Origin of the sequence: Filimonas effusa (assembly GCF_004118675.1) — a bacterium.
Taxonomy (GTDB): Bacteria; Bacteroidota; Bacteroidia; order Chitinophagales; family Chitinophagaceae; genus Filimonas; species Filimonas effusa.
In genome coordinates, this window is the sequence record NZ_SDHZ01000001.1 from 2,478,766 (window position 1) to 2,594,108 (window position 115,343).

The 115,343-nt window shown below is 42.7% G+C and carries 93 protein-coding genes and 1 other RNA gene (2 of these 94 only partly in view); 35 read left to right on the top strand and 59 right to left on the bottom strand.

What is annotated here, in order from left to right; all coding sequences use genetic code 11:
* On the top strand, positions 1–769 hold the 3' portion of the coding sequence (gene fabF, locus ESB13_RS09220) for a beta-ketoacyl-ACP synthase II (RefSeq protein ID WP_129002694.1). 476 nt of this gene lie to the left of the window's left edge; the window shows 769 of its 1,245 coding nt (coding positions 477–1,245); its start codon lies beyond the left edge, outside the window; it ends in the stop codon at positions 767–769.
* A gap of 266 nt (positions 770–1,035) precedes the next feature.
* Here the strand turns inward: fabF and ESB13_RS09225 are convergent, their stop codons facing one another.
* From ESB13_RS09225 to ESB13_RS09235, 3 genes are all read right to left on the bottom strand, one after another.
* Positions 1,036–1,698, bottom strand: coding sequence for a hypothetical protein (locus ESB13_RS09225; RefSeq protein ID WP_129002695.1), 663 nt, complete (start codon positions 1,696–1,698; stop codon positions 1,036–1,038).
* A 19-nt stretch (positions 1,699–1,717) separates the two neighbouring features.
* On the bottom strand, positions 1,718–2,386 hold the full coding sequence (hxpB, locus tag ESB13_RS09230; protein ID WP_129002696.1) for a hexitol phosphatase HxpB: 669 nt from the start codon (positions 2,384–2,386) through the stop codon (positions 1,718–1,720).
* A 66-nt stretch (positions 2,387–2,452) separates the two neighbouring features.
* Positions 2,453–3,160: an SIMPL domain-containing protein gene (locus ESB13_RS09235; RefSeq protein ID WP_129002697.1), complete on the bottom strand. Its 708-nt coding sequence runs from the start codon at positions 3,158–3,160 to the stop codon at positions 2,453–2,455.
* Between the two features lie 130 nt (positions 3,161–3,290).
* Here ESB13_RS09235 and ESB13_RS09240 point away from each other — a divergent pair, with 130 nt between their 5' ends.
* Positions 3,291–4,070 carry a lysophospholipid acyltransferase family protein gene (locus ESB13_RS09240; RefSeq protein WP_129002698.1) on the top strand — a complete coding sequence of 260 codons (780 nt, stop codon included), beginning with the start codon at positions 3,291–3,293 and terminating at the stop codon, positions 4,068–4,070.
* A 66-nt stretch (positions 4,071–4,136) separates the two neighbouring features.
* Here the strand turns inward: ESB13_RS09240 and ESB13_RS09245 are convergent, their stop codons facing one another.
* Both ESB13_RS09245 and ESB13_RS09250 read right to left on the bottom strand, forming a co-directional pair.
* Positions 4,137–4,652: an acyl-CoA thioesterase gene (locus tag ESB13_RS09245; protein ID WP_129002699.1), complete on the bottom strand. Its 516-nt coding sequence runs from the start codon at positions 4,650–4,652 to the stop codon at positions 4,137–4,139.
* 61 nt (positions 4,653–4,713) lie between these two features.
* On the bottom strand, positions 4,714–5,760 hold the full coding sequence (locus ESB13_RS09250; protein WP_129002700.1) for a UDP-glucose--hexose-1-phosphate uridylyltransferase: 1,047 nt from the start codon (positions 5,758–5,760) through the stop codon (positions 4,714–4,716).
* A gap of 123 nt (positions 5,761–5,883) precedes the next feature.
* On the opposite strand from ESB13_RS09250, the gene ESB13_RS09255 reads away from it, so the two are divergent.
* A complete protein-coding gene (locus tag ESB13_RS09255; protein WP_129002701.1) occupies positions 5,884–6,069 on the top strand; it encodes a hypothetical protein in 186 nt (61 codons plus the stop codon).
* A gap of 45 nt (positions 6,070–6,114) precedes the next feature.
* On the opposite strand, the gene ESB13_RS09260 is transcribed toward ESB13_RS09255, so the two are convergent.
* From ESB13_RS09260 to ESB13_RS09280, 5 genes are all read right to left on the bottom strand, one after another.
* Complete coding sequence (locus ESB13_RS09260; protein WP_220399593.1) at positions 6,115–7,401, bottom strand: alkaline phosphatase family protein; 1,287 nt, start codon at positions 7,399–7,401, stop codon at positions 6,115–6,117.
* 258 nt (positions 7,402–7,659) lie between these two features.
* Positions 7,660–8,826 carry a TlpA disulfide reductase family protein gene (locus ESB13_RS09265; RefSeq protein WP_129002702.1) on the bottom strand — a complete coding sequence of 389 codons (1,167 nt, stop codon included), beginning with the start codon at positions 8,824–8,826 and terminating at the stop codon, positions 7,660–7,662.
* A 6-nt stretch (positions 8,827–8,832) separates the two neighbouring features.
* Positions 8,833–10,326, bottom strand: coding sequence for a RagB/SusD family nutrient uptake outer membrane protein (locus ESB13_RS09270; RefSeq protein ID WP_164974152.1), 1,494 nt, complete (start codon positions 10,324–10,326; stop codon positions 8,833–8,835).
* 19 nt (positions 10,327–10,345) lie between these two features.
* The gene (locus tag ESB13_RS09275; RefSeq protein ID WP_129002704.1) at positions 10,346–13,909 is read right to left on the bottom strand and encodes a SusC/RagA family TonB-linked outer membrane protein; all 3,564 of its coding nucleotides are present in this window, start codon (positions 13,907–13,909) and stop codon (positions 10,346–10,348) included.
* 129 nt (positions 13,910–14,038) lie between these two features.
* Entirely contained in the window at positions 14,039–15,214 is a 1,176-nt protein-coding gene (locus tag ESB13_RS09280) for a FecR family protein (protein WP_129002705.1), read from the bottom strand.
* A gap of 296 nt (positions 15,215–15,510) precedes the next feature.
* On the opposite strand from ESB13_RS09280, the gene ESB13_RS09285 reads away from it, so the two are divergent.
* Complete coding sequence (locus ESB13_RS09285) at positions 15,511–16,017, top strand: DUF6169 family protein (protein WP_129002706.1); 507 nt, start codon at positions 15,511–15,513, stop codon at positions 16,015–16,017.
* A 22-nt stretch (positions 16,018–16,039) separates the two neighbouring features.
* Here the strand turns inward: ESB13_RS09285 and ESB13_RS09290 are convergent, their stop codons facing one another.
* The 13 genes from ESB13_RS09290 to ESB13_RS09350 form a co-directional block, all read right to left on the bottom strand.
* Positions 16,040–16,630 carry an RNA polymerase sigma factor gene (locus tag ESB13_RS09290; protein WP_164974153.1) on the bottom strand — a complete coding sequence of 197 codons (591 nt, stop codon included), beginning with the start codon at positions 16,628–16,630 and terminating at the stop codon, positions 16,040–16,042.
* Positions 16,631–16,835: 205 nt separating this feature from the next.
* Positions 16,836–19,112, bottom strand: coding sequence for an FAD-dependent oxidoreductase (locus tag ESB13_RS09295; protein WP_129002708.1), 2,277 nt, complete (start codon positions 19,110–19,112; stop codon positions 16,836–16,838).
* 19 nt (positions 19,113–19,131) lie between these two features.
* The gene (locus ESB13_RS09300; protein ID WP_129002709.1) at positions 19,132–21,171 is read right to left on the bottom strand and encodes a glycoside hydrolase family 2 protein; all 2,040 of its coding nucleotides are present in this window, start codon (positions 21,169–21,171) and stop codon (positions 19,132–19,134) included.
* 17 nt (positions 21,172–21,188) lie between these two features.
* On the bottom strand, positions 21,189–24,029 hold the full coding sequence (locus ESB13_RS09305) for a hypothetical protein (RefSeq protein WP_129002710.1): 2,841 nt from the start codon (positions 24,027–24,029) through the stop codon (positions 21,189–21,191).
* Positions 24,030–24,036: 7 nt separating this feature from the next.
* A complete protein-coding gene (locus ESB13_RS09310) occupies positions 24,037–25,836 on the bottom strand; it encodes a glycoside hydrolase family 97 protein (protein WP_164974154.1) in 1,800 nt (599 codons plus the stop codon).
* Between the two features lie 174 nt (positions 25,837–26,010).
* Entirely contained in the window at positions 26,011–28,509 is a 2,499-nt protein-coding gene (locus ESB13_RS09315; protein ID WP_129002712.1) for a beta-glucosidase, read from the bottom strand.
* Between the two features lie 41 nt (positions 28,510–28,550).
* Positions 28,551–29,990, bottom strand: a complete 1,440-nt coding sequence (locus ESB13_RS09320; protein WP_129002713.1) for an SGNH/GDSL hydrolase family protein — start codon at positions 29,988–29,990, stop codon at positions 28,551–28,553.
* Positions 29,991–30,077: 87 nt separating this feature from the next.
* Entirely contained in the window at positions 30,078–33,500 is a 3,423-nt protein-coding gene (locus tag ESB13_RS09325) for a glycoside hydrolase family protein (protein WP_129002714.1), read from the bottom strand.
* A 37-nt stretch (positions 33,501–33,537) separates the two neighbouring features.
* A complete protein-coding gene (locus ESB13_RS09330; protein ID WP_220399595.1) occupies positions 33,538–36,153 on the bottom strand; it encodes a glycoside hydrolase family protein in 2,616 nt (871 codons plus the stop codon).
* A 27-nt stretch (positions 36,154–36,180) separates the two neighbouring features.
* The gene (locus ESB13_RS09335; protein ID WP_129002715.1) at positions 36,181–37,860 is read right to left on the bottom strand and encodes a sodium:solute symporter family protein; all 1,680 of its coding nucleotides are present in this window, start codon (positions 37,858–37,860) and stop codon (positions 36,181–36,183) included.
* A 17-nt stretch (positions 37,861–37,877) separates the two neighbouring features.
* Entirely contained in the window at positions 37,878–38,753 is an 876-nt protein-coding gene (locus ESB13_RS09340) for a DUF5017 domain-containing protein (RefSeq protein ID WP_129002716.1), read from the bottom strand.
* A gap of 23 nt (positions 38,754–38,776) precedes the next feature.
* Positions 38,777–40,345: a RagB/SusD family nutrient uptake outer membrane protein gene (locus ESB13_RS09345; protein ID WP_129002717.1), complete on the bottom strand. Its 1,569-nt coding sequence runs from the start codon at positions 40,343–40,345 to the stop codon at positions 38,777–38,779.
* A gap of 20 nt (positions 40,346–40,365) precedes the next feature.
* Entirely contained in the window at positions 40,366–43,542 is a 3,177-nt protein-coding gene (locus ESB13_RS09350) for a SusC/RagA family TonB-linked outer membrane protein (RefSeq protein WP_220399596.1), read from the bottom strand.
* 310 nt (positions 43,543–43,852) lie between these two features.
* Between ESB13_RS09350 and ESB13_RS09355 the strand changes: the two genes are divergently transcribed.
* Complete coding sequence (locus ESB13_RS09355) at positions 43,853–44,866, top strand: LacI family DNA-binding transcriptional regulator (protein ID WP_129002718.1); 1,014 nt, start codon at positions 43,853–43,855, stop codon at positions 44,864–44,866.
* Positions 44,867–44,902: 36 nt separating this feature from the next.
* Positions 44,903–47,182, top strand: a complete 2,280-nt coding sequence (locus tag ESB13_RS09360; protein WP_129002719.1) for a cation:proton antiporter — start codon at positions 44,903–44,905, stop codon at positions 47,180–47,182.
* Positions 47,183–47,216: 34 nt separating this feature from the next.
* Here ESB13_RS09360 and ESB13_RS09365 read toward each other — a convergent pair whose 3' ends face one another.
* Entirely contained in the window at positions 47,217–48,077 is an 861-nt protein-coding gene (locus ESB13_RS09365) for a hypothetical protein (protein ID WP_129002720.1), read from the bottom strand.
* Positions 48,078–48,302: 225 nt separating this feature from the next.
* On the opposite strand from ESB13_RS09365, the gene ESB13_RS09370 reads away from it, so the two are divergent.
* From ESB13_RS09370 to ESB13_RS09400, 7 genes are all read left to right on the top strand, one after another.
* Entirely contained in the window at positions 48,303–49,097 is a 795-nt protein-coding gene (locus ESB13_RS09370; protein WP_129002721.1) for a HipA family kinase, read from the top strand.
* Complete coding sequence (locus ESB13_RS09375) at positions 49,075–49,458, top strand: DUF3037 domain-containing protein (protein WP_129002722.1); 384 nt, start codon at positions 49,075–49,077, stop codon at positions 49,456–49,458. Before ESB13_RS09370 ends, ESB13_RS09375 begins: the two co-directional genes overlap by 23 nt.
* Positions 49,459–49,608: 150 nt before the next feature.
* Positions 49,609–50,703 (top strand): serine hydrolase domain-containing protein, encoded by a 1,095-nt coding sequence (locus ESB13_RS09380; protein WP_129002723.1) that lies wholly within the window; start codon positions 49,609–49,611, stop codon positions 50,701–50,703.
* A 147-nt stretch (positions 50,704–50,850) separates the two neighbouring features.
* Positions 50,851–51,255 carry a MauE/DoxX family redox-associated membrane protein gene (locus tag ESB13_RS09385; RefSeq protein WP_129002724.1) on the top strand — a complete coding sequence of 135 codons (405 nt, stop codon included), beginning with the start codon at positions 50,851–50,853 and terminating at the stop codon, positions 51,253–51,255.
* A gap of 142 nt (positions 51,256–51,397) precedes the next feature.
* A complete protein-coding gene (locus ESB13_RS09390) occupies positions 51,398–52,555 on the top strand; it encodes an aldo/keto reductase (RefSeq protein ID WP_129002725.1) in 1,158 nt (385 codons plus the stop codon).
* A 216-nt stretch (positions 52,556–52,771) separates the two neighbouring features.
* On the top strand, positions 52,772–54,913 hold the full coding sequence (locus tag ESB13_RS09395; RefSeq protein ID WP_129002726.1) for a ribonucleoside triphosphate reductase: 2,142 nt from the start codon (positions 52,772–52,774) through the stop codon (positions 54,911–54,913).
* 124 nt (positions 54,914–55,037) lie between these two features.
* Entirely contained in the window at positions 55,038–55,751 is a 714-nt protein-coding gene (locus ESB13_RS09400) for an anaerobic ribonucleoside-triphosphate reductase activating protein (RefSeq protein WP_129002727.1), read from the top strand.
* 252 nt (positions 55,752–56,003) lie between these two features.
* On the opposite strand, the gene ESB13_RS09405 is transcribed toward ESB13_RS09400, so the two are convergent.
* Complete coding sequence (locus tag ESB13_RS09405; RefSeq protein WP_129002728.1) at positions 56,004–56,666, bottom strand: hypothetical protein; 663 nt, start codon at positions 56,664–56,666, stop codon at positions 56,004–56,006.
* 263 nt (positions 56,667–56,929) lie between these two features.
* On the opposite strand from ESB13_RS09405, the gene ssrA reads away from it, so the two are divergent.
* Positions 56,930–57,306: a transfer-messenger RNA gene (ssrA, locus tag ESB13_RS09410) on the top strand.
* Here ssrA and ESB13_RS23765 read toward each other — a convergent pair.
* The 17 genes from ESB13_RS23765 to ESB13_RS09495 form a co-directional block, all read right to left on the bottom strand.
* Positions 57,267–58,820 carry a recombinase family protein gene (locus ESB13_RS23765; RefSeq protein WP_164974155.1) on the bottom strand — a complete coding sequence of 518 codons (1,554 nt, stop codon included), beginning with the start codon at positions 58,818–58,820 and terminating at the stop codon, positions 57,267–57,269. The two genes, ssrA and ESB13_RS23765, sit on opposite strands and share 40 nt — an antisense overlap.
* Positions 58,786–58,962, bottom strand: a complete 177-nt coding sequence (locus tag ESB13_RS23770) for a hypothetical protein (RefSeq protein ID WP_164974156.1) — start codon at positions 58,960–58,962, stop codon at positions 58,786–58,788. The genes ESB13_RS23765 and ESB13_RS23770 overlap by 35 nt, the downstream gene beginning before the upstream one ends.
* A gap of 704 nt (positions 58,963–59,666) precedes the next feature.
* Positions 59,667–60,548: a hypothetical protein gene (locus ESB13_RS09425; protein WP_129002730.1), complete on the bottom strand. Its 882-nt coding sequence runs from the start codon at positions 60,546–60,548 to the stop codon at positions 59,667–59,669.
* A 7-nt stretch (positions 60,549–60,555) separates the two neighbouring features.
* On the bottom strand, positions 60,556–60,819 hold the full coding sequence (locus tag ESB13_RS09430; protein ID WP_129002731.1) for a hypothetical protein: 264 nt from the start codon (positions 60,817–60,819) through the stop codon (positions 60,556–60,558).
* A 28-nt stretch (positions 60,820–60,847) separates the two neighbouring features.
* Positions 60,848–61,699, bottom strand: coding sequence for a conjugative transposon protein TraN (gene traN, locus ESB13_RS09435; protein WP_129002732.1), 852 nt, complete (start codon positions 61,697–61,699; stop codon positions 60,848–60,850).
* A 28-nt stretch (positions 61,700–61,727) separates the two neighbouring features.
* Positions 61,728–63,068 carry a conjugative transposon protein TraM gene (gene traM, locus ESB13_RS09440; RefSeq protein ID WP_129002733.1) on the bottom strand — a complete coding sequence of 447 codons (1,341 nt, stop codon included), beginning with the start codon at positions 63,066–63,068 and terminating at the stop codon, positions 61,728–61,730.
* 484 nt (positions 63,069–63,552) lie between these two features.
* A complete protein-coding gene (gene traK / locus ESB13_RS09445) occupies positions 63,553–64,170 on the bottom strand; it encodes a conjugative transposon protein TraK (RefSeq protein ID WP_129002734.1) in 618 nt (205 codons plus the stop codon).
* A 19-nt stretch (positions 64,171–64,189) separates the two neighbouring features.
* Positions 64,190–65,512, bottom strand: coding sequence for a conjugative transposon protein TraJ (gene traJ / locus ESB13_RS09450; RefSeq protein WP_129002735.1), 1,323 nt, complete (start codon positions 65,510–65,512; stop codon positions 64,190–64,192).
* A gap of 35 nt (positions 65,513–65,547) precedes the next feature.
* Entirely contained in the window at positions 65,548–66,174 is a 627-nt protein-coding gene (locus tag ESB13_RS09455) for a TerB family tellurite resistance protein (RefSeq protein WP_129002736.1), read from the bottom strand.
* Positions 66,175–66,179: 5 nt separating this feature from the next.
* Positions 66,180–66,572, bottom strand: coding sequence for a hypothetical protein (locus ESB13_RS09460; protein ID WP_129002737.1), 393 nt, complete (start codon positions 66,570–66,572; stop codon positions 66,180–66,182).
* A gap of 33 nt (positions 66,573–66,605) precedes the next feature.
* The gene (locus ESB13_RS09465) at positions 66,606–67,241 is read right to left on the bottom strand and encodes a hypothetical protein (protein WP_129002738.1); all 636 of its coding nucleotides are present in this window, start codon (positions 67,239–67,241) and stop codon (positions 66,606–66,608) included.
* Positions 67,242–67,246: 5 nt separating this feature from the next.
* A complete protein-coding gene (locus ESB13_RS09470) occupies positions 67,247–67,930 on the bottom strand; it encodes a conjugal transfer protein TraI (protein ID WP_181955289.1) in 684 nt (227 codons plus the stop codon).
* A 42-nt stretch (positions 67,931–67,972) separates the two neighbouring features.
* Positions 67,973–70,423 (bottom strand): TraG family conjugative transposon ATPase, encoded by a 2,451-nt coding sequence (locus tag ESB13_RS09475; RefSeq protein ID WP_129002740.1) that lies wholly within the window; start codon positions 70,421–70,423, stop codon positions 67,973–67,975.
* Between the two features lie 6 nt (positions 70,424–70,429).
* Complete coding sequence (locus ESB13_RS09480; protein ID WP_129002741.1) at positions 70,430–70,750, bottom strand: DUF4133 domain-containing protein; 321 nt, start codon at positions 70,748–70,750, stop codon at positions 70,430–70,432.
* A gap of 10 nt (positions 70,751–70,760) precedes the next feature.
* Entirely contained in the window at positions 70,761–71,105 is a 345-nt protein-coding gene (locus tag ESB13_RS09485; RefSeq protein ID WP_129002742.1) for a DUF4134 domain-containing protein, read from the bottom strand.
* Positions 71,106–71,224: 119 nt separating this feature from the next.
* Positions 71,225–71,689 (bottom strand): hypothetical protein, encoded by a 465-nt coding sequence (locus ESB13_RS09490; RefSeq protein WP_129002743.1) that lies wholly within the window; start codon positions 71,687–71,689, stop codon positions 71,225–71,227.
* Between the two features lie 276 nt (positions 71,690–71,965).
* On the bottom strand, positions 71,966–72,841 hold the full coding sequence (locus tag ESB13_RS09495) for an RteC domain-containing protein (RefSeq protein ID WP_129002744.1): 876 nt from the start codon (positions 72,839–72,841) through the stop codon (positions 71,966–71,968).
* A gap of 238 nt (positions 72,842–73,079) precedes the next feature.
* On the opposite strand from ESB13_RS09495, the gene ESB13_RS23865 reads away from it, so the two are divergent.
* Both ESB13_RS23865 and ESB13_RS09510 read left to right on the top strand, forming a co-directional pair.
* Complete coding sequence (locus tag ESB13_RS23865) at positions 73,080–74,966, top strand: hypothetical protein (protein ID WP_181955290.1); 1,887 nt, start codon at positions 73,080–73,082, stop codon at positions 74,964–74,966.
* Positions 74,967–75,443: 477 nt separating this feature from the next.
* The gene (locus ESB13_RS09510) at positions 75,444–76,013 is read left to right on the top strand and encodes a hypothetical protein (protein WP_129002746.1); all 570 of its coding nucleotides are present in this window, start codon (positions 75,444–75,446) and stop codon (positions 76,011–76,013) included.
* A 300-nt stretch (positions 76,014–76,313) separates the two neighbouring features.
* Here the strand turns inward: ESB13_RS09510 and ESB13_RS09515 are convergent, their stop codons facing one another.
* Positions 76,314–76,847 (bottom strand): hypothetical protein, encoded by a 534-nt coding sequence (locus tag ESB13_RS09515; protein ID WP_129002747.1) that lies wholly within the window; start codon positions 76,845–76,847, stop codon positions 76,314–76,316.
* A gap of 104 nt (positions 76,848–76,951) precedes the next feature.
* Entirely contained in the window at positions 76,952–78,256 is a 1,305-nt protein-coding gene (locus ESB13_RS09520; RefSeq protein WP_129002748.1) for a TlpA family protein disulfide reductase, read from the bottom strand.
* Between the two features lie 173 nt (positions 78,257–78,429).
* On the opposite strand from ESB13_RS09520, the gene ESB13_RS09525 reads away from it, so the two are divergent.
* Positions 78,430–78,831, top strand: a complete 402-nt coding sequence (locus ESB13_RS09525; protein WP_129002749.1) for a helix-turn-helix domain-containing protein — start codon at positions 78,430–78,432, stop codon at positions 78,829–78,831.
* A 42-nt stretch (positions 78,832–78,873) separates the two neighbouring features.
* Here ESB13_RS09525 and ESB13_RS09530 read toward each other — a convergent pair whose 3' ends face one another.
* On the bottom strand, positions 78,874–79,308 hold the full coding sequence (locus tag ESB13_RS09530; protein WP_129002750.1) for a helix-turn-helix domain-containing protein: 435 nt from the start codon (positions 79,306–79,308) through the stop codon (positions 78,874–78,876).
* 5 nt (positions 79,309–79,313) lie between these two features.
* The gene (locus ESB13_RS09535; RefSeq protein ID WP_129002751.1) at positions 79,314–79,640 is read right to left on the bottom strand and encodes a hypothetical protein; all 327 of its coding nucleotides are present in this window, start codon (positions 79,638–79,640) and stop codon (positions 79,314–79,316) included.
* Positions 79,641–79,778: 138 nt separating this feature from the next.
* Here ESB13_RS09535 and ESB13_RS09540 point away from each other — a divergent pair, with 138 nt between their 5' ends.
* From ESB13_RS09540 to ESB13_RS09555, 4 genes are all read left to right on the top strand, one after another.
* Positions 79,779–80,390, top strand: a complete 612-nt coding sequence (locus ESB13_RS09540; RefSeq protein WP_129002752.1) for an RNA polymerase sigma factor — start codon at positions 79,779–79,781, stop codon at positions 80,388–80,390.
* Positions 80,391–80,490: 100 nt separating this feature from the next.
* On the top strand, positions 80,491–81,699 hold the full coding sequence (locus ESB13_RS09545) for a FecR family protein (RefSeq protein WP_129002753.1): 1,209 nt from the start codon (positions 80,491–80,493) through the stop codon (positions 81,697–81,699).
* A 114-nt stretch (positions 81,700–81,813) separates the two neighbouring features.
* The gene (locus ESB13_RS09550; protein ID WP_164974157.1) at positions 81,814–85,305 is read left to right on the top strand and encodes a SusC/RagA family TonB-linked outer membrane protein; all 3,492 of its coding nucleotides are present in this window, start codon (positions 81,814–81,816) and stop codon (positions 85,303–85,305) included.
* A gap of 15 nt (positions 85,306–85,320) precedes the next feature.
* A complete protein-coding gene (locus tag ESB13_RS09555) occupies positions 85,321–86,700 on the top strand; it encodes a RagB/SusD family nutrient uptake outer membrane protein (protein ID WP_129002755.1) in 1,380 nt (459 codons plus the stop codon).
* A gap of 108 nt (positions 86,701–86,808) precedes the next feature.
* On the opposite strand, the gene ESB13_RS09560 is transcribed toward ESB13_RS09555, so the two are convergent.
* From ESB13_RS09560 to ESB13_RS09575, 4 genes are all read right to left on the bottom strand, one after another.
* Complete coding sequence (locus ESB13_RS09560; protein WP_129002756.1) at positions 86,809–87,183, bottom strand: hypothetical protein; 375 nt, start codon at positions 87,181–87,183, stop codon at positions 86,809–86,811.
* A gap of 455 nt (positions 87,184–87,638) precedes the next feature.
* Positions 87,639–88,592 carry an AraC family transcriptional regulator gene (locus tag ESB13_RS09565; protein ID WP_129002757.1) on the bottom strand — a complete coding sequence of 318 codons (954 nt, stop codon included), beginning with the start codon at positions 88,590–88,592 and terminating at the stop codon, positions 87,639–87,641.
* Between the two features lie 323 nt (positions 88,593–88,915).
* The gene (locus tag ESB13_RS09570; RefSeq protein ID WP_129002758.1) at positions 88,916–89,464 is read right to left on the bottom strand and encodes a hypothetical protein; all 549 of its coding nucleotides are present in this window, start codon (positions 89,462–89,464) and stop codon (positions 88,916–88,918) included.
* Between the two features lie 214 nt (positions 89,465–89,678).
* Positions 89,679–90,518 carry a DUF2971 domain-containing protein gene (locus tag ESB13_RS09575; protein WP_129002759.1) on the bottom strand — a complete coding sequence of 280 codons (840 nt, stop codon included), beginning with the start codon at positions 90,516–90,518 and terminating at the stop codon, positions 89,679–89,681.
* 720 nt (positions 90,519–91,238) lie between these two features.
* On the opposite strand from ESB13_RS09575, the gene ESB13_RS09580 reads away from it, so the two are divergent.
* The 4 genes from ESB13_RS09580 (at position 91,239) to ESB13_RS09595 (ending at position 93,610) form a co-directional block, all read left to right on the top strand.
* The gene (locus ESB13_RS09580; RefSeq protein WP_129002760.1) at positions 91,239–91,628 is read left to right on the top strand and encodes a single-stranded DNA-binding protein; all 390 of its coding nucleotides are present in this window, start codon (positions 91,239–91,241) and stop codon (positions 91,626–91,628) included.
* A 68-nt stretch (positions 91,629–91,696) separates the two neighbouring features.
* Positions 91,697–92,764 (top strand): DUF932 domain-containing protein, encoded by a 1,068-nt coding sequence (locus tag ESB13_RS09585; RefSeq protein ID WP_129002761.1) that lies wholly within the window; start codon positions 91,697–91,699, stop codon positions 92,762–92,764.
* A 148-nt stretch (positions 92,765–92,912) separates the two neighbouring features.
* On the top strand, positions 92,913–93,236 hold the full coding sequence (locus ESB13_RS09590; protein ID WP_129002762.1) for a hypothetical protein: 324 nt from the start codon (positions 92,913–92,915) through the stop codon (positions 93,234–93,236).
* A gap of 59 nt (positions 93,237–93,295) precedes the next feature.
* Positions 93,296–93,610: a hypothetical protein gene (locus ESB13_RS09595; RefSeq protein WP_129002763.1), complete on the top strand. Its 315-nt coding sequence runs from the start codon at positions 93,296–93,298 to the stop codon at positions 93,608–93,610.
* A gap of 180 nt (positions 93,611–93,790) precedes the next feature.
* Here the strand turns inward: ESB13_RS09595 and ESB13_RS09600 are convergent, their stop codons facing one another.
* Positions 93,791–94,096, bottom strand: a complete 306-nt coding sequence (locus ESB13_RS09600) for a hypothetical protein (protein WP_129002764.1) — start codon at positions 94,094–94,096, stop codon at positions 93,791–93,793.
* Between the two features lie 101 nt (positions 94,097–94,197).
* Between ESB13_RS09600 and ESB13_RS09605 the strand changes: the two genes are divergently transcribed.
* From ESB13_RS09605 to ESB13_RS09620, 4 genes are read left to right on the top strand one after another with little or no spacing between them, the layout of a single operon-like run.
* The gene (locus tag ESB13_RS09605; protein WP_129002765.1) at positions 94,198–94,665 is read left to right on the top strand and encodes a S24 family peptidase; all 468 of its coding nucleotides are present in this window, start codon (positions 94,198–94,200) and stop codon (positions 94,663–94,665) included.
* A complete protein-coding gene (locus ESB13_RS09610) occupies positions 94,640–95,914 on the top strand; it encodes a Y-family DNA polymerase (RefSeq protein ID WP_129002766.1) in 1,275 nt (424 codons plus the stop codon). Before ESB13_RS09605 ends, ESB13_RS09610 begins: the two co-directional genes overlap by 26 nt.
* 7 nt (positions 95,915–95,921) lie before the next feature.
* Positions 95,922–96,437, top strand: a complete 516-nt coding sequence (locus ESB13_RS09615) for a hypothetical protein (protein ID WP_129002767.1) — start codon at positions 95,922–95,924, stop codon at positions 96,435–96,437.
* A 1-nt stretch (position 96,438) separates the two neighbouring features.
* On the top strand, positions 96,439–97,248 hold the full coding sequence (locus ESB13_RS09620; RefSeq protein WP_129002768.1) for an SOS response-associated peptidase: 810 nt from the start codon (positions 96,439–96,441) through the stop codon (positions 97,246–97,248).
* A 449-nt stretch (positions 97,249–97,697) separates the two neighbouring features.
* Here the strand turns inward: ESB13_RS09620 and ESB13_RS09625 are convergent, their stop codons facing one another.
* A complete protein-coding gene (locus ESB13_RS09625) occupies positions 97,698–98,903 on the bottom strand; it encodes an IS4 family transposase (RefSeq protein ID WP_129002769.1) in 1,206 nt (401 codons plus the stop codon).
* A gap of 800 nt (positions 98,904–99,703) precedes the next feature.
* Here ESB13_RS09625 and ESB13_RS09630 point away from each other — a divergent pair.
* From ESB13_RS09630 to ESB13_RS09640, 3 genes are read left to right on the top strand one after another with little or no spacing between them, the layout of a single operon-like run.
* Positions 99,704–100,099: a plasmid mobilization protein gene (locus tag ESB13_RS09630; RefSeq protein WP_129002770.1), complete on the top strand. Its 396-nt coding sequence runs from the start codon at positions 99,704–99,706 to the stop codon at positions 100,097–100,099.
* Positions 100,084–101,490: a relaxase/mobilization nuclease domain-containing protein gene (locus tag ESB13_RS09635; protein ID WP_129002771.1), complete on the top strand. Its 1,407-nt coding sequence runs from the start codon at positions 100,084–100,086 to the stop codon at positions 101,488–101,490. The genes ESB13_RS09630 and ESB13_RS09635 overlap by 16 nt, the downstream gene beginning before the upstream one ends.
* Before the next feature lie 12 nt (positions 101,491–101,502).
* A complete protein-coding gene (locus ESB13_RS09640; RefSeq protein ID WP_129002772.1) occupies positions 101,503–103,476 on the top strand; it encodes a YWFCY domain-containing protein in 1,974 nt (657 codons plus the stop codon).
* A 284-nt stretch (positions 103,477–103,760) separates the two neighbouring features.
* Here ESB13_RS09640 and ESB13_RS09645 read toward each other — a convergent pair whose 3' ends face one another.
* Positions 103,761–104,063 (bottom strand): hypothetical protein, encoded by a 303-nt coding sequence (locus ESB13_RS09645; RefSeq protein WP_129002773.1) that lies wholly within the window; start codon positions 104,061–104,063, stop codon positions 103,761–103,763.
* Between the two features lie 125 nt (positions 104,064–104,188).
* Between ESB13_RS09645 and ESB13_RS09650 the strand changes: the two genes are divergently transcribed.
* Positions 104,189–104,608 (top strand): hypothetical protein, encoded by a 420-nt coding sequence (locus ESB13_RS09650; RefSeq protein WP_129002774.1) that lies wholly within the window; start codon positions 104,189–104,191, stop codon positions 104,606–104,608.
* A 21-nt stretch (positions 104,609–104,629) separates the two neighbouring features.
* Here the strand turns inward: ESB13_RS09650 and ESB13_RS09655 are convergent, their stop codons facing one another.
* Both ESB13_RS09655 and ESB13_RS09660 read right to left on the bottom strand, forming a co-directional pair.
* Positions 104,630–105,538, bottom strand: a complete 909-nt coding sequence (locus ESB13_RS09655) for a HEPN domain-containing protein (RefSeq protein WP_164974158.1) — start codon at positions 105,536–105,538, stop codon at positions 104,630–104,632.
* 39 nt (positions 105,539–105,577) lie between these two features.
* Positions 105,578–106,843 carry a hypothetical protein gene (locus ESB13_RS09660; RefSeq protein ID WP_129002776.1) on the bottom strand — a complete coding sequence of 422 codons (1,266 nt, stop codon included), beginning with the start codon at positions 106,841–106,843 and terminating at the stop codon, positions 105,578–105,580.
* A gap of 190 nt (positions 106,844–107,033) precedes the next feature.
* On the opposite strand from ESB13_RS09660, the gene ESB13_RS09665 reads away from it, so the two are divergent.
* Both ESB13_RS09665 and ESB13_RS09670 read left to right on the top strand, forming a co-directional pair.
* Complete coding sequence (locus tag ESB13_RS09665; RefSeq protein WP_129002777.1) at positions 107,034–107,456, top strand: helix-turn-helix domain-containing protein; 423 nt, start codon at positions 107,034–107,036, stop codon at positions 107,454–107,456.
* A gap of 132 nt (positions 107,457–107,588) precedes the next feature.
* Positions 107,589–109,109, top strand: coding sequence for an AbiV family abortive infection protein (locus ESB13_RS09670; protein WP_129002778.1), 1,521 nt, complete (start codon positions 107,589–107,591; stop codon positions 109,107–109,109).
* Between the two features lie 609 nt (positions 109,110–109,718).
* On the opposite strand, the gene ESB13_RS09675 is transcribed toward ESB13_RS09670, so the two are convergent.
* The 4 genes in view from ESB13_RS09675 to ESB13_RS09690 are tightly spaced (each overlapping or abutting the next) and all read right to left on the bottom strand, a layout consistent with a single transcriptional unit that may run on beyond the window.
* A complete protein-coding gene (locus tag ESB13_RS09675) occupies positions 109,719–110,705 on the bottom strand; it encodes a hypothetical protein (protein WP_129002779.1) in 987 nt (328 codons plus the stop codon).
* A complete protein-coding gene (locus ESB13_RS09680; protein ID WP_129002780.1) occupies positions 110,689–113,994 on the bottom strand; it encodes a hypothetical protein in 3,306 nt (1,101 codons plus the stop codon). Before ESB13_RS09680 ends, ESB13_RS09675 begins: the two co-directional genes overlap by 17 nt.
* A complete protein-coding gene (locus tag ESB13_RS09685) occupies positions 113,987–114,667 on the bottom strand; it encodes a condensin complex protein MksE (RefSeq protein WP_129002781.1) in 681 nt (226 codons plus the stop codon). Before ESB13_RS09685 ends, ESB13_RS09680 begins: the two co-directional genes overlap by 8 nt.
* Positions 114,637–115,343 carry the 3' portion of a hypothetical protein gene (locus ESB13_RS09690; protein WP_129002782.1) on the bottom strand. Its footprint extends 622 nt past the window's final position, so 707 of the gene's 1,329 nt are visible here — the last part of the coding sequence; its start codon lies beyond the right edge, outside the window; it ends in the stop codon at positions 114,637–114,639. The genes ESB13_RS09685 and ESB13_RS09690 overlap by 31 nt, the downstream gene beginning before the upstream one ends.

Genomic DNA, 115,343 nt, shown 5'->3' on the forward strand with positions numbered 1-115,343 from the left:
CGTATCGGCTTGTGCTACCTCCAATACCGCTATCATCGACGCCTTCAACTATATCCGTTGGGGTAAAGCCGACATGATCATCACCGGCGGTTCCGAAGCACCTATCAATGAAAGTGGCATCGGCGGCTTCAACGCAGCTAAAGCATTGTCTACCAATAACGATAACTACCTCGAGGCTTCCCGTCCTTTCGACGTGAACCGCGATGGTTTCGTTATGGGCGAAGGCTCCGGCACCCTCATTCTCGAAAGTTATGAGCATGCCATCAAACGTGGCGCTCCTATCCTCGCCGAAGTAGCCGGCGGCGGTATGGCCGGCGATGCCTACCACCTGACCGGCACACATCCCGATGGCGACGGCGCTTACCTGGGTATGCAGGCCGCCCTTGAAGACGCAGGTTTGCAGGCATCCGATGTCGACTACCTGAATGCACACGCCACCTCTACGCCTACAGGCGATAACAGCGAACTGAAAGCAGCGGAAAGAATGTTTGGCGCCAATACAAGCCTGAACGTCAGCGCTACCAAATCAATGACCGGCCACCTGCTGGGTGCTGCCGGCGCCATTGAAGCCATCGCTTGTATCAAAGCCATCCAGGAAGGAATTATCCCGCCAACCATCAATACAAAAGAACCGGAACCGGCTTTTGCAGAGAAATTCAACCTCACCCTGGGTCAAGCCCAGAAGAAAACCGTAAACGTTGCCATGAGCAACACGTTCGGTTTCGGCGGGCACATAGCCACCAGCATCTTCAAAAAATTAGATGCATAAACAGCATTACAGGCAGTTACCGGATGCACGTTAAGTAAATCATAGGTAAGGATCATAAGTGCTCCCTGATATCTGGAAAATAACAATAGCCCCGCAAAACCGGGGCTATTGTTATTTTAGGGCCAATGCTAAAAAAATGCGGCTTTTTAAAGAAGCTCTTGAGAAGCTTTAAAGAAGCTTTAAGGAAGCTTTGAGGCGTACTTGCCGAAACCGCCCTTTTTTTTAGCAAAAGCCGAATTTTCTTAGCAAAATGAAATCGTGGGCAATTAAGAATCAATGCCAAGGATAAGATAAATCACACCTGCGGAACTCCGGTGTACTTCTATATAAGATAAATAAAGGTCGGAGATATCATGGCCCCAAATCCCATATTCGCCATCTGTTTCATTCCGGTTAATAAGCCCCTCCCTTTTTTCTGCAGGAACCGTTTTGGTTTTGGCTGAAGCCTCCTCCTTCCGGTAAATCGAATGGTAAATGCTGCTGACATGCTCAATCATTTCCTTTCTTGAAAACCCACCCTTCTTAGTAGTAAGTTCAAAATTCGCCGGCCGGTTCAACGGATAATCAGCAACAACCACAACCTTTGCATAAGGAAGTATCATTTCATTGGGATTAACCAGGTTAGGAAGTGATTGCTCGGGTTTATCAATACTGATTCCCCCAATCAAACCATTTTGGGCATATTGTTTTTCCTCCTTTGTCACCGCCTTTAAGAAAATATCAATGGTTGATATAGCTGGCCCTATGGTGTCTTGCGAACCAGTTGGCAACGCAATACCAGCCAAGCTATCTGCAAAAGCTAAATCAGTATCGATCGAATTCTTTCCATGAGTAGCAGCAGTATTGTCTGTAGCACCTTTCTTTTGACCACAGCTACAGTTAAGTATACTCCATAAAAAGGCGAAGAAAACCAGGTTTCGTGTCATCATATTCAGGGTTGTTATTTCTCTACCCAATTATATCCAGGTGCAGCTGCCCAAAGTTCTGAAGCGAAGAAAGCTTAAGGTCTGCTGCGCCCCAACGCTCCTCCTTTAACTGCGAATGGTGTGGCACCACTACGCATTTCATACGCGCAGCTTTGGCGGCGATCATGCCATTGAACGAGTCTTCAAAAGCAATACAGCTGGTAGGCGCTACATCCAATTTGGCGGCACAATCGAGATACACCTGCGGATGTGGTTTACCGTAAGCCAGTTGACCCGCCGAAGCGGTGGCATTAAGAAAATTGCGGATGCCGCAGATATCCACCACCAGTTCTATCAATCCCTGCGGCGAAGAAGATGCCAGTCCTATCTTAAATTCGTGCTGGGCAAAGAAATCGAAGATATAGCCCACACCAGGCATGATTTTGCCTTTGGCAGCAACTTTATCGGATACCAGCTGAATGATCTCCTGCTCTCCCTTGGGATCTTCCGATTCAGGGATATTATGAAAACGAAACCACCACTGCACAAACTCCCTGGTGCGGAGTCCGGTAGTGGTGGCATATTGTTCATGAGATAATTTAAACCCGTATTTACTGAACAGTTCATCTGCTGCCTCGGCCCATAACGGCTCACTGTCTATCAATAAGCCATCCATATCAAAAATAACTGTGTCCAGTAAACGTTTGCCCATAATGCTGAATTGTAGGTGTGTGGTTTTATTATGGGCGCAAAGATAACAGGATTTACCTCAGTGTACTTACTTCAGTAAAAACGTAACCATCACGCTGAACTGCAGCTTGATCTTCTTGAAATCAACGTTCATGGGAGCAGCAGCAACCTCATCCATCATTGCATTCGCATACATACGCGCCTGCGGATATACCACATCGGAACCTTCATTCATATCATTGATGGTAAGTGCACCTGCTACCTGCTCGTCTATGGCGCCGGCCAGATATACCGCTTTTTCTTTAGCCGATTTAATCGCCTGTATCTTCAGCTGTTTCTTGTACTCAGTTAATTTACTGTGAGAAACACGGGAAATATTAAAGCTTTGTGTGGCTTCATCATCCAGCTTTTCAACCAGCTCATCCATTTTAGCTGTAGTAGATAGCTTAATGGAATAAGTGATGCTTGCTTTCAAATCGGGATCTTTCTTTTTCTTTTTGGTGATCCACGCATTGCCATCATAGCCGGAATAGCTTTGAACACTGATGTCTTTCTCGGTAAGACCAATGGCCTTGCAGGCATTCAGGAAGTCATTTTTAATCTTTTCAATGTCAACCTTTGTATTAGCTTTTTTGTCATACTCTTTTAAGGTCACCTGTACATAAATTTCATCAGGAACTATTTCGGACTCGGCTGTGCCTGTAACAGATATAGTTTTCTGCTTAATCGTAGGTTCTTGCGCTGTAGCAGCTAAAAAGGTTATAGCGGCTAATAAGGTCATCATAATCTGCTTCATAAAGTATGTTTTTAGTAGGATGATGCAAAGATTACAATTACATAACCACAAAATTTATGGTTCATTACCTTAACAATTTATTGACAATGCGTATTTTGCAACCTTTAAGGTCTGATATAAACAGTCATTCATGAAGCAGATGTCAGAAAAATTGAAGAAGGTGCGGCTGGTACGGGCCTTTGTTTATGGTGTTGTTGGAGCAATTTCATATCCCGGGCTTGTATGGGTAAACCGGTTAAAAATAGAGGGTACGGAGCATATAGCACATCTTCCCAGGAAAAATGTACTGTTTGTAAGCAATCACCAGACCTATTTCGCAGACGTGATCACCTTTCTGCATATCTTCTGTGCCGTAAAATGGCGTAAGAAGAACCGCCTTGGTATCCCTTATTATCTGCTGAATCCTTTCACCAATGTATATTATGTAGCGGCCGAAGAAACAATGAACGGCAGCTTCGTAAGCCGTTTGTTCAAGCTTGCGGGCGCATTAACCGTAAAACGTACCTGGCGCAGGGAAGGCAGCGAAACAAGACGTGGCCTCGATCCTTCCGATACAAGAAAAATAGAACGCGCTTTACAGGATAGCTGGGTAATAACTTTCCCACAGGGCACCACCAAGCCTTTTGCACCCGGACGTAAAGGCACAGCTCATATCATAAAACGTAACCGCCCCATTGTAGTTCCTGTAGTGATCAATGGTTTCTGGCGCGCTTTCACTAAAAAAGGGTTGGTCTTTAAAAAGAAGGGGGCCCTGCTTACAGTAAGGATTAAACCACCTATGACAATAGATTACGAACAACCTGTAGAAGTGATATTGGAACAGGTAATGGACGCCATAGAACAGAGCAAAACCTATATGCTCAAAGGCCGTCACCATCGCTTAAAACAAATGGCCAGCGCTAAAGTATAACGCCGGCCATTTAAATATCATATTAAGTGAGGTCTCCTGCTTGAGTCAGGTCTTCTGTCATCTACGCTAATTCTCTGTAAAATAAGCCTTCAACTCGCTGGCTTCTCCTGGTTTCATCTTACCGGCAAGAACAAGCCTTAATTGCCTGCGGCGCAACGCACCTTCAAACAACCGTTTCTCTTCTTCCGTTTCAGGCTCCACACGTGGTACCTGGCGGGGATTGCTGTTGGGATCAAGTGCTACAAACGTATAGTACGCCTCATTACTTTCATAACTATACTGGTGCAAATGATCTTCACCCCATACCTTCAGATGAATTTCCATAGAAGTGTTGAAAGCCCTCGTTATCTTGGCCTCGATATGAACGGTATTGCCAATTTTGATAGGAGTTTTAAAACTCAGGTTATCAACGCTGGCTGTCATACACGGTGCATTGCAATGTTTGCCTGCTGCAATAGCCGCAGCAATATCCATCCAATACATCAGACGTCCGCCCATAAGGTTACCGAAAATATTCGTGTCATTGGGCAATACCAGTTCGTTCATGATCGTAAAACTCTCACTGGCTTTCTTTACTTGCATTATTCTATGTTGGGTTTAGCGCAAATATACACAAACGTTAGGTAACCTGTACACTTAACACTTATTGTTCTTTGTAATGCACCTCGCTCATACTGCGCAAACGCTCTGCAGCCCACTCCGGCGTTACATCACGCTGCGGATTGGCCAGCATTTCGTACCCCACCATAAACTTCTTCACGGTAGCAGAACGCAGTAACGGCGGGAAAAAGTGCATATGCCAATGCCATTCTGCATGATCACCATCGTTCACAGGCGCCTGGTGCATACCGGCAGAATAAGGGAAGGAGATCTCGAACAGGTTATCGTATTTGGCAGTCAGCTTCTTCAGGATTTCAGCGAACGCCGTTTTTTCCGCATCGGTGAACTGTACAATGGTTTGTACATGCCTCTTGCTCACGATCATGGTCTCATAAGGCCATACCGCCCAGAAAGGCACCAGCGCTACAAAATGTTCTTTTTCGAGCACGATACGCTCTTTCTCCTGCAGTTCAACAGCTATATAGTCGCTCAGCAGGCTGCGGCCTTTTTCTGTAAACCAGTTCTTTTGCTGGGTGGTTTCCTTGGCTATTTCAAGCGGCAAAGAACCCTGTGACCATATTTGTCCGTGTGGATGCGGGTTGCTGCATCCCATGATCTCTCCTTTGTTTTCGAAGATCTGGATGTATTTGATAGCAGGATTTGAAGCGAGATCCGCAAATTCCTTTTTCCAGAGATCGATCACTTTTTCGATCGCAGGCACCGTTAAACGCGGTAAAGTAAGGCTGTGATCGGGCGAAAAGCTGATCACACGGCAAATACCCGCTTCACTTTTCGCTTTTAACAAACCGCCAACATCATAAGTCCCTTCCGGCGTATCGGCCAGTAGCGCAGAAAAATCATTGGTGAATACGAAAGAATCCTTGTAATCGGGGTTTACGCTGCCATCGGCACGGGTATTACCGGGACACAGATAACATTTTTCATCATAAGAAGGACGGTTGTCATCTGGTAAAGTCTCTACCTTACCCTGCCAGGGACGTTTGGTACGATGTGGTGACACCAATACCCAATCGCCTGTCAGCAGGTTCTGTCTTGTGTGGGGATGTTCTTTTACATCAAATTTTTGCATGGTTCAAAAGGCTTACATGGTTAAAATAAAATGGCAATGCAGTCGTTGAAAAGCGTGGCAAAAGTATTTGAAATACCATCATTATGGCATGACTTTTTTACCCTCTTTTTAAAAAGTACCATTATGAAAAATGCAACAGTAAAACAGACCAGCAAGCCGGTTCATACACGTTCCATTAATACCCGTCCCGAAAACAAGGACGATATAGATAGCCGGAAAAACGAGGAATGGGATATCAAAGGCGACGACGTTACACACAATAAACGCCAGACAAAAGCCGACAAGGTGGGAGAGAAAAGTGGTAAATAATAAAAAAGCGCCTGACGGCGCTTTTTTATTTACGTTAACAGCAGCTTAAGGCGCCGTATTTAGTACATTCTGAAGGGTTTTGATGGAACCATCTATAGGGCTGGTGATCTTAAGATCCAGGATCTGCGCTACCAGTGGGTAAACATTTACATTCTCAAAAGAAGGGATCTTAAGATGTTGCTTAAACGCAGGTCCCCAGGCCATGAAAATAGCATGCATATCCTTCACCACGGTAGGATCAAATCCATGATAACCGGGATTAGGCTTTTTGTTCGCAAAAACATAAGGCCATTCCGGTAACAACAGGATATCGCCTATCCTGTCAAATCTGTCATCTTTTTCACCATAATGCAGGTGCGCTGGCATATCCTGTTTACGATAAATTTTATAGTGATTTTCGGGCTTATCAGCCTTTTTCAGCGCCTTGTAAAGCCGGCGGATATCCGTTTTGCTCTTACCATATAACATCAACGTAGTGCCGGAAGAGGACACCATAAACTTGCTGGTATCAATACCCTCCGGCAGCTTTAAAGGCTGCTCCCTGTTAACCGCAGTCATACCATGGTCCGCAACAAAAATGAAGTTTACAGGCAAACCAGTAGACGCCACAGCCTGGGTTAAATTATAAACGATGGAGTCCACAGAAAGAACAGCATGCCTCGTTTCTTCAGCATCAGGACCATAATGATGACCGGCATGATCAGGCTCGGAAACATAAAAGGTGATAAAATGCGGCCTCCTGTCTTCAGGTAGCGACAACCATTCCTTTACAATCCCGATACGCCTGTTCACAGGTATGCCTTCGTTGTAATCATAATAATAGGTAGGACGTGTGTCCTGAATAGCCGCTTCAGAACCAACCCAGAACATAGAAGCGCTAAGTGTTTGCTGTTGCTCGGCCAGCACCCAAAGCGGGGTGCCGCCATACCAGCTGCCATCTCTCACCTTAACTTTATCATGCATGGCATAGCTGGTGTTCCTTGCACGATCATAGTAATAATTACTCACCAGCCCGTGGTGCGAGGGATAAAGTCCCGTTACTAATGTATAATGGTTTGAAAAAGTAACACTCGGATAAGAAGGGATCATAGACGATGCCCTTACCCCTTTTTCACCCAGGGCAATCAGGTGCTGTGCGTTGTATTTCTCAGCATAATCATAACGGAAACCATCAGCAGAAATCAGGATCACATAAGGCTGCTGCTGAGCCGCAGCGCTGTTCTTGCGACCTTCAGTAATATGTTGCAAAGAATCGCGCTGGCCATGCGCCATATTTGCAGCAAATAAAAGAGAACTGGTGACAACTGCGCACACAACAGCTTTTAAAGTCATGTGTAAACCAATTTTATCCAGGTAAAAGAGCAGGCCGGGCCTCCGGCAAATACTACTGTGTAACAATGGGCGAAAGAACATCCGGGGGAGATATTTAGGTTAAAAAATCATTATCAGAAATAAAGGTAGAGCCGCCGGCTCATAAATAAAAATAAGAGGTTGCAGCAACGTATGCTACAACCTCCTTCAGACATAATGCTTATTTAATAACAAGGGGCGTATTCCCACTTATTAAAGATGCTGATGAACCTATGGCCTCTACGGCATCAAAGCCGCCAACTTAGCATCCAGCGCTTCATGCGGCTCTCCACCTTCGCCATAACGCCCGATGATCATCCCCTGCTTATCGATAAGTATCTGAGTAGGCAACGATGATACATGATACTTGTCCGAAAGATCATTGGAACGGTCAAACACCGGCCCTTCGCTGGCATAAGTCACCTTCATTCCACGCAGCACCTGTAACCAGGGAAGTCCGTCTTTTGCCACAGCCTTCTTCCAGGCCGTTGTATCACGGTCATCATCAGAAATGCCAATGACCTCAAACCCTTTACTTTTATAAGCCTCGTAAAGTTCTTTCAAATGCGGGTTGCCCTTACGGCAAGGCACACACCAGCTTGCCCAGAAATCGATAAGTACATATTGCCCTTTCAGGTCGGCAAGCTTCAGTTGTTTGCCGTTGATATCGGTAGCAGTGAACAACGCAGCAGTAGTTCCCGGCACGCCTATTTTACGCTTCTCCAGCTCTTCAGCAATCGCTTTTCCAAAAACACTCTGCTTCACTGCCATAGGAAAAGCGTTATAATACTGTCTCATCTTCTCCGTAGAAATACTCTTGTTAAACCTGAGCAGGTAAGCCGTAACAAAAGAGGCAGGATGCGCTTCTATAAAACCATTCGTAATCTCTTCCATCTCCTGGTAATAAGGCACAAGCACCCAGTTCTTCAATTCCTGGTAAGCAACATTGCTCCTTTTGTTCACCTCATGCAAAGTATCCATGACTACTGTCCAGCGCCGCTTCAGTAATTCCTGCTTTGCCTGTAATTGCTGGTATTCGGCTTGCGAAGCAGACCCCGTGATCCTGGCATTTTTATAATCCTGGTCGGCAACCAAAACACGCATGGCAGTAGGCTCGATAAAGAATGCGGTAAAGTTGGGATCATCCATAAGGCGTGATTGTAGTTTACCGTTGAAATAAGCCATGATAGGGCCTGGTATGTTTCCGGTAAACCGGAAGCTACCGTTTTGCAGTTGACTGCTGTCTTTCACCTGCTTACCAGCAGCATTCTGATAACTGAGGTAAACCCACCCTTGCTGCTGGTTCGTTACTTTACCCGTTAATGTAAAAGCATCCGCCTTTTCCGCTTGTGCATTGACAGCCATGGAACAGGCTACCGCCAGCACTAATGAATAATATTTTTTCATAAAAGGTTATTGATTGTTTTGTTGAATATTTCCATTTTCAGCAAGCACATCATCTGATATGCGTATTACCACCTTTGCATCAGTAGCAGCAATCGTCAGCGGTTGCGCATTAAAGGAGGTATAACTACGTACCATAGGCAGGCCATTCCTGAAATAATCGAAACTGTTATGTCCCTCAAAAGCCAGCTCAAGACGGCGCTGCTTCAGTATTTCAGTAAACAGTGTCTGTCCGCTGATCCCCGACAACACTCCTACACCAGCACGATTGCGGATCACATTGAGATCAGACAATGCGCCTGCATTATCACCCGCTTTCACCCTGGCTTCTGCCCTGTTCAGGTATACTTCGGCAAGACGCAGGTAGTGAATGGGAGCATTACTATAATAAACAGCAGTGTATTTGTAATAGTATTTATTGCAACTAAGCGTATCGGTATTATTGCCAGGATACTTGTCTGTAATATAAAATCTACGGCGCAGGTCGCCCGGAGCCAGCAGATCCAATAAGTCCGGGGAAGGTTTTATCTGTCCTGTAGAATAGCTGCTACTCCCCGCATATTGCCCTGTAGGCTGGTAAAACCACGTAGGGATGGACATGGTAGCGGCATCGTGATTGATGGCCCAAATAGTTTCGGTATTCGCCTGGTTGCTGTTGCTGTAGTAAGCAGTATAGGCAGTTCCTTGTAACAGCGAATAACCGCCGTTCAATAGAACTGAATCGGCATATTGCTGCGCTAAACGTGCATAGTTGGTATTGGGCTGGTCAAAGGAACCGCTCATATACAGGTACACACGTGATAACAGTCCATAGGCAGCATAACGCGAAGCATAGCTGTTGTTTTTCTTTTGCGTAAATGTTTGCGCCGCCTCGGTAAGGTCGCTGATGATCTGTTTATAAGTGTCTTCAACCGATGCCCTTGCCGGTCTGTCCGAAGCAGCCGTAACAGGCTGCAATATCAACGGAATACCGGGGTTACCCGACGGAGACTGGTAATAAGGACGGCCATATAGCCTCACCAGGTTAAAAAATACCATGCCTCTCAGGAAAAGGTTTTCCGCTTTAGCCTGCAGGATCACAGGATCGGTTTCTCCGGGTTGTATATGTTTCAGCACCGTATTTACACCCAGCAATACACGATAACTGCCCGACCAGAACGTATGAGACAATCCAAAGTCTTTGGAAGAAGCATTCAGGAACTTAAAGGCGTCTATATCCTGCGTTGCAGTAAGACTGCTGGTGCTGGTATTATCGATAGGCTTTACGTTATTCCCCCTGAACTCAGCCAGGTTGAACCAGTTTTTATCATAATTGGTGGTGGAGTTCGTTAAGCTGTTGTAATTGGCCACAGTTGTTTTTGTAAACCCTGCGGGTGTCGCAAATTCCTGCTCCTCAAACAACACATTATGTGGAACAATTTCATCCAGCTTTTTATCACAGGCAGAGAAGCTGATGGCTGAAATGCAGGCTAGACCCGCTATATAAAGATTTCTTTTTTTCATTTTTACCAGTTTTAACATGTTACAATCCAATGTTGATACCTGCAAGGAATCGGCGGGGCATAGAGCTGTAAATACCCGCGCCACCATAAATATTCGACGCAGAAGTACCTATAACAGCGCCTTCAGGATCTGACGCGTATAACTCTCTTGAATTGACTACTGCCAGGTTATCGACGCTGACATAAATATTCACCGATTTCATCCTGGCCCGGTTCACCAGCGCCGAAGGCAGATCGTAGGCCAGGCGCACGTTACGTAACCGCAGGTAACTTGCATCCTGTATCAGCAGTGAAGAACTGATATTGGTAGCGCCACGCTCCGAAAACGCCAGGTCATAGTAATTGGGATAGTTGGCGCGTGTATCGCCGGGGCCGCTCCAGAAACGGATCGCATCGTTAGGCTGAATACCATTCTGGCCATAGGTCCAGGTATTGGGGGAAATGAAATTGCGTACCCCGTTGTTGAAGATCTTGTTGCCGTAAACGAAATTGAGCAGAACCGAAAGGGTAAACCCTTTATAACGGAAAGTATTGGTCATACCACCAAAGAAAGTAGGCGTAGCCGACCCCATGGAACGAAAGCCTCTCAATCCATCCTGCTTCACCAATGGAATACTATCCACCAATTGAATGCTCTTATCGGCCATTACCCTCTCAAACAGCGGACGACCGTTATTAGGATTTACACCCGCATATTTGATCGCCTTCAGTGAATTGATATCTTCTCCTACATAACGATAATAAGCCCTGGAAAAACCATCGATCAGCGAATCCCCATAAAGTTTGGTAAGCCTGTTCGAGTTGAAGCTGATATTAAAATCAGTAGTCCAACTGAAATTGCGCGACTGGATATTGGTGGTAGACAAAAGGATATCAATACCCCTGTTGCGCAGTTCGCCTACATTCCTGATCTGGGAAAGGCTGCCCTGGTAAGTAGGCAGGGTAACGGTTTGCAGAAGCCCCTTGCTAAGCCTGTTATAAACATCTACGGTAAGATTGATCCTGTCCCAGAAACCAATATCGAAACCAACGTTGGTAGTATAAGTTGTCTCCCAGGTAATTTCATTGTTAGCCAGGCGCTGAATGGCCGCCCCTACCGTACTTGTATTGTCATATCCATAAGCAGTACTTTCCTGGAATGTAGTAAAGTTCAGGAAGTCTGCCCCCGCTTCACGTCCCGAAGTACCATAAGAAGCCCTGAGCTTGAGATTCGTTATAGCCCTGGCATTGGCCATAAACTGCTCCTTACCCAAAAGCCAGGCGCCGCTTACAGAGTAAAAGGTGCCATACCTGTTGAGTTTGCCGAAGTTGCTGGACGCATCACGGCGTAAAGAAACAGAACCAAAGTATTTTCCCTTATAGTTATCATTGATTTCAGAGAACATAGAGAAAGAAGCCCTTTCTAATGTAGCCGGGGAAGAAGGAGGTATTGGTAACCCGCTTCTCACGTAGATCCAGGCCGAAGTCCCCGAGCCATAATTAAGGAAAGCACCCAGGTTGCGCTCACCGGGATAAGGGGTATTGTAACCCGAAACGGAAATGCTTTCTGTTTTGGTTTTACCATACTCCTGTCCAACCAATGCCGACACCTGGTGATCACCAAAACGCTTGTTAAATGAAAGCAGGTTCGATGTCAGCATGTAATTTGTCTTGGTATCAGTCAGGTACAACTCACCGTTCATGTAAACAGGCCCCGTAGAAGGTCCGTTATACTTGCCCCTGTAAGTACGCGGGTCACGATAAGTGTTCACGTTATTGTAGATATACTGGTAAGTATTTGTCGACTGAACAGACAACCACGGTGTAATCGCATACTTGATAACGCCGGTTCCCAGGTAACTCTGCCTGCTCGTGATAGCCGTATTCAGCTCATGACGGTAAAGCGGGTTACTGTACCAGCCCAATATTCTCGGCCCCGTTGCGGAATAAGTATAGTTGGGAATGGAATCAGCCATTTGTCCGTCGGCTTTATAAGGACTTACCCAGGGCTGCAGTACATACGACTGGTTTTCCCCGCTCGACGCAGTGTATTTATCGACAATCACATTGGTACTGATGCCTACAGATAGTTTGTTGCTTACCTTCTGGTCTATATTGAGACGGATAGACTTCCTGTCGAGACGGTCATCCAGCAAAGTACCATCCTGTTTCAGCCAGTTCACAGAACCATAGAAGCGGGTTTTATCATTACCGCTCGTGAGAGACAGGTTCACATCACTTTGTTTGCCGTCGGGAAACAACCCATCATTGCTCCAGTCGTAATTGGTATTTCTTTCCGCTTCGGTAAAAGTGCGGGTAGTATTGAAATAATTCGAAAACGAACCATACCGCGATTGTAACGATGGTGTTCCATTGTACAACGCCTGCATGTATTTCTCGATATGAGTGGTAGCCTGCGCTGTATTCATGTAATTGATCAGGCGGTTGTTCTGCACCTTGCCATAATTCATATTCACATTCACGGACAGCTTACCTGGTGTGCCTCTGCGCGTGGTAACCAACAGTACACCCTGCGCTGCACGGGAACCATAGATGGCAGTAGAAGCAGCATCTTTCAGTAAAGTAACCGACTCTATATCTGTAGCATCAACAATATCCTGCAGGTTATCTGCCGTTGTGATAACGCCATCCAGTACAATGAGAGGACCAAAATTGGTATTGCTGGCATCAGGCAAACTTGCCTGCCCGCGCATGATCACCTGGCCACGGTTGGCCACACTGCCATTGCTGGTTCCTGCCTCTACAATATAAAGACCTGCAGCTTTACCTTTCAGCATCGCCAATGTATTGGCAGTGGAAACGCCTTTACGGATATCATCACCCGACAACGATTGAACGGAGCCGGTGATCTCACTTACTTTTTTAGTAGAATAACCCGTGATCACCAGTTCGGTCAGTTTCGTTTCCTGCGGCTGCAACATAACGCGTAACCGCTGGGATTGCGCACTCACCTTTAATTCCACGGTATTAAAACCTATATAGGAAATAGTGATGGTAGCAACACCCGAAAAGTAGGGCAACTTGAATTCCCCTTTCTCATTGGTCTGTGTATAGATTTTAGGACGTGTAATTCCCGTTGGCCCTCCCGGGGGAAAGCTAACCATAACGGAAGCGCCTGCTACTGCTGCTCCTTTATCATCAACCACTACACCACCAACAAGCTCCGCCGGAGGCGGAGCAGCCACCCACTCCATATTCAACTGCTGCGCAGCACGCTCCTTCGACTTGATGACAATGGTATTATCGAAGATGAGATACGTCAGTGGCTTCCCCTTCAGGCAAAGCTGCAATACCTGCTCCAGCGAGGCATTGCGGACATTCACATCTACATTGCCGGCTTGTTTCAACAATTCAAAATTGTAAACAAAATCGTAGGGCATCTGTTGCTGTATCTGCCTAAAAACCTTTTGCAGCGATACATTCTTTTCTGACAGGGAAATCGTCTGGGCATTCCCCCTGGCGGCCACCTGCAGGCACGCAGCAAGGATCAAGAAAATAGTCAACCTCATAATCAGCAGCATTTGCTTTACACGGATACGGATGCCGGCAGCAGGATGCCGCCGGGCATTAGCCTTAAAAATCATAACTTCGGATAGTTTTGGTTAAATAATTAAGCTGTCTTCCTGATGGTTTTAATAAGCTTACCGGAACATTCCGCCGCTCCGTCTCTCACCACGGGGCGGTTTTTTGTTTACGGTAACCTGTTGCAAAATTTATGATGATGGATACACGTCAATTCTTTTATTGTTTACTTCAAAACGGGCCGCACCCGCCGTTTCCAATACTTTCAGCAACTGCGACAACGGCACCGACCGTGCCACCGATCCACCGATACGGTTAGGTACATCGCCATGAAACACCACTTCCACATCGTACCAGTTTGCGATCTGCCGCATGATGGTCTTCATGCTGGTAGCTTCGCCAAACATGAACTTACCCTTCTTCCAGGCTATTTCCTCCTCTACGTCTACATCCCCCGCCAGCCTGATATCTGCCGCTGCCCTTGCCTGCTGTCCCGGTTGCAATAACAGGCTCTGACCAGCTGTAGCCACCTTTACCCTTCCGTTCACTAAGGTGGTGCGTATGGCTGGCTCGTTGTCATAAGCCATAATATTAAAAGAGGTGCCCAATACAGCAACTTCCATTTTATTCACCTTTACCTTGAACGGCATAGACTGTTGCGGCGCTATTTCAAAAAAAGCTTCCCCCGTTAATTCCACCACCCTTTCGCTTCCATTGAATACAGTAGGATAAGTAAGCGATGAAGCCGCGTTAAGCCATACTTTACTGCCGTCCGGTAATACAAGACTAAACTCGCCGCCACGCGGCGTTTTCATGGTATTATACTGAACCGGTGCATTTCCGTCTCCGGCCTTATATATCAGCAAGCCATTTTGTTTGCTTACATCGGAAACGCCCTGCTGCGCCAGCAGACCGTTATGAGCGCTGTCAAGTACAATAACACTGCCATCGGCCAGCGTAAGCGTTGCCTTATTCCCACCTGGTGCCACTTCACTCGCGGCAGCCTGTAATGGCTTTTTCGCTTTATCTGCCGGCAACCATAACCAGGTGCCAACCGCCAATAGCAGCAGCACAGCCGCCACAGCCAGGCTACGCTGAAGCCTGCGGGTAGAGTTCACTTGTTTTGCGGGTAAAGGAATAGCCAGCTTGCGAAAAAGCTCCTCTGTAGCACCGGTAGTATCATAAGTACGCATTTTCTCCACTTCACGGATGAGCCCGGAACGATCCTGCAACTTTTGCATAAGTACTTCACTCCCCGGATGCAATTGACGCCAGGCCTCCAGATCCTGCTGTTCCTGGGGCGACAAAGGCTCTTTTTCCCTCAGTTTATGCAGCAACAGGGCTATATAAATGGCAGTTTCAGACATAAAGTACAGTTAGTATAATAAGCATACACCACCCGGCAGAAAAAGACCCCCTTGGTTTTAAATAAAAGATGAACCATCGCCTCACATATCAAATTTCACAAGTACTTTTCCCCTCCCCCATTTCCCCCAGTTCATTTTTTATTACGAATTTTAGACCATGAACACCACAAATAAAAATAGCCCCAAAGCTCAAAAAGCTTCTTCCAATCCTTTCATAAAAGCATTGGAAGACAAAAAGAAGATCGCTGCTGCCGTGCAGCATGGTATAGATTTGTCCACTCTTAAGGGTATCAAATTTGTCAAGCCGATATAATCTGGCTGAAGACGGTCTAACTTATAAATTCACCACCGCCTCCGGCGACTTGTACATAGCCTATTTCACCGAATTTATTCTTACAACGAAAGATGGCGGGGAGCTTTGCATCCCAATGTTTGGCTTTGAAAGAAAAAGCCAGCACCTCCTACAAGAGTCCAGAATGCATTTTGATGAAAAAGTGAAAAACACACTTCAACATCTCATCAGGGAATTTTTCAGGCTCAATCCGGATAAGGGTGTCGTATATATATGCTCACAGGATGGCGGGAAACAAAGAGCCCGGCATGTGACTTTCTCCCGATGGTTTAATGATTTAGGTGACGCATATGCCAAGTACGACTCACCCGAAGAATACAACGAGAATACTTTCTATAGCTCATTGATCCTTCTCAATGCAAACGCAGAAAAGGAACAATATATCGATGCTTTCTTTCATACAATCGAAATATGGATGGGACATGAAGCTGCCCGAAAAAACACCGGCTAAACAGTAGGTGATACTGATTCTTTTATTTAGTTATCAATGGCAGCAGCAGCAACAGCAGCTTGGGATCTTGCGCGAATTTGGTTCTGAGGGCTACAAGTGATTTGTATTTCTGCTTCTTGACAGCTTTGACATTCATATTAAGCTGTACTGCAATTTCACTCACCGTCAACCCCTGTTCATAACTCAGGAAAAAGATCTCCTGCATTTTAGGAGACATAGTGCGCACTTCGTTATATATAAGTGCTATAGATTCAGCCAGAACAATATTATTGAAAGTTCCATCCTCTTCATCCGGAACAAGGCCCTGTGCATTACGGTGCCTGTCTTCCAGGCGCTTATTATCCCGTATCCAGTTGAGACAGGCATTTTTGGTAACTGTAAAAAGAAAGGATTTCAGGCCCGCCAGTGTGTCGAACCGGCGATTGGAATGCCAGAGTTTAATAAATGTTTCCTGCACAATATCCTTGGCGAGAGATACATCGGGCAAAAAGCCCCCTGCAAAATGACACAATACCGGGAAATAAGTCTCGAATAACATTTGCAGGGCAGCACCTTCCTTTTGAAAAAGCCTATCGAGAAACTCCTGCTCAGAAATGGAATACGAATCAGACAAACCGGGATTATTGTTTTTACAATAATACTGATTTCGGAACAGAATGCAGCTACCTGCTCCATTTACACTACGAAACAGACGGTATAGAAACATGCACCTGCAAAGCAAACTCCTGCGAAACAGGCATAGCCAAGCACCGTCTCTCTCATAAAACAGGCGCAACCTATTGGCCGCGCCTGCACTAATTCAATCATATTACGATGGGTTAAAATACCCGTACACTAAATATGGCCGCCGGGACATTACTACCGGGATGTTCAGCCTCGATCACAAGCCTGGTTGTAGCTACAGGCTGTGCCAGTTCAATAATATTCACAGTCTGGTAATTATCTTTTTTAGCATAAAGAACATTCCCCTTGTCATCCTTCACTGTATAATTACGAACACAGAAAGGCATCACCGCTTCGGGATGCGACATCAATACAGATTCCATCGGGTGATCATAGTCTGTATCAAAGAAAAGATGGATCTGTTTCACCTGCTGCGGTGTATCCCATTCTATAGCAAGCGTAGGTTGCTGATCGTTCCAGTCTGCTACCCAGGCATTGGGCTGCGTAGTAGGCCGGTCAACACCATTGGCGATATTTACCGCTTCAAAACCTGTAATACCTTCCGGGTATTTAAAGGCGATGTTCTGCCCTGCCGGACGCCGTTGCGGGCACCAGAACTCAAAAGCATCCACTCCTATTTCTTCAGGCGGGGTTTGCTTACCGTAGTTGGATACCGCTTTGTTTACGCCATTGAATACGGACAACACACCTGTCACCCTTTTTTCTGTAAAATGTAATTGTACTTCAGGATTCTTCAGGAAAGTAATAAAAGCATAGCCCTGCTCTTTCAGTTGTTCTTCAAAAACTACCTGTATACAATTCCTGCCGGGTGTGATAGCTATTTGTTTACGCGCTATTGTTACATCCGGTGTATAGTTGCCATTTTTGCTGCTGATCCTTAATTCCAGCTCCAGTGTGGTATCTACTTCCGACTGGGCATGAAAAACAAAAGGTGCTACTCTTCCCTGCTGTAAAGGCAACATCTGTGCTACCGAAATATCCAGCGGCTTCAGCAGCTTTTGTTCCGGCAATTCAGTAAGCACCAGTTCGCTTGAGGCAGATATACGTGCCGAAGAAACAAGATCATTTTTGTCGCTAAAAGTCAGCCCGGGAATATGCTGTCCTGTTTTCAACAGCCTTTGCTGCAATTCGGAGATATGCCCTTCCTTCAGCAATGCTGCGGGCAGTATTTGCTTTTCTTTACAAACCGCAGCGGCCATACCAACTGCCTGGGCGCCATGTGCGGCAGTAGCCATTACCCGTGTAGATCCAAAAGCTACGTGTGAAGCACTGATGATACGTCCCGCCAGGAAGAGGTTGGTAATATTCCGGCTATACATGCTGCGGTAAGGAATACCATAAATACCCTTGCTATGCCACTGATTACACCCCGGCTTTTCGCTGAACACGCCATCTGCCGGATGCAGGTCGATAGACCATCCTCCAAAAGCAACAGCATCATCATGAACACGCTGCTCTACCACATCCTGCTGCCTGATGATATAATCACCTTCAAAACGGCGGCTTTCTCTTTTACCGGGAATGGTTCCTACCCATTCCAATGTAAGGTTCTCCGCTTCAGGAAAATTGCCCGAGTTTTTAATATGGTTCCATACGCCATAAACCACCTTCCATAATTCCCACTTGATCTTTTCTGTATCATGAACAGTATCGAGCCTTCCGCCGTATTCTATCCACCAGAGACGACAACCAAAGTCCTTGGCATTAAAGGTTTTGAAGCGGGGAATACGTGTAATATCGTCAAGTGCAAACGATGGTGGCACAAACTTCACAGGTTTGCCGGTATCTTTGCTATAGAAATACATGGTATGCCCCAGCAGTTCACCATATTCTTTTGAAGGAGCAAACAACTCACCGAACTCATCCTTGCTTTCAGCACCCATACGAAACGCAGCACCCGCCAGGAAACCAACAACGCCATCGCCGGAAGCATCACAAAACAAAGGCGCTTTCAGCGTATATTCTGTCTGGTTCTGGCTACAGAATGCTTTCAGCGACGAAATAGTATCTGCATCGCTTTTTGCCACTTCATAAACTGCCGTATTCAGCAATAAGGTGATATTCGGCTCCGACATTACCTTATCCAGCAATACGGCATCAAAGATCAATGGATTGCCTTCCGGGTTACGATACATATTCTCTACCAGTATTTCATCAACCACGCCACCTTCGCGTGACCAGCGGTTATTATTACCCATGTGAGAGGTGGCACCAAGGATCCATAACCGCACTTCACTGCTGGAATTCCCTCCCAATACGGGCCGGTCCTGCACTATCACCACCTTCAAACCCTGCCTCGCTGCAGTAATAGCACCGCAAACGCCTGAGAGCCCACCGCCTGTTATCACCAGGTCCGCTTCGTACGTCACACCGGGAAAAGCTCTCAGCGTTGTTGTTTCTGACTTTATCATTTTCGTATAGGTTAATACTTTAGTATATTTTATTTAGTATGGTAAAACCACCCGGTTTTACCAGCGCTATTTTTAGTTTGCCTTGCAGTTGGTCTGCTATCGTTACTTCTGCCGAAGCACCTGGTTCCAGGTCGGGAATAGCCGCCTCATGGTTATCGCTGCGTAACGTATAACCTTTCATGGCATAGGCAGGAAAATCATTGCGGGCAGTTACCCTTAAAACGGCTTTGCCATTTTCTCTTTTCAGGAGGGTGATGGTGGCTGGTGCAAACTGCTCCTGCCATTCATAATACATACCGCGCGGTTCACGCTCCGGCGTTATCAGCCCCCATGATCTGTACCCGTTCGTATCGGTACCTGGATAACGGCTCAGGTAATCGTTAAAGCTCCACGCAGCAGCCCCCACCACATAGTTGCAACTACGGATCGATTTCATGGCATCTCTGAGGTAATTCACCCTCGCCTCATCAGTTTGCCCAAGTGTAGCACGCATCCCGAACTCCGATAGAAAAACAGGCTTATCAGGATAGACTTCGTGAATATGATTCAGCAACTTCAGATGATCCCCATAAATATTAGTGCTTATAAAGTCTACATACATAGAAGCTTCATCTTCCGGTTGATGAATAAAATCACGCCACACATAATAACTGGCGAAAGTGATCAGCCTGGTGCTATCGATAGTTTTATACCAGTCGCGCATATCCTTTACCCAGGCCTTGGCCTCGGGGGTGTTGGAAGGAAATTCATTGCCCATGCTATAAGCGATAACGGAAGGATGATTCCAGTCGCGGCGGATCATTTCTTTAGCCTGTGATTGATACTTTGCCCTCATCAGCGGATCGGCCATTTGTTTGGGTGTCATTTGCCAGTTACCCGCTTCAGTGATAATAAGCATACCGTGTTTATCGGCCCAGTCCAGGACAAAAGAAGATACCGGATGGTGTGCAATACGGGAAAATTCCATACCGCCATTCTTCATAAGGGTAAGATCTTTTATCAGAATACTGTCGGGATCAAGCGATCCGAACCTGGGATAATCTGTTGGCCTGTTGGCGCCACCCAGTTTCAACGGCTTACCATTCAATGTCAGCTGCGTTCCTTTTACCTCCAGTTTCCTGATACCGAAGTTTTGAGATACCGAATCCCCACCTGCAGTTACTGCTACCCGGTAAAGTGCCGGACTATCGAAGCTCCATAGCTTTACCATACCAGCCGGCATGGCCGATTTTAATGTAACAACATAACCTGATGCCACAGACTGCGTTCCGGCATTTTTGAAAACAACAGGATACTGCTTACCCGAACCTTCATCAAAGACCTCAGCCTTCAGCGATTCAGCAATACTTATGGCTGTTTGCCCAAACACTTCCGGTTTGCCATTTTCTACAAATACTTTCAACGTTATATCAGCCGTACCTTTTTTAAGGTCAGGTACGGCACTGACAAATACATTTTCGATAAAAACAGCAGGACGGATAATAAGCTGTACAGGCCTGATAATACCACCATAGTTCATCCAGGGATAAAGCTGCCCGTAATTAGGCCGGTGGTTGGGATCAAAGGTTTTACTGCCTGGCAGGGTAGTAGAATCCCAACTGTTATCGATCGATACAATAAGCCTGTTCTTTTCCCGGAGCAACGATGTTACTTCCAGTTCAAAGGGTGTATAACCACCTTCATGCGCACCAACAGGTTTACCATTAAGCCATGCTTTTGTTTTATAGAAAGCCGCATCAAATTTTATAAAAGCCCGCTCACCTTGTTTCAAAGCGGCAGCATCAAATGATTTAAAATACCAGGTATTACCAGTATAGAAGAAATAACGTTTATCAACGGAAAAACAATGCGGCACTGTCACCTTATCAAGCTCGTTGACAGGAAAATCGCTATCAAGCCAGCCCTCCCGCTCTCCTACATAAAAGGGATCCAGCGCAAAACGCCATTCACCGTTAAGAGACACATGCTGACGGCCGGGCGCGGGCGGCTGTGCAACAGTGATTTCGTGTACTGCCAGTAGCAGCAGGACCGATAAAATGCTATGATTAACTGCTTTCATAATTTTAGCATTGGGTGTTATCTCTGTTTTTTTAAGGAGTTGCCAAGTTCTATTTCTGCCGAGTTTATAATACGACCATCTCTTGCTGTTAATTCCAGTGAAAAGCGGACAGCACCAGACAAGGTCACAGGTACCGTAAACTCAAATGGATAGCTGCTCTTCAGCACTTCTGTTTTCCTGCCTTCCGCATCTGTGCAGGTAAGTTTCGCCTGCTTCCATTTATTGTCATCGTCTTCCAGGAATACATATAACCTGCGGGAATAGGTTCCAAGCTTAAAAAGCAGCGCTTTAGCGTTCCCTTCAGGTATGGAAACAAAGTCGGTACTATTATCGCCGGTATTGGCCAGTATTTGTTGCTGGAAGGCTGCATCGATCTGCACCTTGTTTATCTCAACAGCCGCGATGCCGTTGGCCGGAACCGTTACTGTAAAGCTGCTGTCTTTCAAACCAGATGCCGCTCCGGCATAAGCCTTCAGCACACTGCCGCTGGCAAGTCCTGCCAGGGAAGGGTTTACCGTAACCCGGGTCGTTACTTCATCAGCAGATTGATTGGTAAAAGCCAGCAACAGTTTACCAGGTGTGCGCGCTGCTATATAATTCAATTCTACATTATCGATATTCAGCAAACGTTTGGGCATCCATAACTGCGCTTCTCTTTCATCATAGAACTTACCTTTTGCAGCGCCATACATTTTATTCTGCAGGTAAGCATACCCCTCAATATATTCACTGGGAAAGTTGATAGCGCCATTACTGCGGGCAAACGCATCCGATACCAGGTAATCCAGCAGCATGGAAGCCATTGGCAGTATATGGTTATAGTGAAATGAATTCACGCTTTGGTCGGTATGTTCATGCAGTGGAAAATCAGCCTTTTCGTAAGCTGTTGTTCTTTCTGTATTGATATGATAACCGGGAAAATTCCGGTACCTGCCTATAATGGCCGCCTTTGCCACATTCACAAGGAAACTATCTTTTGAATAGTAACCAATACGCAGCATCCATGGTGCATAATTCGACATCATGATAGCACGGTGACCGGTAGAGGTACCAGATGATTCCGGAGTAAGCCCCATTTCCGATAAACGCCAGGCGGGAGCCTGCTCTTCGGGATAATACATTTGTTTATGCCCTTTCGACTTCAGGTACCAGTACATAGGCGCTTTACCGCCTTTATTCACTGTAATAAGACTATCAGGAATGGCGGGCGCCATCCAGGTGAACATGGTATAATATCTTGCCCCTTCACGTGCTGCATCCAGGAAAGCAGTATCGCCTGTAAGCTCATACAGTTCCAGGAATTCTATCCAATGATTGGTATAGGTAGGCCAAAAGAAATGGCTGCCGTTTAACGGATCCTGGAAAGCCGTCTGCTTTTTATATACCCGCTGTTTCAGGTATTGTTTGGCCTTGGCAACAGCAGCAGTAAGATATTTTTTATCACTGGTAGCCTTGTACAGGAACATCGCATTCATCCAGCTGTTACCTATTTCATTATCGTCGAGGTTACGTGTACGGGAAGAACTGAACTCCTTTTCTGCAAGTGAAGTATAAAAGCTATTGTGTTTGCCAAATACATTGTATAAAGCCCCCAGCTCAGAAAGCGGCGCTATAGGCCCTTTCAACTTACGCGAAGGAGATTGGATCTTTTGCGTGCTATCCAGGCTAAACAGGAACTTCTCCCTCGAAAGCATAAACTCCATCAACGGATAAGCTCTCTTTTCAAACATGGTAGTATCGTTCCTTACAATAGCCAGTTCAAGCGGGTTTAAACTCGAAACATTCTTTACAGCCCCCGGCACATCCGTAGAATAAGCACATCCTTTTAAACTATCCACGAACCAGGCATAATGTGAAAGCGAATAGTCAACCATGTTATCCAGTGCCGTATTCAAAGAAGCGATATCATTATGCCGGTAGTTTTTAAAACCAAACACGTTTTCAGCGATATACTGGTAGGTAGCCGAAACAGAAGCAGATTGCACCACCAGGCTAAAAGAAAATGTAAATGGCTTGCCGGCCTTCATTTCAGACAAGTAACCTCCCTGGATAGGAGCAAACAGCTGTGGCTGCAATTGATGCCGGTTGTTCAGTAACGCCACTCCAAACCTGCTGTTGGTAAGCAGCGGAAGCGGCTGAAAGGGCAGGTATTCCGGGGAAGCCAGTACGCCAATGGTACTCTTACCATCATTCACCATGGTGGTAGGCAGTGTAGCCATAAAAGCAGGCGTAAGATAAGGTTGATCAGGTGTGCGCTTTTCCGTCCATATAAGCGGCTGCCATGATTCGGCTGTGGCTTCTTTTTCAAAAGCAGGAGCCCCGGTATAACCTATACTATAAAAGCCATTACGTTTGGGAACAAAAGAATACTGCAATACAGGATAAGGTTTTGCTGCAAGAAGCACCCATGCTTTCAATGAAAAAGCTTTGGATGCAGGAAACACCAGGAAAGCAGTATCTCCCTTCACCTGGATAGCGGAAGCGATAATATCGGTACGTGTACCACTGTTAAAAACATTGGCAGTGCGCATTTCGGCCTTCGTACGTAAGATCCTGTCATCAAAGCCATCACCGGCTACAGAAGCGTTTACTTTTTTCTGTTTAAAATCAGCCCTGGAAGAATCAGCAGTTTTCCAGGTAAGCAGGTTGTACACCACCTTGCGAATCCCCCCGGGTTTCAATGCCATGGCAGGATCGCTTGTATTATACAATACAGTGAACGATGGCAAAAAACGATAGTCCCGTCCCCCGGATGAAATGGTAATGTATTTACTGCCGGCAGTTACCCGCTGGGCATTACCAGCAAAAGGTATAAGTGCTGTCAGTAAAGCAAAGAAGGCAATACGTTGTGCAATCATGATACGTTTAATTTCTTTTAACCGCTATGACCAATCCTCCTGCCGGGGGTAAGACAAAAGACTGTACACGGGATGGCTGAATCGTTATATTATTTACAGTAAAAACGCTGTTTAAGCTGGACTTTTTCAGCCCCTTAACGTTATCCGAAACTACCACTGCCTGGTATTTCGTCCCGGCTTTCAGAAAGCCGGGGTTCAGGTTGAAAGCAACGGCACTATCGGTTCCGTTTATAGCGGCAACATACCAGTCATCTCCTTTTCTCCTGGCAAAAGCTGCTAGTCTGCCAATACTACTTCCTGGTAATACAATGGTTTCGTCCCAGGTAACAGGCAATGAACGCAGCAACGGAAGAACAGGTGCATATGCCGGGTTGTTCAGCAGTGTCAGTGGATTTTCGGCCATACACTGAAACGGCGAATTGAACAAGTACAATAACGCCAACTGATGTGTATCAGTAGTTGATCCTTTATTACTGAAGAACCCCGGCGTATAATCTCCATGTCCGCATATGAATCTTGTAAAAGGTAGCGCTGCATTATGCCAGGCCGGAATAGGTTCATTCATGATATTAAGCTCCATTCCCCTGATACCTTCGCGGGTAAGCTCATTAGGATAAGTCCTGCTTTCGCCGGTGGGGGCCTGGCAGCCATGGAAATTTACCATTAGCTTTCTCCGTGCTGCCGCGCGTAAAAGCGCCTCTTCAAAAGCTATCAACGGCATGGCTTCACTATTCATGAAATCGGTTTTGACACCGGCAACGCCTGCCATGGCAAGACTATCGAGAAAAGCCTCCCGTACTATACTGTCACGCAATTCATTCGAGTGTTTCCACACCCACAACTTTACATTTTTACCGGCAGCATATAACACCAGCGCTTTCAATTGCTGCCATTTTTGAGGCCAGGCTGTTTCCCATCCCTCATCAAGCAAGCTATAGTTGAAATGAAGCAAAGCCGCAGCATCGATCATTTTCATTTCGGATGCAGGTTGCATATAAGAGGCGTCTTTGGTAATCCAGCTCCAGACAGCTTTTCCCGGTACGATATAAGATTGGTCGGCAAACAACGTCGTATCGGGAGCAGGATTAAGTTGTTCTATAAGATGATTGTTCACCAGGCTGTTAAGATCTTCTGCAAACAACAATACGCGCCAGGGTGAAACCAGCGGACCATTTACATCAAACCCCTTATCCCCCTCTGTAAAATTCACCTGCAGTTTTCCCTTATGCGCCAGTAAACGCATGCCACTATAGTTATATAAAGCAGCCTCGCTGAGCAACAGGTACTGTCCCGAGGGATAAACAAACAAGAGCGGCTTACCCTGAACCGGTCCCTGTACAGAAACCTTATCCAGCTGCTGCAACGTTGTTTGCATCCAAAGCCCTGCATAAGACTGCAGTTTCCATTTATTGTTTCTTTCAAAGAACCAGACAGCCGGGTTTCCCGCAGGAACAAAACCAGTTGTTTCTTCTGTGATATGCGCGTTTACAATTGCCGGAGCCAGGTATCGGAAGGCCAGACCATTATCGTAAATATGAAATTCAATATTATAATTGCTGTTGTGTTCAGTCACTGCCACCACGAACCTTGTTCCTTTGTTCTGAACATTTAAACCACCCGATGCCGACAAAACGATGGAGGCCACCTGTTCGCCAAGTGTCGCCCCATTTACTTTCATACCGAGCGGCGATGGCGCCAGCAACGTTTGGGTGCCCGTATGTAGCTTATAAAACAACTTCCCGTTTTCAACCGAGACAACAGCTTTCAGTTTTTTACCGGGACTGTTCATCACAATCTCTTCTGCCATCGAAATCCGGCAAACCAGTAACAGGAATATGATGAAACAATAGCGCATAAAACACAGGCAAACAATACCGTTAAGAATTTTATCAAATGTAGGGCGCCACTAATGACCGGACCACTGTCAGCAATGCAAAAAGAGAATGGGAGCATTCCCAATTTACGGGAACATTCCCATTTTTTATGGAATCAGTATCCTGCTTTTCAGGTGAATAGCAGCGGAAGAACTGCCTACCAGTAAATCGAAGCTGCCGGCATCATATCCGAACCGCTTAACCGCTGTTTTATAGTAAGAAAAAGCAGCAGCATCCAACTCCATCGTCACCTGCCGGGATTCTCCTTTTTTCAGGAAGACTTTCGAAAATCCTTTCAATTCTTTATCAGGACGGGATACAGGACATTGTACATCCCTGACATAAAGCTGTGCCACTTCGGCTCCATCACAATTACCGGTATTCTTCAATGTAAAGCTCAGCTTCACACGAGGTTTACCGGGCGTACCCGTAACAACTGTCTTTATATTGCTGTAGCTGAAGCTTGTATAAGACAATCCAAAGCCAAAAGGAAACTGCGGAGTCACTTTTTTCGAATCATAATACCGGTACCCCAGGAAAAGCCCTTCCCTGTAAGCGACCCTTTTAGAACCGGCAGAATCATAGTAGTTATGATACACAGGATTGTCCTTCCATTCCTTTTCGAAAGAAACAGGCAGTTTGCCGCTTGGATTGGTTTTACCAAAAAGTATTTCGGCGATAGCAGTGCCACCCTCCTGCCCTGCATACCAGGTATGCAGTAAACCAGGCACCTCATTGATCCATTGCTGCATATAAGCATTACCACCCGCATTCAATAACACGATGGTATTGGGATTGGCTTTCACAATAGCTTTTACGAGGCTATCCTGGTGCAGCGGCAATTCAAAACTGCGATCATTGCTTTCTCTTTCGCTGCTTTCGTTGAAGCCGATACATACAATTGCTGCATCTGCATTTTTCGCCGCTGCTATAGCCGGGGCAAAATCCAGTTTATTCTCCTGCCATGCCAGGTTAATATCTACCGGGTGAACATTGGCGAAGTATTCAAGCCGGATATCATATTCTTTACCGGCTTCAAAAGAAACAACAGCTTCACGCGTGGTAATGCCCTGGTCACGCCAGGCATCGATCACCCGCTCCTTATTGATAAAGAGACGAAAACCGTCGAACCCTCTTACCGTAAACTTATAACTTGTAGTCTTCCCAGGCCGCACAACACCTGTCCACCGCATGGAACAATGATCGAAAGGTATGCCCTGATTCTCCGCAGCAATATGCCAGCCATTGTTGATACTTACAACAGAATCGGTTTGTGTAAATACCGGCTCCCCTTGCAATTTAATATTATTAAAGTATTCTCCTTTCAGACCTCTTGTCTGCGATCCCGGTGCAGTATAAAACACCGACTGAGCCACCAGGTCAGGTAAGGTGGGCAGGCCCGCCGTATAGGTAGCCTTCACCTGTTGCGCAACAGCACCTATGCCTTGCAGTACCGATACAGAATGAAAAGGGAAAGTATAGGAACTACCGCCACCCGAAATATATGCATTGGCATTAGGCCCTATCACAGCAAGCCGCTTTATCTTATTTTCATAGAGTGGAAGGATCTTATTTTCATTCTTTAGTAATACGACACCACCCCTTGCCAGTTCCAAAGCAGTTTTAGCAGCATCCGGGTTATCTAAGGGAATAGAAGTATCGAGTTGTTTGTTATCAAAGAAGCCGAAGCGAAAAATGACACGCAGTATACGTTTCACCTTATCATCGATAACAGCCATTTTAACCTGTCCGTTCTGTAAAGCGCGCAACAACGTATCCTTCGTCATAAAACGCGCCCTTGGCATTTCCAGGTCAAGCCCTCCATTGGCCGCACCAACACCACTGTAAGTAGAAGACCAATCCGACATCACAAAGCCATCAAATCCCCAGTCGCCTTTCAGTATCTCATTATTCAGATGATGATTTTGCGTGGTATATACCCCGTTAAGCGGGTTATAACTATTCATTATTGAACCTGCTTTTGCCTCCTGCACTGCCGCTTTGAATGCCGGCAGGTAAATCTCCTGCAAAGTGCGTTCATCGATATCTGAGCTTACATTGTTTCTGTCCCATTCCTGGTTGTTGCCGGCAAAATGTTTTACGGTAGCCACTACATGTTCATCTTGTAATCCTTTTACATAGGCCACTCCCATCCGGGCAGTAAGAAACGGATCTTCACTGAAATATTCGAAGTTGCGACCGCACATAGGCGCACGAATAATATTTACACCAGGAGCCAGCAACACATGAACCCCACGCGCACGGGAATCGCGCCCCAGTTGTTTTCCAAGCTGATATACCAGTGCAGTATCCCAGGTAGCGGCGGATAAAATACTCGCCGGATAGGCGGTTGATTTGCCATCTTTATGCGTACCCACCGGCCCATCCGTTAATTTAATCTCCGGCAAGCCCAGCCGTTCTATTCCGCGGATATAGAATCCTTTGTATCCACCTATATAGTCTATCTTCTCTTCTGTTGTCATCTTTGACAGCAGGTCGTTCACCCTGGCTTCCACACTTGCTTTCGTTTTTTTATAAACCTGGCTGAAGGCAGCAGAAGTCATCATCAAAAACACAGCAGCTATGGCAATTGTAATTCTCTTCATCCTATTTGAATTATGTTACGTACTAATGTGCCGTGCAGGCATCATTTACTTGTTGCTACAGGTTTTGATGTAGCAGGTGGCAAGGGTGTTCCCCTCAACAAGATCTTTCCCAGGTAAAAAACTGTTTGATCATATTTACCGGGATTGGCGGTAATGTCCTCCAGCTGCTTAGGCCCCAGGATAGCCCGCTTATCCGACTTCAGCGGAGAGATGGTAATAGTTACTTCGTGTTCTCCATCAGGTACCTGTATCAGCTCATATTGCCCCCTGTAACGGTTGTTGCAATAACTATTGAAAAGATCGGCAACACCGGCCCCTCCGGCACTCACTTTTTTCAGGCGATAGCCGCTGGCAGCAATAGTTTGCAGCTTTACAGGTTTACCATCTACGGCAAAGGCAAGCTGCCCTACTTCAGGGCCGCCGATATCGAAGAAGCCGAATACAGTGCCTTTAAACCGGAAAGAAAAAGAAGCGCCGGGTACACTGCCTTTCATGATATAAGGAAACCAGCCGGCAAACTGTTTCAGGCCGGAAGTTGCGGTTGTTACCTTTGTCCATTTTTGATCAAAGCTGGCGATAGTTAACGGATCAATCATAACACCATCTTCCCAGTTATCAGTAATCAACGGGGCAGGCAGAGCATGCGGCGCAGCAACAACAGCTTTATTCATTTTAATGAAAGCCCGCGCAATAGCTGCCGCATAAAGATTGCCGCCTGCATGCAAGGGATGAATACCATCATTCGAAAAAACAATCCTGCCATTGGCAGTATCGGCAGCTCCCTTCCAGATAAGTTTCCCCTCCTTTTCGAGTTGAGCAGCCTCCATACCCATATGAACGGAAGGCAGCTTATAATATTCAGCAACCTTTTCAAGCCCCTCTATATTAGACGGAATGCTGTTTTGCTGATAGGCTGTCGTTTGACCATTGGCAAGCGTATAAATAAAACAAATATCAATATTCGGATTGAAGCGGATGATCTGCCTTACAATACCCTCCATGCCGGGCGCATAAGCCCCGTTGACGGCAAACTCAACAAAAACCAGGTCGGGACTATATTTCAGTAATTGTTCATGAATACGGCATGCTGCCAGATCGGTACCCGTACCGGAGACGCCTGCATTCAGCCAGGTTTTCTTTATACCGGGGAACATACTGCTGATAAACTTTGCCGACTGCGGCCGGTAGCAAAATGCCCCTTGTGTAATACTCCCACCGATATAACCTATGGTAACCGGTTTACCGGCTTTTAACTTAGTAAGAAAATTAGGTAATCCGCCACGCACATTACATTCCTTTGCATCAAAGAAGTGGCCGGGCTCAACAGAGGGCACTTCCTTTGTATCGGGATTAAAGTACAAAGGAGAAGCATCTGCCTGGGAGGCGGCGATAAGACGCTTCTCTTCTTCAGACTGGGCGTTTACCCGTACCGAATTCATAAGACCGCCCATACAGGCAATAAAGAGCATCCATCTTTTCATAATACATCCGGTTTATTGATCCTTCCATACGACAACAACTGCCGGAGGAAGTTTATCTGATCCTGTAATAATTCGGGGCATAACTTGTTATTTAAGCCGTGCTCCTTCGAATTTCCATTCCTGTTCTTTTATAGTTCCATCCGAAGCCTGCAGCTTTATACGCAACATGGCGTCTTCATCCGCTTTCAACTTGTAAAAACTCCATTCAAAAGGATACTGTTCCTTTTGCAGCGACTGCCCGTTACAGGAAACAGATACTGCTGCTCCTTTTATAGGCGCGGTTTCAGCAAAACCATAGATAGAATCCCATCCGAAAGGAGATCGTATCCTGAACAGAAATACTTTACCCCAGGGTTCGCCCATATCGAATATTTTCATCCCTGCTGCAACAGGTGGAGGTATCGGCTCCAGTTTCTTCGATTGCTGTTCCAGCGGGAAAGAAACGGCAGCATAACCTTTGGCATCCAGTTGTACAGAAAGCGCATGCCCCTGCATTTTAAGATCGGCAGACTTATTCTTACCCTGTGAAAACAAAGCTGCAGTAACGGATGCAGGCACACCCGTTTCCGGCGACAAATGCAGCTTTACCGGGATATTATTTACCGATTCACTTAACAATACCACCCAAAACCTGCTGTCAGATATGGCAGTGATATAATTTATTTCCGGGGTATCTACAGATACCAGGTCTTTTTTCATCCACAACCTCACTTGTTTATCGTTATACATTCTACCCCATCCGCCGCCGTAAATGCGATTGGTAAACCAAACAAAACCATCCTGTTTAACATAGGGAAAAGACAGCTTGCCTTCGGAACGCTGTATAGCTTCCGTCACCAGGAAATCGGAACAAAACGCCAGGTGCGGCGGGATATGGTGATAATAAATGGAGCTGATATCAGGCCCCTTGTAGGGAAAACTATCGGACATATTGATATCAGAGAACCCGGTTGCATAATAGCCCGGATAGTTGCCAAAACGGCCTATCACGGCATTACGTGCATAGGCAAGGAAGATATTCCTGTGTGTATACTGGTACAATCGCAGCAGATGTGGCGCCCAGCTGCTCATATAAACAGGTCGTACTGTTTTACCCGGATCAAAATAGGTAAATGGCTGTTCAAAACCCAGTCCTACCGGGCTTACCAGACTTTGAGGCACCTGTTTTTCAGGCGCATCGCCAGGTATGCGGGGGAAACCCAGCCTGTATTTTTTATCGCCTTTCCACCAGAGTGTCGTATTGCCGGTAAAGCTATTACCGGGGTGAATCACCTGCAATGAATCCTTGACCTGCGGCACCGACCTGATGCCGGCTATGGTGTGAAAAGCGCTTACTTCAGCGGCTTTGAGATATTTATCATCGTTTGTTATTTCGTAGAGATCGAGCAGGTCCCACCAATAAGCATACATCGTAGCGTTGTAAAAATGTGCTTTCCCCAAAGGTGTTGCCAGGTTACTATACACCCTACTGACAAGGAAGCCATCGGCGCCCTTTTTCGCCGCATCCAGGAATTTACGTTCCCCTGTAAGCTTGTAGGCTTCCAGCTCCTGTCCCCAGGAAGGTAACGTAACGGCATAACCATTGATACCACGGGAATGCCCGTTAGGCAGTCCTATTTCCTTTAGCCAGGGATTGGCCTCCCCCAGCAAACGGTACAGTCCTTCATAATAAGCTGTTGAAAACTGCGAATAGAAAGGATCCAAGGCAAGCGACTTCCTGGTGTTGTTAAAGCCACTGGGAACGATATCTGTAGCCCAACGATAACCGCTTCGCGACAATGTATATTCGATAGTAGGCAAAGACCTTTGCAGGTAAAAATCTTCATCGCGCGAAACAACTGCTGTTGCTACCAAAGCAAGCGGCGCACAATGCACTACGGTAGGCGCTGTTTCAGGATTACCTTCAATATCATAGAACCCCTTCAGTTCTTTACTCCAGCCCGAGGCGTCATCATTTTTCAACAGGTCGACGATATTAAAGATCGCCTGCGTTAAAGAAGTCTGTCGCTGGCTGCGGTAATCTTTTACTTTATAAACTTTTTCAGAAATATACTCCAGGGCATCGTTCCAGCCGGCAGGTATAGCACCTATGACAAAATCTTTTTCGATGACCTGGCCGGCATTTAATTTAGAATCTTTTTGGCCCAGCAAAGGCGCAAACGCCACGGGCTGTATCATGTTCTGTTCATTCTTTATCGCAAAGCCCATGGGCGCATCACCGGCACTTCCCCATTCAAGCGGAAAAGAAGCCGTATCGCCACTGATAAAAACAGAGAAGGGGGAACTATCTACTTTTGTTTCGGCTATCGCCAGTGGTTGCTGCATCATAGCAGAAACGAGCATAACAGGCTTTGGAGAAAGCCTTTTGTATTGAAACATAGGAGGCAGCAATATATTGCTTACCCGCTCAGGTGCCATTCCCTGGAACGCAGCCAATGCCATACTGTAATAGCCGCTTTTGGCAGCCTTACATTTCAGCCTCACAGCTACATGTGATGCCCCGGGTACAACGGTCCAGACACCTGTGATGATGCTTCCATCTCTCGTAAGATATTTTACTTCAAGCTTATTTTTTTCGACCCTGATAACCTCCACCGGTATTGCTTCACTAAGCTCTCCCGCCATAAAAGGATTCAGTAGATCGTCCGCCTCCTGCACCTCCATCCTTTTACCATCGTGCATAAAGTAGCTGATAGCTTTGGAGCCATTCCATCCGGGATAGAAAGCGCCGAAACCAAGCGCCGGCTTTTGCGACGAAAGCAGGTACAACTTATGGTCTTCATAAAAAGGGTACGGACTTTTCCAGGAGCCGTTGATATAGAATTCGGTTTTAGCTGCAATACTATTACCGGCAACACCTCCTTTGACAAAACGTATACGCACTTTATCATTACCCGCTTCTGCTATTACAGGCGCCTCAGGAGCCAATACCAGCGGCAATGTAACAGCAGTAGCAACCGATGAAGATAGTTTTATATCCACTGGTTTTACACGGTAAGCTGCTATCTCTGCCGGCGTTATTTTTCCGGGCACCAGTTTTTTATTAGGATCCAGTTCAGCATCGCTTGTAAGCAAAACAGCATCACACCTGCAAAAGTTTTTACGGGTATCTTTCAAACGCAGCAACACTTCTTTAGCATCGAGTTTCACATTACCTACCTTTTCCCAGGCAAAACCTTCGACACCGTGTTTACCGGCTTCTTCCATAGGCTGTTCATCAACCAATAACCGGAATAAACGCGTGCCCTGCTTTTCACGATAATCGGCCGAACGTACCCATACGGTATAGTTGCCTTTCGCCTTAACGCTTATCATGGTAAAAGCATCAGCAGCGGCAGTAGATCCACCTATCACCCTAAGCATAGATGTACCCAGGCAACTGCCACTTGACTCTGTGATCCATCCTCCCTTTACCTGGAACTGCTCTGCCTCCACAAGGTAACTGTAAGACTGCTGGGCAAATAAGCGACCACATACTGTTATTGCAATAAGTAAAATCGTTCTTTTCATGGTAGTTACCGGATTTAATGGTGTTTTCCTGCAACTATTACCGATAGTTTATTTCCAATACATTCATACCATAGGCAGGGAGACTTAGCTTCCATTGGTTTGTATTACCCAGCCCAGAAGTCTTTCCTGCTGCTGTCCGTAATACCGTTTTTTGCGGGCGGATCACAGCGCCTTTCAATACCTCTGCGACATTCAGGGAAATAGTCAGATGCTGCCCTTCATCGTCGTTGTTCAGTAGTATGATAAACAGTTTACCTTGCTTTTCATTGATAGCTGCATAATAGTCTATATACTCGTTATCGATTTTTACCATTTTGCTTTTCAGCAGCAGCTTTGCCTTTGTACCGAAAACAGTGCCTTCTTTAAAACCATAGGTCTGATGCGGCCCCACTTTCGGAGTGATAAACCCACGGGGAAACTGAACCTGACCGTTGGAACGCAATTCCGCTTCCGACATCAGGTAATCAACGATCCATCCCACCTGCCACCACGCGTGATGCGGGAAAGGCCCGGCTCCGCGGTTCATGGCATTCCAGTAATAAGACGCCACGCTCGTTGCCGGATCAACAAAGGCATCCCTGCCCCAGGCCGCCGTACGCGCCATATCCAAAAACAAAGAGTCACCGGTTAAACTGAACAAGCGCACAAACATTCCCGCATGACTGGCCAGCAAAATAGGACCATGATTGTTAGCAGAACCGAGAATACCACCATGTTCAAAACTCAACCCTACCTGGCTTATCTCCCAGTCTTTCCTGTTAACGCCATTTACTTTCTTTTCCAGTAAAGACGGAATAGGATGGGTATAGATGGAGGTGGTATATATTTTAGCTGCATCGATAGCAGCACTGTAATATTTTCTATCAGCGGTAATCCTGAACAGATCCAGTAAAGCCTGTACACTCTGGCCTGTAGCAAAGTCAGGAACAAAACGTGTATCGCCGCAAACACCCAGGAAATGTCCTTCGTTTACTGCATGAGCAATATACCAGTCCGCCCCTTTGCAGGCTGCGGTAAGATATTTTTTGTCACCCAGTAACTGGTAAGCTACCAGCAATCCATAAAACGTAGGCCGCAGGTCCTCCACATCGGTAAACAATTCCTTTGTAGAAGTATGATCATAAGCCACTGCCCAATTACCGGCCGGTTTCATCCAGGCCAATAACTTATCGGCAGCCATCCTCAATTCATTTCTTAATGCGGTATCACCAGGCTCAAACAGCAATACATTACCTATGTCCAGCATCATGTAATAGGTAGTGCCGATAGGTTCTACATAAGGCCCCCACTCTTCGGTGAAGCGTTTGCTTTTGGTAAGATAATATTGTCCTGCTGCCGCACCATTGAAGAAATCATGCTGCAACGCCTGCTGTGCCAGCTTAAAATTACGAGCGAAGGGAAGTCGCGTCTGTTGCAATAAAGAATCCTGCATCATGGCAGCCATCATCCACATAGCACCGTAATCGGAGTTTTTCACCGCATCTTTCTCTGAGCCATAAACACCGCCGAGGTACTGTTGCGCCCCAATCTCCATTCCTTTATACTGCTCTATTTCCCATTTGGAGGTGCTATCATCGGTAACATAACCATGCATAGAAAGTACACGGTTGGTAAGAGATTGTTTGGTTTGCTTCAGATGTAAAAACTCTTTCAGGCGATAAATATCTTCCGCCGCATGTTTATACACCGGGTACCAGTCTGCTGCCTTTACCGTATAACGAAATGTAAAGCTGCGCTTCTCTCCTTTTCTTAAAAAAGAGCCTTTGTGCCCTAAAACAGGATGGTAAAGGGTGGGACTGATATTTCCCTTGCGGTTCATTAAAGAAAGACCCAGCAGCCATTCAGACTGGGTAACAACATCATGCGCCCAGGGATTGCGGCCGATGCCGGGTTCCGGAATTACAGCGACAGTAACACCTTGCTTATCGGTTACCAGCGGAGACAAAGTAGAAGCAGCACGTTCACGAACGATCACTGGTTTCGCAGGGATACCCTGGCCGTAAGCATATGCCTTTACCAAGTCTTCCTCAATGGCTTTCCCCTGGAAATAACCGGGGATAGCCGCCCAGTTGAACTGGTTGTTATGCGCAACAGATAAACATGGCGTAGCCAGTGAAAAGAACCCATCCTGCTTTGCTTCGAGGGACATGGTAACCAGGATATCATTTGTATAAGCTTTATCAAAACGCCAATCTGTTTTAATAACAGCTTCCCTGGATTCCGATGAGAAACCAATATTATCTTCCTGTTGTTTTGCCACAGCAGGATAAAAATGTAAGGCAGTGCCCGCCGTATTCATGGGCACCGGTTTAATAGCTTCTTTCCAGAGTGGAATAATATAGCGATACTGTTCTTCAGGAAAAGGTGTTTGCTGGCCGGTAGCGGAGTAAGTAACAGGCACTATAGAATCCGGGGCGCCTGCAGTATATAGAAGGGTATATTCTCCGTTAACGCCATCCAGGTTTGTCCATCCCGTTTTGTTTTTAACGGAAAGCGACTGCAGGTGCCATCCATCCTGTTGTTTGTTCCAAAGCAACTTCATGCCATCGGAACTCAACGTTATCTTTTTATCCTGGGCCTGAGTGAAGACAGGAACTGCACAGCAGGCAACAAACGTACCAGCCAATAGTATCTTTCTAATTAAATCTGTCATTCCGGATTGCATCATCTGGGATTCTGTTTAATGCTTCTTACGCGAAGCCTGTAAAGGAATCAGGGAACAAAAAAGAACGATGGTTGCTATGATCGCCACCAGTTGTGTGCCTTTGGTGGTAAGGAAACAAAGCACATACAAAAGCAAGGCGATAAAGGCCAGGGAGAAAGCAATCATCTGCAATCCAAACTTGTTCTGCTTTTTTACCTGCAACTGTTCTTCTTCATCCACCTCAACCAATTGTAGTTTGCGGAGGGCCTTACGTTCCTTCATATCAAGATACTCCTTGCTTATCCAGCCCTTTGAAGCAGCATATAATTCGTAACCCAGCAGCAGGATAAAGGGTAATGCCACGCCGAGTAACATTTCATTCCCCCTCGATAATTTATAGTTCAGCACAACAGGGAACACCATTTTAAACAATAGGTTCACAGCCAGGCTAACCATCGTGATAAAAATGGTAGCCTTACCGCTGATCCTTTTAGAGAACAGGGCCCATATGGGCGGTGCCAATAAGGGGCCGCCGGTAATGGCCCCTATGCTTAGGGTAAACTCCACTATACCGCCTATATAGGGCACGATAAGTGCTATAACAATCATTCCAAATCCAAACATCCATGAAGAGGTGCGCGCCACTTTCATAAGCTTCTCATCGGAAGCATTTGGATTGATCGACCCTTTATAAATATCATTTGTAAAAACGGCCGACACCACGTTAAGCGCCGTATTGGCCGAAGCAGATGTAGAGAAATACATACCTGTAAGAATAAGCCCCATCAGTCCCGCAGGCAATACCTGCCTGCAAACCATCAGGTAAGCATTCTCCGTATCCAGGCCAACAAGAGAAGGATTGATGGTCTTATACACCATAGGTGGCAGCATCCACAGTACCGGACTGAGAATATACAAAGCCGCAAACAGGAAAGCTACTTTGGAAGCAGACTTAGGTGTATCAACACTTGTATAACGCTGTACAAACGTCCAGTTGCCACCAATATAAAACACATGATATAATGCAAATGCCAAAATGAAACTCCAGGAATACTCGCCATTTACCACATCGAAGAAGCCGTCCGGCACTTTGCTGATGAAAGCATTGAAACCACCTGTTTCACTAAAGGCCAAAGGTATAATAAGCAATACCGCGGCGGTGAGTATTACAAACTGCAATATGTCGGTTACCATTACGGCCCAGAGCCCTCCAACTGCAGTATAAGCGATCATCAGTATGCCAAGAACAACAGTTACGGGCACCAGTGGAAAAACCAGGGACGACGATACCAGTTTTGCCACAGAGTATAATACAGAACCTTTAATGAATAACGATACCAGCATGAAGATGTAGATAAAACTCTTTTGCACCTTTTCGCCAAGCCGCTCTTTAATGAACTCCGCAGCAGTAAGATTTCCTGTAGCTTTCCATTTAGGAGCCAGGTACAAACCTGTTACCAGTCCCCCGATACACATAGTCCACTGAATGGTAACAGCCACCCATCCATATTTATAAGCAATAGATCCCCAGGCGACAAAAGTGCCTGCTGAAAAAAAGCTCATAAACAACGACAACCCACCGATGAACCAAGGCACCGCTTCCCCTCCTGCAAAAAACGATTTCAGGTTCCTGCCCGTTCGCGAGAAAGAAATGCCTACCAGCATAATAAACACTGAGAAGATCACTATAACCGAGGCATCGATAATGGAGTTCATGGGATGAGTGTTTGAATTTAGGGAGTGACATTGATGGTTACTTCTTTAAGCGCCGATTCATGGTTTTTATAAGAAGTGTTGGAGATTTCGAAGGTTACTTTGTAAGTGCCGGGCGTAGTGTACGGCTCAGCATAACCATCGAGTAAGCCACTGACATTTTTGATGGCTACGCCTTTATCAGGTGCAACTGCATTGGGATTTACGGCTTTCGCAAATACCCAATCGTCATCAAGCCCCAGGTTATCGCCGCGCATCAGCAGTTGAGCGGTTGATATAGACCATACGGGGGTATGCGAAAAACTAAAAGCTTTCCATCCTGCGTTTGCCATGGTGGCGATAGATGTGATAGTGCCTGCAGCATTCTGGTTGTCGAGATTGAATGTCCTGATCACCCATCGGGTCTGCGAAGCCTTCAGTTCCGTGGTTACATAGCGAAAAGCTACTGTTACCGGCTTTTTACCATCAAAGATATCGGAGAGGTTAACGGTGCCCGATGGCGTCTGATCTGCACCGGTAGATAAGGTTACCTTATCGGTAATATCAGTCCAGGTTGCTTTCTGAATATTAGCAGCATCAAAGACCTCTGAAAAATTATCGGAGACTTTAACGGTAAGATTCTTATCGGTGCCAAACTGCTGGTAAGTATTGAACTTCAGCAGCAATTTGTTTCCTTCCAGGAAAGTTCTGTCGCGATACTGGTATTCGTGCCCCGTTTTACCGGACCAGAAAACAATGTTATCGGGATTACCTGCAAACTTAAATCTTACGGTATCTCCTACTTTATAAGATGCCTTATCGGTGGTGATTTCCAGCGCAGGCACAGAAACTTCATCTTTTGTACAGGCTGCCAGCAGCGAAATGACAGTGATGATATGGAAATAATTTTTAAGCATGACATTCGTTTTTAGCAATCGGATTAATAACCTGGATTCTGGCTGATCTGTTTATTGATGTTCAGCTCCGTATTGGGAATAGGAAACAGCACGTTCCTTGCAGTAGTATTGGCACCTGCATTACCGGCATACTTGTAACCGGCAGGCGCATTTACATTAATATCGGCGCCAAGTGCATTCATGGTTTGCACATACATACCCCAACGGATAAGATCGTGTTTGCGAATGCCCTCAAAACAAAGTTCTCTTGCCCTTTCCTTCTTCAGCTCTTCCAGAAAATCAATTTTGTCAAGACCTGCGGGTATGTCAGCATCTACATTCGGCGTATTTACATCTTTGCCGAAAGCGCGTCTGCGTACCATATTGATAGCATTATAAGCCTCGGCAGTAGGCATGCCTTTCACTTCATTTTCGGCCTCCGCCTTCATCAGCAGTACGTCGGAATAGCGGATAAGCGGGAAATTGGTAGAATTGTAGCTGCGCGCTTTTGCCTCGTTTTCATATTCCCTTCTCCATTTGCCAGGGTTACGGTCGTAGATCTGTGCATCGGTAAAATAAGATTTTACAGCAGTGGACCCGGATGCAACATATTTATAGGGGGCGATACACCAGTTTCTCCTGAGCGTATCCTTTGTACCAAACAGGTTAAACAGTTTGGCCGTAGTACGCATAGCGCCACCTGAATAGCCGATAGCCTCGCTGGGGCACTCAATACCATTTTCAACCCCAACCCATCCTGCCTGGTCTATATTGCCGATCTTATTGCCATACATGCCCACCTCCCAGATACACTCCTTGCTTTCATTGATGTTCTGGGAGTGATTGATGAAGATCTGTTTGTAATCGGGATTAAGGGAGTGTTTACCGGAAGCGATCACTTTATTGGCATATTCAAGTGCATCGTTATATTTCGCAACGTCATTCAAAGGCTGGCCTGCCATTTTCAGGAACACCCTTGCCAGCATAGCCTGTACTGCCGTTTTGGAAACCCTTTCATTAAAGCTGAAATGATCAATGGCATTTACCATGTTTTCAGCCTCCTTCATATCCGCTACTATGCGGGCATAAACTTCAGGCAATGGTGTGCGGGGCAGATTGGCATCCGATGGCGATTTTGTAGAAGTAAGCTTCAACGGAATAGCGCCGAAATTATCTGCAAGAATGTAATGATAGTAGGCGCGCATGAACAACGCTTCGCCCTTGATCGCTTTTCTTTGCACCGTATCCATATCGGCTTTATCGGCATTTTCTATCAGCAGGTTGGCCCTGTTGATGCCTTCATAACTTACTTCCCATAACCTTCCTATATCCAGGTCGCCTGCATCGAACACCATCACGCGGATGTTATTGATAGAAATATTCTTGAAGAAAGCTTCGTCGCTCACTACGAAGTAACTGAACAAGCCGCGGCTGTACATTCTTCCGTAAGTATCGATAAGCCTGTTATAAACGCCATTAAGCGCCCTGTTTAAATCGGATTCTGTATTATAATAATTTTCAGGAGAAACAAAGTCGGGGTCTTTATCCAGCAGTTTGGAACAGGAACTTGTTAAAAGCGCCGTCGTTACCAGCAGTAAAACAATTCTTTTCATATCATGCATTTGAATCGTTATTAAAATTTGACGTTAACGCCCAGTGTCAACGTACGGGTACGGGGGTAAGCGGAGAAATCGAATCCTGGCGTTAAAGCGCCGGGCCTGGTAGATACTTCCGGGTCGAGGCCGGAGTAATTGCTCCAGGTAAACAGGTTCTGTGCCGCAGCATAGACCCTGATACTATTCAATTTCAACCTTTTCACGGTGTTTACAGGCAGGTTATATCCCAGGGACACTGTTTTCAGACGCAGGAAAGAGCCGTCTTCAATGGTCCTGGAAGAATAGTAAGCCGGGCCCTGTCCGCCTACTTTATATAGTTCATTGGTCTGGTTATCAGGTGTCCACCTGTTAGCCCATGACTTGAACATATTCAGGCCATTACGGGTAGTAGGATCACCGGCTTCAAACTCGATACGGTTGGCATTCAGCAGTTGTCCGCCATAACTCCATTGAAAGAACACGTTCAGGTCGAAATTGTTCCAGGTGAAATTGTTGGTAAAACCTCCGATATGTGTGGGATTGGGATTACCGATGATCGTAAGATCGTAATCATCGATCTGGCCATCGCCATTGATGTCTTTGAATTTAATATGCCCCGGCTGGATATTGGCGCGCGGGTTACCGTTGTTAGGCACATCGTCTTTCAACACATAAGAGCCATTGGCAAGCTGGTTGAAATCGCTGTACTGATAAACACCGTCGAACAACATACCATAGAACAATGCGATGGGGCGTCCGGGTATAGCGATATAAGGGAAGGCTGAGTTGAAGTTGCCCCAGGTAACCCTTGTTGCAAGGCTGGGTTCCCCTTCGTTCAGCGAAACCACTTTGTTCCTGTTGAATGAAATATTGAAACTGGTAGACCAGGAGAAATTCTTCCTTTCTACATTGCGGGTATTCAGCGTAAACTCTATACCCTCGTTGGATACTTTACCAATATTCTTATAGCCGGTGAGGAAGCCTTGCGAAGGCGCCAACGTAGCATTCAACAGCAGGTTGCTTGTATTCTTTTTATAATAGTCTGCGGTAAAGGTGATCCTGTTTTTCATAAAGCCGAGATCTAGTCCTACGTCCGCCTGTGTTGTTGTTTCCCATTTGAGTTTAGCGTTACCGAGGTTGGTAGGAATCATACCTTGTCCCGCCACATTACCATTGCTGTAACCGGACACTGTGGTGATCTGTAATGAAGGCCATGCAGAGAAGTCACCTACGCGGTTATTACCTGTAGCGCCATATCCCACGCGCAGTTTCGCATCGGAGATAAAGCCCATTTTCCGCATAAACTTTTCTTCAACAAACCGCCATGCAAATGCACCGGAAGGAAAATAAGCCCAGCGGTTGTCTTTCGGGAACCTGGAAGAACCGTCGGCTCTGAAAGAGAAGGTGACCAGGTACTTTGATTTAAAACCATAGTTTACCCGTGCCAGGTAAGAAAGTAATCCACTCGCAGGTGCAGAAGTTGGCGCCTGCGTAATGACGCCTTCGCCAAGGCCTTTGATCCCCAATACCTCGTTGGGTACCTGTACGGAGGTAAAACCATTGACCAGGCTTTTCACATCCTGCATGGTGATACCGGCCACAACCGCAAGATTATGATCTTTATTAAAACGCCTGTTATAAGTCAGTGTATTTTCATTCAGCAGGTTGGTGATATCGGTATTGGCAATAGAACCGTTGACGCCATTGTTCTGCGTTCTTGGATTACCGCTGCGCGTTTTTGAATTATTAAAGATCTCCCTGCGCAGTTGTGTTTTGGTAACACCGCCGGTAACACGTAAGGTGAGATATTTCGACAGTTTGTATTCCAGGTAGGAATTGATGACAAGCGTATTATTAAATGCAGGATTATATTCGTTGGCAACCGACAATACCGGGTTTACACGCATATCGGTAGCCGGGTCCACGGAAGGATCAAAAAGCGTTTCTTCAATGCTCGCATCGGCAGTAGAATCACCGGTAACAGGCCTGAATCCCCATACACTATACATCAGGGTAGCCGTAGGACTGGCCTGCGCTTCCGCTGCAACAGTTCCGTACTTTTTTGTAGCAGAATAGTTGATATTAACGCCAACCTTTACCTTACTTGTCACTGTTTGATCTACCACAATACGCCCCTGGTAGCGGCGGAAGCCACTGTTAATAATGATACCATCCTGGTCCAATACAGAACCGGAAAGCGAGTAGCGGGTTTTATCGTTGCCGCCTCTTAGCGCAAGACTGTGATTATGAACAAATGCATCACGGAAAATAAGGTCCTGCCAATTGGTACCTTCTACATTTTTATAATCTTCAATCGTTTTACCATTTTTCAGGTAAACAGGTGTATATACGGTAGGATTCAATTCCAGCTGGTATTTTACGAATTCATAGGGATTCATCATCTCCTGTTGCTTCAGGCTCTGGTGAAAGCCTACCCAGCCGTCATATGTAACCACTGGCGCACCTACTTTACCCTTTTTGGTGGTGATAAGAATCACCCCGTTAGCACCCCTGGCTCCATAGATAGCCGTAGCCGAAGCATCTTTCAATACTTCTATCGATTCTACTTCTTCGGGGTTCACCAGGTTGGCGGAAGAGGTTTCCGTAGGGAAACCGTCAATCACATACAAAGGAGCATTGTCCTGGGTTACAGAATTATTACCCCTGATAACGATATTCATATCATTACCGGGTTGTCCATCAGAGGAAGTGACCTGAACACCGGCAACCCTGCCGGCCAGCGCTTCTTCAAATGAATTGACAGGCGCTTTTTTCAGGTCGTCCATATTCACCTGCGCCACCGCTCCTGTAAGATCTTTTTTCTTTACGGTGCCATAACCCACCACTACCACTTCATCCATGTCTTTGATAACACCATCTAGTTTCACATTTAATATGGCGGTAGCGCCGGTAAGCTTCAACTCTTTATCCTGCGCACCTACGTAAGAAAATACAAGCACGGCATTTCCATTGTCGGGAACAGCAATACTATACATCCCTTTTTCATTGGTCAGCACCCCGCTCTGGCGACCTTTTACGGTAACGCTTACATCCTGCAGGGGTTCACCGGCCTGGTTGGTAACCTTGCCGGTAATAGTTTTGGCTTTACGCTGGGTCGCCGGCGCAGCGGGTTGCTGTGCCATCACGCCGCCTGCCGCCGCCAGTAGCAGCAACAATAGCAGCAGAGACCAATGTGAAGAACTCATTTTTTGCATACAGCAGACAGTTTAGTGGATATTAAGAAAGAGGAATCGTTAGTTTCAAACAGTTCATAATGGCTGCCTCAGCAGTTGCAGATAGCTGAGTACATAAAACGACAGGGAACCCCAAAGGGGTGGCAAATATCATTTGTTTCATATGGCTGTAGATATGCTGCAACAAAAGTGTTGAATACGAATAGGATGACAAAGAAACTTTAGCTCATTTTAAATTGGGAATGTTCCCAATTTACGGGAGCATTCCCATATGATTGTTATTTCTTTACTTTGAGTAACGATTAAATTTTTCTGTGAAACATATTGTCATATGAAAGGACATCAGGTAACGATTATCGACATTGCCCGGAAGCTTAATTTATCCAAATCAACCGTTTCCAGGGCGCTCACCGGCCATCCCAGTGTGCATCCCGAAACCCGCAAAGCGGTACTGGCGCTGGCAGAAGAAATGGACTATCAACGCAATATGCTATCCATCAGCCTATTGCAACGCAAAAGCAATATTATCGGCATTATTGTGCCCGAATTCTTCAGTTCTTATTTCCCACAAGCCATTACCGGCGCACAGGAAATTGCCAGCCAGGCCGGGTATAATACCATCATCTGTCATAGTAATGAAAATTATGAAACGGAGATCGCCAATACCAAAATGCTGCTGGCCGCCCAGGTAGATGGCGTAATTGCCTCCCTGACAAAGGAGACCCGCAATTTCGACCATTTCAAGATCTTCGAGCGCAAGGGAATTCCCATTGTTTTCTTCAACAGGGTTTGTGAAGAAATGTCGGTTCCCAAAGTATTGGTAGATGATTATGAAGGCGCTTACCGCGCAGTAGAACACCTGATACAGCGGGGCAAAAAACGTATTGCCCATCTCGCCGGCCCCGATTCCCTGGCCATCAGCAACAAAAGACTCATGGGCTACCGCGATGCCTTGAGAAGAAATAATGTCCCGATCGATGAAGACCTTATCATCCCCTACGATCTCACCATTACCAAGGTCAAGATCTATCTCAACTATTTAATGCAGTTGGATAATCCACCTGATGCCATCTTCGCCATCAATGATCCCACTGCAGTAGAAATACTACAGCAGGCTAAAAAGAAAGGATTAAAAGTTCCCGAAGACCTGGCCATCGTTGGTTTTAGCAACGATTATGTTTCAGCCCTGACCGATCCGCCGCTGACAACCGTATCGCAACCTGTAAAAGAGATAGGCCGTGCAGCCGCTCAATTACTGATAGATCAGATCAATAGAGATGTAACTGATTGGAAGGCCATTATCAAGGTATTGAAAACAGAATTAATAGTACGTCAATCCAGCTAACGATCCGGTATATTTGCAGGGAATCAAATAACTGTGATGAAAAAATACAGGAACCTACTTTTCTATGTACTGACACTCGTTATTTTTTCCGGGCTTATCTACTACATCATCAAACAAGGCACACTGATACAGGAGCCGGACAAGGTTAAACAGTTCACTCCTGGTATCGAGGCATCTACATGGCAGCAGTTCAAGGATACTTATATCCACAATCTTACGCATCCGCTGGCTATCCTGTTATTACAGATCATCACTATCATCATAGTAGCCCGCGCCTTTGGTTATCTATGCAAAATGATACGCCAGCCTACGGTGATCGGCGAAATTGCTGCGGGTATTTTCCTGGGGCCATCCTTTGTACAGCACTACCTGCCGGAAGTATCTGCAGTGTTATTTCCTGCACAGTCATTAGGCAACCTCCAGTTCCTGAGCCAGATAGGTTTGATCTTATTCATGTTCGTTGTGGGCATGGAGCTGGATCTGAATGTATTGAAGAATAAAGCAAAAGATGCCGTTGTTGTAAGCCATGCAAGCATCATCTTCCCCTTTACATTAGGGATAGCATTGGCTTATTTCCTCTACCGCGATTTTGCACCACAGAATATTAAATTCATTTCGTTTGCCTTGTTTACCGGTATTGCCATGAGCATTACCGCCTTCCCGGTGCTGGCACGTATTGTACAGGAACGGGGATTAACACAAACCAAATTGGGATCTATTGTCATTACCTGTGCGGCTGCCGATGACATTACAGCCTGGTGCATTCTTGCCGCCGTTATTGCCATTGTAAAAGCAGGATCGGTATTGAGCGCCCTGTACACGATATTAATGGCCATATTGTACGTGATACTCATGCTGAAACTGGTACAGCCTTTTCTTAAAAGAATGGGCGACAAGTATTCCGAAAAAGAAACTATGATACGGCCGGTGGTAGCGGTGTTTTTCATCACCTTGTTACTATCTGCCTATACTACTGAAGTAATAGGTATCCATGCTTTGTTCGGAGCATTTATGGCAGGTGTTATCATGCCGGCGAATATCAATTTCCGCCGCATTTTCATAGATAAGGTTGAAGATGTTGCGCTGGTGTTGCTATTGCCTTTATTCTTTGTATTTACTGGTCTGCGCACCCAGATAGGCCTGCTAAGCGGCACCCATATGTGGACAGCCTGCCTGGCCATTATAGCGGTAGCCGTGACCGGTAAATTTGCGGGCAGCGCACTCGCAGCACGTTTTGTAGGACAAAGCTGGAAAGAAAGTTTATCCATCGGCGCCCTGATGAACACCCGTGGGCTGATGGAACTTATTGTCCTGAATATAGGCTACGACCTGGGTGTACTGACACCGGAAGTTTTTGCGATGATGGTGATCATGGCACTGGCTACAACCTTTATGACAGGCCCTTTACTGGATACGATCAATCGTTTCTTCAAAGACCCCAAACCGCCAACAGAAGCAGCATTGGCAGAGAACGATGCAGCGCAATACAATATACTTGTTTCATTCAGTAATCCCCAAAAAGGCGCTTCGCTGTTAAAGCTGGCGAACACCTTCACTTCCAAAACGCCCGACACTTCCATATCGGCGCTCCACCTGACACCGGCCAATGAACTCAACCAGTTTAAACAAGCCGCCTATGAGCAGGAAAGTTTTCTGCCTATACGCCAGGAAGCGGAAAAACTGAATATCAGCCTGAAAACATTATTCAAACCATCGGATTATATCGACGATGAAATAGCCAATACCGCCAATGCAGGCAATTACGATCTGCTGCTGGTAGGCGTAGGCAATTCCGTTTTTGAAGGCACTTTATTGGGAAAGATACTTGGATTCACCAACAAGATCATCACTCCCGAACGCTTGTATGATACTTTAACCGGGAAAGAAAAACTGTTCGACCACTCCGCTTTCGATGAGCGCCTGAAGCAGATCATAAGAACCACCAGGATACCGGTAGCTGTTTTTGTAGATAAAGAACCCGAAGAAATAAAACAGGTTTTTGTGCCTATCTTTTCCATTAGCGACAGCTTCCTGCTCATTTATGCGCAGAAACTGGTTTATAACAGTGAAGCCAATGTGATTATACTAGACGCTACCGGAGTGATAAAACAAAACCCGGAATTCAAAGCTACTATTGCCGCTATCGAGCAGCATCATCCAGGCAGCATCAGCCTTCACCGGGATAATAAGATTGAAAAAGAATTCCTGGATCGCCAGGACCTGATGCTGATTAGTTTAGATAGCTGGAAACAGGCGCTTGAAACACAAAGCATCTGGCTTTCCAACACCCCGTCGGTACTCATCATCAAACCATAAGGGGCGTTTTGTATTCAAAAAGTTGTGTCGTGTACTATACTGCAGTTTCCTCGCGTATAATCCAGAGGCGTCCTTTAATGATATCCTGTTCAACCACCGGCATACAGGTTACCGCCAGGGTTATATTCAAGGGGCTTCCCAACGACCAGATCCAGTTTTCGACTTTGGAAGAAGAGGAGGACAGGCGTTGCGACATTTCGATCCTCAACTGCTCCTTATTGATCGCTTGTTCCCGCAGCTTTTCCAATGCCTCCGGTAAAATACCCGGTTCCTGGAAGCCAAATTCCTTCAGTTGCAGCAAGGCAGTTGCCCTCCTGTTGGCCCAACCCGAAGCAGTACTGTCATCATCTATGTAAACGAGCGAATAAGGCAGAGTACGTAAAACAGCCAGCATATGACCCGCCCTTTGCTGTAGCTCCTGGTCGGCTTTAGACTGTGCCAGTATTTCCTGCATCCGTTTCTGGATGAGTAACGCCGCATCGTCAAAGAAATCATTAAATGATTGGGGCTCCATCCAGCCGAGAATCACGATATGATAAGTGTCGCGTTTTTTTACCGGTATGATGACAGCCGTAGATAAAGCCTGGAGAATATCGGAAAACAGGTTATGTTTTTCAGGTATCGTTTTCCAGCAGATCACCTTGTACTGGTGTTCACGAAGCAATTCCAGAACAGCTTTAGAATCAAGGACCATACCGTTCATAAACGAAGGATTGGCATCCTTCACCCTTGAAACAGCGTCATCTTCTATCACTACCCGCAAACTCAGGTAGGCGCCGGATATCTTGCGTAAGATACCAATGGAATAAGGCAGAAAACCTGCTATATCATTATCATGTTCCCAGGTGCCGGTTTGGTTAGCAAACCGGATAGCAACTTGTTCCCAATTGACCACGGAATTAATTTGTAAGATTTTTCAATAAGGGGATTAGCAATCAGCTGAATAGTGGTGCTATAGCTTATGCTCTTGCAAATCAAATCTTTTTAAAACTATTATAGCTTTAAATTTCCTTAAAACGTATAGTATCCGCCGCCGGAATGTCCGATAAGGGTATAACATTAACGGTTTATAAGCTTGACGCCTGCCATCTGTCATCTATTCCCTATTTTCGCCCTCACAATGAGCTACTCACCAGAAATAAGGACCGTTAACGTTACCCGTTATGTAACGCCCCTCCGGGAAGGCGGCTCCCTGCCCGCCATTGCCGAAGCCGACGACGGCTTCCTGTATGTGCTGAAGTTTCGTGGCGCCGGCCAGGGCGTAAAAGCCCTGATAGCAGAGCTGATAGGGGGCGAAATAGCCCGTGTGGCAGGTCTGAAAATGCCTGAGATCGTATTCGCTGTTATAGACGCCTCCTTTGGCCGGACAGAGCCCGACGAGGAGATACAGGACCTGCTGAAAGCCAGCACCGGCCTCAACCTGGCCGTCCACTACCTTTCCGGGGCAATCACCTTCGACCCGGCCGTTACCCGGATCGATCCCCTGCTGGCATCCAAAATAGTATGGCTCGACTGCCTGCTCACCAACGTAGACCGTACGCCACGCAATACCAACATGCTTATGTGGCACAAGGAACTATGGCTGATCGATCATGGCGCGTCTCTCTACTTCCATCATACCTGGAACAACTGGCAGGAGCAATCGCAACGCCCTTTTGTACAGGTAAAAGATCACGTGTTATTACCCCAGGCCAGTGAAATGGAAGCGGCAGACGCCATATTCCGCGCAGCATTGACAGAAGCACCTATCAGGACCATCGTAAATCTCATTCCCGACGAATGGCTGATCCGGGATAATCCTGATGAAGCAGCAGCAGATCGCCGTGAAGTATATTTCCGCTTTCTCGTAAACCGTATTCAACAATCACCCCAATTCGTAAAAGCTGCACAGGATGCCAGAGAACATCTTATTTGAGTATGCCGTTATTCGTGTAGTACCCAGGGTAGAACGCGAGGAATTCATGAATGTGGGAGTGATCGTCTTCTGCAAGCGACCTGCTTTTCTCCGGATGCGCTACCAGGTAAATGAATCGCGCTTACTGGCACTGGATCCGGCACTCGATATCGCTGAATTACGCAGCTATTTACAGGCTTTTGAAGCGGTGGCCCTGGGCCAGTGTTCCACCAGCGTCATCAGTAAACTCGACGCAGCCTCCCGCTTTCGCTGGCTTACCGCCACCCGCAGCACCATCCTGCAAACGTCGAGAGTACACCCGGGTCTGTGCCAGCTTCCGGAAGTAACGCTGAACCAACTTTTCGAGGAATTGGTAGGATAAAAACGTCTTCCCCGGCAGTTAAAATGTCAACGCTTTGTACAGCAGGTTAAACAGCTACTTTTACAGTCTCAGCCGTTTTTCAGGGAACAGATCCGGCGCAGATACGCAGTTTTGTACCGAAAAATCGTTTATTCCTTTAATCATTTTTGTATGAAGACTATCACCGTTTTGCTGATCTGCATTCTCTCAGTGTTGTTACACACACCGGCATCTGCCCAAAGCTCTTTCACCAAAGTAGATCAGTGGTTAGAAGCCAATACTCCGGCAATGGGAGGCCGAGCCATACTAATGATTTATAAAGACGGTAAAATCGTTTACAGTCATGCCGAGAACGAAATGAGCCGCAAGCAGCAGATGGTGAACAAATTCATAGCACGTCGCAGCGGAAAACAAGCCAATACAGACGACTTCACCACTACCAGCAGGCAAATGATCGCCAGCTGCAGTAAATGGCTAAGCGCCGCCCTTATCATGACTTTTGTTGACGAAGGCAAACTGCAGCTTACGGATACCGTTGGTAAATTTCTGCCCATACTCACACAAAACGGCAAAGGCAACATTACCATCAGCCAATGCCTTTCCCATACCACCGGCATCAAACCTGTTTCCCTGAAAGATGATCTTGCCGCCATGAAAAAAATGAATGGCATGGATGAAGCCATAGCTGCCATCTCAGTCCTCCCTATGGAAGGAGAACCCGGAAAGGTCTTTCATTACAGCAATGCTGGTTTACAAATCGCAGGAGCCGTTATTGAAAAGATCAGCGGCAAAAGTTTCGAAACCTTATTTGCAGAACGTATTGCCCGTCCCCTGGGCATGAAGAATACCGATTTCGGCAAAGGCAAGCTGGCATTACCCGCCGGCGGCGCCAGCAGTACCCCGGAAGACTATATTCATTTCCTGGTTATGATACTTAATAAAGGCGTTTATGAAGGCAAACGCATTCTAAGCGAAAAAGCCATTACCGAAATGCAGATCAACCGCATCGGCAAAGATGTAAAACTGGCTTACAGCCCCACAGAAGCCGGCAATTTTGGCTATGGTTACGGAGAATGGGTCATGGAAACTTCTACTGCAACACAGCTAACCAAAGCCGTTACCAGTCCCGGCCTGTTCGGCAGTTTTCCCTGGGTAGACAACGAGAAAAAATACTGTGCCTTTCTGATGTGCTTCTACATTAAAAATGACGGGCGCCATGAACGTTATAAAGAGCTGAAACAATTGGTGGACGAGGCCATCAAATAAATAAATTTTCCGAAACATGCCTTGTGCGGTTGCCGTTGCAGGCCGCACAAGGCAATAGCATATCCGCTATTTACCAATTAATGTCTCTTATTTACCACTTCCACGCCACTAACTGCCGGTAATTTTAACCTTGAAAAGCCACTCATTATGAAAATCTCCCGGTTCGCCTATTTTGTACTTCGTTTGCCAATAGCTTTATCGCTGCTGGGCCATGGCCTGGTGCGCTTACCCAAGCTGTCCGGTTTCAGCAACTGGATGACAACGCTTATGGCGAAATCGATCCTACCATCGGCATTGATCGTTCCATTCAGCTACGCTGTTCCATTTATAGAATTCATCACAGGCTTGCTATTACTTATTGGCCTGTTCACCCGCCAGGTTTTATATGTTGGCATTGCGCTCATGGCCGTTTTCATATTTGGCAATACCACTATCGAAAACTGGGAGCCGATCACCTCGCAACTGGTACATGCGGGCTATATGGCAGCACTGTTGCTGCTGCTCCCCTATTGTAGTTCATGGGAAGACATAGCTGCCAGAAAATCTTTGTAATAATAAACATAGACCCGGCAAAATGGTTATTACTACTGTTTCCTGGTTTGCCCGGTAACAATTGACCGGATAAAAACATTGGAATCATCAGATCAGTTAGCCATTTACGGGAAAAGAATAAAATAACCATAAAGTAATTACTATGAAAACAAGAAGAGATTTCCTGGCCCAGGCAGCAAGCGCCTCCGTTGCTATTGCAGCAACGCCATTCGCCGCCTTTTCAGGTAGCGGCGACAAAGCCGCCTCACCGTTATCCGGCGATAGCCCGACGATACCAGGTCATGCAACACAGTTATCTGGAAAACTGCATAACGAATTTCATTTCCCGCAAAACTTCGGCATCGGCGGCGTAGGACTGGGAAATGGTTTTCATGCCAACAGCAATGAACAAATTAACGCTACCCTGCAGGCCGCATGGGATGCAGGTGTACGTTACTACGACACCTCTCCTTTCTACGGATATGGGTTAAGCGAACGCAGGCTTGGCCATTTCCTGTTTGAAAAGAACAGGGCCGACTACCTGTTATCCACCAAAATAGGGCGTGTATTTGAAGCAGATCCTGCTTTTAAAATCAACCCTTCCAACTTGTGGAAAGGCCAACTCAATTTCAAATACCGTTACGACTATACCGCCTCCGGTGTCCGCCGTTCCATAGAAGACTCCCTGCAACGCCTGGGATTATCTTCCATAGACATGGTACTGGTACACGATCTTTCTCCCGACACACCGGATCAGGGTGCCAAATGGCTCGACCATTTTGCCGTAGCCGCCAAAGGAGCCTTCCCTGAACTAACTAAAATGAGGGAGGAAGGCATTATCAAGTCGTGGGGCATGGGCGTCAATACCCCGGAACCTATTTTAAAGGCCCTGGAAGTAGCTGATCCCGACATTATGCTCGTTGCTATTCAATACAGTTTACTGGTTCATAAAAACGCCTTAAACGTGGTATTCCCGGCCATGCAGCAAAAGAAAGTAAAGGCTATTATAGGCGGCCCGTTAAATGCCGGTTTTCTCGCCAACAGGGATCGTTTCAATTACGGCGGAACGATACCGCCCGAGATGGTTCAGAAAAGAGAAGCCATCAATACAATTATAAAAAAATACAACATAGACCTGAGAACGGCAGCCTTGCAATTCTGTGCAGCACACCCCGTTGTAGGTGCAGTGATTCCCGGCGCCAGCACGGCAGAACAAGCGAAAACCAATGCAGAAGCAATGACAAAAAAGATACCTTCCCAGTTATGGGAAGATCTGAAAAAAGCAAAGCTGATAGAGGCTAACGCTCCTGTTCCCGCATAAACAAATATTTTTTTTATTAACAAAAAACACATTATAAACGGCTGTCTTTACAGACAGCTGTTTTCGTTTTTACAACCTATGACATTTATCATGTTTACCCTTTTAATTTTCCCCCATCCCTGTTTATAAGTTCCAACAATAAAAACATAAAGACGCAGTAAGTTTGCCGCCACGTTACACAGGAACACCGTCAAAATAATTAATTCAATATATCTTATGGAACAAGAAATGGGATTGCTTCTGCATACCGTCATCAAGCGCAATGGCGACTGCGTACCTTTCGAAGCAGACAAGATTAAAAGGGCCATTTACAAGGCATTGGAAGCAACAGGAAATGCAGATAAAGCAAAAGCGGCAGATTATTGTTTACAGGTTGTGGAAAAGCTAATGGCATCCTCTTTTTCGGCTGCCCCTGCAGTAGAAGATATCCAGGATGAAGTAGAACAGGTATTGATGGAAAACAAAGAATATGCAACTGCAAAAGCATATATCGTTTACCGTTATCAGCACCAGGATATCCGTACGGTAAAAGAAGCTTTCTCCAATGTAAACCTGGTAGACAACTATCTGAACATGAATGATTGGCGCGTGAAAGAAAGTGCCAACTCCGGTTATTCGCTGCAAGGTTTGAACCAGCACATTTCAACAATCGTTAGTTCGCAGTACTGGCTGAATAAAATTTATCCCAAAGAAATAGCTGCCGCGCATCAGCAGGGGCAGTTTCATATACATGATATTGGTTTTCTTAGTGTTTATTGTGTGGGCTGGGATCTTGAAGACCTGTTAATGAATGGCTTCAAAGGCGTAGAAGGAAAAACACAAAGCAAACCACCTAAACACCTGCACAGCGCATTAGGCCAGGTTGTGAATTTCCTGTACACCATGCAGGGTGAAGCGGCAGGCGCGCAGGCTTTCTCCAGTTTCGACACCTACCTGGCTCCTTTCATCCGTTACGACAATCTTAGCTATACCGAGGTAAAACAATGTATGCAGGAATTCCTGTTCAACATGAACGTACCCACACGTGTTGGTTTCCAAACCCCGTTCACCAATATCACCATGGACCTGGAAGCGCCTTCCTTTATGAAAGACCAGGCTGTTATCATCGGTGGTGAATTACAGGAAGCCACCTACGGCGAATTCCAGCATGAGATGAATATCTTCAACCAGGTATTTGCAGAAGTAATGCTTGAAGGCGATGCTAAAGGCAGCGTATTTTCCTTCCCCATCCCCACCTACAATATCACCAAAGAATTCAACTGGGATGATCCTGCACACGAAAAGATCTGGGAGATGACCGCCCGTTACGGCATTCCTTATTTCTCCAACTTCGTGAACTCCGATATGAAGCCCGACGATGTGCGCAGCATGTGCTGTCGCCTCAGGCTCGACAAACGTGAATTAAGCAAACGCGGCGGCGGCCTCTTCGGTTCCAACCCACTTACCGGTTCTATAGGTGTTGTTACCATCAACCTCCCTCAATTAGGTTATAAGTTCAACAAAGAAGAAGATTTCTTCGACGAACTGCTGCACCTGATGGTAATGGCTAAAAACAGTCTTGAAATCAAACGTAAACTCGTAGAACGCTTCACTGAACAAGGGCTGTATCCTTATTCCAAGTTCTACCTGCGTAATCTTTACCAGAGAGATGGAAAATATTGGGACAACCACTTCTCCACCATCGGACTGGTAGGTATGAATGAATGTTGCCTCAACTTCCTGGGCTGTGGCATTACCGATGAAAAAGGACATGCCTTTGCGATCAAGGTGATGGATTTCATGCGCAGCGTACTGGAACATTTCCAGGAAGAAACCGGCCATATTTACAACCTGGAAGCCACTCCTGCTGAAGGCACTTCGTACCGTTTGGCACGCATTGATAAAAAGCAATTCCCTGCGATCATCGTATCGAATGAAAAAGCTTTCCGTAAAGGAGCTGAGCCTTATTATACCAACTCGACACAATTACCTGTACAGTATACACAGGATATTTTTGAAGCGCTGGATCTGCAGGACGGATTACAGGTAAAATATACAGGTGGAACCGTATTTCATATGTTCATGGGCGAAAGGCAACTGCCAACCAGCTCTGTGAAACAACTGATCAAAAAGATCACGCATAATTTCCACCTGCCGTATATCACCCTATCTCCTACATTCAGTATTTGTCCTGACCATGGTTATATTGCCGGTGAGCACCATAAGTGTCCTACCTGCGCGACCATGGGTAAGGAACAGGATTGTACCGTCTTTACCCGTATCGTTGGTTACCTGCGCCCGGTAGATCAATGGAATGCCGGTAAACAGGAAGAATTCAAGGACAGGTTATTATACAAACCCGAACCCGTTCTGAGTTAAGTAAACGAAGAAACTGGCTTATACCCCCAATAGAATAGGCTCTAAACAGCCGGCCGATTTTACCGGCCGGCTGTCACAAAAAGTTGCATTACCTGGATACACACCCCTCTAACACGATTGCCATATGATTAAGACGCAGAAAGCCCGGATACCGATCGGCGGCTTCTTAAAACAGAGTTTACTGGATTATCCAGGTTTTTTGTCCTGTATCGTTTACACCCAGGGTTGCAACATGCGATGCCGGTATTGTCATAATCCGAACCTGGTTTACCCGGCACTGATAAAGCAATCCGAAAAGCTGAACACTGTTGAAATCATCGAATGGATTAGCAAAAACAGCCGTCTGCTCGATGCGGTGGTGATCACAGGTGGAGAACCTACGCTGCATCGCTCCCTACCCGCCTTTATCAGGCAGTTTAAGGAGATGGGATTAAAAGTGAAGCTGGACACCAATGGAAGTAACCCCGAGATGCTTGAAAAACTGATAGAAGGGGCCTATGTAGATCATATAGCCATGGACGTAAAAGCGCCACTGGAGACGTCCAACTATCATGGTATTATGGCCAGCAGGTTCAACAGCAGCCTGTTGCCGAAAATAATGCAGTCGGTAAGGCTCTTAAACCGCCAGCAGGTGTCGCACGAATACCGGGTAACGCTGGACAATTCGCTGAGTTTAGTACAACTGGAGCAGATACTGGCTCAAACCCGTGGTAATCTTTACCTGCAGCCTGTGCGGGATATCAACACCCAGGTGGAACTGCCTCATCCCGGGATTACGGCAGCCGATCTGCAATGGTTATGCGGCAGGTTTCCAGGCAGGGAGGTGAGTGTGCGGTAACACTAGCTGCTTCTTTTATACCAGGAAGCTCACCACTCAATGGGTTACAGTCGGGAACAGGGCTGTTCAGCCTGTGATTAAGCGCGGCGGATAGTGATGATGAGGGCTTTGTTCGCTTAGTGTAGCTCTTGTGTATCTCTGAGGTTCGTATTTAAAGCGTAGTTTTTCGTAGATGGGCGGGAAGGTATTTTATGAGGCTGCGGAGGAGTACGTGAAAACCCCAATAATGTTTCCCTGGCGTTTTCGCGTGTTTTAGAGGCCGTTTTGGGAGAATGACACAACGATTTTAACGGGTAGGGACACGAGGAGGCTGGCCAATTGAGGGAGATGGCAGAATGAAATGGGAGCATATGTTTCTGTTCTTTGTAGACAGCCGGTAATAGCAGTTGGGCTGCCACGGGGTGGCATTAGTATGGGCCATTGCCTGAAAGCAGCTCTGTTGACAGTTATGGAAGGGAACTGTGACGCTGCCAGTTGATGCAGCACCGACTTTGTAAATACCGGTTTGGTATTCAATGAAAGTGTTGCAGCGAAAGGAGACCGAACGGGTTTCCTGTTTGGGTCTGCGGCCTCCAGTTTACGGAGATAGCGATTAATGGTGAAATGCAGGACCTTGTTCACTTGTTGCATATCATATCCTTTGCAAAGCATATGCTGGGCTACGCCCACCAGTTGTTTGTAGTGGGGATAGCTGCGGTGTTTTTGCGGAATGGTTTGATAGAAAGTGCTGGCGATCCTGGCTGCCAGCGCCAAACGGGCGGCGCTTTTGCGGCTACCTGCGAAGAGGGGGTCGGAGCGCCAGCGTTCGGCGGTGAGGTTGCTTTTCATACGTACACAGCCAACGCCGCATCTCTTGTAAAAAGAGAGGAGCTCTATGGTTTTTTCCCAGATGATGGGACCTGTTTGTTTGGCCATGTTTTTCTGTTTTACGGGCCAATTGTACTATTTTCTGTAAAACAAAATTTAAGTGCTGCATGGTGGAAATGAAATATTTCCGGACCCAATAATAAAAACGACAAAGAGTAGGCAGATAAGTCTATAACGCCCAATACGTTAGCTCTCCGGACTTCAGCAACCGGGGGGCTAATTTTTTATCCGGATCAACTATTTTCGTATATTTGCAGGCTCTGGAAAAGTAGGCCAGGGAATAGATCTTTGATTTTTACTACTATCACAATGGGGCTGTACTTGGTTTTGACAGCATGGGTTGCGGTAGGTGTAAGCATGCAGTGCGTTGGATAATTAGCACTTAAATCTGAATATTCAAAACACAAATGGCAATACTTCGTATGCCATGGCTGCCTAATCAGTGATTAGATAGTCATTAGGGCCGCGTTGAGCAGGTTGTTCTGTTACCAAGCTCCGCCGCCGACTCAAAACCAAATACAGAATGCTGTAATGGAAGGCTGTGCCCATTGCAAAAGACTATACAGCTAAGCGTAGGGTTGGTTTGTTCATTTCCTGCTTTACGCCGACAATTAATAATGAAATAAGCATGTAGAAAGCTTATGGCAATTATGTTTGGACAGGGGTTCGACTCCCCTCAGCTCCACCTGGGGGGACTTCACAGTCCCCCTTTTCATTTTTATCCATTTCCAAGACACCTTCCTCCTTCATTTTCAGTATGTTATGGCTTAGGGATTTCAATATTGTAGGGGTTCGATAGATACCATTTTTATAGTAAAGATTGCTATCGAACCCCTTATTTATAAGCCCTTGTTTTTGTATTGTAGAAGCACTTTCGTAAACGAAACCCAAATCGGTAAGACGGTCTAAATTTAAATTCAATAGCTCGTACAACTGATCTTCATCTTGATTGAGCCGTGCTATTTGGCTTTTGGCACTAATCTTAATTTTGTTGAGATCATTGTACCATCTTTCATATGTATCATGAGTAATTTTATTGCTTATCCACTTTTCTTCTACAGATGCTAGTTTTGCTTCTGCATCATGTAGCTCCTTTGACCTTATCCTTAAGTTGGTACTCTTGGCTGCAAGACGCATTTCTACCATTTTTTCACTTTCAATCCTAATACCCTGAAGGTGGCTTTTGGGTATGCTCATTAGTTCAAAAACCCTCACAATCTGCTGGTGAGATTTTTTTGCGCTGATATTATTATGTTTAGGTTGATTGCATTTATAGTAATAAAAGTAGCCTCCGTGCCTTCCCCTCGAAGGCGCACCGGTCAGGAACCTGCCACAATGACACTTCAAAACCCCACGCAGCGGTATTTCATCCGAGAGAGAGATTTTGGGCTTATCTTTTTTGTTCAATTTTTGTTGAACCAGGTGCCATGTACTATAATCAATTATACAATCATGCTCTTTAATAGGGAACAATCCACCAGGAAGTTCTTTGTAAGGTTTTACATTTTGATAACCTGCATAAACAGGATTACTCAATATCCTTTGAATAGCACTGTTTCCAACGTGTTTAAAACCTATTGCCCTTACTTCTTTTAAAATATGATTCAATGGGGCATCGGCTAAGAAAGCCTTATAAATATATTCCACAATATGAGCTTCAGAGGCATTTCTAACAAGTCTCCTGGTTTCTCCTGCACCTTCTTTTTCGTATCCAAAGGGTGACCATGAATGGATATACTTACCTTTAATTGCCTTACCAGTATAAATACCCGAATTTATATCGTTCTGTCTCTTGATATTTTCTGAGTTTCCTAACAGAAACTCAAGCCCCATCATGAAAAACGAATTATGATCTAGACAATCATAGATAGAGCCTCTACCAGCACTCACAATCCTAACACCATATTGAGATTGGATTTGCTTAACCATATTTATTGCGTCTCCGGCTTCCCTGCTGAATCTTGTCAATTCCGAAACAACCAAATAATCAATACCATGATAGTTCTTTTTGATAAAATCAAATAGCTTTTTTATATCTGGTCGGTCAAAGTTTCTGGCAGTATGGCCCTCATCAATAAATGAATCAGAAATTTGAACGTTATTGTAATTCATCCACTGTCCAGTTATCGCATCCTGCCTCTCAATACTATGTTGGCTTTGACCATCACTACTGAATCTCAGGTAACGTATTCCCTTTTTCATAAGCCTGTTTAAAAGTTAAATCAACAATAATTTCTGCTATTAAATTTACAAATTCTTGTTCTTTTTTTGTCTCTTGCTGAATTATAATTTCAGTAGCTTTTTGAGTAAGCGTTTTTGAATCAATTGGCTTCACATTTTCCATACAACACACATTTCACTACCAACAAATAGTGAAAAAGCCCGATTAACGGGCTTTTTCGTGGATTATCCCCACCTGCTGCTTATCGCTGGCCGGTTGCGCTCCCGCAGAGCCGACTTCCTTTTCGGACAGCAAGACGTTAATTAAGATGTAAGTCACTATTGTATAATATTTCAGATTCAAATAGCATCAGTAATTCCATTAAACTATTAGCTTGCAGCAATAACTTATTATTGTAAGCTGTCTGGAACTTGTCAACGTCCTCCGGCTTTACCTTCATTATTATGTACTGGCTATTCTCTATCATTAAATAATACCTCATAACTCAATTTTTTTCGTTCTAAAATCATTCATTAGAAGATCTGTATTTGACCTCATTGAACTTTAAAGAATGTTCTTCAATCAGATTTTTGATGTAAACCTGGCTGCCTAAAACTGGATGGTAAGAAGGTATATACTTTATATAGCCGAAGGCATGAAGCTCCCTCATACATTTATGATATGATGTTTGTTGCACTTTTGCCTTTTGCATTACCTCCCGCCGTGTTATATAAATGGGATTTTTGAATGAATTAAGATTCCAGTATTGGAATAATGCCATATAAACAGATATGTGAATACTGGATAATCTTTCATCCCTAATCGCTACTGTGTAGAATCCCGTTAGTTGAGTAACATACATAGCTTTCTTCTTTATCGTTTTATAATTATCTGGATAAGTCTACATCACGGTTATTAGGCTTACCTGATGTAACGGATTGTTCATTTTCCTGACCAGCATAAAGCTGTCGTTCCGGTTTATTTTCATGCAACTGATAACTGGAATTTTCTTTATCAACCGTCATGTATCTGGGAACATTCATCTTAACCGTATCATCCAATGAAGTCGGATTTTCAATATGATATTCATGTGTTTTTGTTTCACGGTTGTATTCTGGGAACGCCCACTTTAAAGCAACCCCAGTACCGGATTCCGGAAAGCCACTAGGATCAAGCTTAGGTTTCAGATCATCGAATTTCCCAACAATTAGATGGTTGGCCCTTTCTGAAGGATGTTTTGTTAAATCAGAATCCAGTTGCTCATGAAAGGATTTAACCGCGTCTTCATAATTTGTGTGTTTAGAGTTAACATAATTTGAATACCCACTTTCCCATTCCATGCCACGATGAATATTGCCTACTACCATATATTCATGCACTTTATCAGGTATTGCTACCTCTTCCTGTATATGAACTTTTGCCGGTTCGCCATACATAAGTGTGTCAATAGCATTCCTACTTTCTTCGGTTGAAAAACGCTCTATTATGGGTGCCTGTTCGACAATTTTCTGAACTTCAAATCTTTCCTCAGCTCTATCAACTGCACCCTGCATTTCCCGTATTGTAGAATAAGAAAATCGGTCAACATCAGTTGAATTTTCGTAGCAATACTCCTGCACATCATATGATGACTTGAAGGAAGCCAGGTCTGACTTCAAGATAAAAGGCAATTCTTCGGGATAAGCAACGAACAAGCTACCTGCCTTTTGTTCCTCAGTCAAATAATCTCTTATACCTTTTAAATCAGCATTTGAAAATTCCAAATTCATAACTATTTTATTTGTGATGCCTGAATATTTTTTTCATTGCAACCTCTACAGCTCCTTGCATTTTGTCAATAGTGCAAAAAGTATATCGTTCTTTGCCAATTGAATTTTCAAAGCAGTATTGCTTTACATCATATACAGAAGAAAAACAGGTCAAATCATCTTTTGATAATCTTGGAATGGTTTCATCAAATGCGACCCAATGTTTGCCTGCCTTCCTCTGTTCGTTCAGCAATACTTCAATCAAAATAGCATCCTCATTTACAAAATTCATAACCTCTATTTTGATTCTGAATTATCTACTAGGGCAAAAGCCTGGCTTTCAAAACAACTTTATGTTTAATGTCAAGAAACAGCATTCGCCCTCCTTTCTCTTCGCCTATCTGTATTACAAGATGTTGATCGTCAGGAACGCTAAATTGGGGTAACCCTATTGATATGATTTTAGACTGATGACCGGATAAGCCCAGGCTGCTATCGAGGTATAACGGCTTCAGTTCTGTTTCCTGCTGAGTTGTTCTTTTGGCCTGCTTATTATCTTTCAGAAAAAAACGAATCAACTTAGGTTGGAATGATAACAATGTATTATTCTTTTCTTCAAGAGTGAACCACAAAAGCCCGTTACTAACATAGATGCTTTTTAGAGTAAGACTTATCCCGTTGTTTGAAACTTTCTTACGTATAAAATTTTTGGCTTGCTTACTCTTTGATGCCTCTAATTGTAAAGTCCACTCATCTACAGGTGAACCGTCCAGTTTAATTCGTTTTTCGGTTACTGCGGCAGCTTCGGAGCTGAAAGAATAACTTCGCAGAAAAGGGCTTTCAGTATAAATAACTTTGAAGTAATATAATTTTCCATCGCTTGTTATGACGCTTAGATTAGTTTCTTCCATTTCCTTTGTCGCAGCCTTAATTTGAAGAACGTTATCGGCTCCCTTTGCCTTTTGCGCCAATAGGCTTCCACTACCTCTGTCAACACTTTTAATGCCGAAGGGAAACACCAAATTGGTTGTTTTATTGAATGTGACCCATATGGGTAATTCTGATATTTCGTGATAAACAGGTTGATTGTCGAAAGACTGTGCAAAAGACGTAGCACTTAAAATTGAGAATATCAACACTAAAATGGAAAGGATGACAGTTTTCTGTTTCATGACTTCTATTGTTTATTATTAGTAATATTTACTTGCTGTTACCATCTCTTAACAGGACTGAATACCCTGCTTTCACAGTAACTTTCACCAGTTTAACTTTCTTGCTTAGCAGATTTTTTGCAGCTTCGATGCCAGCACCAGCAGCCTGCGCACCTATTGAGGGATCTAAAGAGGATAAACCGAGGCTTTGTATAGTTCTATCTGTAGACTGCTTCATAACATCCCTTGTAATAGTTCCCGGCATGTACATCCCTTCCATTCCATCCATATCATACACGGATAAGGCAACTGGAAAAATGGTATTGTTATAGCCAATAGTTTTAATATTAACGAGCAGTCTTTCACCATTGAGTGAAACTATACCATACACAAAGTGACCTGCGGGAATATGTACCCCATTAATGAATACATCATTTGTTAATCTTAATTTTAGCGTAGCGCCAGAAACGATAGTTTGAGTTTCATGGACTACAGCTTCAATTGCATTCAAGACCGCGTTATCTGCTCTTTCACCATCTTCCAATGAGTAGAACCGGCTTCTCTGTATAGCGGTTCTAACAGTATAAATAATACTATCGGTATTATGGATAGTGTCATTATTATTACCTACAAAACGCGGTGCTAAGAGAGTTACATTGTTCTCTTGCTGTGTTTGCACAGGGAAGACCTGGCCTTTATGGTTGGCTGAATTTTCTCTCAGCTTTTCTTCGATTCGTTCGGGATGCTGAATATCTAAGATGCGTTCAAGCATACCATTGAGTTGGGTTATTTCCGGATCGTCCTCTTTTTCACTTTTCATAGCTAACATCATACTTTCCAAACGGTCTACCTCTGGTTTGCTGATTGCAGAAGGAGAGGTCAGACTAATGCTTTCCTGCTGTTTAGAACCGTTAATTTGACTACTCGTTGTGCTGTTAGCTAATTCTTTGTTTAATTGTTCAATCTTTCTGTACACCTTAGTAGCATTTTCATCTGCTACAGATTTATTTTTCGGAGCAGGATCGTTAGAGAAACGACTTCCATTTTCTTTTTCATGGCCCATTATCAACCCACTATCCAGGATATTAGACTGTTTTTTAAAATAGGGATCGCTCTTTAATTGATCTTTCCACCTGGCAGAATCTTTGTCAGCGGCTGCATAAAAGCTCAATTTATTCCATGCCTTATCTTCTTTCAACTTTGCTTCGGGAAGATCCATATTCAGCCCTTTTTTAGTATCTGACTGCGCAACAGCTGTAGAGGAACTTCCTAATATCCCAACAGACCACAGTAATAATGTCAAAAAGGGATAGATGATAATAGGAATCGCCATTAGAAATTTGTACTGCCTACTTTCTTTCGATTCCTGTTTAATCTCATTTACTTTCATTGATAATTATTTTTTAATTGAGTGAATAGAATAAAGCACTGAATTGAGGCTATCTACCAATCCTGGTCTTGCCTGAACAATACTGTCATATTTAACTTGACCGCTTGCCGAATGCGTGAGGCTATCCAAATAGTTATTGAAGGATAGTATTCTTTGAAAAGTGGGCGAATCTTTATTGCTGTAACGAATACTTGTTAGAGTATCTAAATGCTTAGGAATGACGATAGGTGTTATGTTAATGATCTTATCATTGCCTTTGAAGGAATTTAAAACGACATATAAGACACTTCCGCTATACAATAGGCAAAAGGAACACAGACATATCATTAATGTTTTTTTACCACATCCTTCCGTTTTGAGTTGCAGCATCTTTGCCCACTTCCTATACTGCTTATTTACTAATTCCTCCAATCTTGAAACAATAGTAAATCGCGGCACTTGCTGCCTGGACTTTTTGAATAATCGCATATAAATTAGGTTATGATTAACGGGCTTCTGTTTTAATATCCCTGTTCTGAAGAGTGATCCAACGCTCGATTAGAAAACCGTGGGGGTTATTATCGCTTCTACTTACATTGCGAAGCTGGCCTTCCGTTATTAGGTTACGCAAAACAATACTCGTAGGACGTGTAATCTTCTGTGTCGCAAAACAGCGGAACGAATAAGGATATTGATCCATGTTGATAGAAACACTATCAACTGTCAACTGCTGGCTGACATTCCCGGAAATTATGTTTGTATAATAATTTGCCTCTTTTAGATCTTCATATTGCTTTTTAGCACTACCGTCCGCTAAATAGAGCGCTTTTGTAATGTTTCCTTGTATTACTTTTTCGTCAGGATCAAGGGTGAAGAATAAAGTATGAAATGTCTTAACATGATCTCGTGCTTCAACAGGAATATTGTCTTTTCTTTCTGCGGCGATGGCTTCCAATGCTTTGCCATTCATTAAAACATATATTCTGTTTTGTGCTTTGTTTGCCACTTCATAACCTTTAAAAACCGTCAGTCCGCAGATTATTAAACACATCGCAATAACACAGAGCATAAATAACCGCATTGCTCTAAAGGCGCTATCAATTGATTTGAATTTCGTAAACATGATTTAATTATTTATGACCTTAACTAACTTTGCCGTCCGTTTGATCTCCTTTTAACTTGTCATACATATAGGCCCCTCCATATCCCAATCCATATCCTATTCCTGATGCAGCATTATCATAAATGCTTTTGCCATTATCCCCGGCAATCATGTTGTTTAGCTTTTGCGCTCCATTTTCAGCCATATTGCCGATTGCGTTTGTGCCGCTTACCGCTGCCCCAACCGCAGCACCAGCCACGCCAGCCGCAGCACCGGCAGCTGCGCCAGCTAGTGCAGTAGTCTTTCCTGTTAAAGCATCGCCACCGCCCACATGAATGATCTGTCCTGCAATGGATGGAACAGTGAGGTATCCTACGATACCTATTATCATAAAGATTAAATAGCCTGCATCTGTTCGACTAAAGAAGGTATCACCTGACTGGTTTACCTGGGATATATCTAGCTTTAGCATATTCTCCTGAATCTTCCCGATCACTGCGCCAAATATGTTTGCAACAGGCAACCACAGGAATACGTTTAGATAACGGGCTATCCAATGTTTCAACGTGTGGTGGAAGCCATCGAAAACACTGATCCCAAATGCCAGTGGGCCAAGAATTGCTAGGATTATGAGGTTAAACGTCCGCATTGTATTAATGCAGAGGGAAGCGGCTGCAAAAAGAACCTGTAAGACTTCTGCCATGAATGCCTTGATAGAATTACGGAAATTGTAGCTTGCTTTTGCCATTGCAAACTTTATATCATTACCTATACTGGAGAATAGACCATCGTGAGCGCTTCCTTCTGTATCGTCGGGGTGAGTGTATTTATACCATTTGTCTATATCTCCCTGACCGTTTTCACCGACATACATTTCATAATAATCACTATTCTTTACGGCCTCTTCCTTTTGTTTCAGTAATTCTGTTATAGCCTGATCTGAATTTTGTACTAAAGCTGCTGTGCCGGAGACTGTCGGTTTCATTACACCGTTGATAACTCCAATAACTGCTGTTGGAAATAAAATAACAGCCATACCAATAACGAAGGGCCGGAATAACGGATAGAAGTCAATAGCTTCAGCTCTTGCTAAATGGCCCCAAACCCGTGCAGCTATGAACCATAATGCTGCAAATCCAGCAATGCCCCGTCCAACTGCAATCAACTGACTACATAAAGGCATCATTTCATCATAGAGTGTATCAAGCACACTATGTAGGCTTTTAATATCGCCAGCTAATCCGCCGCCGGTATCTTGTGCCTGAGCTGTAATGTGGCCTACCAAAAAAGAAACTACCAACACGGAGGCACGTAGAAGCCCCTTCCTGCTTTTATGAAAGCAAGACCAAACACACTTTCCCATATTTCTATTTGCTTTTAAATCAAAAGAGGATTTTATTATTCTGTTACATCATGCAACTGCTTTAGGACTTTAGTTTCCTGTTGCTGTCCTGCCCTTTGAACTGCCAAAACTTTTGTTCTGCTGTTAAAGTGTCGTAAAAACAAGAGTTTATCTTGAATGTCATCATGAATTTGGTCTATCGCTTCTAACCTTTCATCATCGGACATGCGTAGTTGATTATCAGTTATGATCGTTGCTAAGTCATCCAGGTTTTTAAGTGATTGCTGGAATAGGTTATCGTACACACGGTCTATGTATGAAAGTTCATTATCATTAAACAGATCACTTACCCGGAATGTACCTGCTGCTTTCTTATACTCACTTATAATTGTAAGCTGGATGGATATGATTTCAGCGACTTTATGATACTTTCTGACGGTAGGACTAACTGCCATTAACCCATCCAGGAATGCTTTATGAAGGTCAAAATTTCCTTGTGAAAGATTTTTGACTGTATTATACCCGCCAGCTACAATATCATATCCCTTCTTCATATCTGACAAAATCCCTTTCATTTGAGCCAGCTTTTCAACATTTAGTATTAGTTGCTGAATTTCAAAAGATTGCGCCCTTACCGTTCCCAATCCACATACCATTAACATCATTAGTAACCATTTGCGCATAAGACTTATTTTTCAGATTTGTAACTCGTTTTGAAAATATCTTTAACCTCTTCCATATCACTTGACCGCTTAATACGGAGATTCACAAGTCTTTCAAATGACTTCTCTATTTTTCTTGTCTCAGCTTGATTGCGCCGCATGTTACTGTGCATATGTAGAAGCTGTTTTTCTTTTTCATCTTCCGAAACGTTTTGTTTGGGAATAAGGAGATTCTTTACTTTCTCTACATACTGATTAGGCTCTTTCAACATTTCATTAAAAAACGAAACAATAAAAGAGATTTCCTGTGTAGTAAACAATCCGCTATCCTTCGCTTTTTTGATAACACGGGCCGATGCTTCGGCTAACTTTACAGTTGCATCAGCTATCCCGACTATCATGGTTCCATTCTTCTTCATAATCTGTGAGATTGCTTTTAAACGAACTATTTTTTATTCGATAATTTTTTGCAGTCGGCGGGAATCAAGAGATTCTTTCTGTCGCTGTCGGGCCAGCAATTGATTGCCATTGTGAAATGATTTCAAAAAGACGTATATTCCTCTAATATCGCTACTGATTTCATCTAACTTTCTTAGACGTTCATCTGTCTTCATTTCCAATTCTCCGTCAGAAGTAACCTCTTTTAATTCATCAATAGACTTATTACAATCTTCAACAGCTGCTGCTGCCACCTTTATGGTATAATCTTTTTCAATCGGGTTCAACCATTCCGTTGTGTCGATGTATTTTTTTGCAATACTATACATCTCCATTACCTGAGTAGCGTAATTGACCGCAATTGTAACCTTGTTAGATTGACGAACAACTGGTGATACCGATTTGAGTGACTGGTAATAATCGCTATGTTGCTGTAAGTCTTTTTCTTTATTACTATTGATGACAAATAAACTATCCTTAATAAGTCCATAGCCTTTGTTTAGTATATCTGAATATGCCTTTAGCGCTACAATCTGTGCTAGTGAATATTTCGTCTGCGTCTTTTTTTGTTTAAACCATTCTGAAAACGACTGAGAAAAGGCAGAATGGCTTATAAGCCAAAAGAATGCGATCACTGATAGCGTTTTCATATTACTCAGTTGTTGGGTAATCCATATAGATTTTTGATGGAATAAGCGTCTTGTAAATCCCTGGCCCGGCGAAGACTTAGCAAGGCATTATCTGTATTGAATTGTCGCAAGTCATTATAGTTTGTTTCTACCTCATTAGCAGCGTTATTAATCATCTCTAGCCGCTTCGCATCGCTCATTTGCGTGGTAAACGAGTTAACCACTAAAGAGAGCTGTTCTATATTTTTCACACTGGCATCAAGAATACCGCTGTAGACCTTTTCCATGTAGGTTATTTCGTCAGTAGTGAAATGGCTATCTTGTTTAATAAGGTTCCATGCCCTGTTGTATTCTTGAACAATCTTTATTTGCAGATCCATTATTTCACGAATCCTATGATAGTATGTGATAATAACTTTGACTTTATAAAGTTCCTGGAAGTAATCAGCATAAAGGTTACGTTGTCTGTCTACCCATTCCGATATTTCACCGAGCTTTAATTGAGACATTGTATTTTCAACCGCCTTCTGCGCGTTTTGAAGCCAGATGGTTTCATTTTGTAATCGTTGCACTTTTAGGTCTACGGCTTTGATTACTTTTTTCACTCCTGCCTTTATAATCTCAGCGATTGCCAGTTGTGCATTTGCTCTTTGTGTTGGTATGGTTATACATCCAAAAACGATAACCATTACTATCATTAATTTCTTCATTATTATTACTTTGTATATTGTTGTAGTTAGGCGTTATTTCAATCACGCAGCTTTTTGTTGCATATCTCTTACAAGCGCTTCTATGCCCGCCTGCATACCTCCATATTTTTCTGCGTATTCAAGGACTTTAACCTTTTCTCTACCTTCGGTGGTATAAGCAAAGTATTCGTGTGGTGACAATTCATTTTTGTAGACCTTCATGATTTGCCCTCCAACTTCCGTATAGATTTCGCGGTTATCTTTATTGACAGATAGTAGAATTGTTTTGCCTTTTTCCGAAAGTCCTAGTGCCTCTTGTAACTTATCAAACTTGTTAACAAACTTTCGCATATCCATCAGTATCTTGATGTCTGCATTATTGATAATGGCATCTTTGATTATGGGAGAGCTAATGAGGTCGTCCAATTCCTGTGTTATTACAATTGGAACCCCGTTAAACTTCCTAATAGTTTTGAATGCGTATTTTAAAAACTCCGCCATTCCGCTTTTAGTGATAGCCTTCCAGGCTTCATCTATAGCCAGGACTTTGCGTGTTCCTTTTAGCTTGCGCATCTTGCTTATGAAAAGTTCTACAATCAACAATGCCGTAACGGGAAAAAGAATTGGATGATCCTTCAAGTTGTCCATTTCTACAACAACGAAAGGCTGATTTAAAAGATCCAGATTCTTACGCGCATTTAATAAATACCCAAATTCATTTTCTTTGTAGTACGGCTGAAGTACATAAAGAAAGTTATTTACATCAAAGTCATCTGCCTTAACTCGATGCTCTTTCAAAACTTCAACATATGTAGAACCCAGGTATTCATAGAACGAATCAAAACATGGGAAAATAGAAGGATCGCTTTTCAATAACTGAAAATATCCGGTGAGCGCATTTGACAGGGCTACATATTCACTGCGGTTGTAACTTTCGTTTTCCTGCTTCCACAGTGCTACAAGTAAGGCTTTCAGGCTCTCCTTCTTCTCTGTATCAAGTATATCCCCAGGAGCAATATAAAATGGATTAAACTGAATAGGTTTGTCCTCTTCATAGCTTAAATACGCACCCTTAACTAACTCACATAGGCCACGGTAACTGCCTCCTATATCTACTACCAGAATATGAGCGCCCTGATCGTATAATGTTCTCAGTATATGGTTAACTGTCATGCTCTTACCCCCGCCACTGCTCCCACACACAAGCATACCCATATTTGTACTTATCCCTGCCTGTCTTGGCTGATCCAGAAAGTCAGCAAAAACAGGCTTACCAGTCAACCGATCACAAAACCGAATACCCTGTGTCGGAGGTAAGCTCCGGTAATTGGTTTCCATATTCAAAAAACAGGATGCCTGTTCTAAGAAGCTGCCAAATACTTCGTTTTGTGGCAAGTCTCCTATATTTCCAGGCATACATGCCCAGAACAATTGAGGTGCGCCCACGGTTTCCATTTTTGCCACAGCATCCATACCAGCCAGCGCAGCAGTAACCATATTAGTCTGTTCCCTTGCTTCTTCTGCATTGTCAGCGATAGTCATGATATTACAGTGAATACCTGCGGGGATACGTCCTTCACTCACAGCCTCATTGAGATAAGCATTAACTGCCTCATGGGATATGGCATTTTCTCTTGAATAAGCCGCCAAAGACCTCAGCCGTAAAGCCCTTTTCTCTAGCGTCTTTCTTGTCTCAAACCCATCTTTAATAAAAATCACCTGGTTATAAATATGATTGCATTGCAATAGCAATCCACAAGGCGCGGCAAAGCTCAGGGGAAAGTTAGTACGATCGGTACTGTACTTATCATACGTCACACAAGGCCCTACTAATCCTGGTAGAGAATCTGCATCAGCTACCGTAAACAACTGGCATAACTGACTTCCAATATTAATATGCTGTTTGTCGAATATTATATCCTTTATCAAAAGGTTATCCGGAGAGGGAGACAAGAAACAATAATTTTCTAATAAGCCTGCTGATTTTTCCGTGCTTGATAATGAAGAATTTTTCAATCTGGTAAGGGATAGACCAGCCTCCTTCATCAGCCTAACAAACTGACTTGCACTATTCTCCCAATTCATTAAGAAATCCGCACTAATTGTTTGTTGGGGAACTAATGTTGGCCTGATAAGATTAGAGAACATGGAGCTGGCTTGTCTGCGACCAATAGCCTGCCGGGTAAGAATGATATAACATTCATGGTCAAGATAACGCCGGTTCATAAAATACTGCTCTGCCGCTTTGTTTAAAAAACTTTGCTGGCCTTCCCATTTTTCCCCTTTGTATTGTTTTCGGGTAAAGTAGTCTTGTTTATGAAAGACACTCCCCGCAGGTAACGCCTTTAATGCTCTTATAATTCCCTGGTGGATAGATTCATATTCGTCTGCTGACAAAGTAAAAATCTCCGGTAAATCAACCTTATATACGAATGATATATCACCCTGTTTAGACAAAATTGCATCATGCTCTATATCTGCTATAGGCAGTATATCTGTTAACCACTTTTCCATAAATCACTACTGCTTTTTGAAGTAAAATTGTTTCCTTGAATTGCACCTTAAATGCTTGGGAATGCGTTGGGCAGCCATCTTTTTCATTAGGCCGTGTTCTCCATATGTTTTGCTGAGCTTAAATACACGGGAAAATAAAATGCCGCCCGCAATCATTACAATTCCAACGCATATCAAAGAGGGAATACCAACAATGTAGAGAACGGCGAACAGCACCAGTAAAGCAATAAGGCCAATTCCCAAATAGGTGATATACTGAGCTTTCAAACCCTTAAATTCTATGCTTTTGTTTACTCCCTTATTAATTCTATAGACGCTGTTCGCCATAACCTACAGTTTAGATACCGAAGAAACTTTTAAGAACCGTTGCTACAATTACAAGGAATACGCAGCTACCAAACCATGCAGCTGCAACAGATCCGGTTTCAGGCGCACCGTTAGACCATTTTTGATAGACACGCACGGCACCGATAAGTCCGAGAATGGCACCAACCGCATACATAAGGTCGCAGCCAATATCAAAATATCCTCGTACCTTACTATTTGCTTCTTCTATACCTGCAATTCCATCCTGCGCGTAACTGCTAAAGTTTGTAATTACTACCGCAGCCATTGTTAACATGGATGCACGCAACATCCTTCTTCCGCTTTTCCTAAAGCAGTTCCATACACACATTTTCATACTCACTTACTGTTTATTTTTAGTTGATTAAAAGCTTGGCGGGAAGAAAAAAACTCCACCTGCTACTATCCATCGCACTTGGTTTTCCTGCATCACTTCACAGGTGGAGCATTGCGCTATCACTGATTCCACACATCACTTAGTTCTTCCGCACTTAAATGAATCGCGCAATTATTTTCAATGTTATAAGCTATTAGAGAGGTAATCCCCTTCTGAAACTCTGAAGTCACAATCCCAGGATATTTTTGAATAATCTTTCTGATAGAAATCTGAATTTCTTCTTTGGTTCTTTTTTCCTTTCCTGCTGCTACACTATATGCCTGCAATTCGTCAACTAAGGGTTGTATTGCTGGCGCTGAGTTTTGTTCTTCAACCTCTACAGGCTTCGATGTATTGAAGCCGAAAAGATTGCGACTTGAATTTTCATTTGGCAATTCAGTATCACTTCTTATTGCGGGCTTAATCTTGCCTTCCTTATTTCGTTTGACCACCCTTTTAAAATAAAGTAGTGATATGGCTATATAGTATAGCCCAAGAAATACAAATGTTGCTGTTAAGTAAATTTGCCATGATAGATGAAACATAATCGCTTTGTTTTACTGTTTGATTACAGTTGCAAATTAGTTTCAGAAAAGGGCTGTTTTGTGGAGGCTAAATAGAAGGGCATTGGAGTTTTTGAAGATTTCTGAATCAGTCTTACTTGTCGTTTTTGTGAAATGTTGAGGTGTTTGGATTGCTGATAATATGCTAGGTGGAATTGAAGTCGAATTAAGGTCGAATTTTTACAGGCAGATAAGGGAAACAATAAAAATAGCCAGGCAGTCATGCCCAGCTATCTTCATTAAGATATTACTATTAGTCTAATAGTTGTCTATGTTCCTTTGCATCTTTTGTAAAGCACGCTTCACCATTTCTCTTGTTTCAGAATCAACTTTGTCACTGTACTTTGATAGATTGGCCGCACTGATGGATTTAACCAGCTTGTTTGATATACCAGGACACAGAAGTTCAAATAGGCTTTTGTATGTATGATTGACAATTATCTCCGAATCAACTAATGAACGGAGAAAGACATATATTGCTGCTGCCTTAAATGGCGTTTGAACATATCCGGTACGCTTCTGCGAAAGAGATGTATCCATTTCATTATCTCCGGTCGCTTTTTCTCCTTTTTTTTGCAATTCATAAATTGCGTCACTTAGTTCACCTGCTAACTGTTCATAGGCTATCATTTTACCTAATAACAGATCATAGCCGGTGCTAAATTCCGGATCAGAATAAAATGAATGTGCATCAAGCGTAAAGCTATTATCCTGCTTGCCTCGTACAAAAAGCTCATGATCCAGGTAACTACTGTCGCTTCGATAATATTGATATTGGTCGCTGTTGTTGGAAAATAAGTAATCCAGTTTCTGTAGTTCCGTTTTCAAATATTTTAATCGGGATTTTACACTTCCAGCGGGCTTCCTACTTTCAATACGATACAGCTTGATGTAGTAAATCATCTTACTATAAAATTTTGGTTTTACCTTTTTGAAGAATAAGATTTCTTCTTGCTCATTTTCAAACGGATGGCTAATGACAAAATGCCGAAGATGCTCCATAGCTTTACGTGTGGCTTTTATGCTCCTTTCAGCTCTCTTCAATACATAAGATTCTTCTTCTTTGATTGCTTCAAGTGCTTCCATTAGTTCGCTATAGAGTAGTTCCCATTTCGCAGGTACACTACTTTCCATAAGATTGATTTTAAATTAAACACGTTAGTCTGACGAGGTAAGCATTTTCAAATACTATGCAAATTAGAAGGCGTTTTTTGGGCGATAAGTGAAAAAGTATTAAGCGTTTGGTGAAGTCTTTTTTCGGGATTTACGTGGTAATCACCAATTCGGAAAGTTGAAGCCCTATATAGTAATATTCTTTTTCGTTATATTTGGGTTGTAGTCAAATACAGTTAACCAAAACAAAGCCACTATTATGAATCACCCCAAAGCCATTGTTAGCTACATCCTTATTTTTTCATTTTTCTTGTTCTTCAGTTGCTCTAAGAGAGAATATTTAATTAAACCAAATCCCACCAAATCCGAGCTTATTAGCCAATTCTTGAACGTGCCTGTTGAAAGTCCAGAGATACTTCATCGAATTGGGAAACGCATAGCTTCAGATGAAGATAGTTATCATTTTCTTCAAGGGATAGCAGAGCGGGAAGGCTTACCCTTTTGGAATTACAGTGATTTTTACTACCAGTCACAAAACAGTCAAACAGCGAGGTCAGAAGGCGGCAATAATGTGGACACCATAGTTACTATTCCATTGGTAATCAACAATGAAAAAATAGTATCGTCTATTCTGCTATGTAAAGTCAATGGCGATAGTATGAGGTTTACACTTGTTAGGGGTAAAGCATATGCAAAATTTGGCTTCGGCAAACCCAATCATTTCAATGGTTCTTTCCTTGCAGCAACCCTAATGGCTTATAGCAATAAGATTTTTGGAGATAGCCTTTTTTTGGTTAAGGACGGTAGGCTATTTAATAATTCTGATAGCGCTATCACAAAGCCACGTTTGATGAGATTTAGGGCAAAGGCAAATTCAACCAACTCCGCAGCGCGTATGGTGATGCTACCAATAACCCAATGCTACACTGTTGAGCATAATCCAGACCAGGGCGAATTAACAGGGCTTGCGCCAGATGATCCTCGTAACTGGCCTTACTATGAGGAAATCTGCATCACAGATATTGTTTGGATCTCCATCGGTGGCGGCGGTGGTGGTGGCGCAAGTACAGGCGGTTCTAGTGGGGGCAACAATAACGGTGGCTACTATCCTGGTGTTGGTGGTGGTTCTGGCGGTTCCTCCAATCCCCCAGGTACTCCCTGGCATTACCCTCCCGGCGAAGGCCCTGATCCAAATCCATATGATCCAGGAGATCCACCAATTTTTATTGATCCAGGAGCCGATGTTTATTCTGTACAGAATATAGAAGATATTAATACTGCCCTTAGCGTAGAGCAATTCTTTTTACTACCGATAGATACTTCTAAAAGAAAATATCTGGACGATGTTAATGGTTATGGTGCGCCGTGGCGGGCGCTTGCCCAATGGATTGTTCCACAACCGATAAAAAACAGAGTAGATTCTCTTCAAAATGCCATGCAATTTCAATTTTTCAATTCTTTTGAGATACAGGAACTCGATAATGCGGCTGGCCCTGTTGTCAACTGCGATTTTTTTCCTGTTAGAATAAAAAGACTTCCCACCGGCTTTTCCGCGAAAACCTTAACCGAACATTTCAGAACTCATATTAACGACTTCATAGATCCGGATTTGAATATATCTTTTACTCCTTATTCACATGGCACTTTTAGTGATGCTGCATTATTTAATTCACCTTACGAAGCATCCAACGGCGCACTTATTCATATAAATATGCCCAATAACGGAACAGTTATCCAAACGTTTTATTCCAATAACAGCACACCTGGAAATGAAAGCCACAGGTTTCGATTTAACACGATGCAATCCCCACTCGATGACAATCATCCAGTTTCCGGAACAAGGGAGTTCGGCGTATATAGCTCTAAAGACCAGGCAGGTGAATTTGTCTTTTTTACACGAGGTGTTGATAGAACAAGTGACTGGATGTTTGCACTTTCCAATCAGTATGACATGGTTTTTGATGGGGCAGATGACTTGTGGGAGAATATGCAAAAGAATATGATAAAATTCATCAATGATAATGGTGGTGATGCAAGTTATTATTCTCCTAGTCAAGTTACTGTTCGACCAAAATGGGAAGACGTAAAGGACTATCTCAAAGGAATAATTGATTGGGATACATTAAAAACATTACTAGGATGGTAAAAGTTATTTTTAGAGAGCTTATAATTTTAGTTCTTATCGCTGTTATAGCATCTGCTATAACAGCGATAATGCTCCATTACAGAGGGCAATTTACAGAGGTCACCTCTTCAGAGGACAGCAATTCCTTATTAAACGACTATGGCGCTTCTCTTTTTTACGTTTCGGTTGGCAGTATAGCCTACATTGTCATATTAAGAGCCATATTCTCACATGCTAAAATAATTACCTTAATATTCGTCTGCGGTCTTATTCCGGCATTGGTTTATTATATTTTTGTAAATACATTGGTTATTGTTAGACCTAGATTCTCTAAGATTGCCTATGACTTGCTTAGCTTTTTTGTAGGTGGTTGTCTACTGCCAGTTTTAGATAGATGGATCAGGAAATATGTGACTTGATGTATTTATTCTTATCAACTTCCTTTAGATATTTTTGCCAAGTCTCAACCCCAATTTCATTACCATTAAATCCTAAGATATGAATGATGAATATTACTTAGGCCATTCTGACGGATATAACGCGGGTAAAAGACAAGCAGCTTCTGATAAGCAGCATGCAGAATTATTTAAAAAGGCGATTTTAGCTTTTTTTAAAGTTTTATACATCCTACTTATTTATAGCAGCGCAATAATCACATCTTATCTAATATTGAGACGTTTTTCATTTTATCAATCATTAGGAAAACTTGAATCTATCTGCCTTGTAATACTAGGCGCATATTTTTTAACATGCTTAATTTTCTTTTTGAAAGGCATTATGATTGCACTGAGGCAAAAAAGGCATTGGGGATGGTTTATAATCTTTGGATTCATCTTTCTCTATTTGGTTGGGATACCTGCATACCTTTCACATTTACTTTTTGATATGTGGCTTAAACCACCTGTTCAAGAAGCAGGAGAAATTGGGCGATATAATATTCTCAGTTGGTTCGGCGGATTATTAGTTGGGGGGATTATATATGCCAAGTATAGGCTTCTTGAAAATAGTTCGTTTGCAATAACAAAATGGGCATATATATCAGGTTATACATGGGTGCTTTCAAAGTAGGTTACGAATTTTCTCTATTAACAACCCGGCGTGCTACTTTAGCTATAATTACGGCATCCAGGCATAAAAGACCAGCAACGGCAAGAAATTCTTCTAGCGATATTTCTATATTGCACGGGAGTTTACAAAAGAGTGTTCCGCCAACTAACCCATTTAACAGGGCTAAGGCAGAAAGAATATTAACCGTTAGGTATATAAGAACGAGCCATAAAACGGCAATCCGTTTCAATAGCATAATGCTAATTACTCCAAGAGCAACTGAATAAATTACAATTCCCATTTGTATTTGTACTGGTCTGATTAATCAATAGGCCCTTTTCTATTGAGTATTTTTATTGCTTTTTCTTCCGTGAGAGGATCTATTTCAAATTTTTCTCCCTCATAAGACCGATGAATTTTAAAAGAGGACACTTCAATGTCGCCATTTTCTGCTATCCTGGAAATAGACTCTATATCTTTAAATATGTCAAGTTCTAAGTATTTTTCAATAAAGCCCTTTTTCATCGGACATAGAAAATGAGGTATTGGTACTATATGTTCCTGGCTCGTATATACTAATTCTCCATCTCTCCACTTCACTAATTCTTCCAAAATGGTATTTATATTAAACGCAACGATAACAGGAAAAATAGTTGCCAGGGTAGCTAGATTCGTTCTGTAAATTTCTGAATCAATATTTTCTGTTGAAAGAATATGATAAAAGGGCTGAAAGAACCCTTTTGCTTTCTCCACTGAATCATAGCACATCGGCCCAGGCCCTAAACGGTCATCTTTTTTAAGTATCAAAAATTCAGAATTATTTAATCTTGATGCAATGCAGAAGTGTTTTTTCATAATACAGATAGATGAGATTAAAAATAACCCACCCGGTGTAAACCGGGTGGCATTGGGTGGTTAGTGTAAGAAACTGCTAATAAAAGCAGCATCTTGCCATTCTCTTATAGTTCATTCACAATCAACATTTCTTTAATCCTTTGTTCTTGTACTAGCTCCAATCCATATTTTTTAAGTTCACTGTTCCATTGATTAATATTTTTCTTTTGTTTAATTGTTATGGTCATATCAATAGGAGTGCTATCAGAGGTTTCGTTGATTGCCAACGGTAATTCACTAAACCAACTATCTGTGTTCATTGTCTCAATAAGTTCATTTACGGCTAAATTCTTTTGGTTATACACATAGCCGCCCTGTGAATTAAGTTGCAGGGCATGTTGTGGGAATCCCTTTGCAGGTCTACTTATGACTTTTCTTTTTGAATTTTTAAGTACCCAACACATTATATTTCGCTTCTCAACAGTAGTCCTAAGTCCAAAATAAAAATCAAGATCGCTAACCATTTTTTGCTGCAATTCTTTCTTTTCGCAATGGATGGATGCAACTGATTCATAACTATGCCAGTTGTTCATTTTCCATACATCTCTATATCCCGTGTGAAAATCATATAGAAATTTAGATGAATCTGTTACATTTAGCATACACATCTTTGGGTTATTAAAAACCGGGAACTTTTGGTAAGCTAATGAATACAGGACTAATTTACTGAAATTCGTGGCAGTCATTCTTTGTTGCTGGCGTGAGGAATCGACAATAAAGATGACGCTACTTGTTGCCCCTTTGATGAAATTTGTAAGGCCACTATGATATTCCAGAATGGAGTTATCTATTTTAGGAGACGAGGAGAATAGCCCATTTTCATTCAGATTCATGGTTTTACTATCCTCTTTAGCCACCCAATTTGGCATTTTTCCACCTAATACAGAATCAATGTTTTTAGAGGAAACGTATTGATCGCTGGTTATTGCCCTAACTTTCAAATTTTCGTCAATCCATACTTCATGTGGGATAGTAGTATGTTTAAAATATTGAGATAATACAATGTCACCTGTTGCAAATACAGTAGAAGAAGCAGTTTGGTAGGCATTTTTCTTGGTTAAGAAGGTTTGAATTAAATTTTTGTTTTCCCCGGTTACAGTAATAATCTGGATCTTGCCTTTGTATCGCTTTTGTAAGGCGAACATTTTAGGCAGGGAACTTACGCAGGGGCCGCACCAGGTGGCCCAAAAATCCAGGATAATCAGTTTTCCTTTGAAATCGCTTAGTCGCGCAGTATCGGATGGGTAATTTAGCAGGTGACCGATGGTTATATCTGGTACTGTATCCCCAACACGTAAAGGGGTTATATGCTGCCCATAAATGTTTAGAGCGGAAATACAGAATACCAAAAGCCAGGAAATATATTTCATGTGGTCAGTTATTGAACAGTTACTGATAAATGCAGTATGACCACTGTATATATGCTAACGGAAGGAAGGAATTGTAATAAAGTCCAAAGTTGTTTATCTTTGGGTGTATTAAAAATGGCAAATAAGGGTAGTTTACCCGGTATTGCATGTTTTATTCACATTAACCTTTAGAAATGGCTACTTCAACGCTGAAAATATTGCGCGAGATCAATGATTACACCCAGGAATATGTAGCTGAGGATATATTGGGTATCAGTCAAAGTACCTATGCAAGACTGGAGCAAGACCCGTCTAAAATTTCCGCAGCACATGCGCAAAGGCTTTGTGATCTATATAATGTTAGTTTAGCTAACCTGCTTTCAGAAGCCACCCCTATTATCACCTTCAGGGATTCCATAAAAGAGAATGAGAAAAATGGAAACGTTGGGTATCAGCACCATAATTCAGGTACAAATAACTTCTACGATGGTGATGTGAAATTGTTACGGGAACAAAATGAAATCCTATTGAAACAAAATGCCGAGCTTATGGAGCTGGTAAAAGTTCTAGGTGGTAAGTTGAATGGTAATATGTAAGCCAATTCCTTGCAAATAGTAAGAATGTAATCAACTGAACTGCTATTTTTCAGATTGTCTTTCAGCAAACTTCGCAAGACTTTCATTGAGCTGAAGGAGAGCCGAGTTTTGCTGCCGCAAGTCTTCAATCTGGGCTTTAAGCCCGTCAGTTTCTTGTTTTCGCAGGTACATTATTTCATCAATTCCACGATCAGTATGGTTGTTGTTAATGTATCCTGAAGCCAAAGAGCCACCAAAGCTACAATTAGTATAAATTACTTCAGCTTGATGATAATGTGAAGTAGTATCTATAACAAATATTTCAAATGGAGCATTATACAAATTGGCAAGTTTTTGAGCTATAAGTCCATTTATTTTCAAACGTCCATTTTCCAGTTCATTGTAGCTTTCCACTGATATACCTAGTGCCTGCGCTGCCTTTTCCTGCGTCCAACCAAAGTGTTCGCGATAAAAAATAAGTCGAAGTGGTATATTCATACTTACTATGATCTTGGTTTCCTTTTACTCTTAGCCTTCACCATGTTTTGACGTATAAAACCGTGCATCACTTCATACTTAACGTCAAAAAATGCCGCTAGGACTTCCGTTTCATTATAGCTAAAGCGTCCTGGATCTTCGATTTTTTTGTCAAAAGCATAAAATTCACCACCAAGAAGATTCTGAATATTTGATTTTGCTACTATAGCAAAAATTTGTGCTAATGTTTTAATAGTTCCAGTTTCCAGCCCTTGTTTGACTATATAAAGTTTGTTAAGCCCTTTTTCTGACTTAAAATATGCGACTATCTCCTCTTTTGATTTTCTCGACATTGTACTTGTTAATAGCAAAAATTAGTAATATCTAAACAAGTATCATTCAAAATATTACATTTATAATCGGTTAGCCTATAATAATAATACTTAGGCTTATAATTATAATCTTTATTTTTGCCGTAAAGCACCCTCAGTTTGCGGAAAATTTCGACGATAGAATCCATTAATTATCCAAGCGATCAAACTTTTCGTATCGCTTTTGACACCTATTACCCAAAACTATGCTTCTTTGCAAATAAGTTACTTAATGATTGGGATGAAGCTGAGGACATTGTAGAAGAGACATTTGTGAAAATTTGGAATAAACAATCTGACTTTAATAGATTTAAAAACATTAAGGCAATCTTATATATATCTGTTAAAAACGCTTGTACAGATGCAATTCGGAAGCGCCAGCGAAACAACCAGGCCAAAGCCAGCCTTAAATATTATTTAGCGGACGAAACAGAATCCTTTGCGCTTACCGAAATCATAAGGGCCGAGATTATTGCGCAGATGCACCGGGAGCTACTGAATTTACCAGTGGAATGCAGGAATGTGATGCACCTTCTATATGAGGAAGGACAATCCACGAAAGAAGCAGCGGAGCAACTTGGCTTAAACGTAAGCACAATACGGAGCCATAAAGCCAAAGGGCTGCAAATTCTTCGCAAAAGGCTTGGTATTATTTCCATACTCAACTATATTCTGCTTTCAGTCTCTATAGAAACATCCATTGCCGCGCTTTTATTCACTACCTTACTCTAGGAAAAAAATGTCGTTGAGCGTGGACGCTTTTTGCATTTCATCGTCTTTATAGTGTATATCACTGTCTGTTCAACGGAAGGAAGCCTTAACAGATAATATTATGCAAAGCGAAAAAGATAGGATGAAGCACAGCTTTCGTGTGTCTGAGCTGATAATAAAATATCAGAAAGGCACCCTGTCGGAATCTGAAAAAGAAGAACTTTCTGTATGGGTTGATGCAAGCGACAAAACCCAATTCCTTAGAGAAATGACTACGGGTAAAATACTGGAAAAGGATCTTGAAGAATATGCCAGGGCTAACACGGAAAAAGGTTATTCACGGGTTATAAATAAACTGGAAAAAAAAGCACGATTAGGCATAGCCCAGTATAACTTAATTTTCAAAGTGGCAGCCGTAGTGCTGGTATTGCTTTCTGGATTAGTGTACTTATTAAGCAGGCATAAACCATCTACTAACCAACAACTGATTGCTCTATCAGACAGTAACCTAATTGTTCCTGGGAGCAAAAAGGCAAGGTTAATATATGTAGATGGAGAAATACTTTTAGAACAGGGAAAGGACACAACCTTTACCAACGACACACTAACAGTCATAAACAGTGCCGACGGTATTGTTTCATACAGAAATGATTTAAAAACGAAGGTGTCAACAACACAATGGAATATACTTGAGGCACCGGCTGGTGGAGGCTATACAATCGTTTTAGAGGATGGTACAAAAGTGTTTCTTAATGCCGCCTCGTCAATTTCTTACCCGGTTCATTTCCTTGCGGGGGAGAGAAATGTATTCTTGCGAGGTGAGGGCTATTTTGAAGTAGCTAAGGACGCCAAAAGGCCATTTATTGTAACAGCTAACAACATATCCATAAAGGCGGTGGGAACAGCTTTTAATGTTGATTGCAAACGATATGCTAATACGAAATCTGTCTTAACGACGGTAACCGAAGGTGCTGTACTGATAGGACGCAGCCACAGCACAACCCTTGTAAAAGCAGGAGAAGTAGCTTTAAGCGATAATTTATTAACGAAGTTTGTTGCCCCTAAAAAGGATATTACAGAATTGATTGCCTGGAAAGAAGGAATGTTTTCTTTCAAATCGGAGAATATTGAAGTTGTGATGCAACAACTTTCCGAATGGTATAATGTAAAGATCGAATACGATAGCACATTTAATCGTCATAAGTATTTCACAGGTGAGATCAAAAGAAGCGTACCATTATCAACCCTGTTGGAAATGATTGAACTTACAGGAATAGCAAAATTTTCACTAAGCCAAAGAACATTGAAGGTATTGCCGAATACCAAATAAAAGGTTCCTTCCCCTTACATTTTTTCATTAAACCATAAAACAGCTGTTATGAGCCATAACACACTGCATGATTGCAGGGTAAGGTCATCCCTATGCCTTGCCAAAAGATCCACTATGTATCTACTGTTTATAATGCTGAGTTTTACCAGCATTACATCATTTGCGAGATTGCAAAATGACACTGCCAGGGTTAGCTTATTTCTGGAAAACCAGCCATTGAAAACAGCGTTGGGGGAAATTAGCCAGCAAACCGATTACCGTTTTATATACGATGATGACTTACTAAAAACCTCTCGTCCTATCACCATCCGGATCAAGGCAGTTCCTGTTATTGACGCACTATCACAGATCTTCAAGAATCAGCCTTTCTACTACCGGGTTATGGCAAAGAATGTGGTTATTACACCATCCAAAAAAGCCAACGCACAGGCGCAGGACATTTGGAATGTTACTGCAAACGATACAATCATTATAAGAAAGGTCATATCCGCCTCCAATAAAATGCCCTTAGCCGGAGCATCCGTTATAGTAAAAGAAACAGGAGCTACTGCCGTAACAGATCATGCAGGTAACTTTCGTATCACTGTTCCGCAAACCGGGGCAACTATCATGATTAGCTTTGTTGGTTACCATGCTTTACAACAGTCCCTTTCACCTGCATCGGAACTACCATCCACATTTGAAATGAAAAGTTCTATCCAGGAAATGCAAATGGTTACAGTAAATACAGGGTATCAGAATATTCCGAAAGAACGCGCAACAGGTTCGTTCGAGATTGTTGATAATAAGCTATTCAACAGAACCGTTACAACAAACGTATTAGAAAGATTGGATGGTGTGGTGCCAGGTTTAATATTCAACCGATCTATTGTAACAGGAAACAATCGCGGAACTGACATTAACATTCGAGGGATTAGCAGCATAAATACCAGTACACAGCCTCTCATAGTGTTAGATAATTTTCCATATACAGGAGATTTATCTACAATTAATCCAAACGATGTTCAGGACATAACAGTTTTAAAAGATGCTGCTGCGGCTTCTATTTGGGGGGCAAAAGCTGGTAATGGAGTAATTGTAATTACTACCAAATCAGGCAGGTACAACCAAAAAATGACTGTCAATATCAATAATAACGTGACTATCGTTAACAAACCTGATTTATATTATATCCCTCGTTTCACTTCGTCCGCATTTATTGACCTGGAAACATTTTTATTTAAAAACGGGGCGTTTAATTCTGATCTCAACAATACGACAACCTTTGTGCCTTATTCGCCTGTAGTGGATATTTTAAACAAACGTAGGTTGGGGCAAATTTCCGAATCAGATTCGGCTACTCAAATTGACGCTTTAAGGGGAAATGATATTAGAAAGGACTTTCTTAAGTATGTTTATCGAAAAGCTATCTATCAGCAATACGCTGTTTCTGTCTCAGGTGGTACAAGCAATATCAGTTACCTTTTTTCCGTTGGCTATGATAAAAATATCACAACACTTGTTGGGAATAGGCAAGACAGGCTTTCCGTGAGATCACAAGCCAATATTAAGCCGTTAAGAAATTTAAGCCTTCAAGTGGGTTTAGGCTATACACATTCGGAAAGTATTAATAACAGTATTGGTGAATTTGGGAGCTTTTATACGGGTGGAAAATCTCTATATCCTTATGCCAGGCTAGCCGACGATCAAGGCAATAGCATGGCGATAGACAAGGATTACACCTATCATTTTACTGATACAGTAGGCAGTGGAAAGCTGCTAAATTGGAAGTACCGCCCTTTAGATGAGAGAAATTACAGTGATAAGACCACTAACTTAAAAAATCTCCTAATTCAGTTAGCTGCCAATTATAGTATTACTCCGTCATTTACCGCAGATCTGAAGTATCAATTTGAAATGCAGGACAATATTGGCAGGAACTATTACAACGAGCAATCCTATAATGTACGGAACCTGATAAACCTATTTACTCCCACCGGAGGCAGCGCGTCGGTAAATTCCGGTATTCCTAATGGGGGAATACTCGATTTAAGTAACATCAATTTAGCTACCCAGAATCTTAGGGGGCAGCTGAATTTCAATAAACAGGTAAGAAAAAAGGGATTCCTCACAGCAATAGCTGGGGGCGAAATAAGGCAAAGCCATGTAACTTCAAATAGTGGACGTACATACGGATACAACGCTGATGTGATTAGCTTTAGAAATGTGAATTATGCTACACCATACCCCACCTATCTTGGGATTCAGGGAAATAGCCTGTTTATTCCTAACACTATTTTTTTTAGTGACAACCTGGATCGTTTTGTATCGCTATATGCAAATGCCGCTTTCGACTATGATAAGAAATATATCATATCTGCGAGTGCCAGAAGGGATGCAAGTAATTTGTTTGGAGTAGCTACAAATAATAAATGGAAACCACTCTGGTCAGTAGGCGCAGCTTGGAACTTAACAAATGAAGAGTTCTTTCATAATCCGGTCTTTTCCTTGCTCAAAATCAGGGCTACTTATGGGTACAGTGGAAATGTAAATAACACTGTAACTGGCGTGTTAACCATTCAATCGGGAGTATTAAATACATTTACCAACACAACAACATATTCTGTAAAACAAGCACCAAACCCAAATCTGCGATGGGAAAAGGTCGCAACGACAAATATCGGAATAGACTTCGCCACCAGGAATACGAAATTTGCAGGAAGCATAGAATTTTATTCCAAAAAGTCCACCGACTTAATAAGTCCTGTTCCTACTGACATTACTTCAGGTTACACAACCCTAACAGTTAATAGCGCGAATCTTCAAGTAAAAGGAGTGGATCTTAATTTAAAAACAATTAATGTAGACAAAGCAGTAAAATGGCAAACGAATTGGCTGTTTTCTTACAATACCTATAAACTCACCAAGTACCTATACAAACGGTCTTCCTTAGCGGGTTTGTATTTGGGCATCGGCCTTATGAATCCAATTGAAGGTCAAAATCCCTACCAGATCGGTGCCTGGAAGTGGGGAGGACTTGACCACAACACAGGTGATCCAATAGGCTTTGTAGATGGGAAAGCCACTAAAAATTATGATTCCATATACAACTATGCTGGTAAAAATGATATTTCCTTTCATGGCTCTGCACGCCCTCTGTATTTTGGCTCATTCATTAATACAGTCAGCTGGAAAAACCTTTCGGTATCTCTTAATATAACATATAGGCTGAAATACTATTTCCTTAAAAATAACTCAATTCAGTACAATGCACTATTTACAGGATATGCACAAAACGGCTATGGTGATTATGTAAATCGATGGCAGAAACCAGGTGACGAGCTGCATACAAATGTACCTTCAATGGTATATCCTGCAATTGCTAACAGGGATAATTTCTACTACAATTCAGAAGTAAACGTGTTTAAAGGAGACAATATTCGACTACAGGATATAAACCTTTCATATGGGCTTAATACACATAGTGAGTGGCTAAAAAGTTTGAATCTATATCTATATCTTAATAATGTTGGGATACTATGGAAAGCTAATAAGGCAGGTTTAGATCCGGATTATGGAGTGCCACCACCCAAAAGCATTGCTATTGGATTAAAAGCCACTTTCTAAAACTCAAAAACTTTTATGATGAAGTTATATAAATCTATAATACAACAAGTTTTATTACTCTTCTTGTTGACATACCTTTGGTCATGTAAGAAGTATCTTGATGAATCGCCGGATAAATCCCTGGTAATTCCCACAAAATTTAATGAACTACAAGGCATCCTTGACCTTAATTCGATGTATATAAATTATCCGTGGGCGGGCGAGTTAGCAAATGATAACATATATTTCAGTTATACAGATTGGGCATCAATAACTAATGTGAACGATCAAAATACATACATATGGAATCCCAATACGGACTTATCGCAAAGCTGGACGCTAACCTATGCCCGAATACTGAATGCTAATATTGTATTGTCAGTTATTGATAAATTACAAGACAATACAGCAACAATTGCTGATCGCAATGCAGTTAAGGGTGGCGCACTCTTTTACAGGGCGTACAATTTTTATGAATTAGCCCAATTATTTTCACCTGCATATTCAGTTTCCTCAATGAACTTACCTCTGGGAATACCTCTTAAACTAAGCGCCGATGCTGAAGATGTTACAAAAAGGTCAACGGTTGCAGAAACTTACAACCAGATAATTCGTGATCTTAAAATGGCAATACCACTATTACCCGCATATCAAAGTGTGGCTACGAATCGAACTAGGGCATGTCAGGCCGCTGCTTTCGGACTGTTGGCAAGAACATATCTTTCCATGAGCGACTACGAAAACGCAGGGACATATGCAGATTCATGCTTGCGACTTTATAATACTCTAATTGATTACAATAATTCAAGTTTAGTAAATAGCACGGCAAACGTACCATTTCAAAAATTCAACGGGGAAGTAATTTTTCATGCAGTTTCCTACCAGGTAAATGCTACTAAAAGCAAAGTGGATTCCACACTATATAGCTGGTATGACAGCAACGACATTCGCAAAAAGGCATTTTTTATGACAATTACGGATGGTGGATTTAGATTTAAAGGAAATTACAACGGCACCTCTTATAGCTTACCATTTTGCGGTATTGCAACAGATGAAGTTTACTTAGTGAGAGCTGAATGTTATGCAAGGCAAGGCAAAGTATCAGAGGCGATGAATGATTTGAATAAACTTCTAAATACTAGGTGGCTGTCAAATAAATTTATTCCTATTACAACGTCAGATCCTCAACAAGCATTGGCCATTATTTTACGCGAAAGGCGTAAGGAACTTTGCTTTAGACCGAGCCTTCGTTGGACTGATATACGCAGGCTAAATTTAAGTGGCGATAATTCAATTACAATCACGCGCAATTTGAACGGGCGAATATATACTTTACTACCAAATGATTTAACATACACTTTCCTGATACCGAATGTTGTAATAGATATGAGCGGGATCGAGCAGAACCCTAGATAGTCCAATAGCGTAAGTAAATAAAAAGCAATAAATAAGGCAATATAACCTTATTTATTGCTTTGACTAATAAATGCTGAATACGCTTTAAATTCTATCGTAATAATATTGCTATTGTCTAGTCCATAAATTTACACCGTCTGCTACAGGTACATCCGTGCTTTCCCCATTATTAAGTATAGTGTATAAAGTGCCGGAAATAACTGGTTTTCCTGCGTTGTTTTCTGCGTAAATTTTGCAGATATGGGTCACATCGTCCGGACAGGAAATATCGGAACCGGTTCCATTTGCAAGCATCCAGCTATTAGGGTCAGTACGCGCAGAAGCAGAATTTTCACTCGATTCGCTGATTAAAACAAAATAAGCCGGTGCAAATTTAGCTTTAGCCTTCACTTCTGTTTTAGCTGTGAAAGCGCTTGTCACTAATGCTACTGTGAGTATCAAAATAGCAATCGCCATCGGGAAGAGAAATTTTATCTTACGCATAAAATATAGTTTAAATTGGATTAATATACCTGCTGGCTGAATTGATGAATGGGTGCAGGAATGCCGCATTCTTTGTCCGCAAAGGTTCCGACCACTTTTACTAAGTACCCGGAACCAAACGGTGGATGAAGCCGGATAACCCTGTGTGGTCATTTATTAAGGAAATAAATTGCCTATATGTAGCGATGCCACAGCAATGAACACGAATACGGATTTTTGGAAGTTTACATACAGGAAGCATGATAGTTCAATTTGGTGTTAACAGCGCCTGGCAGCCTTTTTCCGTTCTATATGTATTTCCGTTTCTAGTGTAAATCTCTACACTCCACCGGATAATATCAAGCGCAGAAACAAGGTTTGCACCATCTGGCAAACTATTTTTCACCAATCGCTTAAATACAATGCACCAAAAGGCAAAATCATGCCCTGGAGAGCGAAAAACTCGTATTAAAATTTCAGATATTGCCGCCTCTCTTGCGCCAAAAAGATGGGGTGACACCTACATTACCCTTGAAAGCAGGATCAAATGCGGCGGAGTTTCTAAAACCTACCTTCACGGCTATTTCATCAACACTCATTTGTGGCTCTTCAATCAAAAGTGTTTTCGCCGTTTTTATTCGCTCATATTGGAGAAATTGGCAGGGGGGCATGGCAAAAACCTTTACAAAGTCCGTTTTTAAATCGCGGCTATTGGTGCCGACCATCCTTGCTAGATCGTGATTGGAAACATGACGCGCCACGTCTTGCCGGATGATCTCACGCGCTTGATACATTCGCTCTATCTTATATTCAGGCAAATCAATACCATTGCGCTGTTCTGCTACCTGGATAAGTAAGGTCAATACAGCACTTGCGGCTTTTTTATCGGCAGGCCGTCCTAACAGGTATTCTATAGCGTCTAAAAGCAAAGCACCACTCTGTACCATTGTGTCCAGCAGGAACGCCCGCTTACCTTCCTCAATTTGTCTTAAAAATCTGCCAAGAAGCTCGTTTTCTATGCCTACTGACTTTATAAAGTCAAGGTTGAGACACATATCAAATACAAAATATTCATGACCACTTTTAATATTGAATTTGGTATCTATAACGGGGCAATGAGCAAAGACAAACTGGCCTTGCTTAATATAAAGTTCCCCCAAATCGTATCTGTACCGTATATGCTGCTTCAATACCACTTTAAAGCCGATATATGGCCCTTCACGATGAATGTAAATTTCCTGGTCTGCATTCGGATGGTAAGCTGTCAACCAAAAGCAGTAATCATCCGTCTCATACTTTTGGTAAAATACTTTTGCAAAAGGTTCAATGGCAGTTAAGGCTTTGCTTCCAGGTATTTTTAAATAGGCTAACTCCGCAGGCACTTGGGGCTTGAAATTAAGAGGGCCAAAGGTTGCTGAAACAATGTCCATACACAGGTTTTTGTTTTGGAACAAACAATCGTAAGGGCAGTCATATAATCCGGAATGCTTTGCAACCTCGATTACATTTTTCCCAACTGGGTTCTATGCAGACACAATGTAATATTAATATCTACTTCAAATATTAATAATCCTTAAATGGAAATTAACAAACATTTCTTAGATTATGAGGCAGTTATGTTTAACAGGGGTGTATTAAATCGCCAACCTATTCCTATATTGACAAAAAAAAGCCGCAGATAAACGCCCGGAAAACAGCATTTACTGCGGTAATGTTGCGGCTAAATACGAGCAAACTGGTTGATGCCGTTGATCTATTTATCTTTCCTCAAAATCCGGCAGGTGTACGAACATTGCAGATTATCCAGGTCTACCCCTAATTCAAGGCAGTAATCATACAAAGAATCCAGGTCAAACATCTGCAAATCTTTCCCGCTTATACCATCTGCAAAGGGATTTTCAAATGAAAATAGCTCTCCCTCATTAGTGACTGGCGTTTCAGTCGAACCGACACCTTCAATTTCCCGAATCCGTTTCCCTTTTTCATAAGCCAATAAATAAGAAAAACCATCTTCAGAACGAAAGCTAATCTGGACAAAAAGGGTATCCAGTTCACTGGATAGATACTCTCCCCACTCAAATAACTTTTTAAAGGAATTGTGCCGGATGCAATACCAATTCTCTGAACTTTTAGTTACGGCAAGTATTGTAGGATCTGCGTCCAAAACTAAAGAACACTCCAATTCGGCAGGAACACTGCCGGAATCAATTTCATTTATGCCACTGATCTGCTGTAACGCGCTATACAACTTTTTGCTGTTAGATGTTTTAACATGCAAATGCAATTGGACTGGTTTCATCATGTGCAAAACTTAGGGGGATACAAATGAATGAAAAAAAAATTACTAAACAGGGGCGTTGTTTAATATTAATCTTTATTTAAACCCAAAAATATGCCTTCGCTGGAAAACGAAGGCATCAACCCTAAACCTTTAAAATGCTAATTTATTACACTCTCTTAGAAATCCAAATAAAACAACTCACAAAATACGCATAATACATCTAAAAATGAATTAATTATGCGATCTGATTTTTCGACAATACCCCATTGCTCAGTACGGTTTGGTAAATCGGAATACCGACCGGGTATATTTTCTTCACCGAGGCAATGACCTCTTCCATGTCTTTAGGGGGCATGTTATGGCCTATTATCACCTCAGCCACAGTTTGCGGATCAAATTCACGCAGACGTTCATAATAGATACCTACCCCAACAGTAGCAAACCGAAATTCCTCTTCATGCGACCAGGAGGTTTTCTTATACAGTAGTATATCAATACCATCCCTCTTACCAGTGAAACTGAGCATATAGGGCGCATCATTGTACTCAACCATCGCAGCGGTACAATTCAGCTCCCTGCATAAATCCACAGTGCGAAAGCCTACGCAATAACCAGTATAGTTATCTCCATAATGCTCCCAGGTAGGAACACTCAGCCCGTTTACACTGGTGCTAAATATCCCATAAGGATCGTAATGCTCACGCTTCTCTAACACCGCTCTATTAGCATCAAAATGCCCTTTCGGATTTTCCTTTATTTGATCCCACTTTTCAGTAGCCAATCTCTGTTGTATTTCAGGCGGGTAAAACTGTGTTTCAGGAAACAATTCGTGCATTCCGGCTATTAGCCGCTGATAAAAGGCTTCACTGTTTACTTCGTCTGCATCATAAGCAAATTCAGGCCGAACGTCCAGGGGATCATTAAGATCATAAGGATGCGAAAACCATACCTGCCGTTTAAGATGAAGGTTTTTATGGTTATCGTCTTTCCAGGTTCTATACTTATACACTACAGCTGGGGCATTTTCCCGAATACTTTGTTCTACTTCCTTGAAATCTATATAGGGCTTAGTCATATACCTAATATTTCTCCTAAAGTAAGTAATTCCCGGAAGAAGGAATTTATTTAACCAGCATTGTCTTATCTATTTAGCCGCCGTTGTGTCACTCACTTGTACGGCTGGTTCTCTGTGCATCACAATCATTCCAGCCTTTAATGAATCCGGTAAGGGGCTATAACCCATAATACAATTTAATATGCCAGATGGTAACCTGCGGTTGGTCTGCTCTTTCGTACCCCCTGGGTCGCGAAGGTATTAGCCTATTCCAGCCTACGAACGACTGCGCTCCGTAAACTCCGCTTGCAAGTTTTGTAAAAAAATCTCCAATGCTAACAGCCCCCCTGCGGGGCATTCTATGCGTTGCGCAATAGTATTTTTTTTCAAAATCGTTCTCCGTGCCTCCATAGGCTTAATGGCTGGTCGCTAAGGGTATATGAAAGAGGCGAAGCCGAATGACTGACCCTTTAATTATTTAACAATAAAAATATGCTTTATGACACAGCCAGTTTTATCCACAGTAATGGGCCTATCATGGGAGTTACAACGCAGTAAAAAGTATAACCGTTCGCGTTCCCTTGTTGCAGCATGGGCTATATTCTTAAATGAGGACATAATGGTTTATCGCCTCGTTAAAAAGCACTCCACGCAGTACAAACAGCCTGATATATCAGTTGCCCGATCTCTTACACTTTTTCGTTAATCACATTTTTTAATAACAGTTAATACTTATCAATTATGGAAACTAAAGTAGTAGCCAACATTACAGCCGATGCAATAGTAAACGTATTGGAAGGCGGCAAGTCAGTAGTAAATTTTGATGTTGCAATTAATGATTACTTCCGCAAAAAAGGTGCAAAAGAAAACACCAAAGTAACAACCTATGTGCGCTGTGCCTATTGGAATCACACAGGCATTGCACCCTATCTGAAAAAGGGCGTGTTAGTGGAGATAACAGGACGGGTAGGCACACAAGCCTATTCATCGAAAGATGGTACAGCTAAAGCTGCTTTGACACTTACCGTACAAAATATAAAACTACACGGAAAGCCGGCTAACAGCACGAAGAACGAAGCCGAAACAGCACCGGCAAATATTACCGAGCCTATAGACGATTTACCATTTTAAACCTAAAGGGCGGGGCGTAAGCCCTGCCCCCTAATCACTCATTTATTCAAACTATAAAAATTAATATCATGGCACACAATCTTTTTTTCAACGAGCAAACAGGACAACACAGTTTCTTTTCTGTAAAAGAAAAAGCGTGGCACGGCTTAGGCCAGATTGTACAGGATTACCCCACCAGCGCAGAAGCAATTAAGCACGCCGGTTTGGATTATACGGTAGTTAAAAGGCCCTTGTTTACATACGACAATGCCAACGCTGAAGGCAATGCCGATGATGATATTATCATCCCGGAAATACAAGTACCTAACTATTACGCCACCATGCGCACAGATAATGAAACTGTATTAGGGGTGGTGGGGAAAGATTACCAGATTGTACAAAATACAGATGCCTTTTCCTTTTTTGATGCCATTGTTGGCGGTGATGGCATTCAATATGAAACAGCCGGAGCATTAGGAAATGGTGAACGCATATTTATCACCGCTAAGTTGCCCAACTATATTAAAGTAGGCAGGGAGGATTTAATTGAGCAGTATTTGTTTTTAACCACTTCGCACGATGGTTTTGGAAGTATTACCGCAGCCTTTACACCCGTGCGCATCGTGTGCCAGAATACTTTGAATGCAGCAATGAAAAACTATAGTAATTCTATTAAAATCCGTCATACGATTAACGCCAAAGGAAGATTAGCAGAAGCGCACAAGGTATTAGTCATTAGTAACCAGTTATCAAACCAGATGCAGGACATTTTTAACAACTGGTCAAAGGTGCGTATAACAGATAAAGAGGTTAAGAAACTCATTCAAATGGCTATGGTGCCCAATAAAGAGGCATTGAAAAATTTAACCGAGGGCAAAGATGATGAACTTTCAACCTGCTTTAAAAATATGTGCGATAGTGTTTTTGAATACGCACAAACAAGCCCTACCCAACTGATGGAAACTACAGCCGGAACTGTATTTGGCGCGTACAATTCCGTTACCGGGTACTTCCAGAATGTACGCAATTACAAAGACGATGAAAGCAAATTGAAATCAATTCTTTTCGGTGGCACCGCGCAGGTTCGCGCACAGTCAGCTTTTAACTTATGTGATGCCTTTGCAAAAAAAGGCAGTGATGCACTGATATTGAATTAACACCAATGCGGGGGCGCAGCCGCACAACAAGGGGCGCAACTTTTTTATGAAACAAGAATTTTCAATACAGCCCCTGTTAGAAGAAAAGGATAATAAGGTAAGCGGGCCAATGTCACCCCTTTTATTTGCTGAGGAAATGGCGTTAAAAATGGATTTCAAATTTAACCGGCTGGCAAGGGTTCAGTATGCTAATGACGAAATACACCAACAGTATGAAGGTGATGGACTGACAGGCCACGATACCCTTATTATAGGATGTGCCTATAAAAACGACTTTTGGCTAAGCCTTTGGGTAGATATGGGCGTAGGCGGCCTTCCCGTGGCTATGCGCCACCAATCCGATAATGAAATTACCGTTACCGCTATTTATCACAAAACATCCTTCGCCGCAAAGTTGACAGATACAGAAATTGCCGTGCTTTTCAATCATGTATTTGATAACCCCGGACAAATAGACATTATCAAAGAATAGCAAGCGCATACAGGGGCATGAACAATGCCCCTGCCTTCTAACAATTAAATAGAATTACTATGTCACGTAAAAATAAAATGGAAAGAAAGTTCCTTCGCTTTATAGCCTCTAAACAAATCGTAGATATTGAAACAGCCGAAGGAAACAAAAATGAGTATCCCATCTTGGAACAATACGAAGAGGAAGAAATAACCTTTTTATACGTTTATGGCAATGGCTGGACAATCTTAGAAGTAGTTTCCGATAGGAATAAAAATGAAAGTGATTTTATAGTACCTCATGATTGGGCAGATAGTTATTTTGCTTCATTGGAGAATGCACAGAAAGCCCTTTTTGAATACGTAGTCGAAAATTTTCCGGCACACCTATTTTAAAGGGAAGCCAGCATTTAACAAAAGGGTACACAGGTAGTTAATGTGTAGCGGAACCGCCATGCGCGGGGCCGCTTTTATTTTTTCAAACGCCAAAAATAAAAGCTCCAAAACAAAAAAGCTGATGCCAGATGGAAGTATTCATTTTTTTATTCTGAATCCTTTGCAAGTATTCAAACGCTCTTATTCTTCTTTTGCCGGATCATTCCCTGGCGTCATTCTTTCTAATGCTGCCAACATCCGCTCTATTAAATCACTTCCATTGCTGCATACTTCTAAAGTCTTATAATCCGGGTAAGCGTGATCTACCTGTAAAAACTGTTCCAGCCAGGCAGCTATTTCATCTCTGGTAAGCGGCGTCTTTTTTTCATCGTCATGATATACGCCGATCATTTCAATCAGGCGAACCAGCTCGACAAAATCATCTGGATTAGGTATGCTCCCGATTTTTTCAGGGAGGTCTACTTTTAATGGAAAAGTGGTAGGCATAGAAAAAGATTTTAATTCGTGGATCAAAAACTAAGCCCGGCTAATAGTGCTGTCTATTTTTTTACAATCATTTCCGCTTCCTTCCAAGTATAATACATTTTTTGAATCTGAATGAGAAAAGTTATAATTATTTGGCTGTGCTAAAAATATTAGTATTTTCGTTTGGAAATCCGTCCTTTATGTTCACTCCACCATCGAGAGATTACGAGGAGCCTGCATTTGATTTGGTGAAAATACTGATTACTGACGCTGACAGCACTTTTGCATTTCGTGTCAATACCCGTTTTTTACTTGACGCTCACATCACTGTTGGTTCCGTTGCACTTGTTGATTTTTCTTTAGCTGACCAAGCTAAAGACGGCGATCTGGTACTGGCCCGGATCGACCAGGAAGACCTATTAGGTTTTCTGAGGTTTGAAAAAAATACGCATTGGATATACCCCGCTAACCCGGAGTGTAAGCCGGTGAAGATACCTGACAACTACAGCGCTGTCGTGCGCGGTATTGTAACATATGTAATCAATAACAAAGAAACCTGGAAAGATGTATGCACTGGTAGACGGCAATAGTTTCTATTGCTCATGTGAGCGTGTTTTTAATCCGAAGTTGGTAGGCAAACCAGTTGTAGTATTGAGCAATAATGATGGATGTGCCATTGCCATGAGCGACGAAGCTAAACAAATCGGTATCGTTATGGGAACACCCGCCCATATGATGCAAGATATTATACGAAAACATGATGTTACACTTTGTTCCAGCAACTATACGTTATATGGAGACATGAGCAGGCGTATGATGAACCAGTTCCGCCGGTTTGTACCGCAGCAGGAAATCTATTCCATAGATGAAGCGTTTTTAGATATGAGCGAACTCTACCGTAAAAATTTGCTTTCTCTGGGCATGGAGATCCGGCAGACTGTCCTGCGAAATGTGGGCATACCTACCTGCGTAGGTATTGCACCCACAAAAACATTAGCAAAAATGGCGAATAGGTTTGCAAAAAAACGGCGAAAACATATCGGTGTACATTGGCTGGCTAACAACGACCTCATAGAAGAAGCGCTGTCGGTGACAGCGATTGAGGATGTATGGGGCATTGGCCACAAACATGCCGCCCGGCTTAAAGCGCAAGGGTTTACCACCGCAGCAGATTTTGTTAAAAAGGCATCACCGGATTGGGTGAGGAAAAATATGTCTGTTATAGGTGAGCGACTATTAAAAGAGTTGAAAGGAATACCCTGTATCGAATGGGATTTTGTAACACCTGTGCCGAAAAATGTAGGTACTAGCCGCTCATTTGGCACCCTTCAAACTGACTTTACAATAATTCGTAATGCGCTTGCCAGTCATACTTCAGCATGTGGGATTAAACTACGTGCAAATAATGTCTGCGCATCTTCCATTCACGTTTTTTTACAAACTAATAGATTCAGAACCCAGGACGAACAGTATTCCCACTCGATCACCATCGAATTACCTGTACCCACGAACAATACAAGCGAACTCAGTGCTTATGCAGCTGACGGTTTGAAAAAGATCTTCAAACCAGGATTAAACTACCAGAAAGTAGGTATTAACGCATTAGACCTGGTTCCCGCCGGGCAAATTCAAAATTCATTGTTTGACAATAACAGCTACCGGGAAAAAGCAAATAAGGCGATGGCTGTGATGGATAGTATCAATAACGATAATGGCAGGAATACGGTATTTATCGCAGCGCAGGGAAAGCGTGAGAAATATGCCCTACGGGCAAACTTTCTCTCTAAGCGATTTACTACCCGCTGGAATGAACTGCCGGAGATCTCTTTCATCAATTAATCCGCTTATGTTTAATCCCTTCCTGCAATTTGATCCCCGGCTGATTCAGCGCTTTAGAGAAGCAAATCGCCGCTGGTTGATTAGCCAAAGCTATGACCGTGGTAACAGTGTTATCGGCGCCCAGGATAAGACTGCTCTTTTATTTTCCGATTATCAGGACAAAGGGTTAGCCATTGTCCATTTAGATGCGCTGAAGGCCAAAAAGCTAAAAGATCGGTTTGCAGTATTGATTGACCTGGAATTTGAACAGCACCGCGATAGAATCAAAGCCATCCTACAGCCTGATTCCGGGTATAGCGTTTTCACGTCATACACCTCTGACAATAAGCTGCTGCAAAAGCAACTCGACAATTATCTGGCAAAGCATGTAGAAAGGTATATAAAGGAAGCCACCAGCTGGCGAATATCCCGCGATAGCAGGTTAAGGCCAACATTGCAGGTAATATTTGGAGAGCTATTTGTTACCATAAAGTTTGGACGCGAACAGCGTCAGGTTAGGCTTAGTGACATTGAAAAGTATTAATATGTGTTATGATATTTCCTTTACCGTCGATCTCCCGGAATTAAGGGCGCATTTTCCTGATCTGGTAATGGATGAAAATATTCAATTGAATCTGGAAGCGGCTGAGCATATTTTAGGCCCCGGCTTCCACGGCGAACATGCTATATTATACCGAAACCGCACGGATCATTTAGTACATCTTCGCCTCCATGAATGGGGCGTTATTCCGTTTTATATTAATACACCCGATAAGATCAACGACTTTAAAAAATCACGGAACGGATTTTTAAACGTCAGGGCTGAAAGGATTTTGGATGATAAAACAAGTTACTGGTTCAAGATACGGGAGCGCCGGTGTTTAATCCCGGTTACAGGCATCATAGAACACCGGGAAGTAGTCGGCTTCAAGAACAGCATTCCTTATCTGGTTTGGCCCTGTAGTCAAAAGATTTTTTTCCTACCCGGTCTGTACTCCGTAGCTGCTGTTCCTGACCAGGAAACAGGAGAGCTGATAGAACGACGCACCTTTGCTCTCATTACGCGCCCTGCCAATGAGCTAATGAAAAAAATTCACAATAGTGGTGCTAACCGCTGGCGGATGCCTTTATTCCTGCCGCTGGAGCTTTCACAAACCTGGCTTAATAATACACTCACGGAAACCGAGTACCGGCGCATTCTCAACTATGAAATACCAGCTGAGGATCTTGCCTACCGCACCACCTTTTCTGTGCGCGGCAATAAATTGCGCCCGGATGGATTAAGCAAGATTGCACCGTACTCCTGGAATGAACCACCGCTAGGTACTGCCGATCCCATACCAAAAACAAAATGACAGAACCATTTTTAATAGAATAAAATTATCAAGAAGAAAATTGCCTTGCCTGGGTGTACCTCATATATGCAGATAATACTATGTATCGGATCGAAGCCTTAATGCCCCAGGTATCAATAGTAATTTCCATGAACGATAATTTAGAGTGGGAGTGCGCGGGGAATGTCACCGAAATTTCTCAAATATTAGGAGCTGCAATAGAACATGCAACAAGTTGAACCAGGGAAATTTGTTTTTGCCCCTTTAAAGCCTTTTGATGGCAGCTTTTTTTTTGAATAGACCTGGAAGCCACGCCCATATTTATCCCTTCCTTTTATGGCTTATAAAACTCATTTTAAATCATTGTTGTCCGACTAAAGTCGGGTTAAAATTGTCTATGCCCCTTTACCAGTAAAGGATATACATTGAAAACAACTTATTTCAAAACCAGGGGAAGCTCCCCCACATTTTTATGTCGTAAACGCAAACGATGCATTATGCGTTTTCCTCCATGCCTTATAAGCGTCTTTTATAAACTCCATAAGCGCTACATAACTCATTAAATGCAATCGGATGACCGTAATCATATTGGCAAACGACTTTTTTGTCACTGCTTTTTTACGGATGACAACCATCAGTAGTTGTGCTATCAAAACACAATATACCTGCATCTTGATCGCATTGGGGCTTGCTCCCCAAAAGTATCGCAAGGGAAAGTTCTGCTTGATTTGTTTAAAAAGCAACTCAATCATCCAGCGATTCTTATAAATGGTAGCGATTTGCGAAGCCGGCAAGGTCATATTGTTAGTAATATATACATAGACCTTACCATCTTCAGCGAGAAAAGTAATACGCCTGAGCTTTAACCGCTGCACTACGGCTCCGTTTTCCTTAACACCTACTGTAACCAGTTGCTCTTTTAAAACTCCTTTGGACTTGCGCTTCTTCGTCTTGTCTACCAGGACTTTGGTAACATGAACATCCGCGTTATTACGTTCCCTGGTCACAAACCACACTTTTTGACTTGTCCATTTAGCGAACTGTCCATAGGTCGTATATGCCTTATCAAACACTATCCAGCTATTAGGAACAAGCTTCAGGTGATACAGAAATTTCTGGTCATGTTCCCGGGCTTCTGTCAACCGTACAAATTCGGCAGTTCCACTAAAGGCATCCATCATTGCATGCACTTTAAAACCACCTTTTTTACGCCCGCCATCCAACGGGTTACGACCAACACCGCGAAGTAGCTCACTGAACAGTTGAATAGTACTGCTGTCAATAATCTTTAAGTTACGGATACTTAAGCCCTTTAACCGGCTGTCCGAGATAAAGCTATGGTACTGACTAAGCAATGCGTAGTAAATAGTTTCAAAGACCTGATAGCTACGTTTATTATTGGCATCTGACAGGGTACTGCGCGCCGGAGCCTTATCCAGCCCCAAATGACTTAGCTTTCCCTCACAGGCTAAAAGCCCCTCACTCAACTCCCGCAGGCCATTACAATAGCTAAATATCCCATAGAGTAGACTTATTAAATGAACCCGCAAGGGTAGACGCTTATAGTACCGGTTTGAATTATGTTTTCTGCCTGCTGCATTTATAATACTTTTAGGAATTACGTCTAATATTTGAGATAATACCGGCTGTCCGGGGAATTTCCTATTTTCACCCATAGTTATTTTTGTAGTGTGGTAACTCTAAAATAACTATTACGGGTGGTTCTCACGAACTGCCCTTTTTTATGATCTTTATTTAAAGTTTAGTCGGACAAGAGTGATTTTAAATAGATTCTTATTCCATAGTTCCTGCAAGCTACCAGCTTGCAGATTCCCTAATTGGCTAACCCGTTCGCCTAACACACATCTTGTCTGACATTCTGTAGAACACTACTTTTATCGCTTCACTGAAAACTGAATTGTGAACCAGAAAATGAAGCGTATGTATTTAGTTAACACAAAAGGTAGTGCTTTCGTCAGAGGCGAAAGCACCCATTTTTCCAATCAGGGTAATCGCCCACCTCTCACCGTTGTAGGTTTTATTAGCAATGCCATTTCCACCAGGAGCAATTGTATTCTATTCAGCAACATCACAAGGAAATGGCCCCACATCCAGACATTTTCCATCTATCAGCATCAAGGGCCGGTAAGTTCAATGGATGGCCCTCTTTTCTTCCCGGTCATCTGTACATAGGCTCCATTGGTTTGCCTGGGCCTGTGCCGTTGCGCTCCGATTAGCAGGGGGCCAGCGTAAGGACAGTTCCGAACCTATAAACACGCCGTGCAGCAGCTGAGCGGCCCCCATTCCCGTTGCCTGGATCGCAACGGGCGAGGTGTACGATTGTCGGACAAGTCCTTCAATCGACCTCGCCCGCTATGCCTCCGAAGTCGGCGCGGGGAAGCGGTCACTACGTGCCGCATGTTTCAAATTGCTGCTACCGCAGCGAAATTTTTGTACTTCAAAGTGAAGAAAGATTATGCAGAAGCAAGAGAAAACAAAGTACACGCGCCGTATCACTATCCGTTTAAAACCGGAAGAGTTTACGCGCATTGAAGCGGCAACAAAAGCATCCACACACCGCAAAATCAGCGAATATGCACGCCGCGTTTTATTGAACAAACCTGTTACCGTTAAGTATAGGAATCAATCAGCAGACGAGCTGCTATCTCTACTCAATACGATTAAAAATGAGTTGAGTGCCATCGGCAACAACTTCAACCAATCAGTGCATAAACTGCACACAATGGATACGGTAACAGAGATAAAAAACTGGGCCATCATCAACGAAGCATCAAAAAATATTCTGATGCAAAAGGTTGAAGAAATCCGCATTAAACTCATACAAATCTATGAAGCATGCGCCCGGAATTAAAGTATCCAGACAGCCTTATGAGAGCGGCAAAATACAATGAAAATAAGGTGGAAGAGGGAAAAGCCAAATTACTTATGGCCGCTAATTATCTAAAAAATCCGGATGAATTAAGTTTTAAGGAAAAGCATGATCGGATAAAAGACCTGGTAGATTTAAGTACCGCAGAAAAAAGATTAATTCATCTTTCGCTAAATTTTCATCCCTCCGAAGAGGCACGAATGACGCCGGATTTTCTCAAAAAAATGTCAGAAGAATTTATGCAGAAAATGGGCTTTGGCAACCAGCCCTACTTAGTTTATCAACATTTTGATGCAGGACACCCACACGTCCATATCCTTTCCTCCCTCATTAGAGAGGACGGAACAAGGATAGATACGCACAACCAAGCAAAGAACTTTTCAGAGCCGATACGTAAAGAAATGGAGGCAAAATATGGGCTGGTACCTGCTGATAAAAAGGAAAATGCGCAGACCAAAGAGCAATCTTTAAAGGTGACAGCACAAAAGTTACAGTACGGAAAATCCAGCACGGTTCGCTCAATAACTAATGTATTGGAGCATGTTTTACCACGGTACAAATATTCCTCCTTACAAGAATTAAATACTGTGCTTCGTGAATTTAATGTTGAAGCGGATAGGGGTAACGAAGAATCAAGAGTATATAAAAACCGGGGATTATACTATCGGGCTTTAAATGATGATGGTACGAAAGCTGGTAAGCAAATAAAGGCAAGCAGGATATATTTTCAGCCTACGCTTGATTACCTGGAAAACAAGTTTAAAGAAAATGAGGTTCATCGAGGGGCCAACAAAAGAGCTGTTAAAACTAAAATAGAATGGCAGCTTAATCAGCAACCGAAAAGCATGGAAGCCTTTAAAGAGGGCCTTGAAAAAGAAAGGATTTCGCTCGTAACACATAGAACCAAACAAGGTAATGTATTCGGCTTAACCTTCATTGACCATGAACATGGTGCAATATTTAAAGGCAGTGATATTGATAAAGATTACAGCGCAAAGAAAATTTTGGAACGCCTGGGAATGCAACAAAAGCCTGAACTAGAGACACAGCAGCATCCTAAAAAAGAGAACGCTAGAGAAGAAGTAGCTAATAACAAAACGGTAGAAAAGGCAACTAAAACTCCCGTCCGGCAAGATGAATATTCCACTACTACAAACACAAAAGATAATCATTCCGGTAGGTCTTTCCAATATAAACAAGAAGAAAAATACAGTGACAACAAAGGCAATGATCTTACAAAGGACATAGGCAAGAACGTTGGCAACATGGTAAAGGAAGCCATCGAGCCGGAACAAGACAACCAGTCATTAGACTACGAATTGCGCGAAGAGCAAAGGCGTAGGAAACGTAGAAATCAAGATTTAGAACGTTAAAACAAAGTGTATATGAAAAGTGCAAATGATATAGGACTTAAAAAAATTATTGATCTCACAAGATGGATAAGTGTAGCACTATTACTCCTACACTTCTACTTTTTCTGTTATGGCGCTTTCCGGGAATGGCATTTTACAACGGACGTGACGGAACGGATTTTAGGTAATATCGCAGCTTCCGGGTTATTCAGTAGCCTAAACAAAACAAAACTGTTTTCCCTATTATTTTTAGGTATTTCATTGTTGGGAGCGCAAGGCCGAAAATCGGAAAAGATAGGATACAGAACAGGATTAGCTTATTTACTTTCAGGTTTACTTACCTATTTTATAAGCGCCTTACTATTTCTTACAGATTTACAAGCTACAGTTGTCGCAGTATTTTACATGAGCCTAACAGGCTTAGGTTATATTCTGGTTTTGACAGGAGGAACACTGCTTACAAGAATAATCAAGCTAAAGCTCAAAGGGGACGTTTTCAACAAAGGCAACCAAACGTTTCCCCAGGAGGAAAAAAATTGGGAAAATAAATACAGCTTTAATTTCCCCGCCCGCTATAATCTTAAAGGTAAAATAAGATCCAGTTTCGTGTCAATTGTGAACCCATTTCGCAACCTGCTTCTCCTGGGCCTTCCGGGATCAGGGAAAACATTATGGGGGGTAAAAGAAATCTTGCGGCAGGCAATTTTTAAAGGCTACGCAATTTGTCTGCATGATTTTAAACCGCGTGATCTTACAGATTTTACTTACTCTTATTACCTTCTTTATAAGCATAAATACAAAGTAGAACCGCAGTTTTTTGTATTGTGCTTTGATGAAATTTATCATCGCTGCAATCCATTAATGGTAAAATCTATGGATGATATTTCTGATGCTGCCAGCGCATCCAGAAGCATTTTATTAGGACTTAACCAAGATATGATCGACAAGCAAGGTGAATTTTGGACGGAATCAAGTATTAATTTTGTAACATGCCTAATCTGGTTTTTGCGCCTTTATAAAGATGGCATCTATTGCACATTACCCCATGTAATAGAATTTGCTCAGACAGATTTGCGGATGTTGCTGACGATTTTAAGAGCAGAACCGCAGCTAGAGGCACTTGTAAAACCATTTGTTTCAGCCCTCGAAGAAGATGCGGGAAAGCAACTTGTAGGGCAGATTTCAGGAGCAACAGTGAGTTTAGGAACCCTTTCAACACCTAATCTTTATTACGTGTTATCAGCTGACGATTTTACAATGACTATTAATGATCCGAAGGCACCAAAAATCGTTTGTCTTGTAAATAATCCAATGAAAGCAAACATTTACAGCCCTGTATTTTCCTTATACCTGAATAATCTTCAAAAGCTACTGAGAGAGCAGGACGAACAACCTTCCTTGATAATGTTAGAGGAATTTGCAACTCTTTCCTGGCCTGGGCTTTCCAAATTTTTAGGATATGCCAGATCATATCTGGTGGCGGTAGTAATGGTGCTACAGGACGCAGCACAATTGATCGCAAACTATGGACAGAAGCAGGCCAACGTAATAATGAGTATGGCAGGAAACCTGATTTCAGGGCAAGTAACCGGCCAGAGCGCTAAAGACCTTGCCGATAGGTTTGGTAAGATTATGCAAGACAGGGAAAGTGTCGCCATAAACAGTAGTGATACATCCGTTACCCACTCTAAGCAACTGGACTATGCTATTCCGCAGTCGGTTATTTCCTCATTATCAGCCGGTGAATTTGTAGGAGTGGTTGCAGACAATCCCGATCAGAAAATCGAGCATAAAATGTTCCATTCTGAATTTATTTTGGATGAAAAGCGTATAAAAAAGAGCATGCCTGCGTATAAGAACCCACCTAAACCTACCGTTGATAATAAAACAATATTAGAGGTTTTTGCTAAAATTAAAAAAGACATTCGCAACCTGGTTGCTGATGAAAGAGAGCGAATTTTAAGTACGCCTGAGCTAAAAGCGCTAATTATACCAGATAAAAAGTAGCACAATAATGATTGGAAATGCGGTCGTTTTGAAGGCTGCATTTCCAACCTTCAATAGTTTTTAAGTCCTACAGTTTGTATCGCACAATCATTCTTTCAATTCCTACCACACCAGTCAGGAAAGATGTACTTATGAAAAGCGGCCAGAAATTAGGCCATTTTACCGGTACGACCTCACTATATAAGAAAGCCACGGTGGTATAAAATGCTATAAAAACAAGGAGATGTATGGCTATTATCCTTCCTATTTTTTTTGCCTTCGCATTTGTAAGGGGTTTTATTACTTCAATGACGTACAAGCTCAATAACATTATCCCTGATGCCAGAATCATTATAAAGACAAAAAATGTGCTTTCCCATTTCAGGACATTGCCATTTAATATTGAACAGGCTACATAAAGGATAATAAAAAAATCGAAGCATTTGGTCAAAATGCCTGCTTTTTGCTGTTGCCATACCAATTGGATAATTGATTTTATATAAGGCAACTCCCGTCGCATTGCCCAATAACCATAACTGGTTTTCCGCTGAAATTTCAGTATGCACCTTTTCATGAATGATTGCTACTAGCAAAAAAATTTTTGCCATTAACAATATCTGTTTACCTGTCAGCATAATAAATAGTAAAAATGGATAATTTATGTGGAAATGAATTAATTGCTCTTGACAGTCGAAAATCACTAAATTTAGACTGAACACATTAAAATTGTACGATGATCCCTGACAAATTATTCAAAGCACTTCTGCACAATTGCCCAGGCTATGAGACTTTTTTGAAAGGTAATAGCTTGGAGCCAGGGTATAAACCAGATTTCGTTCTGAAGTGCAAAGATGACTACATCATACTGGAGAGTGAAAATTCTTCCAGTCGCAAAACTTTTGTCGGCGGAATGATGAAAGCTGCGCACTTTTTACAGGGAACTCGTACAGGCATGTTAATATTCGTAATCGTTCCAAAGGAAAATACATCTGTAACCGCAATAGCAAGGCATTTAAAATCATATCTCAAATGGATTGAGGACAAAACAAATCTTCGTGATGTTTATGTTATAGCTGCGGAGCATTACTATGATAAAAAAGAAGTTTTAATGTTGGGTGATACAAAATTCAAAAAAATTGCGGTGCGGGTATGATTTATAAACTCGATTATTTACCTAGTTCAATATTTCGTTAACGGTTTGCTCAGCAATATCCTGTAATCGGCTTACCTTCTCTAATAAAAGTTCTGTATAACCTTCTTTAATCTCATAATGATCTTCATACCTGGTTCCTAAATAAGCATTTTCAATGACATCTAATAACCTTCTTTCTTGCGGCGTATCGTCAGTGAAAACTAAATTCAGTTCCGGTGCAGATCTTCTTACGTATTTTCGCATGCTCCTGATCTGATGTGTTCTTTTTTCATAATAATCCAGGCTTTTCATTACAGCCCTATAAGTTAGTTCTATCGCCTGGTGCAACATAAAAAGTACCAATGTGGTATCGTCCGAAGAATGCAGAAAAGAGGCACACTGATAGAAATTTTTTGCTCTTTTGAATTGACTTGCGAAGTTTTCTTTTTGCTTATTTTTCATTTCCGTTAGCAGGTCAACCGGCGCAATTGGATAGGTGTTTTTTTTATCGTCGTAGACAATATTTTCAGGAGTGCAGTACAATGAATAGTAAATATGACCTTCTTTTAAACCATCTATTACGGCTGATTCACTTAATAGCGAGCAACACACTCTACTATCTTTAAGGTATGCCATCTCTAAGGTTGGTTCCAATTCGGTAAATTTAATATTGCAGCTTGATGGAATTACGATTAATAAATCAATAAATCCAGTAGCATCGGAACCCTTAAATGGTTTGTGCTTTAGCATGTATATTTTAGCTGGTGAGATGGCTGAAACAATGAGTTGAATAATCGGCGTTAATTTATCGGCTTCCTCCGGAATATTTTCTATTATGCCTTTTAACTTATCTTTCCATTCATTTATGGACAATCCTTCATTGTCCATTCCTAAATAAAAATGATTAGTTATTATATTGTGGCTGCTACCGCCACTGTAGCTTGTGTTCATGCTATACATTTAGAATGATTCGATTTTCTTAGGTTAATTTTATTTACTTATGACCTGATAACACTTTTTTAGTGGATCTAAAAAAGTCTGCTTGAACATATTTCTATGCTCTTTGAAAACGTTTACTTTGTTCTCATAATTTCTTATGAACTCACACGCGGCAATATCACGTATAGATGGCAACATATATACAGTTTCACTCTCAAAGTGATGAATGAAAAACACACCAAAAGATATATAGGAATTTAATATTTTATTTCGTACAACTAGCTTTGGAACCAGTTGTTGATAATCACCCTTATCACTCAATTGAAAGTGAATTTGCGGGCTATCACTGCTAATCTTTACGGGCCTTGCATTCTTTTTTATAGCCTTTTGCTTCCGATTACTATATCTGTAACCCCAATATTTATAAAGGAAGCGTTCACTTTCTAATAACGATACAGCAGTTTTCCAGTGGGTATAAATATTATCAAGTAATTCTACATATTTTCTTTCTTCTCCAAATTCAAATAATTCTCCGGTTATGTCCTTGCTAAGTTCACGAATTATAAAACATATCTTATTTAATGCTTTCTGATTTTCAGTAAGTGTAATGGAGTAGTCATGGTCTTCTTTTATAGGGAAGTTGTCAAAGCCTATAACATTTGTTCCTTCTTTGTTCAACTTACCCTCACAGGGTAAAAGGATTGGCAATTTTTGAAACCTGTTAGGTTGTATTATCAAATAGGTAACTGTTTTAGTTCTGTCCTCAGTTCCTTGATTATCGCATCTTAAATTCAAAATATTATTAATACCCTCAAACCCTTTGCTCAATGAGCTATTATATACACAACCAGATAATTTGTTAATGATTTCCAAACCATAATGTGAGTTCTTTATTTGGAAATACTTTTTATGTTTAATAGCGGTTTCATAAATCCCTTTAGGTGTAAACTGATTCAGGAAATTTCTATTACCGTAACTTAGCAATCTATCAAATGTTCCATATACGTGTGTACATATATGGTAATCCTTGTTTTTACAGGAGCAATGCAGACCAATCTTATTTTTTTCCAACTTTATAGAAATAACATATTTTTCCTTCTCTTTTGATGTACTGATTTTGAGAATCCCACTTCTACTAAAGTTTATAAACGTGATTGCGGGGTAAAACCAGGTACTTCGCTTCTTTATCAAAGGATCGGTATTATTGTTCAGAACATCTAAGGTTAGCTGATAGTCCTCATTGTCTAATGGGATATAATAAAATGGATTCAGAGAAGGCAGGCTACTAACTGAGCTGCTTTTACTTTTTTTTGCCATAAGCGTTTGTTTTATTACTAGGTTGCAGTATTATTGCTTGACAATCAATGAAATGGAACTTATCGGGTTTCTCTTCATCGAATACGATGGCAAGTTGCCGCTTTTTTTTAATCTCGATTTCTTATGTCGATTGGTTTTACTTATATTAATCCGTTATTTCACTTTAATATCAACCTAATTACTTATAGATATGGAAGAAAATCTGACCGTACTGGAAAATAAAATGGTAGGCGTTAATATATCTCTCTTTCGCAAAGCCAGAGGGTATAAAGCGGAATACGTTGCGGACGAGCTTGATATGTCGGAAGCTAACTATTTGAAATATGAGCGTGGTGAACACCAGCTTACAATTCCTTTTATCCAGAAAGTTGCAATAGTTTTAAAAGTTGATCCTATTAAGCTAATGACAACTACTCCAAGCATTTTACTTGATAAGATTACCAACTCTCCGAATGCAGGTGTTGGTAATTACATTGGTGGAGATCTGAATACTATGGATGAAAAAACGCAGGAATTACTTAATAGAGCTATCGAATCAACTTTACAGGTTAACGATAATCTCGTGAAGTTGCTCGAAAAGTTAAGTAGAGAGCAAAGTCCAAATGCATCTTAAAATAATATTTTAAAGTCTATAACATATTATCGCTGGTAATCCTATTGAGTAACAACATTAGATAATTATTGAGGTATTAGTCCATGAATTTTCATTTTTGTCTCTAATTTTGAATTGAATCTATGTTTCCTTATGGACGATGAAAAAATACGCAGCTACAATTTATTTAGGAGGCTTTGTAACCAAAATGCAGAATCCTCTTTAAAAGCAGCGGAATTATTAAAAGGCAATAAAGTCAATCATATTGTTTATCACCTTTCTATCCTTGCTTTGGAAGAAATAGGTAAAATATTTATCTATTATTGTAATTTAAACTCAAGTGATAAATGGGATTCAGATAAAAGAACAATTCCTTTAGACGATCATATCAAGAAATTGTTTTGGTCTATCTGGTTACCAGCATTAACTAACGAAATAATAACCAATGACCAGCTTGGAGAAATTACCTCGATGGCAACTCAATTACATGAAAGACGACTTCATTCTTTATATACGGACTTATCCGACACTCAAAACGCTGCTGATAAAATTGGTGATGATGAAGCTGAACAAGTATACCAATTTGCTAAATCTAGGCTTGATTTATCTCAACTTGAAGGGGATGTTGATATAAATTCAAAACCCAACGAATTGCTTATTTGGTTTAATTCTATATCGAACGATGAAGATAAAAGGAAATTTATTTTTGGATCAGAAGCTCAACAAAAATTAGTGGATTTAGGTACTCCTGGATTATGGATTGGTTGGTTAAAGAGCCATTTTGACCAGCAGGAGTTCGATTTAAGAACTTTGGCAGAAAGTGAAATTGCGAGGGAGCGACCCACAGATGATAAAAAATTTGAACCTAAATGGCGAATGCGGATAAAATTGGATAGCCAGTCGCACTCAATTAGGCATAATGTTGTTACATCATTTAACAGCAAGTACCATGAAATTAAACTAACTCGTGGAGCAACGCCCCATGTTCTATTCGTGGATTTTACTTTTGAAAAAAGTGTCACATTGCATGATCTTTGGGATTGCGGCTTTCTTCATACCAAATTGTTTGTTGCAGCTCTAAACATTGGCTCCAACGGATTCATATATTGGAATTTACCACTTGATTTAGACAAATATTATGAAAATATCACAGATCTTGATAACAACAATAAATTGACACTCAAATTAGCTTCAAAATTGGCTGTTGCCTGGCAAGCCGAGCAGATGACATTAACTGAGGAAGAGTTACATTTGAGTAAGCTAACCTTTGATTATTTGCTTGACCCTTTGCATAAAGATGATACCGATTTTATAACGGATTACCTCAATGCCCTTGCTATTCTTGCTAAAAGTGACATTCATTGTCGGCTTGAAATGCAATCCTTCGGGATGTTTTACAGCGCGTTCAAAAAAGCAGTTACCCGCTACCAATGTTGCGCAGAGCCTGAAATAAAGGTAGTTGGCTACAGCCAACTACAAGGTGTTTTAAAAAATAAAGATGCATTCGATAACATTATTGATATTGGGCTTACCCTTGCAAGTGAACATCATGTTATAACATTAAAAGAAGTATTTGCAATGAAACAATATTGCGGGGCTTATATTTTAACATTGGCTGTCAGAAAGTTAATGGGTGACATGAACTTAAAAATAACCCAGGATCTCACTAAATAACTGATGAACTTTACTGTGCGAATAAATGACACCTATAACATATTGTAAAAATTTCATTTATGACCTTTTAACCTTTTAAAAAGCTGCAAAAATGTCGTATTCTTGTGATCTAAGAAAAGCCGGTTTGAATTTAACTTATTTCATTCAAAAGTATAATAAAGGAGGCTAGGGGTTCGATAGGTATCTCCTCAACTCCACATTTCTTTGTAAATGAGTATTTTATTAAGCCTGTAGGTTGCTCCTATGGGCTTTTTTATTGGGCACTTTATATCAGCCTTTTTAAGTGGCACCGGCGGTGATTTCATTACTACGTCAATATATCCTAATCCAGTTTAATTCTTTTAAGAGACAAGAGATTATACAATGACCGCACTTCAATATCGTAAGCATTGAGACGTTTCTTTTCAGGGTTTGTTTCAATATAAATTTGGCAATTGTCCTTTAAGTTTAGCGGAACCTGACCTCCTTCACACAACTTTTTAGCTACGTCCAAATTTGACAAATTATCGAGATCTTTTTCCAGAAACTCTAGCTAACACCGGCAGGCCTGCTACAAGTTTGTGAAATTTTACACCTTACAATGTTATAGTATAGCTTTTGAGAAGCGCCTTACGAAATATTATTTGAGAGATTGTAATGATACATCTCTTTCAAAACAATTGTTTCTTCCTCTAACCATAAATCTTCTTTTATAAGTTTAGCTATCAACTCTTGCTCGTTTGCTGAAAACAGGCTTTTATTTAGCCCGGAAAAATCCTCCTTGTAGTTCCATTTGCTTTTGTGCATAAATGAACTCGTTGGTAGGTAATGATGCGGCGGCGGAGGTGTCAGTATTTTAATCATTGCTCCACGGCTTTCTAATCTACTCTTCACGCGTTGAAATATCCGCAGCCCATCAAAATCCCAGTCACAACTATAATAGACCGGATAGGACAGCTCCATTTCATCAATATCCTTCAAAATGGCAACATTATTGCCTCCAACATGCCACAGCTTAACTTCCAACTCCTTAGCGTTCCAGGGCTGTTTCAGGAAAGACTTATTCTCACAAAGAATTATTGCTTTCGGCTTAGGGCAATCGACGACCAGTCGATATTGCAAGTCCTTTGATGCCTGCGGAAATTCGTCTACTTCCAAAATTTTCAATACCGCATTACGCACGCTATCCCTATGCTTCAAATACTTGGATCCTCCCGCATGCTCAAATATTTTACCAGAAAAATCTTCAATATTTAACAAGTTACGCTTCAATTCATCTTTGCTTTCATAAATAACCATCAAAGTACGGATATCTTCTTCGGTGAAATTTTTACCGCCATCCGGACGGATGTCTACGCGGGTAAGAAAATCGTAATAATATTGATATACGCACTGAAAATTTTCTTCATAATATGCCTCATAACCATCTTGCGCCACCAGGATCGTATTATTGCCTTTCTTTTGCGCAATAAGATCTGTCTGCGACATCAGGTATCGTATAAAATCCACCTCCTGAATTTTAGCAGCAGTCTTCTTTTTCTCATATAAGTCATGCAAGGCCTTGAGAAGCGGCCATGTAAAATCTGGATTGTTAGGTAGCCTATTCAAAGATTTCATTTATATTTTCAGTTAATTGACCATCATGGAAAATGCCTAATGGCGGCACATAAGTTGAACCCGTAGAATCCTTGTTGTCATGCATGATATAGATATATTGCCCATCATTGTTGATATCGCCGGCGGTATCGATAGACATGGTTATGATTTGGTAGCCCTCTTTCTTTGCCAGAGCATGCAACATTTCATAATTACCACCCAAGCCTTCCGCTTCGTCAATCGGCATCACGCGTATGCCAACGTGCTCTTTATCTTCGATCAGCGACAACCGAGCCAGGCAAAGCAGCGCATTGGCCGTATAGGTTTGTCCATTGCTGCCCGAATTGCTCTGTCCGTTTTCCAGCTTGATCTCAAAAAGCAGGTCAAAATAAGAGCGTGGGTTCAGCAGGTCTTCTATTTTAGCGTTCCTGTCACCATTGGCTTCCCGAAAAACACTGAGCATGATCTCGCTAATATCCTGCTTATGGGCAGACGCAAACAAGCCCACTTCCTGCATTTCATGGGTCAAGCGTTTTCTGAAAATCTTCATCCAATCTTCCGGGTATCCCGGCGCGGGCTTATGTTGCAAGGTGGCATAATTGCCGCCTGTAATTTCATTACTGGATAAGTACCGGGCTATCCGTTGCACTTTGGTCAGGTATTCATTGTAAGCTTTATGTACTTCGCTAAATACGTTGTGGAGTATCTCTATCTTTCTTGACCCGATACTTTGCAGATCATTGGCCAGCTCCGTAAGCCTTTTCTCAATCTGCTCACCGATAAGTTCTTCCTGAAGTTGCTGTGTAGGAAAAATGGTAGGCAATAATTTGTGCGCCAGCACGCCCACTGAATAATCTTTCAAAATTGTCTTGTCTTCAATTTCATTACTGGCCGAATCATAAGATTCCATAAATTTAATTCCCGCCCTGTTGCTTTGGTTTTCGTCTGGCTCCTGGTCTATTTTAACAGCATCCTGATCTGCCACAAACTCGCGATGATGTTCGGCCAAAAATTTCATTTTTGATTCATTAAGTTTCTCCAGGCTTGATATACATCGCTCCTTTTTCTGGTCCCGAAGTCTTGCTGCATCTTTATATTCAGCTTCTGTATTGGTATTCATCTCGTGTAATTTGTTCATAGCAGGATTAGTGCTGAAAAGATCTGTTTCCAATTTTTGTATTCGCTGCAACGAAACAGTTTTGGTTATTATAAGCTCATCTAGCGCATTTCCAGCAAGTAGCAAATCCCCTTCTAGTTCCTGCAACAACTGTTCGAAATCAGTACCACCATATTGATCAATCATATGACGTTCAACTTCTTCGATCTTCTCTTTAGCATCCCCATCAGCCCGTCTTATTAGTGTATAATTATCAAGCGCAATACCATAAGCCTTCTCCTCTTTCTCATAGTCGGCCAGGTGTTGTTCCGAATTTTTAAAGGCCGAAAGATACTGCTCCAATTCCGGCGGCGTTAAATGTGCTATATCGTCCGTTGCTGCAAATAGCTCACTTGGGTTGGTTTTGTATAAAGTAATTGCCTTTTCTAATGCCGGATAGCCTTCCAGTTTTTCTCTCAGGTTCTTTAATTGCTCATATTCCCCTGTTAAAGTATCAAGCTGTTGCTTCAGGGCCTTTAATGGCACACGATCCAGCTTGATTTGATCGGCAGGCACATTGAGATGCTGTTCCGATACATAGGTTATATATTCATAGAGACCATTTAATTCCAACCAGAATCCCCCATCATCTGCTTTGACGATGGTCGGATTTTTAAATAGCCTTTCGGGAAAGGGTAGATATCGCTTCTGCGGCGGAATGGGAGCGGTCCTTGATAGCGGTTGGTAATGAAACAACAAACTTTCCTGTTCTATACTCAGGGGCAATGCAAGCTGCGCTATAGCCCAATGCGCGAGCGATGCTGGATTGTCGAGATCCGAAAACAGTAACTGAACCTCCTTATTAGTGATAGCATCCTCTAGTTTCTTCAGCTTTTGCAAAGTATTATATCGCGCCGTTACATAGTCCTCCTGATACCAATCCGATTGTTTGAATTCACTCTGCAGCCTGTGTGCATGAAGATAACCCTCAAACGCTTTAAGCGTTTCCGCATCCGTTAGCTTGCTGCGCTCTTCCGAATACCATTGCCGGATGGACTCCGAGTCCTTCCGATCCTCGGTCAACCAACTGTTTACTTTATCAATAAGCTCCTTATATCTCGTGCTCCCGTCCAGCAGTTTTTTTGCATTGTCTTTTTGTGCTTCAAGCATTGCAGTATCCTGTTCTGCATTGTTGCGCTTGTTTCTTAATTTCTTTATTGCGTCATACCTGCCCGCTATGTCCGCTTTTTTCCTGGCGGCCAACCTTTTTGCAACCAAAAACTTCCGGGCGCTGCTTACTTGATAGACTTTCTCCGCTTGTTCCAATTCTTGGGCAGCATGGGCATTTTCCCGGAACCAAAAGCTTGCACTTTCCTGGCTGTGCTGCTTTTTCAAATGATGATAAGCGTTAAAATCAAGCATTACACGTTCTATCTTTTGCTCCTTGTCCTTTATCAGTGCAATCTCCTCTTGCAAACGCTGATGTTGCTGGTGGTCTGTATGAATGTTTTGTAATTCGTCGTTGTACTTTGCCAGCAGCCGCTTTTGGTCCGCGTCGCCAAACAGAAAAGTTTTTAAAGCATCTGAATGGGTAGAAAAGCCTTTGCCCCTGGAAAAAGAACGAATAATGGCTGCGTAGCTTTTCAGGCTTTGCTCATTTTGACTAAGATCTACAGCCAGAATACCGTTATTAAAAAGCAGATGGTAGTACTTCTTATTGCTCACCCTTTTGAGGTAGCCCTTTTCCAAAGCGTTTTTCTCCAGCTTTTCTAAAGTATCTATCTGGCCATCTAACAACAAATCCCTGTAAAAGACGGGCGCGTTCATCGGAGCAAGCGTCTCCTCAAAATCATAACCTGCCTGGACAATAAAAAACAGCATCTGCGTGCTGGAAGATTCCAAGTATCCGCCGAGCGCAATGTATTGGCGTGGTTGTACCTCCACATTGATTAGGATATAACCACGTCCATAGTTGCCTCCCGCACTTTTCAATGCCAGCCCGCTGGTATCCCTGCTTTTTACACCTTCTGTTCCTGACTTAAAAACACCGGAGCCCACCAAAAGCAATTGTATAAAATCAGCGATCAGACTTTTGCCGCTTCCGCTTTCGCCGCTAAAATCTGTACGAAAATCATGAAAACGATAATCGCAATTGAAATGCTGCCTTATATTGAGTGTAGACAGACTGTATATCTTCGGTTGAAACTTAGCCATGCTCCTTGCGCTTTATGATTTCGTCAATCGTTTCAATCTGCGGATAGTAAATCCTTCTTAATCTTTCAAACGAGGGTTGATAAGTAAAATAATCGCTATCGTTTGCATCTTTTTCTATCCAGCCCAACTGGTGAAATTCGGAAAAGGCTTTATGAACCAAGCTATTCAGTTTTCCTTCGTTCATATCCGAACCAGCGTCGCTTTCGATAGACGACACCACGCGTTGCAGCTTATGGAGCAGGTCGTCGTACTCCTGGTACAACAAATTAATGAAATCCGATATTTTGGACAATTCAATATTGCCGTCGAGTTTGAATACCTTGAAAAAGAGCAGCCCTATCAGGACGTATTCAGTTTTTAGATATCCTTTAAAGGAAGGATCGGAAGGTATTTTCCCCCGTGAATTCTCATGAAAATCTAGATAGAAATAAGCGCTCCATCCTTCGCCCTCCTTTTTGAGCAGCATATCAAAAAAATCCTCGTAGTAAGCCTGCAGGCTGTCATAGTATTTATCCAGGAAGGTATAAAGCGCGGCGGGTTTAGGGAAATTGCGCTGCAAGTGCGTGCCCGACCTGAGCTGGTAATCCAGTTTGGCAAAGACGCCTTTGGCTGACCTGTCCGTCATAAATGAATAACGCAGGTTTAGATCTTTTTCAGTATCGTCATATTCCATAGGGAAAGATTTTGATAGTCGGGATCATGATATTCTTGCTGAGCTACCCTTATCGTGTATTGCCGGCCTTTGCATTGCTTCACTAACCTTTGTGCAACCCTTACAGGAATATTCAGGTCGGCCTCCTCGGCAGCCAGTACGTGGAAGAAGAAAGGCGAAAAGTCCAGTTGGCCATCTTGTTCTATCTGCTGCAGTGCCTTTTGGGTCCAATCCTGAATACGCTTCCTTTGCGCCAGCTTCTCGTGATTCTTGGCCATAACCACCCTTGTCTGCTCCATATCTACAGACCGGTCAATGACGGGCAGCGGCGCTCTTCTGCTGAGATCCTTTTCTGTAAGTACACAAAATCTGGGGACAGCTTCTGGAATTTTAATGACGAGCGGCATCACCTCCGCCGGCAATGTCAGTTTTTTGGTTTGACCTTCCTGGCGGGTATAAGTGGCATGGTCGAGCAGGTAGTGAATAAATTGATCCGTTTTGCGGTCAAGCTCCCTTTGGTTAAACTCAAAAATAAACTCCCGTATACCGGGCTTTATTTTATCAATGCGCACACTCACCTGGTCCAGATGGTTGCGCACATGTTCGTTATACCGCATTACCTCGTCGATGCTGTCCAGCAGCTCAAAACATGCAGGATCTTTCAGCATCGGCTCCAAAACATCATCTATATCATAAG

Bases quoted from the DNA above. Each gene is read 5' to 3' on its own strand.
- ESB13_RS09225 (WP_129002695.1), bottom strand. From the start codon at position 1,698: ATGATGACACGAAACCTGGTTTTCTTCGCCTTTTTATGGAGTATACTT.
- hxpB (WP_129002696.1), bottom strand. From the start codon at position 2,386: ATGGGCAAACGTTTACTGGACACAGTTATTTTTGATATGGATGGCTTA.
- ESB13_RS09235 (WP_129002697.1), bottom strand. From the start codon at position 3,160: ATGAAGCAGATTATGATGACCTTATTAGCCGCTATAACCTTTTTAGCT.
- ESB13_RS09240 (WP_129002698.1), top strand. From the start codon at position 3,291: ATGAAGCAGATGTCAGAAAAATTGAAGAAGGTGCGGCTGGTACGGGCC.
- ESB13_RS09245 (WP_129002699.1), bottom strand. From the start codon at position 4,652: ATGCAAGTAAAGAAAGCCAGTGAGAGTTTTACGATCATGAACGAACTG.
- ESB13_RS09250 (WP_129002700.1), bottom strand. From the start codon at position 5,760: ATGCAAAAATTTGATGTAAAAGAACATCCCCACACAAGACAGAACCTG.
- ESB13_RS09255 (WP_129002701.1), top strand. From the start codon at position 5,884: ATGAAAAATGCAACAGTAAAACAGACCAGCAAGCCGGTTCATACACGT.
- ESB13_RS09260 (WP_220399593.1), bottom strand. From the start codon at position 7,401: ATGACTTTAAAAGCTGTTGTGTGCGCAGTTGTCACCAGTTCTCTTTTA.
- ESB13_RS09265 (WP_129002702.1), bottom strand. From the start codon at position 8,826: ATGAAAAAATATTATTCATTAGTGCTGGCGGTAGCCTGTTCCATGGCT.
- ESB13_RS09270 (WP_164974152.1), bottom strand. From the start codon at position 10,326: ATGAAAAAAAGAAATCTTTATATAGCGGGTCTAGCCTGCATTTCAGCC.
- ESB13_RS09275 (WP_129002704.1), bottom strand. From the start codon at position 13,909: ATGATTTTTAAGGCTAATGCCCGGCGGCATCCTGCTGCCGGCATCCGT.
- ESB13_RS09280 (WP_129002705.1), bottom strand. From the start codon at position 15,214: ATGTCTGAAACTGCCATTTATATAGCCCTGTTGCTGCATAAACTGAGG.
- ESB13_RS09295 (WP_129002708.1), bottom strand. From the start codon at position 19,112: ATGATAAAGTCAGAAACAACAACGCTGAGAGCTTTTCCCGGTGTGACG.
- ESB13_RS09300 (WP_129002709.1), bottom strand. From the start codon at position 21,171: ATGAAAGCAGTTAATCATAGCATTTTATCGGTCCTGCTGCTACTGGCA.
- ESB13_RS09305 (WP_129002710.1), bottom strand. From the start codon at position 24,029: ATGATTGCACAACGTATTGCCTTCTTTGCTTTACTGACAGCACTTATA.
- ESB13_RS09310 (WP_164974154.1), bottom strand. From the start codon at position 25,836: ATGGCAGAAGAGATTGTGATGAACAGTCCCGGTAAAAAACTGAAAGCT.
- ESB13_RS09315 (WP_129002712.1), bottom strand. From the start codon at position 28,509: ATGAAGAGAATTACAATTGCCATAGCTGCTGTGTTTTTGATGATGACT.
- ESB13_RS09320 (WP_129002713.1), bottom strand. From the start codon at position 29,990: ATGAAAAGATGGATGCTCTTTATTGCCTGTATGGGCGGTCTTATGAAT.
- ESB13_RS09325 (WP_129002714.1), bottom strand. From the start codon at position 33,500: ATGAAAAGAACGATTTTACTTATTGCAATAACAGTATGTGGTCGCTTA.
- ESB13_RS09330 (WP_220399595.1), bottom strand. From the start codon at position 36,153: ATGACAGATTTAATTAGAAAGATACTATTGGCTGGTACGTTTGTTGCC.
- ESB13_RS09335 (WP_129002715.1), bottom strand. From the start codon at position 37,860: ATGAACTCCATTATCGATGCCTCGGTTATAGTGATCTTCTCAGTGTTT.
- ESB13_RS09340 (WP_129002716.1), bottom strand. From the start codon at position 38,753: ATGCTTAAAAATTATTTCCATATCATCACTGTCATTTCGCTGCTGGCA.
- ESB13_RS09345 (WP_129002717.1), bottom strand. From the start codon at position 40,345: ATGAAAAGAATTGTTTTACTGCTGGTAACGACGGCGCTTTTAACAAGT.
- ESB13_RS09350 (WP_220399596.1), bottom strand. From the start codon at position 43,542: ATGCAAAAAATGAGTTCTTCACATTGGTCTCTGCTGCTATTGTTGCTG.
- ESB13_RS09355 (WP_129002718.1), top strand. From the start codon at position 43,853: ATGAAAGGACATCAGGTAACGATTATCGACATTGCCCGGAAGCTTAAT.
- ESB13_RS09360 (WP_129002719.1), top strand. From the start codon at position 44,903: ATGAAAAAATACAGGAACCTACTTTTCTATGTACTGACACTCGTTATT.
- ESB13_RS09370 (WP_129002721.1), top strand. From the start codon at position 48,303: ATGAGCTACTCACCAGAAATAAGGACCGTTAACGTTACCCGTTATGTA.
- ESB13_RS09375 (WP_129002722.1), top strand. From the start codon at position 49,075: ATGCCAGAGAACATCTTATTTGAGTATGCCGTTATTCGTGTAGTACCC.
- ESB13_RS09380 (WP_129002723.1), top strand. From the start codon at position 49,609: ATGAAGACTATCACCGTTTTGCTGATCTGCATTCTCTCAGTGTTGTTA.
- ESB13_RS09385 (WP_129002724.1), top strand. From the start codon at position 50,851: ATGAAAATCTCCCGGTTCGCCTATTTTGTACTTCGTTTGCCAATAGCT.
- ESB13_RS09390 (WP_129002725.1), top strand. From the start codon at position 51,398: ATGAAAACAAGAAGAGATTTCCTGGCCCAGGCAGCAAGCGCCTCCGTT.
- ESB13_RS09395 (WP_129002726.1), top strand. From the start codon at position 52,772: ATGGAACAAGAAATGGGATTGCTTCTGCATACCGTCATCAAGCGCAAT.
- ESB13_RS09400 (WP_129002727.1), top strand. From the start codon at position 55,038: ATGATTAAGACGCAGAAAGCCCGGATACCGATCGGCGGCTTCTTAAAA.
- ESB13_RS09405 (WP_129002728.1), bottom strand. From the start codon at position 56,666: ATGGCCAAACAAACAGGTCCCATCATCTGGGAAAAAACCATAGAGCTC.
- ESB13_RS23765 (WP_164974155.1), bottom strand. From the start codon at position 58,820: ATGAAAAAGGGAATACGTTACCTGAGATTCAGTAGTGATGGTCAAAGC.
- ESB13_RS23770 (WP_164974156.1), bottom strand. From the start codon at position 58,962: ATGGAAAATGTGAAGCCAATTGATTCAAAAACGCTTACTCAAAAAGCT.
- ESB13_RS09425 (WP_129002730.1), bottom strand. From the start codon at position 60,548: ATGAATTTGGAATTTTCAAATGCTGATTTAAAAGGTATAAGAGATTAT.
- ESB13_RS09430 (WP_129002731.1), bottom strand. From the start codon at position 60,819: ATGAATTTTGTAAATGAGGATGCTATTTTGATTGAAGTATTGCTGAAC.
- traN (WP_129002732.1), bottom strand. From the start codon at position 61,699: ATGAAACAGAAAACTGTCATCCTTTCCATTTTAGTGTTGATATTCTCA.
- traM (WP_129002733.1), bottom strand. From the start codon at position 63,068: ATGAAAGTAAATGAGATTAAACAGGAATCGAAAGAAAGTAGGCAGTAC.
- traK (WP_129002734.1), bottom strand. From the start codon at position 64,170: ATGTTTACGAAATTCAAATCAATTGATAGCGCCTTTAGAGCAATGCGG.
- traJ (WP_129002735.1), bottom strand. From the start codon at position 65,512: ATGGGAAAGTGTGTTTGGTCTTGCTTTCATAAAAGCAGGAAGGGGCTT.
- ESB13_RS09455 (WP_129002736.1), bottom strand. From the start codon at position 66,174: ATGCGCAAATGGTTACTAATGATGTTAATGGTATGTGGATTGGGAACG.
- ESB13_RS09460 (WP_129002737.1), bottom strand. From the start codon at position 66,572: ATGAAGAAGAATGGAACCATGATAGTCGGGATAGCTGATGCAACTGTA.
- ESB13_RS09465 (WP_129002738.1), bottom strand. From the start codon at position 67,241: ATGAAAACGCTATCAGTGATCGCATTCTTTTGGCTTATAAGCCATTCT.
- ESB13_RS09470 (WP_181955289.1), bottom strand. From the start codon at position 67,930: ATGAAGAAATTAATGATAGTAATGGTTATCGTTTTTGGATGTATAACC.
- ESB13_RS09475 (WP_129002740.1), bottom strand. From the start codon at position 70,423: ATGGAAAAGTGGTTAACAGATATACTGCCTATAGCAGATATAGAGCAT.
- ESB13_RS09480 (WP_129002741.1), bottom strand. From the start codon at position 70,750: ATGGCGAACAGCGTCTATAGAATTAATAAGGGAGTAAACAAAAGCATA.
- ESB13_RS09485 (WP_129002742.1), bottom strand. From the start codon at position 71,105: ATGAAAATGTGTGTATGGAACTGCTTTAGGAAAAGCGGAAGAAGGATG.
- ESB13_RS09490 (WP_129002743.1), bottom strand. From the start codon at position 71,689: ATGTTTCATCTATCATGGCAAATTTACTTAACAGCAACATTTGTATTT.
- ESB13_RS09495 (WP_129002744.1), bottom strand. From the start codon at position 72,841: ATGGAAAGTAGTGTACCTGCGAAATGGGAACTACTCTATAGCGAACTA.
- ESB13_RS23865 (WP_181955290.1), top strand. From the start codon at position 73,080: ATGAATCACCCCAAAGCCATTGTTAGCTACATCCTTATTTTTTCATTT.
- ESB13_RS09510 (WP_129002746.1), top strand. From the start codon at position 75,444: ATGAATGATGAATATTACTTAGGCCATTCTGACGGATATAACGCGGGT.
- ESB13_RS09515 (WP_129002747.1), bottom strand. From the start codon at position 76,847: ATGAAAAAACACTTCTGCATTGCATCAAGATTAAATAATTCTGAATTT.
- ESB13_RS09520 (WP_129002748.1), bottom strand. From the start codon at position 78,256: ATGAAATATATTTCCTGGCTTTTGGTATTCTGTATTTCCGCTCTAAAC.
- ESB13_RS09525 (WP_129002749.1), top strand. From the start codon at position 78,430: ATGGCTACTTCAACGCTGAAAATATTGCGCGAGATCAATGATTACACC.
- ESB13_RS09530 (WP_129002750.1), bottom strand. From the start codon at position 79,308: ATGAATATACCACTTCGACTTATTTTTTATCGCGAACACTTTGGTTGG.
- ESB13_RS09535 (WP_129002751.1), bottom strand. From the start codon at position 79,640: ATGTCGAGAAAATCAAAAGAGGAGATAGTCGCATATTTTAAGTCAGAA.
- ESB13_RS09545 (WP_129002753.1), top strand. From the start codon at position 80,491: ATGCAAAGCGAAAAAGATAGGATGAAGCACAGCTTTCGTGTGTCTGAG.
- ESB13_RS09550 (WP_164974157.1), top strand. From the start codon at position 81,814: ATGTATCTACTGTTTATAATGCTGAGTTTTACCAGCATTACATCATTT.
- ESB13_RS09555 (WP_129002755.1), top strand. From the start codon at position 85,321: ATGATGAAGTTATATAAATCTATAATACAACAAGTTTTATTACTCTTC.
- ESB13_RS09560 (WP_129002756.1), bottom strand. From the start codon at position 87,183: ATGCGTAAGATAAAATTTCTCTTCCCGATGGCGATTGCTATTTTGATA.
- ESB13_RS09565 (WP_129002757.1), bottom strand. From the start codon at position 88,592: ATGGACATTGTTTCAGCAACCTTTGGCCCTCTTAATTTCAAGCCCCAA.
- ESB13_RS09570 (WP_129002758.1), bottom strand. From the start codon at position 89,464: ATGATGAAACCAGTCCAATTGCATTTGCATGTTAAAACATCTAACAGC.
- ESB13_RS09575 (WP_129002759.1), bottom strand. From the start codon at position 90,518: ATGACTAAGCCCTATATAGATTTCAAGGAAGTAGAACAAAGTATTCGG.
- ESB13_RS09580 (WP_129002760.1), top strand. From the start codon at position 91,239: ATGGAAACTAAAGTAGTAGCCAACATTACAGCCGATGCAATAGTAAAC.
- ESB13_RS09585 (WP_129002761.1), top strand. From the start codon at position 91,697: ATGGCACACAATCTTTTTTTCAACGAGCAAACAGGACAACACAGTTTC.
- ESB13_RS09590 (WP_129002762.1), top strand. From the start codon at position 92,913: ATGGATTTCAAATTTAACCGGCTGGCAAGGGTTCAGTATGCTAATGAC.
- ESB13_RS09595 (WP_129002763.1), top strand. From the start codon at position 93,296: ATGTCACGTAAAAATAAAATGGAAAGAAAGTTCCTTCGCTTTATAGCC.
- ESB13_RS09600 (WP_129002764.1), bottom strand. From the start codon at position 94,096: ATGCCTACCACTTTTCCATTAAAAGTAGACCTCCCTGAAAAAATCGGG.
- ESB13_RS09610 (WP_129002766.1), top strand. From the start codon at position 94,640: ATGTATGCACTGGTAGACGGCAATAGTTTCTATTGCTCATGTGAGCGT.
- ESB13_RS09615 (WP_129002767.1), top strand. From the start codon at position 95,922: ATGTTTAATCCCTTCCTGCAATTTGATCCCCGGCTGATTCAGCGCTTT.
- ESB13_RS09620 (WP_129002768.1), top strand. From the start codon at position 96,439: ATGTGTTATGATATTTCCTTTACCGTCGATCTCCCGGAATTAAGGGCG.
- ESB13_RS09625 (WP_129002769.1), bottom strand. From the start codon at position 98,903: ATGGGTGAAAATAGGAAATTCCCCGGACAGCCGGTATTATCTCAAATA.
- ESB13_RS09630 (WP_129002770.1), top strand. From the start codon at position 99,704: ATGCAGAAGCAAGAGAAAACAAAGTACACGCGCCGTATCACTATCCGT.
- ESB13_RS09635 (WP_129002771.1), top strand. From the start codon at position 100,084: ATGCGCCCGGAATTAAAGTATCCAGACAGCCTTATGAGAGCGGCAAAA.
- ESB13_RS09640 (WP_129002772.1), top strand. From the start codon at position 101,503: ATGAAAAGTGCAAATGATATAGGACTTAAAAAAATTATTGATCTCACA.
- ESB13_RS09645 (WP_129002773.1), bottom strand. From the start codon at position 104,063: ATGGCAAAAATTTTTTTGCTAGTAGCAATCATTCATGAAAAGGTGCAT.
- ESB13_RS09650 (WP_129002774.1), top strand. From the start codon at position 104,189: ATGATCCCTGACAAATTATTCAAAGCACTTCTGCACAATTGCCCAGGC.
- ESB13_RS09655 (WP_164974158.1), bottom strand. From the start codon at position 105,538: ATGAACACAAGCTACAGTGGCGGTAGCAGCCACAATATAATAACTAAT.
- ESB13_RS09660 (WP_129002776.1), bottom strand. From the start codon at position 106,843: ATGGCAAAAAAAAGTAAAAGCAGCTCAGTTAGTAGCCTGCCTTCTCTG.
- ESB13_RS09665 (WP_129002777.1), top strand. From the start codon at position 107,034: ATGGAAGAAAATCTGACCGTACTGGAAAATAAAATGGTAGGCGTTAAT.
- ESB13_RS09670 (WP_129002778.1), top strand. From the start codon at position 107,589: ATGGACGATGAAAAAATACGCAGCTACAATTTATTTAGGAGGCTTTGT.
- ESB13_RS09675 (WP_129002779.1), bottom strand. From the start codon at position 110,705: ATGAAATCTTTGAATAGGCTACCTAACAATCCAGATTTTACATGGCCG.
- ESB13_RS09680 (WP_129002780.1), bottom strand. From the start codon at position 113,994: ATGGCTAAGTTTCAACCGAAGATATACAGTCTGTCTACACTCAATATA.
- ESB13_RS09685 (WP_129002781.1), bottom strand. From the start codon at position 114,667: ATGGAATATGACGATACTGAAAAAGATCTAAACCTGCGTTATTCATTT.